The 113,464-nt window shown below is 61.0% G+C and carries 109 protein-coding genes, 1 other RNA gene and 1 riboswitch (1 of these 111 only partly in view); of the genes, 60 read left to right on the forward strand and 50 right to left on the reverse strand.

The features are described from left to right. From rng to tldD, 4 genes are all read left to right on the forward strand, one after another. A protein-coding gene (gene rng, locus C4J88_RS04240) for a ribonuclease G (RefSeq protein ID WP_124361301.1) crosses the window boundary here: on the forward strand, positions 1-1,456 show its 3' portion. 2 nt of this gene lie to the left of the window's left edge; the window shows 1,456 of its 1,458 coding nt (coding positions 3-1,458); only part of the start codon is in view: it crosses the left edge, with 1 base visible at position 1; the stop codon is at positions 1,454-1,456. Between the two features lie 76 nt (positions 1,457-1,532). Next, a complete protein-coding gene (locus C4J88_RS04245) occupies positions 1,533-5,348 on the forward strand; it encodes a YhdP family protein (protein ID WP_124406286.1) in 3,816 nt (1,271 codons plus the stop codon). Between the two features lie 48 nt (positions 5,349-5,396). Continuing rightward, positions 5,397-6,245 (forward strand): carbon-nitrogen hydrolase family protein, encoded by an 849-nt coding sequence (locus C4J88_RS04250; protein ID WP_124365833.1) that lies wholly within the window; start codon positions 5,397-5,399, stop codon positions 6,243-6,245. Positions 6,246-6,261: 16 nt separating this feature from the next. Next, a complete protein-coding gene (gene tldD, locus C4J88_RS04255) occupies positions 6,262-7,704 on the forward strand; it encodes a metalloprotease TldD (protein WP_124406287.1) in 1,443 nt (480 codons plus the stop codon). 45 nt (positions 7,705-7,749) lie between these two features. Here the strand turns inward: tldD and yjgA are convergent, their stop codons facing one another. Then, complete coding sequence (gene yjgA / locus C4J88_RS04260) at positions 7,750-8,271, reverse strand: ribosome biogenesis factor YjgA (RefSeq protein ID WP_124365834.1); 522 nt, start codon at positions 8,269-8,271, stop codon at positions 7,750-7,752. Positions 8,272-8,379: 108 nt separating this feature from the next. Here yjgA and pmbA point away from each other — a divergent pair, with 108 nt between their 5' ends. The 6 genes from pmbA (at position 8,380) to C4J88_RS04290 (ending at position 13,632) form a co-directional block, all read left to right on the forward strand. After that, entirely contained in the window at positions 8,380-9,726 is a 1,347-nt protein-coding gene (gene pmbA / locus C4J88_RS04265; protein WP_124406288.1) for a metalloprotease PmbA, read from the forward strand. Positions 9,727-9,872: 146 nt separating this feature from the next. Next, positions 9,873-10,268: a FagA protein gene (locus C4J88_RS04270; protein ID WP_124365836.1), complete on the forward strand. Its 396-nt coding sequence runs from the start codon at positions 9,873-9,875 to the stop codon at positions 10,266-10,268. Continuing rightward, positions 10,261-11,637: a lyase family protein gene (locus C4J88_RS04275; protein ID WP_124361308.1), complete on the forward strand. Its 1,377-nt coding sequence runs from the start codon at positions 10,261-10,263 to the stop codon at positions 11,635-11,637. Before C4J88_RS04270 ends, C4J88_RS04275 begins: the two co-directional genes overlap by 8 nt. Positions 11,638-11,664: 27 nt before the next feature. After that, positions 11,665-12,093 (forward strand): hypothetical protein, encoded by a 429-nt coding sequence (locus C4J88_RS04280; protein ID WP_124365838.1) that lies wholly within the window; start codon positions 11,665-11,667, stop codon positions 12,091-12,093. Position 12,094: 1 nt separating this feature from the next. Further along, entirely contained in the window at positions 12,095-12,706 is a 612-nt protein-coding gene (locus C4J88_RS04285) for a superoxide dismutase (RefSeq protein WP_124406289.1), read from the forward strand. A 32-nt stretch (positions 12,707-12,738) separates the two neighbouring features. Beyond that, positions 12,739-13,632, forward strand: coding sequence for a ZIP family metal transporter (locus tag C4J88_RS04290; protein ID WP_124406290.1), 894 nt, complete (start codon positions 12,739-12,741; stop codon positions 13,630-13,632). A gap of 25 nt (positions 13,633-13,657) precedes the next feature. Here the strand turns inward: C4J88_RS04290 and C4J88_RS04295 are convergent, their stop codons facing one another. The 10 genes from C4J88_RS04295 to C4J88_RS04340 all read right to left on the reverse strand — a co-directional run bounded on the left by C4J88_RS04295 (position 13,658) and on the right by C4J88_RS04340 (position 20,667). Further along, positions 13,658-13,930, reverse strand: a complete 273-nt coding sequence (locus C4J88_RS04295; RefSeq protein WP_124408589.1) for an HPr family phosphocarrier protein — start codon at positions 13,928-13,930, stop codon at positions 13,658-13,660. Positions 13,931-13,946: 16 nt separating this feature from the next. Then, on the reverse strand, positions 13,947-14,804 hold the full coding sequence (gene rapZ, locus C4J88_RS04300; RefSeq protein WP_124361313.1) for an RNase adapter RapZ: 858 nt from the start codon (positions 14,802-14,804) through the stop codon (positions 13,947-13,949). A 2-nt stretch (positions 14,805-14,806) separates the two neighbouring features. Next, complete coding sequence (ptsN, locus tag C4J88_RS04305) at positions 14,807-15,271, reverse strand: PTS IIA-like nitrogen regulatory protein PtsN (RefSeq protein WP_124365842.1); 465 nt, start codon at positions 15,269-15,271, stop codon at positions 14,807-14,809. A 10-nt stretch (positions 15,272-15,281) separates the two neighbouring features. Continuing rightward, on the reverse strand, positions 15,282-15,587 hold the full coding sequence (hpf, locus tag C4J88_RS04310) for a ribosome hibernation-promoting factor, HPF/YfiA family (protein ID WP_057724572.1): 306 nt from the start codon (positions 15,585-15,587) through the stop codon (positions 15,282-15,284). Positions 15,588-15,663: 76 nt separating this feature from the next. Continuing rightward, on the reverse strand, positions 15,664-17,157 hold the full coding sequence (locus C4J88_RS04315) for an RNA polymerase factor sigma-54 (protein ID WP_057724573.1): 1,494 nt from the start codon (positions 17,155-17,157) through the stop codon (positions 15,664-15,666). Between the two features lie 184 nt (positions 17,158-17,341). Next, entirely contained in the window at positions 17,342-18,067 is a 726-nt protein-coding gene (gene lptB / locus C4J88_RS04320) for an LPS export ABC transporter ATP-binding protein (protein WP_003171806.1), read from the reverse strand. After that, entirely contained in the window at positions 18,067-18,600 is a 534-nt protein-coding gene (gene lptA, locus C4J88_RS04325; RefSeq protein ID WP_043050759.1) for a lipopolysaccharide transport periplasmic protein LptA, read from the reverse strand. Before lptA ends, lptB begins: the two co-directional genes overlap by 1 nt. After that, positions 18,587-19,159: an LPS export ABC transporter periplasmic protein LptC gene (lptC, locus tag C4J88_RS04330; protein ID WP_124406291.1), complete on the reverse strand. Its 573-nt coding sequence runs from the start codon at positions 19,157-19,159 to the stop codon at positions 18,587-18,589. Before lptC ends, lptA begins: the two co-directional genes overlap by 14 nt. An 8-nt stretch (positions 19,160-19,167) precedes the next feature. Continuing rightward, entirely contained in the window at positions 19,168-19,692 is a 525-nt protein-coding gene (locus C4J88_RS04335; protein WP_124365844.1) for an HAD family hydrolase, read from the reverse strand. After that, positions 19,693-20,667: a KpsF/GutQ family sugar-phosphate isomerase gene (locus tag C4J88_RS04340; protein ID WP_124361317.1), complete on the reverse strand. Its 975-nt coding sequence runs from the start codon at positions 20,665-20,667 to the stop codon at positions 19,693-19,695. 307 nt (positions 20,668-20,974) lie between these two features. On the opposite strand from C4J88_RS04340, the gene C4J88_RS04345 reads away from it, so the two are divergent. The 10 genes from C4J88_RS04345 (at position 20,975) to hisC (ending at position 29,020) form a co-directional block, all read left to right on the forward strand. Further along, positions 20,975-21,784 (forward strand): ATP-binding cassette domain-containing protein, encoded by an 810-nt coding sequence (locus C4J88_RS04345; RefSeq protein WP_057724577.1) that lies wholly within the window; start codon positions 20,975-20,977, stop codon positions 21,782-21,784. After that, positions 21,784-22,581 (forward strand): lipid asymmetry maintenance ABC transporter permease subunit MlaE, encoded by a 798-nt coding sequence (gene mlaE / locus C4J88_RS04350; RefSeq protein ID WP_124365846.1) that lies wholly within the window; start codon positions 21,784-21,786, stop codon positions 22,579-22,581. The genes C4J88_RS04345 and mlaE overlap by 1 nt, the downstream gene beginning before the upstream one ends. Continuing rightward, positions 22,581-23,048: an outer membrane lipid asymmetry maintenance protein MlaD gene (mlaD, locus tag C4J88_RS04355; RefSeq protein ID WP_003171814.1), complete on the forward strand. Its 468-nt coding sequence runs from the start codon at positions 22,581-22,583 to the stop codon at positions 23,046-23,048. The genes mlaE and mlaD overlap by 1 nt, the downstream gene beginning before the upstream one ends. A gap of 11 nt (positions 23,049-23,059) precedes the next feature. Continuing rightward, positions 23,060-23,707 (forward strand): phospholipid-binding protein MlaC, encoded by a 648-nt coding sequence (locus C4J88_RS04360; RefSeq protein ID WP_124365847.1) that lies wholly within the window; start codon positions 23,060-23,062, stop codon positions 23,705-23,707. Next, positions 23,704-24,009 carry a lipid asymmetry maintenance protein MlaB gene (locus C4J88_RS04365; protein ID WP_124361319.1) on the forward strand — a complete coding sequence of 102 codons (306 nt, stop codon included), beginning with the start codon at positions 23,704-23,706 and terminating at the stop codon, positions 24,007-24,009. The genes C4J88_RS04360 and C4J88_RS04365 overlap by 4 nt, the downstream gene beginning before the upstream one ends. Positions 24,010-24,125: 116 nt before the next feature. Next, the gene (locus C4J88_RS04370; RefSeq protein WP_124361320.1) at positions 24,126-24,365 is read left to right on the forward strand and encodes a BolA family protein; all 240 of its coding nucleotides are present in this window, start codon (positions 24,126-24,128) and stop codon (positions 24,363-24,365) included. A gap of 23 nt (positions 24,366-24,388) precedes the next feature. Further along, on the forward strand, positions 24,389-25,654 hold the full coding sequence (gene murA / locus C4J88_RS04375; protein WP_043050767.1) for a UDP-N-acetylglucosamine 1-carboxyvinyltransferase: 1,266 nt from the start codon (positions 24,389-24,391) through the stop codon (positions 25,652-25,654). A gap of 231 nt (positions 25,655-25,885) precedes the next feature. After that, on the forward strand, positions 25,886-26,521 hold the full coding sequence (hisG, locus tag C4J88_RS04380) for an ATP phosphoribosyltransferase (protein WP_003171824.1): 636 nt from the start codon (positions 25,886-25,888) through the stop codon (positions 26,519-26,521). 126 nt (positions 26,522-26,647) lie between these two features. Further along, entirely contained in the window at positions 26,648-27,964 is a 1,317-nt protein-coding gene (gene hisD, locus C4J88_RS04385) for a histidinol dehydrogenase (protein ID WP_124361322.1), read from the forward strand. Between the two features lie 3 nt (positions 27,965-27,967). Next, positions 27,968-29,020, forward strand: a complete 1,053-nt coding sequence (gene hisC, locus C4J88_RS04390) for a histidinol-phosphate transaminase (RefSeq protein ID WP_124406292.1) — start codon at positions 27,968-27,970, stop codon at positions 29,018-29,020. A 115-nt stretch (positions 29,021-29,135) separates the two neighbouring features. On the opposite strand, the gene C4J88_RS04395 is transcribed toward hisC, so the two are convergent. Next, complete coding sequence (locus tag C4J88_RS04395; RefSeq protein WP_124361324.1) at positions 29,136-30,410, reverse strand: uracil-xanthine permease family protein; 1,275 nt, start codon at positions 30,408-30,410, stop codon at positions 29,136-29,138. Positions 30,411-30,412: 2 nt separating this feature from the next. Continuing rightward, complete coding sequence (gene upp / locus C4J88_RS04400) at positions 30,413-31,051, reverse strand: uracil phosphoribosyltransferase (protein ID WP_017138223.1); 639 nt, start codon at positions 31,049-31,051, stop codon at positions 30,413-30,415. A 163-nt stretch (positions 31,052-31,214) separates the two neighbouring features. Here upp and C4J88_RS04405 point away from each other — a divergent pair, with 163 nt between their 5' ends. From C4J88_RS04405 to C4J88_RS04415, 3 genes are all read left to right on the forward strand, one after another. Further along, the gene (locus tag C4J88_RS04405; RefSeq protein ID WP_065885799.1) at positions 31,215-31,772 is read left to right on the forward strand and encodes a hypoxanthine-guanine phosphoribosyltransferase; all 558 of its coding nucleotides are present in this window, start codon (positions 31,215-31,217) and stop codon (positions 31,770-31,772) included. A 3-nt stretch (positions 31,773-31,775) separates the two neighbouring features. Next, positions 31,776-32,243, forward strand: coding sequence for a WbuC family cupin fold metalloprotein (locus tag C4J88_RS04410; RefSeq protein WP_124406293.1), 468 nt, complete (start codon positions 31,776-31,778; stop codon positions 32,241-32,243). Between the two features lie 108 nt (positions 32,244-32,351). After that, positions 32,352-32,639 carry a PA4642 family protein gene (locus C4J88_RS04415; protein ID WP_124365851.1) on the forward strand — a complete coding sequence of 96 codons (288 nt, stop codon included), beginning with the start codon at positions 32,352-32,354 and terminating at the stop codon, positions 32,637-32,639. Between the two features lie 103 nt (positions 32,640-32,742). Here the strand turns inward: C4J88_RS04415 and mqo are convergent, their stop codons facing one another. Further along, positions 32,743-34,278 carry a malate dehydrogenase (quinone) gene (mqo, locus tag C4J88_RS04420; RefSeq protein ID WP_124406294.1) on the reverse strand — a complete coding sequence of 512 codons (1,536 nt, stop codon included), beginning with the start codon at positions 34,276-34,278 and terminating at the stop codon, positions 32,743-32,745. A 700-nt stretch (positions 34,279-34,978) separates the two neighbouring features. Then, positions 34,979-35,212 carry a hypothetical protein gene (locus C4J88_RS04425; protein ID WP_124365853.1) on the reverse strand — a complete coding sequence of 78 codons (234 nt, stop codon included), beginning with the start codon at positions 35,210-35,212 and terminating at the stop codon, positions 34,979-34,981. A 183-nt stretch (positions 35,213-35,395) separates the two neighbouring features. Here C4J88_RS04425 and C4J88_RS04430 point away from each other — a divergent pair, with 183 nt between their 5' ends. Then, positions 35,396-35,980, forward strand: coding sequence for a YajG family lipoprotein (locus C4J88_RS04430; protein ID WP_124365854.1), 585 nt, complete (start codon positions 35,396-35,398; stop codon positions 35,978-35,980). A gap of 56 nt (positions 35,981-36,036) precedes the next feature. Here C4J88_RS04430 and C4J88_RS04435 read toward each other — a convergent pair whose 3' ends face one another. Further along, positions 36,037-36,246 carry a hypothetical protein gene (locus C4J88_RS04435; RefSeq protein WP_124361330.1) on the reverse strand — a complete coding sequence of 70 codons (210 nt, stop codon included), beginning with the start codon at positions 36,244-36,246 and terminating at the stop codon, positions 36,037-36,039. 180 nt (positions 36,247-36,426) lie between these two features. On the opposite strand from C4J88_RS04435, the gene C4J88_RS04440 reads away from it, so the two are divergent. Beyond that, positions 36,427-36,684 carry a hypothetical protein gene (locus tag C4J88_RS04440; protein WP_124365855.1) on the forward strand — a complete coding sequence of 86 codons (258 nt, stop codon included), beginning with the start codon at positions 36,427-36,429 and terminating at the stop codon, positions 36,682-36,684. Between the two features lie 121 nt (positions 36,685-36,805). On the opposite strand, the gene C4J88_RS04445 is transcribed toward C4J88_RS04440, so the two are convergent. Next, positions 36,806-37,969, reverse strand: a complete 1,164-nt coding sequence (locus C4J88_RS04445) for a 1-acyl-sn-glycerol-3-phosphate acyltransferase (protein ID WP_177412902.1) — start codon at positions 37,967-37,969, stop codon at positions 36,806-36,808. A 133-nt stretch (positions 37,970-38,102) separates the two neighbouring features. Between C4J88_RS04445 and C4J88_RS04450 the strand changes: the two genes are divergently transcribed. The 4 genes from C4J88_RS04450 (at position 38,103) to C4J88_RS04465 (ending at position 40,130) form a co-directional block, all read left to right on the forward strand. Further along, a complete protein-coding gene (locus C4J88_RS04450) occupies positions 38,103-38,285 on the forward strand; it encodes a CPXCG motif-containing cysteine-rich protein (RefSeq protein ID WP_124406296.1) in 183 nt (60 codons plus the stop codon). Between the two features lie 15 nt (positions 38,286-38,300). After that, positions 38,301-38,561 (forward strand): putative signal transducing protein, encoded by a 261-nt coding sequence (locus tag C4J88_RS04455; RefSeq protein WP_124361334.1) that lies wholly within the window; start codon positions 38,301-38,303, stop codon positions 38,559-38,561. A 36-nt stretch (positions 38,562-38,597) separates the two neighbouring features. After that, the gene (locus C4J88_RS04460) at positions 38,598-39,218 is read left to right on the forward strand and encodes an SOS response-associated peptidase (protein WP_124365858.1); all 621 of its coding nucleotides are present in this window, start codon (positions 38,598-38,600) and stop codon (positions 39,216-39,218) included. Between the two features lie 93 nt (positions 39,219-39,311). Continuing rightward, positions 39,312-40,130, forward strand: coding sequence for a M48 family metallopeptidase (locus tag C4J88_RS04465; RefSeq protein ID WP_124361336.1), 819 nt, complete (start codon positions 39,312-39,314; stop codon positions 40,128-40,130). A gap of 241 nt (positions 40,131-40,371) precedes the next feature. On the opposite strand, the gene C4J88_RS04470 is transcribed toward C4J88_RS04465, so the two are convergent. The 3 genes from C4J88_RS04470 to C4J88_RS04480 all read right to left on the reverse strand — a co-directional run bounded on the left by C4J88_RS04470 (position 40,372) and on the right by C4J88_RS04480 (position 43,211). Further along, the gene (locus tag C4J88_RS04470; RefSeq protein WP_124361337.1) at positions 40,372-40,956 is read right to left on the reverse strand and encodes a TMEM165/GDT1 family protein; all 585 of its coding nucleotides are present in this window, start codon (positions 40,954-40,956) and stop codon (positions 40,372-40,374) included. 89 nt (positions 40,957-41,045) lie between these two features. Further along, positions 41,046-41,165: riboswitch (yybP-ykoY riboswitch) on the reverse strand. Between the two features lie 51 nt (positions 41,166-41,216). After that, a complete protein-coding gene (locus C4J88_RS04475; protein WP_124406297.1) occupies positions 41,217-42,215 on the reverse strand; it encodes a class I SAM-dependent methyltransferase in 999 nt (332 codons plus the stop codon). A 30-nt stretch (positions 42,216-42,245) separates the two neighbouring features. After that, positions 42,246-43,211, reverse strand: coding sequence for a 2-hydroxyacid dehydrogenase (locus tag C4J88_RS04480; RefSeq protein ID WP_124408590.1), 966 nt, complete (start codon positions 43,209-43,211; stop codon positions 42,246-42,248). 84 nt (positions 43,212-43,295) lie between these two features. On the opposite strand from C4J88_RS04480, the gene C4J88_RS04485 reads away from it, so the two are divergent. The 5 genes from C4J88_RS04485 (at position 43,296) to C4J88_RS04505 (ending at position 52,441) form a co-directional block, all read left to right on the forward strand. Beyond that, a complete protein-coding gene (locus C4J88_RS04485; RefSeq protein WP_124365860.1) occupies positions 43,296-43,928 on the forward strand; it encodes a LysE family translocator in 633 nt (210 codons plus the stop codon). Between the two features lie 246 nt (positions 43,929-44,174). Beyond that, positions 44,175-45,857, forward strand: a complete 1,683-nt coding sequence (locus C4J88_RS04490) for a fatty acid--CoA ligase (RefSeq protein ID WP_124369675.1) — start codon at positions 44,175-44,177, stop codon at positions 45,855-45,857. Positions 45,858-46,190: 333 nt separating this feature from the next. Then, entirely contained in the window at positions 46,191-48,050 is a 1,860-nt protein-coding gene (locus C4J88_RS04495; protein WP_124406298.1) for a DUF1302 domain-containing protein, read from the forward strand. A gap of 42 nt (positions 48,051-48,092) precedes the next feature. Then, positions 48,093-49,457: a DUF1329 domain-containing protein gene (locus tag C4J88_RS04500; RefSeq protein WP_124361342.1), complete on the forward strand. Its 1,365-nt coding sequence runs from the start codon at positions 48,093-48,095 to the stop codon at positions 49,455-49,457. A gap of 254 nt (positions 49,458-49,711) precedes the next feature. Beyond that, complete coding sequence (locus C4J88_RS04505) at positions 49,712-52,441, forward strand: LuxR C-terminal-related transcriptional regulator (RefSeq protein ID WP_124406299.1); 2,730 nt, start codon at positions 49,712-49,714, stop codon at positions 52,439-52,441. Positions 52,442-52,453: 12 nt separating this feature from the next. Here the strand turns inward: C4J88_RS04505 and C4J88_RS04510 are convergent, their stop codons facing one another. The 5 genes from C4J88_RS04510 to C4J88_RS04530 all read right to left on the reverse strand — a co-directional run bounded on the left by C4J88_RS04510 (position 52,454) and on the right by C4J88_RS04530 (position 57,242). After that, the gene (locus C4J88_RS04510; RefSeq protein ID WP_124406300.1) at positions 52,454-53,014 is read right to left on the reverse strand and encodes a membrane integrity-associated transporter subunit PqiC; all 561 of its coding nucleotides are present in this window, start codon (positions 53,012-53,014) and stop codon (positions 52,454-52,456) included. 14 nt (positions 53,015-53,028) lie between these two features. Continuing rightward, a complete protein-coding gene (locus C4J88_RS04515) occupies positions 53,029-54,684 on the reverse strand; it encodes an intermembrane transport protein PqiB (RefSeq protein ID WP_124406301.1) in 1,656 nt (551 codons plus the stop codon). Continuing rightward, positions 54,665-55,309: a paraquat-inducible protein A gene (locus C4J88_RS04520; protein WP_124365867.1), complete on the reverse strand. Its 645-nt coding sequence runs from the start codon at positions 55,307-55,309 to the stop codon at positions 54,665-54,667. Before C4J88_RS04520 ends, C4J88_RS04515 begins: the two co-directional genes overlap by 20 nt. After that, the gene (locus tag C4J88_RS04525) at positions 55,306-55,896 is read right to left on the reverse strand and encodes a paraquat-inducible protein A (RefSeq protein ID WP_124365868.1); all 591 of its coding nucleotides are present in this window, start codon (positions 55,894-55,896) and stop codon (positions 55,306-55,308) included. The genes C4J88_RS04520 and C4J88_RS04525 overlap by 4 nt, the downstream gene beginning before the upstream one ends. A 134-nt stretch (positions 55,897-56,030) precedes the next feature. Then, complete coding sequence (locus C4J88_RS04530; protein ID WP_124406302.1) at positions 56,031-57,242, reverse strand: MFS transporter; 1,212 nt, start codon at positions 57,240-57,242, stop codon at positions 56,031-56,033. Between the two features lie 472 nt (positions 57,243-57,714). Between C4J88_RS04530 and C4J88_RS04535 the strand changes: the two genes are divergently transcribed. Then, positions 57,715-58,488: an OmpA family protein gene (locus C4J88_RS04535; protein WP_057724610.1), complete on the forward strand. Its 774-nt coding sequence runs from the start codon at positions 57,715-57,717 to the stop codon at positions 58,486-58,488. A gap of 66 nt (positions 58,489-58,554) precedes the next feature. Here C4J88_RS04535 and C4J88_RS04540 read toward each other — a convergent pair whose 3' ends face one another. The 4 genes from C4J88_RS04540 to C4J88_RS04555 all read right to left on the reverse strand — a co-directional run bounded on the left by C4J88_RS04540 (position 58,555) and on the right by C4J88_RS04555 (position 62,001). Further along, complete coding sequence (locus C4J88_RS04540; protein ID WP_124361348.1) at positions 58,555-59,136, reverse strand: BON domain-containing protein; 582 nt, start codon at positions 59,134-59,136, stop codon at positions 58,555-58,557. Continuing rightward, positions 59,133-59,726 carry a phosphoheptose isomerase gene (locus C4J88_RS04545; RefSeq protein WP_007904374.1) on the reverse strand — a complete coding sequence of 198 codons (594 nt, stop codon included), beginning with the start codon at positions 59,724-59,726 and terminating at the stop codon, positions 59,133-59,135. The genes C4J88_RS04540 and C4J88_RS04545 overlap by 4 nt, the downstream gene beginning before the upstream one ends. Before the next feature lie 92 nt (positions 59,727-59,818). After that, positions 59,819-60,190, reverse strand: a complete 372-nt coding sequence (locus tag C4J88_RS04550) for a YraN family protein (protein WP_124406303.1) — start codon at positions 60,188-60,190, stop codon at positions 59,819-59,821. Further along, positions 60,190-62,001 carry a penicillin-binding protein activator gene (locus C4J88_RS04555; protein ID WP_124406304.1) on the reverse strand — a complete coding sequence of 604 codons (1,812 nt, stop codon included), beginning with the start codon at positions 61,999-62,001 and terminating at the stop codon, positions 60,190-60,192. The genes C4J88_RS04550 and C4J88_RS04555 overlap by 1 nt, the downstream gene beginning before the upstream one ends. 176 nt (positions 62,002-62,177) lie before the next feature. On the opposite strand from C4J88_RS04555, the gene rsmI reads away from it, so the two are divergent. The 18 genes from rsmI to lpxC all read left to right on the forward strand — a co-directional run bounded on the left by rsmI (position 62,178) and on the right by lpxC (position 81,715). Further along, positions 62,178-63,083, forward strand: coding sequence for a 16S rRNA (cytidine(1402)-2'-O)-methyltransferase (gene rsmI / locus C4J88_RS04560; RefSeq protein WP_164485229.1), 906 nt, complete (start codon positions 62,178-62,180; stop codon positions 63,081-63,083). 96 nt (positions 63,084-63,179) lie between these two features. Further along, positions 63,180-63,532, forward strand: an RNA gene (gene rnpB / locus C4J88_RS04565) — RNase P RNA component class A. A gap of 356 nt (positions 63,533-63,888) precedes the next feature. Next, entirely contained in the window at positions 63,889-64,344 is a 456-nt protein-coding gene (mraZ, locus tag C4J88_RS04570; RefSeq protein WP_004371993.1) for a division/cell wall cluster transcriptional repressor MraZ, read from the forward strand. Further along, a complete protein-coding gene (rsmH, locus tag C4J88_RS04575) occupies positions 64,341-65,288 on the forward strand; it encodes a 16S rRNA (cytosine(1402)-N(4))-methyltransferase RsmH (RefSeq protein WP_164484511.1) in 948 nt (315 codons plus the stop codon). Before mraZ ends, rsmH begins: the two co-directional genes overlap by 4 nt. Next, positions 65,285-65,578: a cell division protein FtsL gene (gene ftsL / locus C4J88_RS04580; protein ID WP_124361353.1), complete on the forward strand. Its 294-nt coding sequence runs from the start codon at positions 65,285-65,287 to the stop codon at positions 65,576-65,578. The genes rsmH and ftsL overlap by 4 nt, the downstream gene beginning before the upstream one ends. Further along, positions 65,578-67,320, forward strand: coding sequence for a penicillin-binding protein 2 (locus C4J88_RS04585; protein ID WP_164487739.1), 1,743 nt, complete (start codon positions 65,578-65,580; stop codon positions 67,318-67,320). Before ftsL ends, C4J88_RS04585 begins: the two co-directional genes overlap by 1 nt. Beyond that, positions 67,320-68,783: a UDP-N-acetylmuramoyl-L-alanyl-D-glutamate--2,6-diaminopimelate ligase gene (locus C4J88_RS04590; RefSeq protein ID WP_124403118.1), complete on the forward strand. Its 1,464-nt coding sequence runs from the start codon at positions 67,320-67,322 to the stop codon at positions 68,781-68,783. Before C4J88_RS04585 ends, C4J88_RS04590 begins: the two co-directional genes overlap by 1 nt. Then, the gene (murF, locus tag C4J88_RS04595) at positions 68,776-70,146 is read left to right on the forward strand and encodes a UDP-N-acetylmuramoyl-tripeptide--D-alanyl-D-alanine ligase (protein ID WP_124406306.1); all 1,371 of its coding nucleotides are present in this window, start codon (positions 68,776-68,778) and stop codon (positions 70,144-70,146) included. Before C4J88_RS04590 ends, murF begins: the two co-directional genes overlap by 8 nt. Then, entirely contained in the window at positions 70,146-71,228 is a 1,083-nt protein-coding gene (gene mraY / locus C4J88_RS04600) for a phospho-N-acetylmuramoyl-pentapeptide-transferase (protein ID WP_124361357.1), read from the forward strand. Before murF ends, mraY begins: the two co-directional genes overlap by 1 nt. A gap of 6 nt (positions 71,229-71,234) precedes the next feature. After that, positions 71,235-72,581: a UDP-N-acetylmuramoyl-L-alanine--D-glutamate ligase gene (gene murD, locus C4J88_RS04605; protein WP_124406307.1), complete on the forward strand. Its 1,347-nt coding sequence runs from the start codon at positions 71,235-71,237 to the stop codon at positions 72,579-72,581. Further along, positions 72,578-73,801, forward strand: a complete 1,224-nt coding sequence (gene ftsW / locus C4J88_RS04610; RefSeq protein WP_124365876.1) for a putative lipid II flippase FtsW — start codon at positions 72,578-72,580, stop codon at positions 73,799-73,801. The genes murD and ftsW overlap by 4 nt, the downstream gene beginning before the upstream one ends. Continuing rightward, positions 73,791-74,861: an undecaprenyldiphospho-muramoylpentapeptide beta-N-acetylglucosaminyltransferase gene (murG, locus tag C4J88_RS04615; protein WP_124365877.1), complete on the forward strand. Its 1,071-nt coding sequence runs from the start codon at positions 73,791-73,793 to the stop codon at positions 74,859-74,861. Before ftsW ends, murG begins: the two co-directional genes overlap by 11 nt. Beyond that, positions 74,854-76,314: a UDP-N-acetylmuramate--L-alanine ligase gene (murC, locus tag C4J88_RS04620; RefSeq protein ID WP_124406308.1), complete on the forward strand. Its 1,461-nt coding sequence runs from the start codon at positions 74,854-74,856 to the stop codon at positions 76,312-76,314. The genes murG and murC overlap by 8 nt, the downstream gene beginning before the upstream one ends. After that, a complete protein-coding gene (locus C4J88_RS04625; protein WP_124365878.1) occupies positions 76,311-77,267 on the forward strand; it encodes a D-alanine--D-alanine ligase in 957 nt (318 codons plus the stop codon). The genes murC and C4J88_RS04625 overlap by 4 nt, the downstream gene beginning before the upstream one ends. Positions 77,268-77,271: 4 nt before the next feature. Beyond that, positions 77,272-78,141 (forward strand): cell division protein FtsQ/DivIB, encoded by an 870-nt coding sequence (locus C4J88_RS04630; protein WP_057724625.1) that lies wholly within the window; start codon positions 77,272-77,274, stop codon positions 78,139-78,141. Between the two features lie 15 nt (positions 78,142-78,156). After that, entirely contained in the window at positions 78,157-79,419 is a 1,263-nt protein-coding gene (ftsA, locus tag C4J88_RS04635; protein WP_057724626.1) for a cell division protein FtsA, read from the forward strand. Positions 79,420-79,494: 75 nt separating this feature from the next. Next, positions 79,495-80,691: a cell division protein FtsZ gene (ftsZ, locus tag C4J88_RS04640; protein ID WP_003216225.1), complete on the forward strand. Its 1,197-nt coding sequence runs from the start codon at positions 79,495-79,497 to the stop codon at positions 80,689-80,691. A 112-nt stretch (positions 80,692-80,803) separates the two neighbouring features. Continuing rightward, on the forward strand, positions 80,804-81,715 hold the full coding sequence (gene lpxC, locus C4J88_RS04645) for a UDP-3-O-acyl-N-acetylglucosamine deacetylase (protein ID WP_003171886.1): 912 nt from the start codon (positions 80,804-80,806) through the stop codon (positions 81,713-81,715). A gap of 50 nt (positions 81,716-81,765) precedes the next feature. Here the strand turns inward: lpxC and C4J88_RS04650 are convergent, their stop codons facing one another. The 6 genes from C4J88_RS04650 to C4J88_RS04675 all read right to left on the reverse strand — a co-directional run bounded on the left by C4J88_RS04650 (position 81,766) and on the right by C4J88_RS04675 (position 91,376). Continuing rightward, entirely contained in the window at positions 81,766-83,250 is a 1,485-nt protein-coding gene (locus tag C4J88_RS04650) for a sensor domain-containing diguanylate cyclase (RefSeq protein ID WP_124406309.1), read from the reverse strand. Positions 83,251-83,437: 187 nt separating this feature from the next. Further along, positions 83,438-84,760 carry an OprD family porin gene (locus C4J88_RS04655; RefSeq protein ID WP_124406310.1) on the reverse strand — a complete coding sequence of 441 codons (1,323 nt, stop codon included), beginning with the start codon at positions 84,758-84,760 and terminating at the stop codon, positions 83,438-83,440. 294 nt (positions 84,761-85,054) lie between these two features. Beyond that, positions 85,055-86,419, reverse strand: coding sequence for a heavy metal sensor histidine kinase (locus C4J88_RS04660; protein WP_124365881.1), 1,365 nt, complete (start codon positions 86,417-86,419; stop codon positions 85,055-85,057). Further along, complete coding sequence (locus C4J88_RS04665) at positions 86,409-87,086, reverse strand: heavy metal response regulator transcription factor (protein ID WP_124361366.1); 678 nt, start codon at positions 87,084-87,086, stop codon at positions 86,409-86,411. The genes C4J88_RS04660 and C4J88_RS04665 overlap by 11 nt, the downstream gene beginning before the upstream one ends. Before the next feature lie 31 nt (positions 87,087-87,117). Beyond that, on the reverse strand, positions 87,118-90,213 hold the full coding sequence (locus C4J88_RS04670; RefSeq protein ID WP_124406311.1) for a multidrug efflux RND transporter permease subunit: 3,096 nt from the start codon (positions 90,211-90,213) through the stop codon (positions 87,118-87,120). Further along, positions 90,210-91,376 (reverse strand): efflux RND transporter periplasmic adaptor subunit, encoded by a 1,167-nt coding sequence (locus tag C4J88_RS04675; protein ID WP_124406312.1) that lies wholly within the window; start codon positions 91,374-91,376, stop codon positions 90,210-90,212. The genes C4J88_RS04670 and C4J88_RS04675 overlap by 4 nt, the downstream gene beginning before the upstream one ends. 213 nt (positions 91,377-91,589) lie before the next feature. Between C4J88_RS04675 and C4J88_RS04680 the strand changes: the two genes are divergently transcribed. Both C4J88_RS04680 and C4J88_RS04685 read left to right on the forward strand, forming a co-directional pair. Further along, positions 91,590-91,823, forward strand: a complete 234-nt coding sequence (locus tag C4J88_RS04680; RefSeq protein WP_124361369.1) for a hypothetical protein — start codon at positions 91,590-91,592, stop codon at positions 91,821-91,823. A gap of 165 nt (positions 91,824-91,988) precedes the next feature. Further along, positions 91,989-92,798, forward strand: a complete 810-nt coding sequence (locus tag C4J88_RS04685) for a transporter substrate-binding domain-containing protein (RefSeq protein ID WP_124365885.1) — start codon at positions 91,989-91,991, stop codon at positions 92,796-92,798. Here the strand turns inward: C4J88_RS04685 and C4J88_RS04690 are convergent. The 5 genes from C4J88_RS04690 to C4J88_RS04710 form a co-directional block, all read right to left on the reverse strand. Further along, positions 92,776-93,519: a YkgJ family cysteine cluster protein gene (locus C4J88_RS04690; RefSeq protein WP_124406313.1), complete on the reverse strand. Its 744-nt coding sequence runs from the start codon at positions 93,517-93,519 to the stop codon at positions 92,776-92,778. The two genes, C4J88_RS04685 and C4J88_RS04690, sit on opposite strands and share 23 nt — an antisense overlap. 107 nt (positions 93,520-93,626) lie before the next feature. Then, a complete protein-coding gene (locus tag C4J88_RS04695) occupies positions 93,627-94,106 on the reverse strand; it encodes an N-acetyltransferase (protein WP_124403132.1) in 480 nt (159 codons plus the stop codon). A 3-nt stretch (positions 94,107-94,109) separates the two neighbouring features. Continuing rightward, entirely contained in the window at positions 94,110-95,012 is a 903-nt protein-coding gene (locus C4J88_RS04700; RefSeq protein WP_124369699.1) for a chemotaxis protein CheV, read from the reverse strand. Positions 95,013-95,210: 198 nt separating this feature from the next. Next, complete coding sequence (locus C4J88_RS04705; RefSeq protein WP_124406314.1) at positions 95,211-96,185, reverse strand: D-glycerate dehydrogenase; 975 nt, start codon at positions 96,183-96,185, stop codon at positions 95,211-95,213. 121 nt (positions 96,186-96,306) lie between these two features. Next, positions 96,307-97,275: a LysR family transcriptional regulator gene (locus tag C4J88_RS04710; RefSeq protein ID WP_124361375.1), complete on the reverse strand. Its 969-nt coding sequence runs from the start codon at positions 97,273-97,275 to the stop codon at positions 96,307-96,309. Between the two features lie 182 nt (positions 97,276-97,457). Here C4J88_RS04710 and C4J88_RS04715 point away from each other — a divergent pair, with 182 nt between their 5' ends. Genes C4J88_RS04715 through C4J88_RS04730 form a run of 4 tightly spaced genes read left to right on the forward strand, consistent with a single transcriptional unit; the run spans position 97,458 to position 102,230 of the window. After that, positions 97,458-98,969 (forward strand): efflux transporter outer membrane subunit, encoded by a 1,512-nt coding sequence (locus tag C4J88_RS04715; protein WP_124406315.1) that lies wholly within the window; start codon positions 97,458-97,460, stop codon positions 98,967-98,969. Positions 98,970-98,979: 10 nt separating this feature from the next. Further along, positions 98,980-101,169 (forward strand): FUSC family protein, encoded by a 2,190-nt coding sequence (locus C4J88_RS04720; protein WP_124406316.1) that lies wholly within the window; start codon positions 98,980-98,982, stop codon positions 101,167-101,169. Further along, positions 101,159-101,359, forward strand: coding sequence for a DUF1656 domain-containing protein (locus tag C4J88_RS04725; protein ID WP_124361378.1), 201 nt, complete (start codon positions 101,159-101,161; stop codon positions 101,357-101,359). The genes C4J88_RS04720 and C4J88_RS04725 overlap by 11 nt, the downstream gene beginning before the upstream one ends. A gap of 10 nt (positions 101,360-101,369) precedes the next feature. Further along, a complete protein-coding gene (locus tag C4J88_RS04730) occupies positions 101,370-102,230 on the forward strand; it encodes an HlyD family secretion protein (RefSeq protein WP_124406317.1) in 861 nt (286 codons plus the stop codon). A gap of 223 nt (positions 102,231-102,453) precedes the next feature. Here C4J88_RS04730 and C4J88_RS04735 read toward each other — a convergent pair whose 3' ends face one another. The 5 genes from C4J88_RS04735 to C4J88_RS04755 all read right to left on the reverse strand — a co-directional run bounded on the left by C4J88_RS04735 (position 102,454) and on the right by C4J88_RS04755 (position 106,205). Beyond that, on the reverse strand, positions 102,454-102,855 hold the full coding sequence (locus C4J88_RS04735) for a DUF4440 domain-containing protein (RefSeq protein ID WP_124365893.1): 402 nt from the start codon (positions 102,853-102,855) through the stop codon (positions 102,454-102,456). A 13-nt stretch (positions 102,856-102,868) separates the two neighbouring features. Continuing rightward, positions 102,869-103,498 carry a TIGR02646 family protein gene (locus tag C4J88_RS04740; protein WP_124406318.1) on the reverse strand — a complete coding sequence of 210 codons (630 nt, stop codon included), beginning with the start codon at positions 103,496-103,498 and terminating at the stop codon, positions 102,869-102,871. Next, the gene (locus C4J88_RS04745; RefSeq protein ID WP_124406319.1) at positions 103,491-104,822 is read right to left on the reverse strand and encodes an AAA family ATPase; all 1,332 of its coding nucleotides are present in this window, start codon (positions 104,820-104,822) and stop codon (positions 103,491-103,493) included. Before C4J88_RS04745 ends, C4J88_RS04740 begins: the two co-directional genes overlap by 8 nt. Positions 104,823-104,913: 91 nt before the next feature. After that, positions 104,914-105,726, reverse strand: coding sequence for an SDR family oxidoreductase (locus C4J88_RS04750; protein ID WP_124406320.1), 813 nt, complete (start codon positions 105,724-105,726; stop codon positions 104,914-104,916). Between the two features lie 14 nt (positions 105,727-105,740). After that, entirely contained in the window at positions 105,741-106,205 is a 465-nt protein-coding gene (locus C4J88_RS04755) for a multidrug transporter (protein WP_124365897.1), read from the reverse strand. A 500-nt stretch (positions 106,206-106,705) separates the two neighbouring features. Between C4J88_RS04755 and C4J88_RS27355 the strand changes: the two genes are divergently transcribed. Continuing rightward, positions 106,706-106,867 (forward strand): hypothetical protein, encoded by a 162-nt coding sequence (locus C4J88_RS27355; RefSeq protein ID WP_164487708.1) that lies wholly within the window; start codon positions 106,706-106,708, stop codon positions 106,865-106,867. A 217-nt stretch (positions 106,868-107,084) separates the two neighbouring features. Here the strand turns inward: C4J88_RS27355 and C4J88_RS04760 are convergent, their stop codons facing one another. From C4J88_RS04760 to C4J88_RS04780, 5 genes are all read right to left on the reverse strand, one after another. Continuing rightward, complete coding sequence (locus C4J88_RS04760) at positions 107,085-108,536, reverse strand: mannose-1-phosphate guanylyltransferase/mannose-6-phosphate isomerase (protein WP_124406321.1); 1,452 nt, start codon at positions 108,534-108,536, stop codon at positions 107,085-107,087. Between the two features lie 218 nt (positions 108,537-108,754). Then, entirely contained in the window at positions 108,755-109,411 is a 657-nt protein-coding gene (locus C4J88_RS04765) for an alginate O-acetyltransferase AlgF (protein ID WP_043049782.1), read from the reverse strand. 16 nt (positions 109,412-109,427) lie between these two features. Next, complete coding sequence (locus C4J88_RS04770; protein ID WP_124406322.1) at positions 109,428-110,615, reverse strand: alginate O-acetyltransferase; 1,188 nt, start codon at positions 110,613-110,615, stop codon at positions 109,428-109,430. Between the two features lie 11 nt (positions 110,616-110,626). Continuing rightward, positions 110,627-112,159: an MBOAT family protein gene (locus C4J88_RS04775; RefSeq protein ID WP_124406323.1), complete on the reverse strand. Its 1,533-nt coding sequence runs from the start codon at positions 112,157-112,159 to the stop codon at positions 110,627-110,629. 187 nt (positions 112,160-112,346) lie between these two features. Beyond that, entirely contained in the window at positions 112,347-113,456 is a 1,110-nt protein-coding gene (locus tag C4J88_RS04780) for a mannuronate-specific alginate lyase (protein WP_124361387.1), read from the reverse strand. Positions 113,457-113,464: the final 8 nt, after the last annotated feature.

The raw sequence follows: 113,464 nt of genomic DNA on the forward strand, positions 1-113,464 counted from the left end.
GAGTGAAGAGATTCTGATCAATATCACGCCGATGGAATCGCGCGTGGCGGTGGTAGAGAACGGTGTTCTGCAAGAAGTGCATGTGGAGCGCACCCAGAAGCGCGGGATCGTCGGCAACATCTATAAAGGCAAGGTGGTGCGCGTATTGCCGGGCATGCAGGCGGCGTTCGTCGACATCGGCCTGGACCGCGCCGCCTTCATCCATGCTTCGGAAATCTCGCTGCGTGAAGGCCCGGCGGTGGAAAGCATCAGCGCTCTGGTGCACGAAGGGCAGAGCCTGGTGGTGCAGGTCACCAAGGACCCCATCGGTTCCAAGGGCGCCCGGCTGACTACCCAACTGTCGATTCCGTCGCGGTACCTGGTGTATATGCCGCGCACGGCCCATGTCGGTATTTCCCTCAAGATCGAGGATGAGGCCGAACGCGAGCGCCTGAAGAAGGTGGTCAGCGACTGTGTAGCTGCCGAGGGCATCAAGGAAGCCGGTGGTTTTATCCTGCGCACCGCCGCCGAGGGTGCGGGCGCCGATGAAATCCTGATGGATATCCGCTACCTGCGGCGTCTGTGGGACCAAATCGCGGCGCAGATTCAGACCATTGGCGCGCCAAGCGTCATCTATGAAGACCTCGGCCTGGCGTTGCGTACCTTGCGCGATCTGGTCAGCCCGAAAATTGAGAAAATTCGCATCGACTCGCGGGAAACCTTCCAGCGCACCACGCAATTTGTCGCCGAGCTGATGCCGGAAATTGCCGACCGCCTCGAGCACTATCCGGGCGAGCGGCCGATCTTCGACCTGTATGGCGTCGAAGACGAAATCCAGAAAGCCCTGGAGCGCAAGGTCCCGCTCAAGTCCGGTGGCTACCTGGTGGTGGACCCGGCAGAAGCCATGACCACCATTGACGTCAACACGGGCGCGTTCGTGGGGCACCGCAACCTCGAAGAGACCATCTTCAAGACCAACCTCGAAGCTGCCACGGCGATTGCGCGCCAACTGCGCCTGCGTAACCTGGGCGGCATCATCATCATCGACTTCATCGACATGGAAGACGCAGAGCACCAACGCCAGGTACTGCGCACCCTCGAAAAACAGCTGGAGCGCGATCACGCCAAGACCAACATCATCGGCATCACTGAGCTGGGCCTGGTGCAGATGACCCGCAAGCGCACCCGCGAGAGCCTTGAGCAAGTGCTGTGCGAACCCTGCAGCAGTTGCCAGGGCCGGGGTAAATTGAAAACCCCGGAAACGGTCTGCTACGAAATTTTCCGTGAAATCCTACGGGAGGCACGCGCCTATCAGGCCGAAGGTTATAGAGTGCTCGCCAACCAGAAAGTGGTCGACCGCCTGCTCGACGAAGAGTCGGGCAACGTCGCCGAACTGGAGGGGTTTATCGGGCGCACTATTCGTTTTCAGGTCGAAACCATGTATTCCCAGGAACAATACGACGTGGTGCTGCTCTGATCCCCATTCGTTTTTCTTTTCCGAGATCGACAGGCAATGATCTGTCGTCCGACTACCGCTTTGAGGGTCGCCTGACATGGAGCGTCTGATACGCTTTTTTGCCGCTTTGACCCGTTGGGGGCTGGGCCTGTGTGCCTTGCTGCTGGTATTGGCTGCGGTGTACGTGAGCCTGGGGCGTGAATTGACCCCGCTGGTGGCCGAATACCGCGCTGAAGTCGAAACCAAGGCCCAGGCTGCGGTGCAGATGCCGGTACATATCGGTAGCCTCGAAGGCCGTTGGAGTGGCTTTGCGCCGGTATTGCTGGCCCACGACGTGATGGTCGGCGAGGGCAGCAGTGCGTTGCGCCTGGACCAGGTCGAGGTGGTGCCCGACCTCTGGGCCAGCCTGATGGCCCGTGAAGTGCGCATCGCCCATCTGCAAGTCAGCGGCGTGCAGTTGAGCGTCAAGGAAGACCAGGACGGTCGCTGGACGCTGCAGGGCTTGCCGTTACATGACAGCCCGTCACTGGACCCGCAACAACTGCTCACCCGTATGCAAATGGTCAAGCGCGTCTCGGTGCTCGACAGCCAGGTGACCTTGCAACCGTTCGACCGGGCGCCGGTGACCGTGACGTATGTGGGCCTGAGCCTGCACACCGGTATGGCCCGGCAACGCCTGGACGCGCGCCTGACGTTACCCGACGGCCAACCGCTCGCCCTGAGCCTGCGCAGCCGTATACGCGCCAGCCAATGGAAAGACGCTGAGGTCGAGGCCTACCTGAGCCTGCCTCAAAGCGACTGGGCCAAGTGGATTCCGTCCCGGCTGACCCAACAATGGAAGCTCACCCAGCTCAAGGCCGGCGGTGAGTTCTGGCTCAACTGGGCCAACGGCACCGTGCAAAGCGCGGTGGTGCGCCTCAATTCGCCGGAGGTAAAGGGCAGCTATGCCGAGCGTCAGCCGGTGCATATCGAAAACCTGGCCCTGACCGCGTATGTGCAACGCAGCGACAGCGGCCTCAAGGTGCTGTTGGATTCGCTGGCGATGAACATCGGCGAAACCCGTTGGGAATCGCGCATGCAACTGCAGCAGAGTCTGGCCACCGATGACGCCCAGGAAGTGTGGAAGCTTCAGGCCGATCGGCTCGACCTGACCCCCATTACGCCATTACTCAATGCCCTGGCGCCGCTGCCGGAAGGGTTCGCCAAGGCTGTCGAGCACCTGAAAGCCACCGGCTTGTTGCGCAATGTGCTGGTGGACTTTCGCCCCCAGGACACCACCGATCAAAAAGTCAGTTTTGCCGCCAACCTCGAGCGTGTCGGTTTTGACGCGTACTTCGGCGCGCCGGCTGCGCGCAATGTGTCCGGCAGCATCAGCGGCGACCTGGGCCATGGCGAATTGCGCATGGACAGCAAGGATTTCTCCCTGCACCTGTTCCCGATCTTCGCCAAGCCATGGCAATACATTCAGGCCAATGCGCGCCTGACCTGGACGTTGGACAAGCAGGGCTTCACCCTGATCGCGCCGTATATCAAGGTGCTGGGGGAGGAAGGCAAGGTCGCGGCGGATTTCCTGATTCGCCTGCATTTCGACCATAGCCAGGAGGACTACATGGACCTGCGGGTCGGCATGGTCGATGGCGATGGTCGTTTTACCCCCAAATATTTACCGGCAGTGCTGAGCCCGGCGCTGGATGAATGGTTGCGCACGGCGATCCTAAAAGGCGCGGTAGACGAAGGTTTTTTCCAGTACCAGGGCTCCTTGAGCCACAACGCGGTGCCGGCTTCGCGCAATATCAGCCTGTTCTTCAAGGTGCATGATGCCGAGCTGGCCTTCCAGCCGGGTTGGCCCCATGTGAACAAGGTCGATGGTGAGGTGTTCGTCGAGGAGAGCGGCGTGCGCATCCTGGCCAGCAAGGGCCAATTGCTCGATACCCAGGTCAAGGACGTCTACGTCAATATCCCTCACGCGCCGGCCGGCAAGGACAGCCACCTGCTGCTCACCGGCGGATTTTCCGGTGGTTTGGGCGACGGTTTGAAAATCCTCCAGGAAGCCCCCATCGGCACCGCATCCACCTTTGCGGGCTGGAAGGGCGAGGGCAACCTGCAAGGCAGTCTGGACCTGGACGTGCCCCTGGCCAAAGGCACCGAGCCTAAGATCGTGGTCGACTTCAAGACCGATAAAGCGCGCCTGCAACTGGCGGAGCCCACCCTGGACCTGACCCAGCTCAAGGGTGACTTCCGTTTCGACAGCGCCAAGGGCCTGAGCGGGCAGAATATTTCGGCCCAGGCGTTCGACCGTCCGATCACCGCGCAGATTTTTGCCGAGGGCACACCCGGCAATATCAACACCCGCGTTATCGCCAAGGGGCAGGTGACGGTCAAGCGGCTCACCGACTGGTTGAAAATCAGCCAGCCGCTGCCGGTGTCCGGCGATATTCCGTACCAGTTGCAAGTGATCCTGGATGGCGCGGACAGTCAGTTGATGGTCAACTCCAATCTCAAGGGCGTCGCGGTGGACCTGCCGGCGCCGTTTGGCATGCCGGCGAGCCAGGGCCGTGACAGCACGTTCCGCATGACCTTGCAGGGTGCTGAGCGGCGTTACTGGTTTGACTACGGTGAGCTGGCGAACTTCACGTTTGCGGCGCCGCCGGACAACTTCAATGAGGGCCGCGGCGAATTGTTCCTTGGCGATGGCGATGCAGTGTTGCCCGGCGCGAAGGGCTTGCGCATTCGCGGGGTGCTATCCGAACTTGACATCGACCCGTGGAAACAACTCGCCAACCGTTACGCCGGTAACGATCCGGGCGGCAATGCCAAGCAGCTGCTCAGTGGCGCTGATTTCAAGGTAGGCAAGCTGACCGGTTTCGGTACTCGGTTCGATCAGGTCAAACTGCAACTGGATCGCAAGCCCGTGGCCTGGGGCCTGCAGTTCGACAGCCAGCAAGCCAAGGGCACGGTCAACCTGCCGGACGCCAAGGGCGCACCTATCGCAATCAACCTGAAGTACGTGAAGCTGCCTGCGGTCGACCCCACCGTACAGGCGGACGAGAACGCGCCGGACCCGTTGGCCGATATCGATCCTAAGGATATTCCGGCATTGGATATCGCCATCGATCAACTGTTCCAGGGCCCGGACCTGGTGGGCGCGTGGTCGCTGAAAGTCCGGCCGACCGCCAAGGGCCTGGCCTTCAACAGCCTGGACCTGGGCCTCAAGGGCATGCAACTCAATGGTGCCGGCGGTTGGGAAGGCGCGCCGGGGGCCAGCAGCAGTTGGTACAAAGGGCGATTGGACGGCAAGAACATTGCCGACGTGCTCAAAGGCTGGGGCTTTGCGCCCACGGTAACCAGCGAGGACTTCCACCTGGACGTGGATGGCCGCTGGCCCGGTTCGCCCGCCTGGGTTGGGCCCAAGCGGTTCTCCGGTAGCCTGGACGCAGCGTTCCGTAAAGGCCAGTTCGTGGAAGTGGAAGGTGGCGCCCAGGCACTTCGGGTGTTCGGCCTGCTTAACTTCAACTCCATCGGCCGTCGTTTGCGCCTGGATTTTTCCGACTTGCTCGGCAAGGGCCTGAGCTATGACCGGGTCAAGGGCTTGCTCGCGGCCAGTAACGGCGTGTTCGTGACCCGTGAGCCCATCACCATGACCGGGCCATCCACCAACCTTGAACTGAACGGCACCCTGGACCTGGTGGCGGATCGCGTCGATGCCAAGTTGCTGGTGACGCTGCCGGTCACCAACAACCTGCCCATCGCGGCATTGATTGTCGGCGCGCCGGCCATTGGCGGCGCGTTGTTCCTGATCGACAAGCTGATCGGTGACCGGGTATCGCGCTTCGCCAGCGTGCAGTACACCGTGCAAGGCCCGTGGAAGGACCCGAAAATCACCTTCGACAAGCCATTTGAAAAGCCAAACTGAGAGGCTGTGGAGTAGCATGGCCCCATGCCCTTTACGAAGTGTCGGCCCATGTCCTTTGCGGTAATTCAAATGGTCAGCCAGAGTGATGTGCTGGCGAACCTGGCCCAGGCACGCCGCCTGCTGGAACGCGCGGCGGCGGATGGCGCCAGGCTTGCGGTACTGCCGGAAAACTTCGCCGCCATGGGCCGCCGTGACATGGCCGACATCGGTCGCGCCGAGGCCTTGGGTGAAGGCCCGATCCTGCCATGGTTGAAACAGGCCGCCCGCGACCTCACCTTATGGATAGTGGCCGGCACACTACCGTTGCCACCCAAGGACCAACCGAACGCCAAGCCTAACGCCTGTTCGCTGTTGATCGATGACCGCGGTGAAATCGTCGCTCGCTACGACAAGCTGCATTTGTTCGATGTGGATGTGGCGGATGCCCGGGGTCGTTATCGCGAATCCGACGACTATGCTTTCGGAAGCAACGTGGTGGTGGCGGATACGCCGGTGGGGCGCTTGGGGCTGACGGTGTGCTATGACCTGCGCTTCCCCGAGCTGTACAGTGAGCTGCGCGCGGCGGGGGCTGAGTTGATCAGCGCGCCCTCGGCGTTTACGGCGGTGACCGGGGCGGCGCATTGGGATGTGCTGATTCGTGCACGGGCCATCGAAACCCAGTGTTACCTGCTGGCGGCTGCCCAGGGCGGTGTGCACCCGGGGCCACGGGAAACCCACGGGCACGCGGCAATTATCGACCCCTGGGGGCGGGTGTTGGCCCAACAGGATCAAGGCGAAGCGGTGTTGGTGGCCGAACGCGACAGCAAAGAACAGGCGTCGATACGGGCGCGCATGCCGGTGGTCAATCACCGGCGCTTTTTCTCGCAGGGCGCACAGCGACCTGCTTCAGAACGATGAATTTAAGGCCAAACCTATGAGCGAGTTGTTGTCCTCAGTCAGTGAACATCTCCTGGCACCCGGTGGCGTGACCATCGAAAGTCTGCAAGCCGTGCTGGGCGATCTGGCCGGACCCGGGATCGACGCGGCCGACCTGTATTTCCAGGGGCAGATTTCCGAGTCCTGGGCGTTGGAAGACGGCATCGTCAAGGAAGGCAGTTTCAACCTTGACCAGGGTGTAGGCGTTCGCGCGCAATCCGGAGAAAAAACCGGTTTTGCCTACAGCAACGCCATTACGTTGGAGGCCCTGGGCCTGGCTGCGCGTGCGGCCCGTTCGATTTCCCGTGCAGGGCAGAACGGCACGGTGCAGGCGTTCAGCACCCAGGACGTGGCGCAGTTGTACGCGCCGGATAATCCGTTGGAAGTGATCAGCCGCGCGGAGAAGGTCGAGTTGCTCAAGCGTGTGGACGCGGCGACCCGCGCCCTGGACCCGCGCATCCAGCAGGTCACCGTGAGCATGGCCGGCGTGTGGGAGCGCATCCTCGTCGCGTCTACCGACGGCGGGCTGGCGGCAGATGTGCGGCCACTGGTGCGTTTCAACGTGAGTGTGATCGTCGAGCAGAACGGCCGCCGCGAGCGCGGCGGCCATGGCGGTGGCGGGCGTACCGACTACCGTTATTTCCTCGCCGAAGACCGCGCCATGGGTTATGCCCGTGAAGCCTTGCGCCAGGCGCTGGTCAACCTGGAAGCGATTCCGGCGCCGGCCGGTACCTTGCCGGTGGTGCTGGGTTCGGGTTGGTCCGGTGTGCTGCTGCACGAAGCCGTGGGCCATGGGCTGGAAGGCGACTTCAACCGCAAGGGCAGTTCCGCCTACAGCGGGCGTATGGGCGAGATGGTCGCCTCCAAGCTGTGCACCATTGTCGATGACGGTACCTTGGCCGGTCGCCGGGGTTCGTTGAGTGTGGATGACGAGGGCACGCCCACGGAGTGCACCACCCTGATCGAAAACGGCGTACTCAAGGGCTATATGCAAGACAAGCTCAACGCCCGCCTGATGGGCGTGGCGCGCACCGGCAACGGTCGCCGCGAATCCTATGCCCACCTGCCTATGCCACGCATGACCAACACCTACATGCTCGGCGGCCAAAGCGATCCGGCAGAAATCATTGCTTCCGTGAAGCGCGGCATCTACTGCGCCAACCTCGGCGGCGGGCAGGTGGATATCACCAGCGGCAAGTTCGTGTTTTCCACCAGCGAGGCGTACTTGATCGAAGACGGCAAGATTACCGCGCCGGTCAAGGGAGCGACGTTGATTGGTAATGGGCCGGAGGCCATGAGCAAGGTGTCGATGGTCGGTAACGACCTGTCGCTGGACAGCGGCGTGGGCACGTGCGGGAAGGATGGGCAGTCGGTGCCGGTGGGCGTGGGCCAGCCAACCTTGAAAATCGATGCGATCACCGTGGGTGGCACGGGCTCGTAAGCCCGCAAGCTCCGGGTGGCGAAGGTCGCCACCCGGGGAAGAGGATCAGCGCAGGCCGCGTTGAGTCTCGTCCAGCTCACGGATGTATTTGAAGATTTTACGGCTGGTGGCCGGCGCCTTGTTATGCGCCGTTTCATGTTGGGCTTGACGGATCAGGGAGCGCAATTGCTGGCGGTCCGCTTCCGGATAGTCCAATACGAATTTCTCCAGCACGGCGTCATCGCCCTCAATCAGGCGGTCACGCCAACGTTCCAGGTTATGGAAGCGTTCGTTGTACTGGCGAGTGGAGGCATCGGTTTGATCGAGCAAGGCCAGAATGGCGTCAGTGTCCTGATCGCGCATCAGCTTGCCGATAAACATGATGTGCCGTTTGCGCGCGATATTCGCGGTGTGCTTAGGCGCATCGGCCAAGGCCCGACGCATTTCGTCGGTCAGTGGCAGTTTTGCAATCAAGTCCTTTTTGAGCGTTGTAAGGCGCTCGCCAAGGTCAACCAGAGCATGCAGCTCACGTTTGACCTGGGTTTTGCTTTTCTCCCCATCGAGGGAGTCGTCGTAAGAATCAACCATGGTGGCAGTCCGCAAAGAAACGCCGCCATGATAACCAGTCGGGGGCCGCTTGTCCGGCCCGGTCGCTCGATGGCCTTAACCGAGAGCAGAATTTGAGTGGAGAAAACCATGAGTGCAGCCCAAAGCGTCGGTCCGCAAGCGTTACCGGCACTGCAGGAACAAGTCGAGCAGATCCTTGCCGAAGCCAAGCGCCAGGGGGCCAGCGCCTGTGAGGTAGCAGTGTCGCTGGAGCAGGGGCTGTCGACTTCGGTGCGTCAGCGGGAAGTGGAGACCGTAGAATTCAATCGCGACCAAGGGTTTGGGATTACCTTGTATGTGGGCCAGCGCAAAGGTTCGGCCAGCACCTCGGCCAGTGGCCCGGAGGCGATCCGCGAGACCGTTGCCGCCGCGTTGGCAATCGCCAAGCACACCTCCGAGGATGAAAGTTCAGGCTTGGCCGACAAAGCGCTGATGGCCAAGGACCTGCAGGATTTCGACCTGTTCCACGCCTGGGATATCACGCCTGAGCAAGCCATCGAACAGGCGCTGACCTGCGAAGCCGCGGCGTTCGACGCCGATGCGCGTATCAAGAACGCCGACGGCACCACGCTGAGTACGCATCAGGGCTGCCGTGTCTACGGTAACAGCCATGGTTTTATCGGTGGCTATGCGTCCACGCGTCACAGTCTGAGTTGCGTCATGATCGCCGAAGCCGGCGGCCAGATGCAGCGTGATTACTGGTATGACGTGAACCGCCAAGGCGAGTTGCTGGCCGACCCGGCAAGCATTGGTCAGCGTGCGGCGCAGCGTGCAGCCAGTCGCTTGGGCGCACGCCCGGTGCCTACGTGTGAAGTGCCGGTACTGTTTTCCGCAGAATTGGCCGGTGGTTTGTTCGGTAGTTTTCTTGGGGCGATTTCCGGCGGCAACCTGTATCGCAAATCTTCATTCCTTGAAGGCGCAATCGGCCAGAAGCTGTTCCCGGAGTGGCTGACCATTGATGAGCGCCCGCACCTGATGCGCGCCATGGGCAGCGCCTCGTTCGACGGCGACGGCCTGGCCACGTATGCCAAGCCGTTCGTTGAGAAGGGCGAGTTGGTGTCTTATGTATTGGGCACCTACGCTGGACGCAAGCTTGGCCTGCCAAGCACCGCCAACTCCGGCGGGGTTCACAACCTGTTCGTGACCCATGGCGATGAAGACCAGGCGGCGCTGTTACGTCGCATGGGGCGCGGCCTGCTGGTGACCGAATTGATGGGCCAAGGGCTGAACATGGTGACGGGTGACTATTCCCGTGGCGCGGCGGGGTTCTGGGTGGAAAACGGTGAGATTCAGTTCGCCGTTCAAGAAGTGACGATCGCCGGCAACATGCGCGATATGTTCAAGCAGATCGTGGCCGTGGGTAACGACCTGGAATTGCGCAGCAATATTCGCACGGGCTCCGTGTTGATCGAACGGATGACAGTCGCCGGTAGCTGAACTGCGACGCTTCAGCAAAAAGGCGCGCCATATCGATAATGGCGCGCCTTTTTTTGTGCCGCTGGCGGACAGGATTAATCTGCTGTTGTTGTTTTGATTCTTAATATCATTTAATAATGAATATCATTACTGAATGAGTGTGGATCATGAGTTCTGTCTTGCATGAGGACCCGTACCTGGAAAGTTGGCGGTGGATGAGTCGTCAGATTCGCTGCGGGCTCGACCCCAATGAGCCTCGCCTGATCGAACATTACCTCAATGAGGGGCGCTATCTGGCGTGTTGCACCGCGACCCACCCGTGGACGATCGCTGAAACGTCATTTCGATTGCTCATCGACACCGCCAATGATGTCGCGCTGCCCTGGCATTGGCGCTCCTCGTGCCTGGACCAGGCCTGGCGCCCCCTGCGCGACCTGGAAAAACTCTCCCACTGTGCCTGCCGCCTCAAGCGCTGGCAGGCCTTCGCCTGGCAATTGGCGACCTGCCAATTGCTGCCATCCCTCTCTCACGCCGACTTGGTGCAAGGATCTGATGATGAGTAACACCCGTATCGAACGCGACAGCATGGGCGAACTGCAAGTCCCCGCCGAGGCCTTGTACGGTGCGCAAACCCAGCGCGCGGTGAACAACTTTCCGATCAGCCATCAGCGTATGCCCGCGCAGTTCATTCGCGCGCTTATCCTGGCCAAGGCCGCTGCCGCCAGGGCCAACGTCGACCTCAAGCAAATCAGCGAAGGGCAGGGCAAGGCCATTGTCGATGCCGCCCAAGGTTTATTGGAAGGCGACTACATGCAGCACTTTCCGGTGGATATCTTCCAGACCGGCTCCGGCACCAGCTCCAACATGAACGCCAACGAAGTGATTGCGACCCTGGCCAGCCGCTTGCTGGGCGAGGTGGTAAACCCCAATGACCACGTCAACTGCGGACAAAGCAGCAACGACATCATCCCGACCACCATTCATGTCAGCGCCGCGCTGGTGCTGCACGAGCAAACACTGCCGGCCTTGCTGCACCTGGTGCAGGTGATCGAGCACAAGGCCGAAGCGGTTCACCCGTTTATCAAGACCGGTCGTACCCACTTGATGGATGCCATGCCGGTGCGCATGAGCCAGGTGCTCAATGGCTGGGCGCAGCAGCTCAAGGCCAATGTCGGCCACCTGCAAGACCTGCTGCCGGCGCTGCAGGCGCTGGCCCAGGGTGGCACGGCGGTGGGCACTGGCATCAACGCGCACCCTGAGTTTGCCGCACGCTTCAGCCAGCACCTGAGCCACCTGACCCAGGTGACGTTCACGCCGGGCAAGAACCTGTTTGCGTTGATTGGCTCCCAGGACACCGCCGTTGCCGTCTCCGGCCAGTTGAAAGCCACTGCAGTATCGCTGATGAAGATCGCCAATGACCTGCGCTGGATGAACTCCGGCCCGTTGGCCGGCCTCGGCGAAATCGAGCTGGAAGGTCTGCAGCCGGGGTCGTCGATCATGCCGGGCAAGGTCAATCCTGTGATTCCGGAAGCCACGGCCATGGTGGCCGCCCAGGTCATCGGCAACGACACGGTGATCACTGTCGCTGGCCAGTCCGGCAACTTCGAGCTGAACGTGATGCTGCCGATCATCGCCCAGAACCTGCTCAGTAGCCTGGAGTTGCTGGCCAACGCCAGCCGTTTGCTGGCGGACAAGGCCATTGCCAGCTTCAAGGTCAACGAAGCCAAACTCAAGGAGGCGTTATCGCGCAACCCGATTCTGGTCACTGCCCTCAATCCGATCATTGGTTACCAAAAGGCCGCTGAAATCGCCAAGCAGGCTTATCAGCAGGGTCGTCCGGTGATCGATGTCGCCCTCGAACACACCGACTTGCCGCGCAGCCAACTGGAAGTCCTGCTGGACCCGGAAAAGCTCACGGCCGGCGGCGTGTAATCACCGACCCTGCTTTGGAGGCTCACCATGGAGCACTGGAAACGCACGATCGAACGGGCCAATCGCTGCTTTATGGCGGGCGAGCTGGTAGACGCCCGCGAGGCCTACTTGCAAGCCCTGGCCCTCGCCCAGGTGTTGTTCGAACGCTGGGCGGATGCCGACGAAGCCGTGGCGGCTTGCGTCATTTCCCATCACAACCTGGCAGACCTGCACCTGCGCCTGAACCAGCCTGAGGAAAGCGCGGAATACCTCTGCGCCATTCACCAGCGCCTACTGCAGGCCATGCAGGACGCGCGGCTCAGTTCGCAGTTGCGCGAGGCCGCGTTGCGCCAGAGCAGCAAAACCTATGTCGAACTGTTGAATTTCATCAGCGATCACGGCGAGTACCCGCGCACCCATCGCTTGCTGGGCGGTGCCGCGTCGCAACCGACCCCCTCTTACTATGGAGCACATTGATATGACCTACACCCTGCCGGCTTTGCCTTACGCCTACGACGCCCTCGAACCCCATATCGATGCGCAAACCATGGAAATTCACTACACCAAGCATCACCAAACCTACATCAATAACCTTAATGCCGCCGTCGAAGGCACCGAGTTCGCAGGCTGGCCGGTGGAGAAGCTGGTTTCCAGCGTTGAAAAATTACCGGAGCAATTACGCGCTGCCGTGGTCAATCAAGGAGGCGGGCATGCCAACCATTCGCTGTTCTGGGCGGTCATGTCGCCCACAGGTGGCGGAAAACCCGAGGGGGAACTGGGCAAGGCGATCGACGAGCAACTGGGTGGCTTCGACAGTTTCAAGGAGGCCTTTACCAAAGCGGCGTTGACCCGTTTCGGCAGCGGCTGGGCCTGGTTGAGCGTCACCCCGCAAAAGACCTTGGTGGTGGAAAGCAGCGGCAACCAGGACAGCCCGCTGATGAGCGGCAACACGCCGATCCTCGGTTTGGACGTTTGGGAGCACGCCTATTACTTGCTGTATCAAAACCGACGACCGGAGTACATCAATGCATTCTATAGCGTCATTAACTGGCCCGAGGTCGCCGCGCGCTACCAGGCCGCTTCGGCCTGATATTCACCCTATAACAAGATCTAAGGCCGACTATGGGTACTGAAACACTGGCGATTAGCAGCGTGCGATTATTTCGCTACGCGTTAGGCTCCCTGCTTGTATTAGTCGGTACGGCATTGCTGGTGGCCCATGGGCTAGCCTGGCTCGACCTGGAGCCACGCATCTTGCGCGCCTTGCAAGGCGGGGCGATTTGCGCACTCGGCACCGCCTTGGGCGCGGTGCCGGTGCTGGTGATCCGCCGAATGCCAGCGGCGCTGAGCGATACCTTGCTGGGGTTTGGGGCGGGGGTAATGCTGGCGGCGACCGCCTTTTCGCTGGTCGTGCCGGGCATTGCCGCCGCTGAAAGCCTGGGATTGTCACCCTGGGGCGCGGCTGGTTTGATCAGCTTCGGCATTATGCTGGGTGCATTCGGGCTCTATCTCGTGGACCGCAAGGTCTCCGGCGCCAGCCCGGAAATGCTGGTGGGCACGCCGGATAAGCCGGTTATCCCGCCGCGCATCTGGCTGTTTGTGTTTGCCATCATTGCCCACAACATTCCGGAAGGCATGGCCGTGGGGGTTTCTGCGGGTGGCGGCATGGCGGATGCAGACAGCCTCGCCATGGGCATTGCCCTGCAGGACGTACCGGAAGGCCTGGTGATCGCGCTGGTACTGGCTGGGGCGGGAATGTCGCGGATCAAGGCGTTCCTGATCGGCGCTGCGTCAGGTTTGGTCGAACCGGTCTTTGCAGTGCTGTGCGCGTGGTTGGTGAGCCTTGCCGAAGTGCTGTTGCCCCTGGGGCTGGCGCTGGCTGCTGGCGCGATGCTGCTGGTGGTGACCCATGAGGTCATCCCCGAGTCACGCCGAAACGGTCACGATAAGCTCGCCAGCCTGGGGTTGTGCATCGGGTTCTGCTTGATGATGATGATGGATACGGCGTTGGGATGAAGCTTGCTCCTACAGCGGAAGGCGGTTATTCGCCTTCATCAAAGTAATTGTTAATCAGCGCCACCAATGCGTCCATGGCTTCCTGCTCTTGCTCACCCTCGGTTTTCAGGTGGATTTTGGTGCCCTTGCCTGCGGCAAGCATCATCATCGCCATGATGCTTTTACCGTCGACCATGGTTTCCGGCGTGCGCCCTGCACGGATTTGGCAGGGAAACTGCCCGGCAACGCCGACAAACTTGGCTGAGGCCCGGGCGTGCAAACCCAGCTTGTTGATGATTTCAATTTCCCGAGCCGGCATCGCAGTGGTGTTCCTTTCAGCTAAGGTCGCGGTGGCGAACCTGGACATTCTTGAGGGTTTGTTGCAACACCTGGCCGAGCCGTTCCGTCAGGTAGACGGAGCGGTGGTGGCCACCGGTGCAGCCAATGGCAATGGTGACATAGGCGCGATTGCTCGCGGCAAAGCGCGGTAACCATTTGAGCAGGTAGGTGGAGATGTCCTGGAACATCTCTTCCACATCCGCTTGTGCCGCCAGATAGTCGATCACGGGCTGATCGAGCCCGGACTGATCGCGCAACTCCGGCTTCCAATAAGGATTGGGCAAGCAGCGCACGTCGAACACCAGGTCGGCGTCCACCGGCATGCCACGCTTGAAACCAAATGACTCGACCAGAAACGCCGTGCCAGGCTCCGGCTGATTCAGCAATCGCAGTTTGATCGCATCGCGCAGCTGGTACAGGTTCAGGTTAGTGGTGTTGATCTTGAGGTCGGCCAGATCGATGATCGGCCCCAGCAGCTTGGTCTCGTCCTGGATGGCTTCCGCCAGCGAGCGGTTGGCGCTGCTGAGCGGATGGCGTCGACGGGTTTCGGAGAAACGCTTGAGCAGGGTTTCTTCGTCGGCATCCAGGTACAGCACGTCGCAATGAATATGCTTGGCGCGCACTTCTTCAAGCAGTTCGGGGAAGCGCGAGAGATGGCTGGGCAGGTTGCGGGCGTCGATCGACACGGCGACCAGCGGTTGCGCCAGTTCGGTGTGGATCAGGGCGCGCTCGGCCAATTCCGGCAGCAGGCCGGCGGGCAGGTTGTCGATGCAATAAAAGCCGCTGTCTTCAAGCACATTGAGGGCAGTGCTCTTGCCCGAGCCGGAACGGCCACTGACGATGATCAAACGCATGATTATTGCCCGCTTTGCTCATCCAGGACGACCTGATACAACGCCTCATTACTTTCGGCACTGCGCAGTTTATCGCGTACTTCCTTGCGGTCGAGCATGCTGGCGATCTGCCGGAGCAGTTCCAGGTGCGCATCGGTGGCGGCTTCCGGGACCAGCAGGACGAACAGCAGATCAACCGGGGCACCGTCGATGGCGTCGAAATCGATGGGTTTTTCCAAGTGCAGTAGGGCACTGACGGGCGTGACGCAGCCTTTGAGGCGGCAGTGAGGAATGGCTATGCCGTTACCAAAACCGGTCGAACCGAGTTTTTCACGGGCAAACAGCGCCTCGAACACGTCCTGCATCTCCAGACCCGGCACTTCGCGCGCGATCAGGTTGGCAATTTGTTCGAGGGCTTTTTTCTTGCTGCCGCCCGGCACGTTCACGAGGGAACGGCCGGGGGTCAGGATGGTTTCAAGTCGGATCATGGGGGGAGAGTTAACGACCTGTACCTTGCATCAGGTGCAGATTCTTTTCCTTATGCTTTTTGAGTTGGCGGTCAAGCTTGTCGGTGAGCAAGTCGATCGATGCATACATGTCTTCATGCTCGGCGTTAGCAACCACTTCGCCACCGGGTATCTGCAGGGTCGCTTCAATTTTCTGCTGAAGCTTATCGACCTTCATGATGACCTGCACGTTGGTGATCTTGTCGAAATGTCCTTCAAGCTTTTTCAGCTTCTGTTCGACGTATTCGCGCATGGGTGGGGTGACTTCTACATGGTGTCCACTGATGTTGACTTGCATACAGCTTCTCCTTCGTTGCCAGTGCATAAAGCGGCAGGCGAAAAGCGCCTGCCACTGGAACGCTGTGCCCCGCCCGTCACATCAAACGCTTTCGCTCGCTGGAAGGCGCGATCCCGAGAGACTCGCGGTACTTGGCGACGGTTCGACGGGCGACCTGAATGCCTTGTGCCTCCAGTAAACCAGCGATCTTGCTGTCACTCAACGGCTTTTTCTGATTTTCCGCGGCAACCAGTTTTTTGATGATCGCGCGGATCGCCGTGGACGAGCATTCACCGCCTTCGGAGGTGCTTACATGGCTGGAGAAAAAGTATTTCAGCTCATAAATGCCCCGTGGGGTATGCATGAACTTTTGCGTGGTCACCCGTGAAATCGTCGATTCGTGCATGCCGACTGCTTCAGCGATGTCGTGCAGTACCAGCGGCTTCATCGCCTCGTCGCCATATTCCAGGAAGCCGCGTTGGTGCTCGACGATCTGGGTGGCGACTTTCATCAGGGTTTCGTTGCGGCTTTGCAGGCTCTTGATGAACCAGCGTGCTTCCTGCAGCTGGTTGCGCATGAACGTGTTGTCGGCGCTGGTATCGGCGCGGCGCACGAAGCCGGCGTATTGCGGATTGACCCGCAGGCGTGGCACCGATTCCTGGTTCAGTTCCACCAGCCAGCGCTCGTTGTCCTTGCGCACGATCACATCAGGCACGACATATTCTGCTTCGCTGGACTCGATCTGCGAGCCCGGCCGAGGGTTGAGGCTCTGAACCAGCTCGATGACCTGACGCAGCTCGTCTTCCTTGAGCTTCATGCGGCGCATCAGCTGGCTGTAGTCGCGGCTGCCGAGCAGATCGATGTAGTCGCTGACCAGGCGCTTGGCTTCAGCGAGCCAGGGGGTCTTGGCCGGTAGCTGGCGCAGTTGCAGCAACAGGCACTCGCTGAGCGTACGGGCGCCAATGCCGGCGGGCTCGAATTGCTGGATACGGTGCAGGACGGCTTCGATCTCGTCCAGTTCGATATCCAGCTCCGGGTCGAAGGCCTCAAGAATTTCTTCGAGCGTTTCGTCCAGATAACCCTGGTTATTGATGCAGTCGATCAGGGTGACGGCGATCAAGCGATCGGTGTCGGACATCGGTGCCAGGTTCAGTTGCCACAGCAAGTGGCTCTGCAGGCTCTCGCCGACCGACGTACGGGTGGTGAAGTCCCATTCGTCGTCGTCATTGCTGGGCAGGCTGCTGGCGCTGGTCTGGTAGACGTCTTCCCATGCGGTGTCCACCGGAAGCTCGTTGGGAATGCGTTCGTTCCATTCGCCGTCCTCGAGGTTGTCCACCGTAGGGGCGGTTTCCTGATAGGACGGTTCCTGTACATCAGGATTGGGCTTTTGCTCGATATTGTCGGCCAAGGGGTCGGTGTTGTCGAAGTCGTCGCCTTCTTCCTGGCGTTCGAGCATCGGATTGGACTCCAGGGCCTCCTGGATTTCCTGTTGCAGGTCCAGGGTCGACAATTGGAGCAGGCGGATGGCCTGTTGCAGCTGCGGTGTCATCGTCAGCTGCTGGCCCATTCTCAGGACTAGCGATGGTTTCATGGCAGGGGCTTAACACCTTATTCGCCGGCGCAATGCGCCATCCACGACAGGGCGCGTGAGCGCCAAACATAAGCAAATTATATGCCTGATATCGGGGCCTTTGCCTAGAGCGCGGTAACAATAAAAAAGCTGAGTTTTTTATTGACTCGCTCGCGCGCTCGCAAATGGCCCGATATCACCGTGTTTACAGGCGGAACTCGTGACCCAGATAAACTTCTTTCACCAGTTCGTTGGCCAGGATAGTCGCGGAATCCCCTTCGGCAATCAGCTGCCCATCGTTGACGATATAAGCGGTTTCGCAGATATCGAGGGTTTCACGGACGTTGTGGTCGGTGATCAGCACACCGATGCCCTTGGCCTTGAGGTGGTGAATGATCTGCTTGATGTCGCCCACCGAAATCGGGTCAACGCCAGCGAACGGTTCGTCCAGCAAGATGAATTTGGGGGCAGTTGCCAGGGCGCGGGCGATCTCCACGCGGCGACGCTCACCACCGGACAAGCTCATGCCGAGGTTGTCGCGAATGTGGTTGATGTGGAATTCCTGCAACAGGCTTTCCAGTTCCTTGCGGCGGCCGTCGCGGTCGAGTTCCTTGCGGGTCTCGAGGATTGCCATAATGTTGTCGGCTACCGACAGTTTGCGAAAGATCGACGCCTCCTGCGGAAGATAGCCGATACCTGCACGCGCACGGCCGTGCATCGGCTGGTGGCTGACGTCCAGGTCATCGATCAATACACGCCCCTGGTCCGCCTGGACCAGCCCGACGATCATGTAGAAGCATGTGGTCTTGCCGGCGCCGTTGGGGCCAAGCAGGCCGACAATCTGGCCGCTGTCGATCGACAGGCTCACATCGCGTACCACCTGGCGGCTTTTATAGGCCTTGGCCAGATGCTGGGCTTTCAGGGTTGCCATTACTCGGCCTTCTTCTTCGGCTGGATGACCATGTCGATCCGTGGGCGAGGCGCGGTGACCTTGTTGCCATTGGCGCGACCCGCCTGGGCGACCTGGGTCTGGGTGTTGTAGACGATCTTCTCGCCTTCGGTGGAGTTACCGTCGGCACTGAGCACCTTGGCCTGGTCGATCAATACGATGCGATTTTGCTGGGCATGGTACTGGATAGTCTTGCCATAGCCTTTCATCGGCCCTGGGTCTTCTGCCTTTTGCTTCTGCTCGAAGTAAGCCAGGTTGCCCACCGAGGTCACGACGTCGATATCGCCGGCCTGGGTGCGAGTCAGTGTCACCGTATTACCGGTGATCTTCATCGAGCCTTGGGTGATGATCACGCCACCGGTGTAGGTCGCGACGCCTTGCTTGTCATCCAGCTGCGCATCGTCGGCCGAGATGTGGATCGGTTGCTGGCTATCGTTCGGCAGAGCCCAGGCGCTCACGCTTCCCAGTGCTGCGCCCAGACCGAGCAAAATAGGGAGGGTTTTAACGAGCCTCATACTGTCCTCTTACGTTCGATAGCAGGTGTATCCTGCTTTCTTTCAAATACGCTTTCATTCCCTTGCCGGTCGATACACCGCCAGCGCCGTCGATTCTAACGTCTTGCTCGGTCTGCGCATATTGCTGTTGTGGGAATACCGTCATGCGACTGCTGGTAATAATGGTGTCCCGGTTCTGCGCGTCTGTACGTGCGACGCGCACCGAGTCGATCAGTTCGATTTCGGTGCCGTCCGGATTGACCTCGCCACGCAGGCTGGTGACGTGCCATGGCAGTTCGGTGCCACGGTACATGTTCAAGTCCGGGTTGGTCAGCAGGCTGACTTCCGAGGCTTTCAAGCGCTCGACCTTGTCGGAGACCAACTCGTACTGCACCTTGCCATCGGGCAGGAACTGCACGGTATGGGTGTTGGTGGCGAAGTTGTCGATGATGCTTTCATCCACCTGCACGACAGGCTTGTCGAGAAAGCGCTCCGGGCTGATATTCCAGTAGCCCACCGCGAGCAATAGCGCGGCGATGGCTCCGAATAGCAGGAAGTTGCGAATCTTTTTGCTCAGCATATAACGCTCTATAAGTAGGCGGCGTGGGCCGCTTCAAGACTGCCCTGGGCACGCAGGATCAACTCGCAGAACTCGCGGGCGGCACCTTCGCCACCGCGGGCGGCGGTAATGCCATGGGCGTGTTCACGCACAAACGCTGCGGCATTGGCGACGGCCATGCCCAGGCCTACCCGACGGATCACCGGCAGGTCAGGCAGATCGTCACCCAGATAGGCGACTTGTTCATAGCTTAGGTTGAGTTGGCCAAGAAGCTCGTCCAGCACCACCAGTTTATCCTCGCGGCCTTGATACAGGTGAGCAATTCCGAGGTTTTGTGCGCGGCGTTCCACAACGGGGGTCTTTCGGCCGCTGATAATCGCTGTTTGCACGCCTGCCGCCATCAACATCTTGATGCCCTGGCCGTCGAGGGTGTTGAACGTCTTGAATTCGCTGCCGTCTTCGAGAAAGTACAGGCGGCCATCGGTCAGCACGCCATCGACGTCGAATATCGCCAACTTGATGTTTTTACCGCGTTGCAATAGGTCGCTGGTCATTTACATCACTCCTGCACGCAACAAGTCGTGCATGTTCAAGGCGCCGATAGGGTGGTCGTGGTCATCGACCACCACCAGCGCGCCGATCTTGTGGTCTTCCATGATCTTCAGGGCTTCGGCTGCAAGCATTTCGGGGCGCGCGGTCTTGCCGTGGGGCGTCATCACGGCATCGATGGTTGCGGTATGGATGTCGATGGCCCGGTCCAGGGTGCGCCGCAAATCACCGTCGGTGAACACGCCGGCCAGTCGGCCATCGGCTTCCAGGATCACGGTCATGCCCAGGCCCTTGCGGGTCATTTCCATCAGCGCGTCCTTGAGCAAGGTGCCGCGTTGCACGTGAGGTAGTTCATCGCCCGCATGCATGACGTTTTCCACTTTCAACAGCAAGCGACGGCCCAGGGCGCCACCGGGGTGCGAAAATGCGAAATCTTCAGCGGTGAACCCGCGAGCCTCAAGCAGCGCCACCGCCAGCGCGTCGCCCATGACCAGTGCCGCAGTCGTCGACGAGGTGGGCGCGAGGTTCAGCGGGCAGGCTTCATGGGCGACATGAACGTTCAAGTTCACTTCGGCGGCCTTGGCCAGTGTCGATTCCGGGTTGCCGGTGACGCTGATCATCTTGATGCCCAGGCGCTTGATCAGCGGCAGCAGGGTGACGATTTCGTTGGTGGTGCCGGAGTTGGACAATGCGAGAATCACGTCATCCTTGGTAATCATGCCCATATCACCATGGCTGGCTTCGGCCGGGTGCACGAAGAACGCTGTGGTTCCGGTGCTGGCCAGCGTAGCGGCGATCTTGTTGCCGACGTGGCCGGACTTGCCCATGCCAACCACGACAACGCGGCCTTTGCTGGCCAGAATCATCTCGCAGGCGCGTACGAAATCTGCGTCGATATGCGCCAGCAAACCTTCTACGGCTTCCAGCTCGAGGCGGATGGTGCGTTGTGCGGATTGGATGAGGTCGCTGGATTGGCTCATGTCTGAAGTCGTATAGCCTGACGAAAAGGCGGCGATTATAGCGGTAATGATCGATTCGCTCACATAAGTTCGTCAGGCTTTATTCTGAGCGTCTCCAGGATTCGTCTGAATAACATAGCCGGCAACGTTTTTCGCTGTGCTGAATCTGAACAAGCGCTGTTCCGGCCTTGGGGGCTCTGCACCAGCAGTGATATAGTTCGCGGCCAGTTCGGTCCGCCCAACCCATGGCGTAACTATTGCACATCCGTTGCAAACCAAAATCGCATACATGGTGTCTGAGTGAAAGGCTGCATCCCAAGGAGATTAGATGAGTGCCGATAACGCCTACGCGGTCGAGCTGAAGGGCCTTTCCTTCAAGCGCGGTACGCGCAGCATCTTCAATAACGTCGATATTCGCATTCCTCGCGGAAAAGTCACGGGCATCATGGGGCCTTCCGGTTGCGGCAAGACCACCTTGTTGCGCCTGATGGGCATGCAATTGCGCCCCAGTGCCGGCGAAGTGTGGGTCAACGGCCAGAACCTGCCGACGCTGTCGCGCAGCGATCTGTTCGATGCGCGCAAGCACATGGGGGTACTGTTCCAGAGCGGTGCGCTGTTTACCGACCTCGATGTTTTCGAAAACGTAGCGTTCCCGCTGCGGGTGCATACCCAGCTGTCCGATGAAATGATTCGTGACATTGTGTTGCTCAAGCTGCAGGCCGTAGGGCTTCGCGGGGCCATCGACCTGATGCCTGACGAATTGTCCGGTGGCATGAAGCGTCGTGTCGCCCTGGCGCGAGCCATCGCCCTCGACCCGCAGATCCTGATGTATGACGAGCCTTTCGTAGGCCAGGACCCCATCGCCATGGGCGTACTGGTGCGCCTGATCCGTCTGCTCAACGATGCCTTGGGCATCACCAGCATCGTGGTATCTCACGATCTGGCCGAAACCGCGAGCATCGCTGACTACCTCTATGTAGTGGGTGATGGCCAGGTGCTGGGGCAGGGGACGCCAGAAGAGCTGATGAACGCCGATAACCCGCGCATTCGCCAATTCATGACCGGCGATCCTGATGGCCCGGTGCCTTTTCACTTTCCGGCAGCGGACTACCGCGCAGATCTTCTGGGGAAGCGCTGATGCGCAAGACATCTATTATCGAAAAGGTTCGCCTTTTCGGTCGCTCGGGCATCGACATCGTCGAAGTCCTCGGGCGTTCGACTATTTTCCTGTTTCACGCCTTGCTCGGCCGCGGCGGCATCGGCGGCGGCTTTGGCTTGCTGCTCAAACAACTGCATGCGGTCGGCGTGATGTCCCTGGTGATCATCGTGGTCTCCGGGATGTTCATCGGCATGGTGCTGGCGCTGCAAGGCTTCAACATTCTGTCCAGCTACGGTTCAGAACAGGCGGTAGGGCAGATGGTTGCCCTGACGCTATTGCGTGAACTGGGGCCGGTGGTCACCGCGTTGCTGTTCGCCGGGCGTGCAGGTTCTGCGTTGACCGCCGAAATCGGTAACATGAAGTCCACCGAACAGCTGTCCAGCCTGGAAATGATCGGCGTGGACCCGCTCAAGTACATTGTTGCCCCGCGCCTGTGGGCCGGCTTCATTTCCCTTCCGCTGCTGGCAATGATCTTCAGCGTGGTCGGGATCTGGGGCGGTTCGTGGGTGGCGGTGGACTGGTTGGGCGTCTACGACGGTTCCTACTGGGCCAACATGCAAAACAGCGTGACCTTCACGGGTGACGTGCTCAACGGCATCATAAAGAGCATCGTCTTCGCCTTTGTAGTGACCTGGATCGCCGTATTCCAAGGCTATGACTGTGAGCCCACTTCAGAAGGGATCAGTCGCGCCACCACCAAGACCGTTGTATACGCCTCGCTGGCGGTACTGGGCCTTGACTTCATTTTGACCGCCTTGATGTTTGGAGATTTCTGATGCAAAACCGCACTGTGGAGATCGGTGTCGGCCTTTTCTTGCTGGCTGGCATCCTGGCTTTACTGTTGCTGGCCCTGCGGGTCAGTGGCCTGTCGGCCAGCCCCACCGCCGACACATATAAACTTTATGCGTACTTCGACAATATCGCCGGTTTGACGGTCAGAGCTAAAGTGACCATGGCCGGTGTGACCATCGGCAAGGTCACGGCAATCGATCTGGATCGCGACAGCTTCACCGGCCGAGTGACGATGCAGTTGGACAAGAAGGTAGATAATCTGCCGACTGACTCCACGGCATCTATCCTCACTGCTGGCCTGCTGGGCGAGAAGTACATCGGTGTCAGCGTAGGTGGGGAAACAGCCCTGCTCAAGGATGGCTCGACCATCCACGACACACAGTCGTCGTTGGTGCTTGAAGACCTGATCGGTAAATTCCTGCTCAACACGGTCAATAAAGACGCCAAATGAGGAATCTGTTCATGCTCTCTACCTTGCGACGTGGCCTTCTGGTTCTGCTTGCAGCGCTGCCGTTGATGGCCAACGCAGCCGGTTCTGCCCACGAACTGGTGCAGGACACCACCAACAAAATGTTGGCTGACCTGTCGGCCAACAAGGAAAAGTACAAACAAGACCCGAGCCAGTTCTACAACGCGCTCAATACCATTGTCGGTCCGGTGGTGGATGCCGAAGGCATCTCCAAAAGCATCATGACCGTCAAGTATTCGCGCAAGGCCACACCTGCGCAGATGCAGCGTTTCCAGGAAAACTTCAAGCGCGGCCTGTTCCAGTTCTACGGTAACGCCTTGCTTGAGTACAACAACCAGGGGATTACCGTCGCTCCGGCCGGTGATGAGTCGGGTGATCGCACCAGCGTCAACATGACCGTCAAAGGCACCAATGGCGCCGTGTACCCTGTGCAGTACACGCTGGAGAAGGTCAATGGCGAGTGGAAGCTGCGTAACGTGATCATCAACGGCATCAATATCGGCAAGCTGTTCCGTGACCAGTTCGCCGACGCGATGCAGCGCAATGGCAACGACCTGGACAAGACCATCAATGGTTGGGCCGGCGAAGTGGCCAAGGCCAAGGAAACTTCCGATAAGGAAGCCGGGAAACCAGCGCCATGACCGAGTCGGCTGTTCGTATCGGCGATGCCGGCGAGCTGTTCCTCAGCGGCGTGCTCGATTACCGCACCGGGCCTGACCTGCGCAAGCAGGGCCAGGCCCTGATCAAGGCCAGCACCGCGCCTGCGCTGGTGCTGGATTGCTCGGCGGTAACCAAGTCCAGCAGCGTCGGTTTGTCGTTGCTGCTGTGCTTCATGCGCGATGCCGCTGCGGTAAAAAAGCCGGTCAGTCTCCGTGCGTTGCCTGAAGACATGCGCGAGATCGCCGAGGTTTCCGGATTGACCGAGCTGTTGGCACACCCGTAATACACATTTATCAAAGAAGCCCTCCGTCAGAGTCCTGCTATGCGGGGTTCGCAGGCGCGGGGCTTTTTTTGTATGATGTGCGACCCGTGCGCACTGGGCGCCGATAGAGGTTGAGCATGCAGGCCCTAGAAGTTAAGAGCTTCCTTGAAGGAAAGCTGCCGGACACGGCTGTAGAAGTTGAAGGCGAAGGCTGCAATTTCCAGCTGAACGTGATCAGCGATGAACTGGCGGCATTGAGCCCGGTCAAGCGTCAGCAGCAGATCTATGCCCATTTGAACCCATGGATCACCGATGGCAGCATCCATGCGGTCACTATGAAATTTTTCAGCCGCGCGGCCTGGGCCGAGCGCACCTGAGCCCCCAAGGCGTCGAGATTCTTATGGATAAATTGATTATTACCGGTGGTGCCCGCCTCGATGGCGAGATCCGCATTTCCGGTGCGAAAAACTCCGCCTTGCCGATCCTGGCAGCGACCCTGCTGTGCGACGGCCCTGTCACGGTGGCCAACCTGCCGCACCTGCACGACATCACCACGATGATCGAGCTGTTCGGTCGCATGGGCATCGAGCCGGTGATCGACGAGAAGTTGTCCGTCGAAATCGACCCACGCACCATCAAGACCCTGATCGCCCCGTACGAGCTGGTGAAAACCATGCGTGCGTCGATCCTGGTGCTTGGCCCGATGGTCGCGCGTTTCGGTGAAGCCGAAGTGGCCCTGCCTGGCGGTTGCGCCATTGGTTCGCGTCCGGTCGACCTGCACATCCGTGGCCTTGAAGCCATGGGCGCGGTCATCGACGTGGAAGGCGGCTATATCAAGGCCAAGGCGCCGGAAGGCGGCTTGCGTGGCGCGAACTTCTTCTTCGATACCGTCAGCGTGACCGGTACCGAGAACATCATGATGGCCGCTGCCCTGGCCAAAGGCCGCAGCGTTCTGCAAAACGCCGCGCGCGAGCCCGAGGTGGTCGACCTGGCCAACTTCCTCAACGCCATGGGCGCGAAGGTTTCCGGCGCTGGCACCGACACCATCACTATTGATGGTGTAGAGCGTCTGCACACCGCTACCTACAAAGTCATGCCTGACCGCATCGAGACCGGCACGTACCTGGTTGCAGCTGCCGTTACCGGTGGCCGCGTGAAGGTCAAGGACACCGATCCGACCATCCTCGAAGCCGTCCTGGAAAAACTCAAGGAAGCCGGCGCAGAAATCACCACCGGTGAAGACTGGATCGAGCTGAACATGCACGGCAAGCGGCCAAAAGCTGTCAACGTGCGTACCGCCCCGTACCCGGCATTCCCGACCGACATGCAGGCGCAGTTCATTTCCCTGAACGCGATCGCTGAAGGCACCGGCGCCGTGATCGAGACCATCTTCGAAAACCGTTTCATGCATGTGTACGAACTGCACCGCATGGGCGCCAAGATCCAGGTCGAGGGCAACACCGCCATCGTTACCGGCATCGACAAGCTCAAGGGCGCGCCAGTGATGGCAACCGACCTGCGTGCTTCGGCCAGCCTGGTGATCTCGGCACTCTGCGCCGAAGGCGATACGCTGATTGACCGCATCTACCACATAGACCGTGGCTACGAGTGCATCGAAGAAAAGCTGCAGATGCTCGGCGCTAAAATCCGCCGCGTTCCGGGCTGATGCCCGCTGTTCTGTAGGAGCGAGGGGGACGCCTAGTTCTTGCTCGCGAAAAACGTCAACGATAACGCGTTTATCCAGAATCAACGCGGTGCCCATGAGTTCTTCGCGAGCAAGCTCGCTCCTACACACACACACTGGTTTGTTTCAAATCGAGGCTGTAAGGGCCTCGATCTGTGTCTGGCGCCGTTTGCGACCGGACAGCAATAGCCTGATGAAGGACTGACATTTCCCATGTTGACCATCGCACTGTCCAAGGGCCGCATCCTTGACGACACGCTGCCGCTTCTGGCTGAAGCGGGCATCGTGCCGACCGAGAATCCGGACAAGAGCCGCAAGCTGATCATCCCCACGACCCAGGACGATGTTCGCCTGCTGATCGTGCGGGCTACCGACGTGCCGACCTACGTTGAACATGGCGCCGCCGACCTCGGTGTGGCCGGTAAGGACGTGCTGATGGAATACGGCGGCCAGGGTCTCTACGAGCCCCTGGACCTGCGGATCGCGCTGTGCAAACTGATGACCGCCGGCCGTGTCGGCGATGTCGAGCCCAAGGGCCGCCTGCGGGTGGCGACCAAGTTCGTCAACGTCGCCAAACGCTACTACGCCGAACAAGGCCGTCAGGTCGATATCATCAAGCTTTACGGCTCGATGGAGCTGGCGCCGCTGATTGGCCTGGCCGACAAGATCATCGACGTGGTCGACACCGGCAACACCCTGCGCGCCAACGGTCTCGAGCCCCAGGATTTCATTGCCGACATCAGCTCGCGCCTGATCGTCAACAAAGCTTCGATGAAAATGCAACATGCCCGTATCCAGGCGTTGATCGACACCCTGCGCACGGCAGTGGAGTCTCGACACCGCGGTTGACTCACCCGCGTAGCCCAAAGGCTGCGCCCGTCTATCCGCCTCATAGCCAGAATTCTCAGGTGCCCAAGCGGAGCGAACGGTAGTTTAGGGCGCCTGAGTTTTTGCCAATCTATTGAGGCCCTCGCTATGACCACGTCCACTGCAATCGCCCGACTCAACGCTGCCGACCCGGATTTCGCCGATCATCTGGATCATCTGCTGAGCTGGGAAAGCGTGTCCGATGACTCGGTCAACCAGCGGGTGCTCGAGATCATCAAAGCCGTGCGCGAGCGCGGCGATGCGGCGCTGGTGGATTTCACCCGTCAGTTCGACGGCCTGGACGTCAAGTCCATGGCGGACCTGATTCTGCCCCGTGAACGCCTGGAGTTGGCCCTGACGCGCATCACCGCGCCCCAGCGTGAAGCCCTGGAAGTGGCGGCGGCGCGGGTGCGCAGCTATCACGAAAAACAGAAGCAGGATTCGTGGAGCTACACCGAGGCCGACGGTACCGTGCTGGGCCAGAAGGTCACGCCGCTGGACCGCGCCGGCCTGTACGTGCCGGGCGGCAAGGCCTCGTACCCGTCGTCGGTGTTGATGAACGCGATTCCGGCCAAAGTGGCAGGCGTGACCGAAGTGGTCATGGTGGTGCCGACCCCGCGTGGTGAAATCAACGAGCTGGTGCTGGCTGCCGCCTGCATTGCCGGCGTCGACCGCGTGTTCACCATCGGTGGCGCCCAAGCGGTTGCCGCGTTGGCCTATGGCACCGAAAGCGTACCAAAGGTCGACAAAGTAGTGGGGCCGGGCAATATCTATGTCGCCACCGCCAAGCGCCATGTGTTTGGCCAGGTCGGTATCGACATGATCGCCGGCCCCTCGGAAATCCTCGTGGTGTGTGACGGCCAGACCGACCCGGACTGGATCGCCATGGACCTGTTCTCCCAGGCCGAGCACGACGAAGACGCCCAGGCGATCCTGGTCAGCCCCGACGCCGCGTTCCTCGATCAGGTCGCCGCCAGCATCAACAAGCTGTTGCCGACCATGGAGCGCGCCGAGATCATCGAGAAATCGATCAATGGCCGTGGCGCACTGATTCTGGTCAGCGACATGGAGCAAGCCATCGAAGTGGCCAACCGTATCGCGCCGGAGCACCTTGAGCTGTCCGTAGCGGACCCACAAGCCTGGTTGCCGTCGATCCGTCACGCCGGCGCGATCTTCATGGGCCGCCACACCAGCGAAGCCCTGGGCGACTACTGCGCAGGTCCGAACCACGTACTGCCGACCTCCGGCACCGCGCGTTTTTCGTCGCCGCTGGGGGTGTATGACTTCCAGAAGCGTTCATCGATCATCTTCTGTTCGCCCCAGGGCGCGTCCGAATTGGGCAAGACCGCCTCGGTGCTGGCCCGTGGCGAATCGCTGAGCGCCCACGCGCGCAGCGCTGAATATCGCATCCTCAAGGGAGAGTAAGGCATGAGCAAATTCTGGAGCCCTTTCGTCAAGGACCTGGTGCCTTACGTGCCCGGCGAGCAGCCAAAGCTGACCAGGCTGATCAAGCTCAATACTAACGAAAACCCCTATGGTCCTTCGCCCAAGGCGTTAGAGGCCATGCGGGCCGAATTGAACGACGACCTGCGTTTGTACTCGGACCCCAACAGCGACCGACTCAAGCAAGCGGTGGCGAAGTATTACGGCGTCGAGGCGAACAAGGTGTTCCTTGGTAATGGCTCCGACGAAGTCCTGGCGCATATCTTTCACGGCCTGTTCCAGCACGAGTTGCCGCTTTTGTTCCCGGATATCAGCTACAGCTTCTATCCGGTTTACTGCGGTCTTTATGGCATCAAGTCTGATCCTGTGCCGCTGGATGAACAGTTCCGGATTAACGTGGCGGATTACGCCAGGCCCAATGGTGGGATCATCTTTCCCAACCCGAACGCGCCAACCGGTTGCCTGCTGGCGCTGGACGCTGTTGAGCAAATCCTCAAGGCCAACCCGGAATCGGTCGTGGTTGTAGACGAGGCTTATATCGACTTCGGTGGCGAAACGGCAATCACCCTGGTGGATCATTACCCGAACCTGCTGGTGACCCAGACGTTGTCCAAGTCGCGTTCGTTGGCGGGCCTGCGGGTCGGCCTGGCGGTGGGACATCCGGACCTGATCGAAGCGTTGGAGCGAGTCAAGAACAGCTTCAACTCCTACCCGCTGGATCGCCTGGCGATTGTCGGCGCTGCCGTGGCGTTTGAGGACCGTGAATACTTTGAGAAGACCTGCGGGTGGGTGATAGACAGCCGTGAAAAACTCACCGGCCAGTTGCAGGCCAAGGGGTTTGAAGTATTGCCTTCGGCAGCCAACTTCATCTTTGCGCGCCACCCACAGCATGATGCGGCGGGCCTGGCGGCCAAGCTGCGTGAGCAAGGGGTGATCGTGCGGCACTTCAAGCAGGAGCGGATTGCCCAGTTCCTGCGGATCAGCATCGGGACGCCGGAGCAGAACCAGGCGCTGATCGATGGGCTCGGCGAGCTCTAAGCCACACTGAAGATCAAAAAATGTGGGAGGGGGCTTGCTCCCGATGGCAGTGTCTCAGTCAATACATCAGTGACTGACACTCCGCTATCGGGGGCAAGCCCCCTCCCACATTTAGTTAGAGCAGCGGTTCGTCAGGCTTCTTGTGCTTCCAACCATCATTGCCCGGCAACAGCAGGTTCAAGCCAATCGCTACCACCGCGCACAAGGCAATGCCCTTGAGGCCGAAATCGTCCGGGCCGGTGCCGGTACCCACCAGTACACCGCCAATCCCGAACACCAGCGTCACCGACACAATCACCAGATTGCGCGCTTCACCCAGGTCGATCCTGTGGCGAATCAGGGTATTCATCCCCACCGCCGCAATCGAGCCGAACAGCAGGCACAGAATTCCGCCCATCACCGGTACCGGAATGCTCTGCAACAGCGCGCCGAACTTGCCGATGAACGCCAGGCTGATGGCGAACACCGCGGCCCAGGTCATGATTTTCGGGTTGTAGTTCTTGGTCAGCATCACCGCGCCCGTCACTTCGGCGTAGGTGGTATTGGGCGGGCCGCCAAACAGGCCGGCGGCCGTGGTGGCAATCCCGTCACCCAGCAATGTGCGGTGCAGGCCTGGCTTCTTCAGGTAGTCGCGACCGGTCACGCTGCCGACCGCTATCACGCCACCAATATGTTCGATCGCAGGGGCCAGGGCCACCGGCACGATAAACAGGATCGCCTGCCAGTTGAACTCCGGCGCGGTGAAGTGGGGCAGGGCGAACCACGGTGCGGCGGCGATCTTCGCCGTGTCGACCACGCCAAAGTAGAACGACATGGCAAACCCCACCAGCACGCCGGAGATGATCGGCACCAGGCGGAAGATGCCCTTGCCGAACACCGCCACGATCAAGGTGGTCAGCAGCGCGGGCATCGAGATCAGCATGGCCGTCTGGTAGTGGATCAGCTCGGCGCCGTCGCCGGACTTGCCCATCGCCATGTTGGCGGCGATCGGCGCCATGGCCAGGCCGATGGAAATGATCACCGGGCCGATCACCACCGGCGGCAGCAGTCGGTCGATGAAACCGGTGCCTTTGACCTTCACGGCAAGGCCCAGGAAGGTATAGACGAAACCCGCCGCCATCACTCCGCCCATGGTCGCTGCCAGGCCGAATTGGCCCTTGGCGAGAATGATCGGGGTGATGAATGCAAAGCTCGAGGCCAGGAACACCGGCACCTGCCTCCCCGTCACCACCTGGAACAGCAACGTGCCTAAGCCTGCGGTGAACAGTGCGACGTTTGGATCAAGGCCTGTGATCAGCGGCATCAACACCAGCGCGCCAAATGCTACGAAGAGCATTTGTGCGCCAGACAGGATCTGGCGCCAAAGCGGGTCGTTGAATTCATCCTGCATGCTCACGCGTCCTTCTGCTTGGTGCCGAAGATCTTGTCACCGGCATCGCCCAGGCCTGGGATGATGTAGCCGTGTTCATTCAGGCGCTCGTCGATGGAGGCGGTGTAGATCTGTACGTCAGGGTGCGCTTTCTCGACGGCGGCAATGCCTTCGGGCGCGGCGACCAGCACCATGGCGCGGATGTCCTTGCAGCCGGCTTTTTTCAACAGGTCGATGGTGGCGACCATGGAACTGCCGGTGGCGAGCATCGGGTCGATGATCATGGCCAGGCGTTCGTTGATTTCCGGGACGAGTTTTTCCAGGTACGTGTGGGCCTGCAACGTTTCTTCGTTGCGGGCCACGCCGACGGCGCTGACCTTGGCGCCCGGGATCAGGCTGAGCACGCCTTCGAGCATGCCGATACCGGCGCGCAGGATCGGTACCACGGTAATTTTCTTACCGGCGATTTTCTCGACCTGTACGGGACCGGCCCAACCGGGGATCTCGTAGGTTTCCAAGGGTAAATCCTTGGTAGCTTCGTAAGTGAGCAGCGCTCCAACTTCCTGAGCAAGCTCACGGAAATTCTTCGTGCTGATGTCGGCACGGCGCATAAGGCCGAGTTTGTGTCGGATCAGCGGGTGGCGGATCTCGCGAGTGGGCATGGGAAAGGCTCCGGCGGCGGGCAAAAAAACCGGCCTAGATTAATCTATCCGAGGGTGTTGTCCTATAGACATCAAGTACGTTAGTCCATAAAGGCTTGATTGGAGCGCAGTAGAAGCGTAACTTCGCCCGCTTTTCTTGCCACAGCACCCCTTGGAGAGCGCCATGTCCGCTGATCTCGAGCATATCCGTCAAATCATGCACGAGGCTGACTGCCTGTACACCGAAGCGCAAGTCGAAGCAGCGATCGCCAAGGTCGGCGCGCACATCACCCGCGAAATGGCCGACACCAACCCGGTAGTGTTCTGCGTGATGAACGGTGGCCTGATCTTCGCCGGAAAATTGCTCACTCACCTGCAATTCCCGCTGGAAGCCTCTTATCTGCACGCTACCCGCTATCGCAACGAAACCAGTGGCGGCGATCTGTTCTGGAAGGCCAAGCCGGAAGTTTCGTTTATCGACCGTGACGTGCTGATCATCGATGACATCCTCGACGAAGGGCACACCCTGGGCGCGATCATCGACTTCTGCAAGCATGCCGGCGCGCGCAAAGTACACACCGCCGTGCTGATCGACAAAGACCACGACCGCAAGGCGCGCCCTGAGCTCAAAGCCGATTTTGTCGGGCTGCCGTGCATCGACCGCTATATCTTCGGTTATGGCATGGACTACAAGGGCTACTGGCGCAACGCCAATGGCATCTACGCAGTTAAAGGAATGTAATCGATGGCCCGCTTTCTTGATCAGACGTTATTTGCGGAGTTGGCCGAGAAAGCGGGCGCCAGCCCCCGTGGCCGGCACCATCACAATTTCCACCAGATGGAAGAGCCGTGTCATCGGCTCGCCGTGGCCCTGCAGCCGAGTACCTATGTACCGCCGCATCGGCACCTGAGCGCGGACAAGGCGGAAACCTTGCTGGTGCTCCAGGGGCGACTGGGCCTGCTGATATTCAGCGACACCGGTGAGGTCATCACCAAGCGCGTGATGCAGGCAGGGGGCGAATGCGCGGGCGTCGACCTGCCGCCGGGCGTGTTCCATGGCCTGGTGGTGCTGGAGCCTGATACGGTGATGTTCGAGTGCAAGGCCGGGCCCTATCGACCGGTGGGCGAGGGTGAATTGGCCGATTGGGCGCCCCGCGAGGGCGATGCCGGTGTGGCTGCCTACCAACGCTGGATGCTCGCCCAGTTCGATTGAGCTGCAGTGCTGCTGTAGCCAAAACACCGGATCTTCAGCGCTTTCGAAGCCTGTGCACCACAGGTAGACTTCAACCCCCGTATCAATGTCTGCAGGCTGGAGTCGGTAATGCGTAAAGATAAAAAACAGGTGATCGGTGACGAGATCGGCGACGACCAGATCAAATTGTTCCTGAACTTCGAGCCGGTCGATGCGACGTCCCCGTCCCTGCACAAACTGATCAAGGCCTATCGCGGCCTGCGTATCGACGACTTCGAGCGCTTCCTGGGCTTCTTCAAGGAGGCCGGTCTGGACCTGGATGGCAAGGATGAGCATGGCCAGACCTTTGTCGACCTGATCAAGGACCAGCGCAACGCCGCCGAGTACATCGAGCTGATCGACAAAGCCCGCAGCTGATTATCCGAGCCATAAAAAAACGCCCCGACCTCATAAGAGTCCGGGGCGTTTCGCTTTTAACGGTAGGAGCGAGCTTGCTCGCGAAGAACCTGAGAGCGCCGCGTCAAACCAGATGCGCTGCGTTATCGTTATCGTTTTTCGCGAGCGAGCTCGCACCTCCATCTACCAGCTCCAGGCTGATGTTGTTTTGCGTATTGATCTTGCGATACAGCTCGGCATCCGTCTCCAGCACTTTCTCGCGCGCCGGGAAAATCTCGTGCAGCTTGGTCGCCCATTCGCCCTTGGCTTTCTCCGGGAAGCAGCGCTCGATCAGGTCAAGCATGATCGACACCGTCACCGAAGCGCCCGGCGAGGCGCCCAGCAGCGCCGCCAGCGAACCATCCTTGGCCGCCACCAGCTCGGTGCCGAATTGCAGCACGCCGCCTTTCTTCGGGTCTTTCTTGATGATCTGTACCCGCTGGCCGGCCACTTCCAGGCGCCAGTCTTCGGCTTTCGCCTCGGGGTAGAAGCGGCGCAGGGATTCCAGGCGCTGCTCCATGGACTGGCGCACTTCGCTGACCAGGTACTTGGTCAGGTCCATGTTGTCGCGTGCCACGGCGAGCATCGGACCGATGTTGCCGGCACGAATCGACATCGGCAGGTCCAGGAACGAGCCGTGCTTGAGGAATTTGGTGGTGAACCCGGCGTATGGCCCGAACAGCAGGGACTTCTTGCCATCCACCACGCGGGTATCCAGGTGCGGTACGGACATCGGTGGCGAGCCCACGGCGGCCTGGCTATAGACCTTGGCCTGATGCTGTCTGACCACTTCTGGGTTGTCGCAACGCAGCCACTGGCCGCTGACCGGGAAACCGCCGAAGCCTTTGCTTTCTTCGATGCCCGACGCCTGCAGCAGCGGCAACGCCGCACCGCCGGCGCCGAGGAAGACGAACTTGGCATCCACGTCGCGGCTGTTGCCGCTGTTGACGTCCTTGATGCTGACGGTCCAGCCGGCACCATTGCGCTTGAGGCCGGTGACGCGCTTGCAGTACTTGACCTGGGCGTCCGCCGAACTGGTCAGGTGGCTGAGCAGTTGGTTGGTCAGGGCGCCGAAGTTGACGTCAGTACCGTTCATCACGCGGGTCGCGGCGATTTTTTCGTCCAGCGGGCGGCCCGGCATCATCAGCGGCATCCACTCGGCCATCTCGCTGCGGTCTTCGGTGTAGCGCATGTCCGAAAACGCATGGTGCTGGCTGAGGGTTTCAAAACGCTTCTTGAGGAAGGCAACGCCGTTTTCGCCCTGCACGAAACTCAGGTGCGGGACCGGGCTGATGAAGGATTTGGACGAGCCAAAGGTGCCTTTTTTGGTCAGGTACGCCCAGAACTGTTTCGACACCTCGAACTGGGTGTTGATGTGCACGGCTTTCTTGATGTCGATGGAGCCATCGGCGGCCTGCGGCGTGTAGTTCAGCTCACACAGCCCGGCGTGGCCGGTACCGGCGTTGTTCCACGGGTTGGAACTCTCCGCGGCACCCGAATCCATCAGCTCAACGACTTCCAGCTTGAGGCCGGGGTCGAGCTCCTTGAGCAGCACGGCCAGGGTGGCACTCATGATGCCGGCCCCTACCAGAACTACGTCGACTGCTTCGTTATGCGCCATTTAACGCGTCTCCAAAATCTGCAGCACCAAATTGACGGCATGGCTGCCAGGAGTGACGGGGCGGTTCACGTGTTGCCCCAGGTTACCCATGGCCAGGATCGCCATGTCCGTTTCGCAATTCTTTGCAACTTCAGCGCACGCTTCCTGCCCGGCTAATCTGCCTATGAACGCATTCATGGGCGCCTGTGGCAATTCGACTTATGGTCAAAGCGTGCGTTTCGTGCAACCAATCCGTAGCGGACAGGCTCAAGCTCCGGTTGTAGAGGAGTACTCGGTCCTGTGTTGGGCTGTTCCAGACGCTGATGGTGCTTGTACAAACGCCAAACTATTCATTTGCTCGCCACACTCTTGTGAAGTTGTGAAAACCCGTTTTTTCACGCTCTTTTGAAGACGTGAACCTCAAAAAAGGGCTGCCCAGCCTGGCACCTGGCCCGTGAAACGGGCAACAAACTCAAGTGGCCGAGCGCAATGGCAGCTCTGGCAGATTCGATAAAGACGGGTGGTTTGCAAAGGAAACAGCAAGCACGCCAGCTTCACTCGATCTGTGTGGGCGGCTCTCTGTGGGCAATTGGGAGGTTAATGCCGAGGCAATAACGATGCTGCGGGGCCCGATCAGGAGACGTCCTTATAATCGGGGGGAGATTGTAGCGAAGAACGCCGGGGAAATGGGCGTGTTTTATGACTTTTATTAGTGCGCTGGTCAGGAGGCCAACGCTTGTCGTGAAGATGCGCGTACAAACTCAGGGCTGACCCGTGCACTGGCCGGCAGCGGGCGGTGCATCCAGCCAAGGTGTGTCTCTGCAACTTCCACCCAGCCTTCACCGACGGGCGGCAGGCTGCATTGCTTGAACGCCAGGCAATGGCCGTGGGCGTCGAGCAGGGCAAAGTGGCGGTGGCGGGCGTGTGACAGGAACAGTGACTTGAGAAGGCGCATGGCGATGTACCGGTTGCGTTACATGCTTGAAGGTTCTCAGTCTGCCATGACATTGCAATGACGCTTTTATGTGAAATTGTAATTTGCCCCATGCCTTCAGCTGCGGTTCAGGATTGCTGGTGAGTGACGCGCGAGCACCGTTATACTGGCGGCCTGTGTGCGCCTAGTCCTGGAGAAATGAGTATGTTGCAACGCCTGTTGTTCGGTTTGATCACTGTGACCAGTTTGGCTTTGGTTGGCTGCGCCAACAGCCCGCAACAACTCAGCCCGCAACCCAAAGTCACGGCGCAGTTGGCCCCGGTCGGTCACGGTCAGCCGGTGTCGGTGCGTGTGGTAGATGGCCGTCCGTCACCTACGCTGGGTTCGCGTGGCGGCCTGTACCCGGAGACCGCGCTGATTTCGGTGACCGGCCAGGACGTGCTGCCCAAGCTGCAGGCCCAGGCTGAAGCCGCTGTGCGCTTGTTGGGCTTTACGCCGACCAACACGCCGGGTGCGCCGCAACTGACCGTCACTCTGGCCGAACTGAAATACCAGTCGCCCAAGGAAGGCCTGTATGTGACCGAAGCGTCTATCGGCGCAACCTTCAAGTCCGACGTCAGCGCCGGTACGCGTCGCTACAGCGGCCGCTACGCTGCATCCCTCAACCAGCGCTTCGGTATGTCGCCGAACCAGGAAACCAACACCAAGCTGGTCAGCGATGTGCTCAGCGACGCCTTGACCCGACTGTTCAAGGACCCAAGCATCGGCCAGTTGCTCAGTTCGCAATAAGCTGTTCAAAAAAACCGGGCTCATCGCTGAGCCCGGTTTTTTTTCGCCTGGCGCTTTCACGCGGCCGTGTCGACATAAAAATCCAACATGCTCACGCCAGTGAGTAAATCCAGCTCCGGCAGGTCGGCATGCACCTGCCCGGCGAGGGCGCAATACACCAGCCAGTGGCGGTCCTGGACGTTGAACGCAAGGCCGCCGACCAATGCCTCCTGTTCATCGCTTGGGGCAATCAGATACAGCCGGTCCTGGTTTTGCGCATGCAGCATGACAAGCACCTCACGTCGAAGGGCATCAGAGTGGCTTGTTAAGGTGACGTTCAGGTGACGCTGTAAATTACTGGATACATTAGCCGTCAACGGGGAGGGAGCAGTAACGGCGCAGGAAGCCACTATCGTTCAGGTTTGTATCTGGACCGATACCCGAATACTGTTTCGCCGAGGTTTGCGATGGCGTTGTCCGCGCTGCTCATCAATGCTGTAGCCCTATTGATTGCCTGCTCGGGCGCCGTAGTGCTGTTCCTGACCCGTCTGCGCGCGCAACGTGCGATGGCCGACCTCGCCCTGCGCAGCGAAGAGCGGGCCATCGACCAACCGATGCTGTTCCTGGATACGCGCACCGAACGGGCCTATCGCCAGGCTTACCGCGTCGGGTTCGCGGGCCTGGGGCTGGCGCTGGTGCTGTCCTGGCTCAGTACCCATTTGTAAGTACGCCGCCAAACAAATGTGGGAGGGGGCTTGCTCCCGATAGCGGTGGGTCAGTTGCAAATACCTGCACTGACACACCGTAATCGGGAGCAAGCCCCCTCCCACATTTTTTGACCGGTGTTTACAACGGGATCCCCGCCTTCACCCGATACTGATTACGCACCGGCATCGCATATTGCGTCACCAGGTACGGGCGGTGCTCGGATGGGCATTCGTGCAAGCGCCGCTCCCACTCTGTCTTCGCCTTGGCCAGCTCGTCGGCCGGGAATACGTCCGCAGCCTTGGGCACTTGCAGTTGTGGGTCGGCATCGTTCCATTGGGCATACGCCAAGTAGTGCACCGGGAACAGCCGATAACCGCCCAGAATCTGCCGGTCCATTTCGGCAGCCAGCACCTTGGTGTCTTCGAAGCGCTCGGTAATCGGCGGCGCGAAGTTCACGTGCACCCGGCCTTTGTAGCCGGTGATGCCCAGCGCAATGCTGACGTCATCCTCGCCCGGCGCCTTGCAGTAGGTGCCGGTGGTGGCGCGGATATACAGCTCGCGGGCCTTGGCGGCGTCGCACGGGTCGTACTCGTAGCTGATCGACACCGGCGTCAGGTTCAACGACTGGATGACTTCGGCGAACGGCTCGTCCTTGCGGCTGACGTGGAACATCTTGAGGATCGCCGATTCGGTGCGATCATCCCCATCCTTGGCCCGACCTTCGGCCTGGGCGATCCAGATCGACTGGCAGTCGTTGCGGATCGAATGGTTGATGTAGGCCGACAGCAACTGGTAGGCCGCCATCTTTTCCTTTCGCCCGGTGATCGAGCGGTGCACGATGAAGCTCTTGTTCAAGCGCATCAGGTCGCTGACAAACGGCTTTTGCAGCAGGTTGTCGCCGATGGCGATGCGCGGCGTCGGCAGGCCGGCATGGTAGACGGCGTAGTTGACGAAGGCCGGGTCCATCACGATGTCGCGGTGGTTGGCCAGAAACAGGTAGGCGCTACCGGATTTCAATTGCTCGACGCCGGTATAGGTGACGCCGTCAGTCGCGCGGTCGATGGTATGGTCGACGTAATACTCGACTTTATCCTGCAGCGTCGCCACGGTGGTGACACCGGCGAATTCACGGCGCAGTTTGCGCGCGATCATCGGCTTGAGCAGCCAGCCCAGCGCACCAGCGAAGCGCGGGAAGCGGAAGTGGGTCAGGATGTCCAGAAAGGCCTTGTCACGGAACAGCCGGTCCAGCACCGCCGGGACTTCGCTGTCGTTGTAAGGTCGGATGGTATCGAATTCGCCCATCATGCTCTCTTGTTAGAAACGGCTAGGGTAAGTAGAAGAAATACCAGGGTGCGGCCTGAGTAATGGGCTCAGCCGAAATATAACCCTGTAAATAGACCGGCGATTATACGCACAAGTCACTCAGGAGACCGCGATGCTGGAAAATGCGCTGTACGATTGTCCTTATTGTGGTGAAACGGTCGAAACGACGGTGGATTTGTCCGGCGGTGATCAGGTTTACATAGAGGACTGCCAGGTGTGCTGCCGGCCGATCACGTTCAACCTGCAGGTCCACGGGGAAGAGTGGATGCTCGAGACCCGCAGCGAGAACGAATAAACAACAGGTAATGCGATGCAGCGAATCTACGAACCGGAAAACCTCATGGAAGGCGAGCTGCTGCAACAGATGCTCGCCAGCGAAGGCATCGAGGCGCACCTGGTGGGGCGCCATTTGCTCGGTGGCACGGGCGAACTGCCGATCTTCGGCTTGCTGGGGCTGGAGGTCGACAATGATCAGGCCGCCTACGCCCGCGAACTCATCACCGCCTATAACGCCGCGCAACCCTTGCCCGGCGACGAACCCGACAGCTTCCCCGACGTATTGGTCTGTTAGGCTGTCGGTCGGTTTACCCAAGAGTCGTGTTGCCCCATGTGTGGACGTTATGCCCTGTTTCGCTGGACCCCCGCTTTTGCTGCCTTGCCGGGGTTCCCGGCCGACCAGCAGGCCCAGTGGAATATTTCCCCCAATGATTCGGTGCTGATCCAGCGCGCCCTCGACGGCCAGCTCACCCTGGCGCGCGCCCGTTGGGGCCTGACGCCGCCCTGGCTCACTGACCTGTCCCGCACGCCGGCCCATGCCCGCGCCGAAACCCTGGCCGAGCAACCGATGTTTCGCGAAGCGTTCCGCCAGCGGCGTTGCCTGCTGCCGGCCAACGGGTTTTACGAATGGCGCGGCACCCAGCGCAAACGCCCGTACTGGCTGACGCCGGGGGAGGGCTCTACGCTGTTTTTCGCGGCGATCTGGGAAGCGTATCCGGTGCAGGAGCAGGTGTGGTTGAGTACGGCGGTGGTCACCCAGGCGGCGCAGGCTCAGCGTCGGCCATTGATCCTGGATGAAGCAGGGCAGGCCGCCTGGCTGGACCCCGCGACACCGCTGGCGGTGCTGCAAGGTCTTCTGGCCAGTGAGCCCGCCGCTTTGCGCGAGCGGGTCCTGGCCAATATGGTCAACGATCCCAAGCTCAATGGGCCGGAATGCCTGACCCCGGCTTGAACCGTCGACATTCAGCGGTTAAATGTCTGATGTATCTGGCGCCGATACAAATGTCCGCCTACGATACGCGCCATGTTTCCAGGGAGCGTGTTCATGAAGAAGTCATTGGCGGTAAGCGGGTTGGTGGCAGCGATGCTGCTGGCCGGGTGTCAGTCGGTCAATACCACCAGCGGCGGCGCGGTTGGGGTTGAGCGCAAGCAGTACATGTTCAGCATGCTGTCGAGCCAGGAAGTCGACCAGATGTACGCCCAGTCCTACCAGCAGACCCTGGGTGAGGCGAGCGGCAAAGGCGTGTTGGACAAGACCAGCGCCAACGCCAAGCGCGTACAGGCCATTGCCAATCGCCTGATCGCCCAGGCACCGACCTTTCGCCCGGATGCGGCGCAATGGAAGTGGGAAGTGAACCTGATCAAGAGCGATGAGATGAACGCCAACTGCGGGCCGGGCGGCAAGATCCTGGTGTACAGCGCGTTGATCGACAACCTCAAGCTCACCGATGATGAACTGGCCGCCGTGATGGGCCATGAAATCGCCCACGCCTTGCGTGAACACGGCCGCGAAGCCATGTCCAAGGCCTACGGCATCGAGATGGCCAAGCAGGGCGCCGGTGCATTGTTCGGCCTGGGCCAGGACAGCCTGGCGCTGGCCGATACCGTGGCCAACTATGGCATGACCTTGCCCAACAGCCGCAGCAATGAGAATGAAGCCGACCTGATCGGCCTGGAGCTGGCCGCCCGTGCCGGCTACAACCCGAACGCCGCCATTACGCTATGGAACAAGATGGCCAAGGCCTCGGAAGGCGCGCCGCCGGAGTTCATGAGCACGCACCCGGCGTCCGACAGCCGAATCGCCTCGTTGCAGGCGGCGATTCCGAAGGTGATGCCGCTGTACCAACAGGCCAAGAAGTCCTAAGGCCTGATGGGATCAAAATGTGGGAGGGGGCTTGCCCTAATGCCAGTCAGTTAAGAAGTAGCAGGAGCGAGAAATAACTTGTGGCGAGGGAGCTTGCTCCCGCTGGGGCGCGAAGCGGCCGCAAACAATAGGACTGCTGCGCAGTCCAGCGGGAGCAAGCTCCCTCGCCACAGGTTCGGTGTCGCCTTAACTGACTGGCATTAGGGCTTGCCCCCTCTCACATTGGATTGGGTTTGCAGATTTAGATCCACCCACTGCTTTGCATGGCCTTGTACACCGCCACGATTGCCAGTACGAAAAACGCCGTTGCCGCCAATCGACGAATCAACGTCAACGGCAGCTTCTCCGCCGCAAAATTCCCCGCCAGCACCACCGGTACGTTGGCAATCAACATCCCCAGCGTAGTGCCGATAATCACCAGCCATAGTTCCGGGTATTGCGCGGCCAGCATCACCGTGGCGATCTGGGTCTTGTCGCCGATTTCCGCGATGAAGAACGCAATCAGCGTGGTCAGGAACGGCCCGAACTTGCGCGTGGTGCTGGCTTCATCATCGTCGAGTTTGTCCGGCACCAGCGTCCACAGCGCCGTGGCACAGAAGCTGGCCGCGAGAATCCAGTGCAGCACCGCATCGGAGAAGAAACTCCCGAACCAGGCGCCCACAGCACCGGCAGCCGCATGGTTGGCCAGGGTCGCGGCGACGATGCCGGCGATGATGGGCCAGGGCTTGCGAAAGCGAGCAGCGAGAATGAGCGCGAGCAGTTGCGTCTTGTCGCCGATTTCGGCCAGGGCAACGATTGCGGTAGGAACGAGCAGTGAATCCAGCATCAGGTAGGTTTCCAGGGGCGGGTCGACACGGCTATGACACGTACAGCCTTCCCGCCCCGGGTAAGGTGTGCGTGTCATAGGTCTTGTCAAACCCCGGTCCGTCTGTGCGGACTCCTGGGTCGCATACGCCATGGTCTGCTGACCAAGTATGTTGACGTATGCCGGACGAGCGTGGCGCTCGTGGGAGACTACTCCCCTAGGACGGAGCGGATTCTGCCTAGGCAAAACCCATTCGGCAAGCCTTCTTTTTCAAACGCCCGTCAGGGGCGTTTGGCCCGGTAGATGCGAAAACCATTGCCTTCGGCTTTGACGGCGCAGATGCCCAAATGCTCTTCGATCAGCGGCTGGTACTTCAGGAAGCTGTTGGCGACCAGGCGCAGTTCGCCGCCTTTTGCCAGATGTTTTGCTGCTTTTCGCAGCAAATTTTCCGTAGCGAAGTAATCGGTGTGCACCCCGACATGGAACGGTGGGTTGCTCAAAATCGCGTTCAAGCCCATCGGCGCGGCGTCGATGCCGTCACCGGTCAACACTTCGGCGTCCAGACCATTGGCAGCCAGGGTCAGGCGACTGCTGGCGGCGGCGAAGGCGTCCACATCGAGCAGCGTCACGGTGTTATGCGGGTAGCGACGTTTTACCGCTGCCCCCAATACGCCGGCGCCGCAACCAAAGTCGAGCAAATGCCCGCTGGGCAGCTTATCCAGATGCGCCAGCAACAGTTCGGTGCCGCGGTCCAGGCGACCATGGCTGAACACGCCCGGCAGGCTCACTACCTTGAGCGGCCCGTCGGCCAGCGGCACTTCGAAGGTCTGCGCCAGGCTATCGAGTTCGCGCGCTTGCGGCGCGTTGCCCACGGTGACTTGCCAAAGCTGACAATGCCGCGCGTTATCCAGTTTGCGCGGTTTGCCGAAGGGGATCATCTGCTTGGCGGCGCTTTCGATACCGGCTTTTTTCTCGCCCACCAAAAACAGCTCGGCGCCTGGCAGGCGCGCGGCCACGGCGTTGAGCAGGTAGTCGGTGAGGTCTTTGGACTTGGGCAGGAAAATCACCGCCGCATCGAATGCGCGCTCGGGCACGGTCACGCCGAACTGGCTGCGCTCGGGAAAACGCGCCGCAAGCGCCGCCTGGTCGCCGGCATGCCAGCACCAACCGTGGGCATTGGGCAGGCGCCCGAGCAAATCGTCGGCCGGCAAACCGACCAGCAGCAGGTTGCCTTGAAAAAGTTCGGCCTGGCGAAGCAGTACTTCACTGCGCGGATCCATGGTCTGCTCCTTGAAAAGGGGCGCAGTTTATCAACTGACGACGCGAAGCGGGGCACCGTTGAAAAAGCCCAGCGCGTTTTCGCGCAATTGCCCGACGATCCGTTGCCGCGCTTCCCGGCTGCCCCAGGCGTTATGGGGCGTGACGATCAGCCGAGGGATGTCAGCGGTCAGCAGCGGGTTGCCCTGGACCGGAGGCTCGACACTCAGCACATCGGTGGCCGCACCGCCCAGGTGCCCGCTGCGCAGCGCATCGGCCAGCGCCTGTTCGTTGATCAAGCCACCGCGTGCGGTGTTGACGATAAACGCGCCGGGCTTGAGCAGCGCCAGTTCGCGCGCGCCGATAAGGTCGCGGGTGTGCTCGTTGAGCGGGCAGTGCAACGTCAGTGCATCGACCTGCGCCAGCAGTTCATCCAGCGGTACGCGGTCGGCGCGGGCAGGGCGCCCGGGAATCGCGCCGAGCACCACGCGCATACCGAAGGCTTCGGCCAGGCGCCCCACGGCACTGCCCAGCTCGCCATGCCCGAGCAGGCCGAGGGTTTTGCCTTCCAGCTCGACAATCGGGTAGTCCAGCAGGCAGAACTGCCTGGCCTGCTGCCATTTGCCCGCGGCCACATCCCGTTGATAGTCGTTCAGGCGCGTGGCGAGGTTGAGCAGCAGCATGAGTGTGTGCTGGGCCACCGACGGCGTGCCGTAGCCCTGGCAGTTACTCACGATGATGCCTTGGGCACGGGCGGCGTCGAGGTCGACGTTGTTGGTGCCGGTGGCCGACACCAGGATCAGCTTGAGGTCAGGGCAGGCCGCCAGGGTCTCGGCGTTGAGCGGGATTTTGTTGCTGATGGCGACGTGAACGCCCTGCAAGCGTTCGAGCACATTCTGCGGCGTGGTCTGCTCGAACAGCTGCAGCTCGCCGAAGCAGTCGCGCAGCCCGCTGAGGTCGAGGTCGCCGAGGTCCAGGGAGGGGTGATCGAGGAAGACGGCGCGGCGATTGTTCATGATCAACTGTACCTTTTGCGACGAGGTTCGAAGGCGTAATCTGCTGAGCCTATCAGATGAAATAATCCGTTACTTCATGGAGCGCGCATGTACGTCGCCGAGTTTTTAACCGTAGCCTTGATTCACTTGTTGGCGGTGGCCAGCCCCGGGCCGGACTTCGCCGTAGTGGTGCGCGAAAGCGTGACCCACGGCCGGCGCGCCGGTACCTGGACCGCGCTGGGCGTCGGTTCGGCGATTTTTCTGCATGTCGGTTACTCGTTGCTGGGCATCGGCTTGATCGTGTCCCAGTCCATCGTGCTGTTCAATGCGCTGAAATGGGCGGCAGCGGCGTACCTGCTGTATATCGGCTTCAAGGCGCTGCGCGCGCAGCCGGCCAAGCCTGTGGCCGAAGGCGAGCTGCATCGCGAGGCGGGCGAGCGCACCCCACGCGGCGCGTTCACGGCGGGTTTCGTGACCAACGGCTTGAATCCCAAGGCCACGCTGTTTTTCCTGTCGCTGTTCACGGTGGTGATCAACCCGCACACACCGTTGGCGGTGCAGGCCGGTTATGGCGTGTATCTGGCGGTGGCGACGGCGCTGTGGTTTTGCCTGGTGGCCATGCTGTTCAGCCAGCAGCGCGTGCGCGCCGGGTTTGCGAAGATGGGGCATTGGTTCGATCGCACCATGGGCGCTGTGCTGATTGCGATTGGTGTGAAGCTGGCGTTTACCAGCATGAAGTAAACCTGATTTGTGTGGGAGGGGGCTTGCTCCCGATAGCGGTGGATCAGCTAATGAATACTTGGCTGACACACCGCTATCGGGAGCAAGCCCCCTCCCACATTTGATCTTCATGAATCCAGAATGATGGCGCAAAGCTAGCATTTGCTGGGCTTTACAAATCATTCCTTTGGCTGATTTGGTTGAAACATAACGTCTCTACAGTGCAGGTCTTCACGCCAAGACCGCGCAGTCATAAAAGGGATTCGTATGTTGCAGACCCGTGTCATTCCCCCCGCCGAAGGCGCTTACCAGTACCCGCTGTTGATCAAACGCCTGTTGATGTCCGGGACCCGTTACGAGAAGACCCGGGAAATCATCTACCGCGACAAACTGCGCTACACCTACCCGACCTTGATCGAGCGTGTCGCGCGCCTGGCCAATGTGCTGACCGAAGCCGGGGTCAAGGCCGGTGACACGGTGGCGGTGATGGACTGGGACAGCCATCGTTACCTGGAATGCATGTTCGCCATCCCGATGATCGGCGCGGTGATCCACACCATCAACGTGCGCCTGTCGCCGGAACAGATCCTCTACACCATGAACCATGCCGACGACCGCTTTGTGCTGGTCAACAGCGAGTTCGTGGGGCTTTACCAGGCCATCGCCGGGCAACTCACCAGCGTCGACAAGACCTTGCTGATTACCGACGACGACAGCAAGACCGCCGACCTGCCCAACCTGGTGGGCGAGTACGAAACCCTGCTGGCCGCAGCGAGCCCGAAGTACACCTTCGAGGATTTCGACGAGAATTCCGTCGCCACCACCTTCTACACCACCGGCACCACCGGCAATCCCAAGGGCGTGTATTTCACCCACCGCCAACTGGTGCTGCACACCATCGGCGTGGCGACCATCATGGGCAGCGTCGACAGCGTGCGTTTGCTTGGCACCAACGACGTGTACATGCCGATCACGCCGATGTTCCACGTACACGCCTGGGGCCTGCCGTATGTGGCGACCATGCTCGGCCTGAAGCAGGTCTACCCCGGCCGCTACGACCCCGAATACCTGGTGGCGCTGTGGCGCCAGGAAAAGGTCACTTTTTCGCACTGCGTGCCGACCATCCTGCAAATGCTGCTCAATGCCAAGGCCGCCCAGGGCGTGGATTTCGGCGGTTGGAAAATCGTCATTGGCGGCAGCGCGCTCAACCGTTCGCTGTACGAAGCCGCCAAGGCCCGTGGCATTCAATTGACGGCCGCGTACGGGATGTCCGAGACCGGGCCGCTGGTGTCCTGTGCCCACCTCAATGCCGAGCTGATGGCCGGCAGCGAAGATGAACGCACCACCTACCGCATCAAGGCTGGCGTGCCCGGCCCGTTGGTTGAAGCGGCGATCATGGACACTGACGGCAACTTTTTGCCTGCCGACGGCGAATCCCAGGGCGAACTGGTACTGCGTGCGCCCTGGCTCACCGAAGGCTATTACAACGAGCCGCAAAAGGGCGCCGAGCTGTGGGCCGGTGGCTGGATGCACACCGGTGATGTCGCCACCCTGGACGCGTTCGGCGTGATCGATATCCGTGACCGCATCAAGGACGTGATCAAGACCGGTGGCGAATGGATCTCCTCCCTGGCCCTGGAAGACCTGGTCAGCCGTCACCCGGCGGTACGCGAAGTAGCGGTGGTGGGCATTGCCGACCCGCAGTGGGGCGAGCGCCCGTTTGCCCTGTTGGTGCTGCGTGATGGCCATGTGATAGGCGCCCGTGAGCTCAAGGAGCACCTCAAGCCGTTCGTTGAATTGGGCCACTTGAGCAAGTGGGCGATTCCGAGCCAGATCGCCGTTGTTACTGAAATTCCCAAGACCAGCGTCGGCAAGCTCGACAAAAAACGTATCCGTATCGACATCATCCAATGGCAGGCCAACAACAGCACGTTCCTGTCGACCCTCTGACACCGCTCGCGGCGCCCGTTCGGGCGCGCGCTGCTCTATCTCAAGCCTTTACTTGTGATTTGCCGAATTTCAGCCATCCTTGCCGCGTCGACCTTCGTCGGCGTGGCGAAAGGGTTGTGGCAGACGGGTTGGTGATGCAAATCACACTTTAGAGGGATCAAGCACTACCCCCTGCTGGCTATAGTCCCTTCCAGAGTTTTTCGTGGATGTTGCGCTTCGGGCGAGGGTCGCCCGGTTGTCGCTCGGCATTGGAATCGTTGTATCCCGGCCGTTACATGCATCTTCCGAAAGAGCTCACTGCCATAACAATAAAATGCACATGGAGTAGCGTCGATGACCTCAGTAAACCAGTTCTGGCGCCGGGCACGACTGCCCCTGGCCGTCAGTCTCGCTTCTACGCTCGCCGGGCCCGCATTCGGCGTCAGTTTCAACATCGGTGAAATCGAAGGGAGTTTTGACTCATCCCTGTCGGTAGGCGCCAGTTGGAGCACGTCCAAGGCCAATCGCGACCTGATCGGCGCCAACAACGGCGGCAAGGGCTTGTCCCAGACCTCCGATGACGGGCACCTGAACTTCAAGCGCGGAGAAACGTTCTCGAAGATCTTCAAGGGCATCCACGACCTGGAACTGAAGTACGGCGACACCGGTGTGTTTGTGCGTGGCAAGTACTGGTACGACTTTGAGCTCAAGGACGAAAGCCGTCTGTTCAAGGACATCAGCGACAACAACCGCAAGGAAGGCGCCAAGTCGTCGGGCGGGCAGATCCTCGATGCGTTCGTCTACCACAACTACTCGATCGCCGACGCGCCGGGTTCCGTGCGGTTTGGCAAGCAGGTGGTGAGCTGGGGCGAAAGCACCTTCATTGGCGGCGGTATCAACTCCATCAACCCGATCGACGTGTCGGCGTTTCGTCGTCCAGGGGCCGAGATCAAGGAAGGCTTGATTCCGGTCAACATGTTCTACGTGTCCCAGACGCTCACCGACAACCTGTCGGCCGAGGCGTTCTATCAGCTGGAATGGGACCAGACCGTCACCGATAACTGCGGCACCTTCTTCTCCCAGCCAGACGTGATTTCCGATGGCTGCAGCAATAACCTGCGGGTACTGAACAAGCGCTCGACCATCCCCGGCGCAGCACTGCCGACGTTGGGCGCCCTGGGTGTGGACGTGAACAGCGAAGGCGTACTCGTGCGCCGTGGCCCCGACCGCGATGCCCGCGACAGCGGCCAGTTCGGCATGGCCATGCACTACAACTTCGAGCCGCTGGATACCGAATTCGGCGCCTACTTCATGAACTACCACAGCCGTGCGCCGATCTTCAGTGCACAGGGCGCGCCGTCGTCGGCCTACACCCGTCCACTGGGTCCGCTGGGCGCCCTGCGGCCGCTGATCGTGGCGGGCAGCTCCAACTACTTCGTCGAGTACCCGGAAGATATCCGCCTCTACGGTTTGAGCTTCTCCACCACCCTGCCTACCGGCACCGCCTGGAGCGGTGAGTTGAGCTACCGTCCGAATGCGCCGGTGCAGTTGAGCACCACCGATATCCTGTTTGCCGGCGTTACGCCGATCCCGGGCTTTGGCAATGCGTCGGTGCTCAAGGGCTCGCCAGGCCAGGACCTGCACGGTTACAACCGCAAGGAAGTGACCCAGTTCCAGACCACTTTCACGCACTTCTTCGACCAGGTAATGGGCGCCAGCCGCCTGACCACCGTCGGTGAAATCGGCGTGACCCATGTGGGTGGCCTGGAAAGCAAATCCCAGGCCCGCTACGGCCGCGACCCGGTCTTCGGTCCCGGCACCTTGCCAGGTGGGTTCTGCAACGCGCTTAACAACTCCACCGCCAACGGCGCCGGCTTGCCCAACGCGGCTGGCCTGAACACCAACTGCAACAACGACGGCTACACCACCGCAACCTCCTGGGGTTATCGCGCCCGTGCCATCTGGGAATACCCGGACGTGTTCGCTGGCGTCAACCTCAAGCCCAACGTGGTCTGGTCCCATGACGTCAAAGGTTACTCGCCGGGCCCTGGCGCCAACTTCGAAGAAGGGCGCAAGGCGGTCAGTCTGGGCCTGGATGCCGAATACCAGAACACCTACACCGCGAGCCTGGCCTACACCAACTTCTTTGGTGGCAGGTTCAGCACCGTGGATGACCGTGACTTTGTCGCGTTGAGCTTTGGCGCCAACTTCTAAGCACACTCTTTTCAAGTGGCATGTATTCAGGAAGACCAGAGTATGAAAATAACTAAAAGTCTGTTGCACGTGGGTGTGCTTGGGCTGTCGATCCTGGCGAGCAACGTCATGGCGGCGGTCTCGGCCGATGAAGCGGCCAAGCTCGGCACCAGCCTGACCCCGATGGGCGCCGAAATGGCCGGTAACGCGGCCGGCACCATCCCGAAATGGACGCCGATGGCGACCAACGCCGGCGCCGTGGATGCCAAAGGCTTCCTGGCCAACCCTTATGCCAGCGAACAACCGCAGTTCACCATCACCGCGCAAAACGTCGAGCAATACAAAGACAAGCTGGCTCCGGGGCAGTACGCGATGTTCAAGCGTTACCCGGACTCGTTCAAGATGCCGGTCTATCCGACCCATCGCGGCGCCACGGTGCCGGCGGAGGTGTTCGCTGCGATCAAGAAAAACGCCACCACCACCAACCTGGTGTCTGGCGGTAACGGCCTGGAAAACTTCGAGACGGCCGTGCCGTTCCCGATTCCGAAAAGCGGTGTGGAAGTCATCTGGAACCACATCACCCGTTATCGCGGTGGCAGCGTCACCCGCCTGGTCACCCAGGCCACACCGCAAACCAACGGTTCCTACAGCCTGGTGTACTTCCGCGACCAGTTCGTGTTCCGGGACAAGATGAAGGACTTCGACCCGAAAAACCCAGGCAACGTGCTGTTCTACTTCAAGCAGCAAGTTACCGCGCCGGCGCGCCTGGCCGGTGGTGTACTGCTGGTGCACGAAACCCTCGACCAGGTGAAGGAGCCGCGTTCGGCGTGGGTCTACAACGCCGGCCAGCGCCGTGTGCGCCGGGCACCGCAAGTGTCCTATGACGGGCCGGGGACCGCCGCCGATGGCCTGCGTACCTCCGACAACCTCGACATGTACAACGGCGCGCCGGACCGCTACGACTGGAAACTGGAAGGCAAGAAGGAAATCTACATCGCCTCCAACAGCTACAAGATCGATGATCCGAAGCTCAAGTACGCCGACATCATCAAGGCCGGCCATATCAACCAGGACCTCGCGCGCTATGAGCTGCGCCGTGTCTGGCATGTGGTCGCCACCTTGAAGGAAGGCCAGCGCCACATCTACGCCAAGCGTGACTTCTTCATCGACGAAGACACCTGGCAAGCGGCGGTGATCGATCACTACGACGGCCGTGGCCAACTGTGGCGCGTCGCCGAAGCCCATGCCGAGAACTACTACGACAAGCAAGTGCCGTGGTACGCCCTGGAAACCCTCTACGACCTGCAGTCCGGCCGCTACCTGGCGCTGGGCATGAAGAACGAAGAGAAACAGGCCTATGACTTCGGCTTCACCGCCACCACCAGCGACTTCACCCCAGCGGCCCTGCGCCAGGATGGCGTGCGCTAACCTGAACCTATGCTGATACCCCTGTGGGAGGGGGCTTGCCCCCGATAGCGGTGGTTCAGTCAACTAAGCGTTGGCTGACACACCGCCATCGGGGGCAAGCCCCCTCCCACATTTTTGTTTGGGGTGTTGGTGGGATATTTTTTGTCGCAGTTCTTTTTCAGGCGTTTGTTGCAAAGATCTACAATCTCGCCGCTTTTACCGCTAGTCTGCGGACATCTGCAATGCCGACAACAGCCTTCCACAAGAGCCCGGCGATGACTGATCTGTCCCGAATCCAAGGGCCTGCCAGCGCGGTGATTCCGACCCTGGAAGGCCGTTTCTACAGGCCGCCGCTGCCTGACGGCTACGTGCTGCGCCCGCGCCTGTGCGAACGCCTGGGCGCCGGCCTGGAAGGGCGCCTGTTGCTGGTCAGCGCGCCGGCGGGGTTTGGCAAGAGTTCCCTGGCGGTAGAGTTCTGCCAGAGCCTGCCCGCCCACTGGCAGAACCTGTGGCTGGGCCTGAGCCCACGGGACAGCGACCCTGGCCGTTTCCTCGAGCGCCTGCTTGAAGGCTTGCGCCAGTATTTTCCGCAACTCGGCGCCCAGTCCCTGGGCCTGTTGAAAATGCGTCAGCGTCACCAACCCTTTGCCTTTGAAGAATGGCTCGATGGCCTGCTCGATGAGCTGACGGTGCACCTGTGCGTCCAGGCGCCGCTGTTGCTGGTGCTGGACGACTACCACTTGGCCCAGGGGCCGGTGCTGGACCGTTGCCTGCAATTTTTCCTCAATCATTTGCCCGATGGCCTGGTGGTGCTGGTCACCAGCCGCCAGCGCCCGGATTGGCACCTGGCGCGCCTGCGCCTGTCGCGACACCTGTTGGAATTGCATGAGCAAGACCTGCGCCTGACCCATGACGAATCCCTGGCCGTGTTGGACCGGCACAGCAGTTCGTTACGTGGCGAGGCCCTGGAAAATCTGATTCGCCGCAGCGAGGGCTGGGTTGCCGGCCTGCGCTTCTGGCTGCTGGCGGCCTCCGAAGCCGGCAATGACGGCGCCCTGCCGCAGGGTCTGAACGGTGGCGAAGGGCTGATTCGCGATTACTTGCTGGAAGAAGTCATCGATTGCCTGCCTGCGGAGGTGCAAGCATTCCTGTACGACACCGCACCCCAGGAGCGCTTTTGCAGCGAGCTGTGCGATGCGGTCCGCGAGGCCCATGACAGCCCGGAAATCCTGCGCTACCTGCAGGCCCATCAGGTGTTTCTGGTGCCGCTGGATGAACACGGTCACTGGTACCGTTATCACCATTTGTTTTCCGACCTGCTGCGCGCCCGCCGCGAAAAGAGCGCCACGTTACCGTTGGCCAGTCTGCACCTGCGCGCCTGTCGCTGGTTCAACGCCCAGGGCCTGATCGATGAGGCGGTGGAGCAGGCGCTGCGGGCCGGGCACCTGGATGTGGCGGCGAACCTGGTGCAGAACCTCTCCGAAGAACAGCTGCTGGCCGAGCAGAATGTCGGCATGCTGCTGCGCTGGAAGATGGACTTGCCCGACAGCCTGTTGATCAGCACCCCGCGCTTGATCGTGCTGTACAGCTGGGCGCTGGGGCTGGCGTGCCAGTTGGATGCGGCGCAGGAGCTGTCCGGCTACCTCAGTCGCTTCCTGCCGGCGCCGTCGGCCACCGCGCAAAAATCCATGCTGGCCCAATGGCTGGCACTGAGCGGGATCATCGCCCGTGGGCGAGGGGACCGCGAATTGACCCAGCGCTATTGCAACGAGGCGCTGGAGAGCCTGCCGCACAAGCGTTACGGCCAGCGTTTGATGTGCCTGTCGACCCTCTCCAACCTGGCCATCGTCGATGCCGATCTGTGGCGTGCCCGTGGCCTGAACCGCGAATCCCTGGAACTGGCGCAGCGCGTCGGCAACCCGCTGTTTGAAGCCTTGGCTCATTACGACCGGGCCCGGGTGCTGCAAGCGCGGGGCGAGATCCTGCGCGCTCTGGACGAAGTGCGCCAGGGCCTGCTGCGCCTGCAGGGGCTGGCACCCCAGCGGCTGTACGCCGTACGCGCGAGGTTGTCGTTGTATGAAGGCTACCTGCTTCTGCTGCGTTACCAGCCCGAAGCCGGGCTTGCGCGTTTGCGTGCCGGCCTGACCGAAGCCCGTGCCTGCCGGGATATCAGCGTGCTGATCGGGCATTGCGTGATCGCCAGCTTCGAAGGGCGGCGAGGCGATTTCTCCGCTGCCTTTGCCGAGTTGGCCGAGGCTGAGCGCTTGATGCATATCTGGGACGTGCCGCCGATCTACTACCTGGCGATGATCACCCTGATCAAATGCGAGTTGTGGCTGGCCCAGGACCGTACCGACCTGGCCGATGCCTGGCTGACGCGGCTGGGTCAGACCTACACAGGCGAGCAGGCGGCCGCCGCACCGGAGTTTCATCCGCACTTGCCACAACATGTGGAGCTGCAACAGGCCGCGCTGGACGCCATTCGCCATCAGCCCGATAGGGCATTGCGACGGCTTGAGGACCTGGCGCAGCAGGCGCTCGGCAGTGGCCGCCAGATGATTGCCCTGATGGTGCTGACCCAGCAGGCCCATGTTCTGCTGGCGTGTGGTCAGGAAGCCAAGGCCAGGCCGGTATTGGCCCGCGCACTCGACGCCGGCGCGGGCGGCGCGTTGCAACCGTTCCAGCGGTTGCTCGAGGACTATCCGGATTGGCTGCGCGAGCAGTTGGGCAAGCCGCCCCATCAGCCGTTGCACCAGGCATTGCTGGGGCTGCTACCGGCAAGCGCCGTCGTCGCGATCGCGCCTCACCATGAAACCCTGAGTACACGGGAGCTGGCGGTCCTGCAGTTGATCGCCCAAGGCTGTTCAAACCAGGAAATCAGCAACCAGTTGTTCATTTCCCTGCACACAGTGAAAACCCACGCCAGCCATATCAACAGCAAGCTGGGCGTGGAGCGCCGCACCCAGGCGGTGGCGCGGGCCAAGTCGATGGGCTTGCTGGCTTGAGTGCGCCACCGTTCATTGCGCGCTCGGGCACTGCTTCAGAGACGAGCCTGCGGCGCGGTTGATCAGCGCGGCGAAGCGCTTGAGGTTGTTCTGGTGCGCCACCACCACGTCATCGATGCTCGGGCCTGCCGGTGACTGCAAGGTCGAGCGGCAGGTCAGCGCAGGGCGATCGCCGCCGCCAACCGGCCTGAGGCGCCAACGCACATCGAGCAGCGCGTATTGCCCCGGCACCGAATCGAAGCGCTGCACTTCCACGCGCAACGACACGGCTTGCCGGGCATCGCTGCCGGCCAACTGGTCGACCAGCGCGCTCCTCAGCTCATCGGCGAGGGTGGCGGCCCACCACTGGGTTTCGAGGATCGCCAGGCCGCTGTCGCCCTGGCGGATCACTATCTGCGCACGGTCGACCTGGGGCGGCACGCTGATGCTTTCAATGCGGACTGAATCGGCATCCGCCCGTGTGGCGTTATTCAGGTGCGCCGGGGTCAAGGTGTGGAATGCAATCGGCTCGCTGCGGCATGCCGCGAGCAACAGCAGGGCAGTCACCAGGGTGATTTTCAACGGCACTGTCATGGCGGCTCCAATGGTCATTTGCGGGGTGGCCCTTGCAGGTCCAGGGGTGCGGCATTATCGGCGCGACCGCGAATCAGCGACTCCGGATGCCGGCCCAGGTAATCCGAAAGCTCGCGCAAGGAGCGCGACATGCGCGCCAGTTCATCCAGGGTCTGGGTCAGTTGTTCGCGCTGCGGCGAGTCTTCGGCCAGGGTGGAACTGGCCGACTGCAGGGTCTTGCTCACGTCGCCCAGGGTCGTCTGCACACCGGGCAGGGTCTTGGCATTGAACTGCGCCAGGCCCTTGCGCAGCTCGACCAGGCTGGCATCGAGATTGCCGGCGATACGCTCGACCGGCAGTTGGCTGATCTTGTTGACGATGCCTTCGAATTTCTCCTGCAATTGTTCCAGGTTGCCGGGAAGGGTGGGGATGCCCACGGGGCGCTGGTTCGGGTCAAACGCGACTTTCTCGGCCTTGGGGTAGAAGTCCAGGGCGATGTACAGCTGACCGGTCAGCAGGTTGCCGCTGCGCGCCTGGGCGCGCAGGCCGTTTTCGATGAAGCTGCCGATCAGGCGCACGCCGGCCGCTTCATCGTCAGGGTTATTGTTCATCGCCTTGAGCAGCTTGATGTGCGCCTGGCCGAGCAGTTGCGGATAGATCACGATGCCGACGTTGACCGGGAAGCTGCGCTTTTTGGCGTCGAAATCCAGGTTGATCGAGACCACTTTGCCAAACTCGACGCCGAGGAATTCCACCGGGGCGTCAACTTTCAGCCCGCGCAGGGCTTGATCGAAGCGCAGCACCATGTATTGCCCCTTGCCATTGGGCGGGGCGAGGGCACTTTGCTGGTCTTCGAACAGTTCAAAGTTGCGGTTTTCCTCGGCGGGCTTGTCGTTGGGGTTGTAGGGCGGTGCCTGGAAGGAGACGCCGCCCATCAACATGGACGACAACGATTCGGTCTTCAGCGCGAAGCCGTTGGCGCCGACGCTGAGGTCGACACCGCTGGCGTTCCAGAAGCGCGTGTTCTCGGTGACGTAGGCGTCATTGGGCGCATGCACGAACACCTCGATATTCACGCCCTTGCCCTCGCTGTCCAATTCATAGGCAACGACCTGGCCGACCGGGATTTTGCGGTAATAGACCGGCGAACCGATATCCAGCGACCCCAGGCCCTGGGTATGCAGCGTGAAGCGTTTGCCTGGCTCGCCATAGGTGATGGGCGGCGGGTTTTCCAGGCCTTTGAACTGTTTGGCGCGGGTGTCGGACTGGCCGATATCGGCACCGATGTAGTCGCCGGACAGCAAGGTGTCGATGCCGGACACGCCGCCGGCGCCGATGCGCGGGCGCACCACCCAGAACTTCGAGTCTTCGCGGGTGAAGCTCTGCGCCTGCTTGGCCAGCTCGACGGTGGCGTTGACGCTTTTCTGGTCATCGCTCAAGGCGACACCGGTGACCTGGCCGATGACCACGTTGCGGTACTTGACCTCGGTCTTGTTGGCGACCAGCCCGCTGCCGGTCTTGAAGTTGAGGGTGATGGTCGGGCCCTGTTGCAGCACGCTATGGACCACCAGGGAGATACCCACCAGCACGGCGACAATCGGCACGATCCATACCAGCGAAACGCTGAAGCGACGCGTCTTGATTACGGGTGTTCCCGCAGGGGTGTCAGCATCAGCCTTGGATGAGCTCATCCGAGGTCTCCTCATTGTGTGGATTTTCCCAGATCAGCCGGGGATCGAAACTCATGGCCGCGAGCATCGTGAACACGACCACCAGACCAAAAAACAGAATGCCCAGGCGCGGCTCGATGTCGCCTAGGGCCTGGAACTTCACCAGCGCGGCCACCAGTGCCACCACGATCACATCCAGCATCGACCAATAGCCGATCAGCTCGATAAACCGGAACAGCTTCGAGCGCTCCTTGCGCGCCCACTGGCTATTGCGCTGCACCGTGATCAGCAGCAGCCCCAGGGACACGAACTTGATGCCCGGCACGGCAATGCTGGCGATGAAAATGATCAGCGCAATGTCCCAGGCGCCATGCTGCCAGAATTCCAGCACGCCGCTCATGATGGTGCTGTCCGCCCCGGAGCCGAGCATGGTGGTATTCATCACCGGCAATATGTTCGCCGGCACGTAAAAGGCCAATGCCGTGAGCAGGTAGGCCCAGGTGCGGGTCAGGGACTGAACCTTGCGCCGGTGCAAGGGGGCGCCGCAGCGCTCACACTCGGTGGGTTCGCTGCGCATGTCGCACGGCTGGCCGCAGGTGTGGCACAGGCACAGGTTGAGTTCGCGGGCGGTGGGCGGTGAATTCATAGGGTGTCCCACAGGTCACGCACATCGCGCCCGGCGATGCGGATCAGCAAAAGACTGAGGGCGGCCAGCGCGAACAGGCCGATGCCGGGTATCACATCGAGCATGCCGGCCAGCTTGAAGACCGCCACCATCGCGCCCAACAGGCACACCTCCAGCATGCTCCAGGGCCTGAGGGCTTCCAGCCAGCGCATGCACAGCTTGAAGGCCGGTGAGCGCCTGCCGGAGAGGGCAAAACTCAATACCCAGATCAGCAGCAGCAGCTGAAACACCGGCGCGATAATCATGGAAATTGCTGCCACCAAGGCGATAAACGTAATCGGCCCCTGGCTCAACGCGACCACCGAATCCCAGAGTGTCGCGCTGTTCTTCAGGCCCTGCAGGCTGATGCTCATCACCGGATAAAAATTGGCGAACGCCCACAACACCGCTGCGGTGAGCGTCAGTGCGAGGCGCTGCTGCACCGACAGGCCGTTATAGCGCTGCAGTACTCCCTCGCAGCGTACGCACAGGGCTTTCTGATGTTTGGCGAGCGTGACTTTCTGATAAACGCAGTCGCAGTGTTCGCAGATGACCTGTTGATTCGCCATAGGGCTGCTCCAAAAGCGACTGGCTAGGGTGCTGGCCGTTGCCGGAGAGCCAATCGCGTTTGCGTAGCTTAGCAGCCGATGCCACCGTTTTACCTATTACTCGGCATCCTCTCCTTTCTGTAAGGCATTGACGGTTACGCTGTTGCGCCAAGCATTGTGCGTCGCCATATCAGACGCGCCAACGTGATCGACCAGTTGCACAAGGCGACAACCAGGATGATAGAGAGCAACGTCGACATGCCATGGTTGACGATTATTTTACCGGCCAATAACGGAAAGCCGAACACGCCGACAAAGTAGGAAAGACTGAATAAAACCAATGATTGCGCGGTCTGGCCCGCGGGGGCTTCATTGGCTGCCAGCCCGTTTATTACAGAGTAAGTCAGCCCGTAACCTACCCCGAGCACAATGGCGGCCAGCAAATACGCCGCCGAAGAGTGTACGAAGAAGGTGAACATCAATACCGAAATCACCATCAGCGCACTTAACAGGCTCGACATCAGGTAGGGATCGCGCTTGACGATATACCCCGCGACCAGCAGGCGACAGGAGATCGCCGCGCTCATGAAACCCAGGAAAAACAGGGAATAATCGAGATGGTTAAGCGCGGCATAGGAGGTTTGGAAGCTCGAAAGCCCGCCGAAGATTGCGCCGCCGAGGCCGACCATGATAATGGCAAATACCGCCTTGGAACCCAGCACCGCCTGTGCCGCCCGGGCGCTGATCTTGCACACTGTCACCGGCCCAAGACGTGCTTGCTGCTGCTTGATGTTGGGGGCGAGCAGGAAAAACAATGCCCCTCCAGCCAGGCTGGCAATGGCGGCGACGATAAATGCGGACTCCACCGAATGGTCCAGCGCCTCGGCGGCTCGCCCTACCAGCGGCCCCGTGCCGATACCACTCATCATGCTGCCCGACAGCAATGCAAAATACTTCACGCGCCGGGCAGGCTCTATGATCATCGCCACAATGATCGGCCCAAGTGTGTAGAAAACGCCCCATCCAAACCCCAGTATCAAGCCGCTGGCCAGCAGTGCCACGCCGAAAGCAGGCACGGTCGCGAAGCCCAGGCAAGCGGCTGCCAGCAACACCGCGCCCGCTGCGATGGCTCTGGGTGCGCCGATCAGATCAGTCAAGTGGCCTGAAAATATGACTGCCAGGAACGTGCTGAGCATCGCAACCGAGATAATCGTACCGGCGTCGGACTCGCTGCCGCCGCTGTCCCGCAGCTTCATGGCCAATAAGAACGTAGTGCCATACGACAGGGATAGTAGATAGCTGCCCAGGCAAAACAGGCCGAACAGCCCGGTGCCATTAGCGTGGCTCGCGGACGATGGTGAAGACATGGATTCTTTCCTTGTGGAATCGAAAGTCTGATAGTCAGAAGTGATATTAATCAGCGGCGCGTTGTAGTGCAGCGGTCACCCGATCGATATCTTCCTTTCGGATCGTCGACATTTGCGTACGTCTTTTAGAGGCTCGATATCTATAGCAGACCATTAACGACAAACGTCATAGATTCAAAGTTTATGGACTGAACATTAACCCTTCTTAAACATACGGCGGGCTCGATCAGTTCTGGTGTTCATGCGCCAAGTGGTAGCCAGCCGGCGTTTGTCTAACAAGCATTGCAACAAAACCCCAGCTCGCGTTCAGCCGGGGTCTGCTACGGTCTACCTGGCGCCCAGAGTGTCTGGCCTTTTTATCCTGCCGGGGCCGCGCTCACGGAATTTTTACCGCTTGCCATGTTCCAAACCCGGCACAGGTCCGTTGCCCATGTCCTCTGCATCACAGAATGCAAAAGTAGGAGCTTCCTTCATGTTCACTCCGCGTCGTCTGCTTGTTGTCGCCACCGCCGTAGCCCTGTTGTCCGGCTGCGCTTCACCCAACCCTTATGACGGCAGCCAGGGACAGGCCGGCAATGGTTCCGAAAGCGGCATGAGCAAGACCGCCAAGTACGGCGGCCTCGGCGCGCTGGCCGGGGCATTGGCCGGTGCGGCCATCGACCATAACAACCGTGGCAAGGGCGCGCTGATCGGCGCAGTCGTTGCGGGTGCCGGCGCCGCCGGCTATGGCTACTACGCCGATCAGCAAGAGAAAAAACTGCGCGAAAGCATGGCCAATACCGGAGTTGAAGTGCAGCGCCAGGGTGACCAGATCAAGCTGATCATGCCCGGCAATATCACCTTCGCCACCAACTCCGACGCCATCTCCAGCAGCTTCTATCAGCCGCTGAACAACCTGGCCAACTCCCTCAAGCAGTTCAACCAGAACACCATCCAGATCGTTGGCTACACCGACAGCACCGGCAGCCGTCAGTTGAACATGGACCTTTCCCAGCGCCGTGCGCAGAGCGTGGCCAACTACCTGACCTCCCAGGGCGTCAGTGCTGCCAACCTGAGCGCACGCGGCGCCGGCCCGGATAATCCGATCGCCAGTAACGCTGACGTCAACGGCCGTGCCCAAAACCGTCGCGTAGAAGTGAACCTCGGCCCGATCCCCGGCCAGCAGTACGGCCAGCCGGGCGCCCAGCAACAGGCGCCACAACAGAACAACCAGTTCCAGGGCAACCCGTACTCGCAATACCAGTAAACACCGCCACAAAAAAGGGCGCCGTGCATTGACTGCACGGCGCCCTTTTTTTGGCTTTCGGTTACATCAGTCGATGTATTCGAACACCTTGACGATTTTCTGCACACCGGACACACCCTGTACCAGGTTGGCCGCGCGAGTGGCTTCCGCCTGGGTCAACAGGCCCATCATGTAGACGATACCGTTGTCGGTGACGATCTTGATGCGCGAGCCCGGAACGGCGCTGTCGGTGAGCATCTGCGCCTTGATCTTGGTGGTCAGCAAGGCATCGTTGCTGATGGCCAGCAGCGTGATCGGGTCCATGACCTGCAGTTCGTTGTGCACCTTCTTGACCCGTTGCACCGCCGAGGCGGCCTGTTCAGCCTGGGCCTTGAGTTCGGCGCGCGGGGTTTGCCCGGCCAGCAGCACGACGCCGTTGAAGCTGGTGACCACAATGCGCGACGCGCCATTGCCCAGGTCCGTAGCCGCTTTGGCGACGTTGACCTTGACCTTGGTTTCAATCAGCGAGTCGTCGATGGTGCTGCCGAAGGTACGTGTGCCCCGGTCGTCCTGGATGGGGGTGTCCCGTGTAGCGGTGATTGCCGTACTGCAGCCGCTGATGGCGAGGCACAGCGTGATGGCCAAAAGGCTGAGGCGATTAACGGTCATTCTTCACTCCCGAACAGTTGGCTGTCGATCAGATCGCACAGGCAGTGGATCGCCAGCAGGTGGACTTCTTGAATGCGTGCAGTGACATTGGCCGGAACGCGAATCTCCACGTCCTCAGGCAGCAGCAACGAGGCCATGCCGCCGCCGTCGCGCCCGGTCAATGCTACGACAATCATTTCGCGATCATGTGCGGCCTGGATCGCTTGAATGATGTTCGCCGAGTTGCCACTGGTGGAAATCGCCAGCAACACATCGCCCGGCTGCCCGAGGGCGCGGATCTGTTTGGAGAAGATTTCGTTGTAGCTGTAGTCGTTGGCGATCGAGGTGATGGTCGACGAATCGGTGGTCAGGGCGATCGCCGGCAGGCTCGGGCGCTCGCGCTCAAAGCGGTTGAGCAGCTCGGAGGAGAAATGCTGGGCGTCACCGGCCGAGCCGCCGTTACCGCACGAAAGCATTTTGCCTTCGTTGAGCAAGGCGTTGACCATGACCTGACTGGCTTGCTCGATGTGCGGTGCAAGTACGTCCATCGCCTGTTGCTTGGTGTCGATGCTGGCCTGGAAAAGCTGGCGAATTCGGGATTGCATGTCCATCTGTGTGACCTTAATGAGCGCGGCTGTTTGGCACAGAAATGTGCAGCCCGCAAAGCAAAGAGCAAAAGTGTGGGGTGAAGGTGCCGGGTGAGTCAGCTGTCGAAGGCATCTTTGAGCCAATTCAGGTCAGCTGGGCCCGACGGTGTGCTTTCCATGGCAACCACATCGAAACGGCAGGGGCTATCGGCCCAGCGATGCTCTTTGTGCAGGAAAAACTGCGCGGCGAGTATCAGCTTTTGACGCTTGCGCCCATCGATACTGGCGAGCGCGCCACCCCATTGTGCGTGTTTTCTGTAGCGGACTTCGACGAATACTACTGTATCGCCGTCAAGCATGACCAGATCAAGCTCACCGCGTTTACATAACCAGTTCTGCGCCAGAAGGCGCAGACCCTGTTGTTGCAGATAGTTCAGCGCGTAGCGTTCGGCATCCTTGCCGCTTTGTGCGCTGGACGGTTCGGGCATCAGCGCGGGGTATCCGGCAGGCGTTGGATCTCGCCACCCACGAACTTCGCCCACGGCATCTGGCGGTCAACGCGCTGGTTGGCGCTGATGCCCAGGTTACCGGAGAGGCCGTCGACACGGGTGTCCGGCAACGCCTTGAGCTGGCCCAGGCGTGGCGCCAGGCGATAGGCATCGACGCCCATCGCATACAGGCGACCCAGGCTGCCATTGGCCTGCGGCCATTGTGCGGCGACCTGGTTGCGCAGCGGGTCGGTGGTGTTGAGCAACCAAGGGGTTTCGCAGAACATCACGTTGGTCATGTCCAGGTACTGGTTGCGGTCGCCACTGGCGCTGAAGACGTGGGACGTCGCGTAGACGGGCACATCACCGGCGTACTGGAAGTTCAGGGTCGGCTTGATCTGCTGGGCCAGTTGCGGGGTGACGGCCAGGAAGATGAACTCGATGTCCTGGCGACGCGAAGGCTGGGCGGCAACGTCAGTGCCGACGGTGTCTTGCAGGCTCTTGGCGCGGCCTTCGCTTTTGCGCAGTTGGAACAGGTCGGCGATCTGCTGGGCCAGGGCCACAGGCTGGTCGACATATTCGACGCCCATGACGGTGCCGCCGTTGGCTTCCCAGTCCTGGCGGAAGGCCTTGTAGACACGCTCGCCCCATTCGCCACGGGGCACCATGGCGGCGGCGCGATGCAGGCCGTCGGCACGGGCGCGGCGCGACACTTCACGGGCTTCGTCTTCAGCAGCCAGGCCGAACTGGAACAACTGCGCCGGGGCTTGATCGCCCTCGCTGTAGTTCAGCGCCAGGGTGGTGATCGGCAATTGCGGGCGTGCACTGAGCTGTTTGACCAGTGGCTTTTCCAGCGGGCCAACCACCAGCTGCACGCCGGCGGCCTGGGCCTTGGCGTAGAAGTCGTCGATGGAGGTCAGGCGCGAGCTGTCGTAGAACTCAATCACCGGCGGCTTCTGCCCGGCCTGTTCGGCCTGGTAGTGAGCGGCCATGAAGCCTTCACGCAATGCCTTGCCGACCGACGCCAGGGCGCCTTCCTGTGGAAGTAGCAGGGCGATCTTGGTCAGGGGCTGGCTGGCCAGTTCCTTGAGTTTGGTCAAGGGCGTTGGTAATTGCACGGCCGCCGGATGGCCCGGGTTGCGCGCACGCCAGGTATCGATGGCGGTTTGCTGCTGCTCCAGCGTGCCGGCGCCCTTGACCGCCTGGGCCAGGGTGATCCAGCCGTCCAGCGTCGGGTTGCCGGTGGCTTGCAGTTGCTCGGCAGGCAGTGCGGCAATCAACACCCAGATCGCTTCGTGGTTGCTATTGGCGGCGTCACCGGTGAGCAGCGGCGCCATGGCGACACGCTCCCGCGCTGCCGCCAGGGTCTGGCCGTCGGCTTCATAGGCGCGGGCATGCACGGTGCCGGTGCGCACTTGTTGATCGACCGGCAGCTCCTTCAGGCTTTGCAGGCTGGGGTGGTTCAGCGCCGTCAATGCAGCCTTGGGCTGATTGCGGGTCATCGCCAGCTCGGCGGCCAGGGTGCTGGCAAACACTTGCGCGGCCGGTTTCAGGACATCCAGGGGCACCTGCGCAAGTATCTGCGAGGAACGGCCAGGGTTGTTCTGCTGGTAGGCCAGGTCAGCCGCACTCAAGCGCAGCAATGCGGCCTTTTCTGGCGTCTTGGCAGCCGTGGCCTGTTCGAGCAGTTGCTCGATACTGGCGTCGGGCGTGCGTGGTAGGTCGCCAAGGCTGGACGAGGGCGAGCTGGCGCAAGCGGCCAGCAAGGCAGCGAGGCAAAGGGCGGAGAGCAGCCGCAGGCAAGCGATCATGTAAGTGTTCCTGATACCGATCAAATTAGCGTGGAAGTGTACCCAAGCACTGGCCCAGGCGCGATGTTCGTGGCGTGAAACCGTGGATTTAGGTCGTGCAATTGTTGCGTTTTACTAACAATGGCTGAAACGACATCCGCCGTGACGGCATATTTTCAGCGCGTTGACGCGCTACAATGTGGCTTTTGCCAACCATCGAGGTGTGCGTTTTGACTGCTCCAGGTCCTTTGAATTCCACTGCGGGCTCGCTTTTTGTCGTGGCGACGCCCATTGGCAACCTGGACGACATCAGTGCCCGGGCATTGAAAGTGTTGCGCGAGGTTAAATTGATCGCGGCGGAAGACACGCGACACTCCCAACGGTTGATGCAGCATTTTGGAATCCCCACGCCACTGGCGGCCTGTCATGAACACAACGAGCGCGAGGAGGGCAGCCGTTTTATCACCCGTTTGCTGGCAGGTGATGATGTTGCGTTGATCTCCGATGCGGGCACGCCGCTGATTTCCGACCCTGGCTACCATCTGGTCCGCCAGGCGCGCGCCGCTGGTATCAATGTAGTGCCTGTTCCAGGTGCGTGCGCGCTGATTGCAGCATTATCTGCAGCCGGCTTGCCGTCGGACCGCTTTATCTTCGAAGGCTTCCTGCCCGCCAAGACGGTAGGGCGTCGCGCGCGCTTGCAGGCGCTGAAGGAAGAGCCGCGCACCTTGATTTTCTACGAAGCCCCGCACCGCATCCTTGAGTGCCTGCAGGACATGGAGCTGGTGTTCGGCGGCGCGCGCCTGGCGCTGCTGGCTCGCGAGTTGACCAAGACCTTCGAAACCCTCAAGGGCCTGCCGCTGGAAGAGCTGCGCGGGTTTGTCGAAGGCGACAGCAATCAGCAGCGCGGAGAATGCGTGGTGCTGGTGGCCGGCTGGACGGCTCCAGAGGATGAAGATGCAGTCGGTAGCGAAGCCATGCGCATCCTCGATTTGCTGCTCAAGGAGATGCCGCTCAAGCGGGCTGCCGCCCTCGCCGCAGAAATTACCGGGGTACGCAAGAATGTGTTGTATCAGGCGGCGCTGGATAAACAGAAAGCCGAATAGTTCCGGGGCCGGGCCGGTGTTTCGTCCGAAGGTGATGGCAATGCTGCACTTTTAATACTTGTCCTGAGGCCGTCGTGCCGTTAACCTGCGCGGCGGAGAGTCGATTGGACAGTCGCTGCCCTCTATGAAAATTAGGGGGGGAGGAAAGTCCGGGCTCCATAGGGCGAAGTGCCAGGTAATGCCTGGGAGGCGTGAGCCTACGGAAAGTGCCACAGAAAACAACCGCCTAAGCACTTCGGTGCCGGTAAGGGTGAAAAGGTGCGGTAAGAGCGCACCGCACGACTGGCAACAGTTCGTGGCTAGGTAAACCCCACTTGGAGCAAGACCAAATAGGGTCCCAAGGCGTGGCCCGCGCTGGGACCGGGTAGGTTGCTAAAGATGTCCAGTGATGGCCATCGTAGACGAATGACTGTTCAAGACAGAACCCGGCTTACAGATCGACTCTCCACCTTTTTTCCTTCTGTCTGAACCTCGGGCAGAAAACCCGGTAGTAACGCAAGAATCCCTCCCTGCCAAATCATTGGCAGATGCGTCTTCGTAATACCAAAAAAATCTTACTCTTAATAAATTACTTTAACTCTGAGCCATAGCGCTTTGAGTTATTTGTGCTTGTTGAGTCAAAAACCACGCTGAACTCGGGTTTCTCCTCCCGTTACGCTCGTAAATCTCCGTTCTGTAAGGCTTTTCCTTGTATCCGCGCCTTGACGGTGTGGTGGGCGCATTCCTATAGTGTGCGCAAGTGGCGGAAAGTGGCACAAAGTGGGTTTTTTGAACGTAAAACGCTAAAAATTGGAGAAACGCACCTGTGTTTCGCGGAGCTAACGCTATCAGTCTCGATGCAAAAGGCCGTCTCGCCATGCCGAGCCGGTATCGTGACGAGCTCATTTCGCGAAGTTCGGGGCAGTTAATCATCACGATTGACGCGGTTGACCCTTGTTTGTGTGTTTACCCCCTCGACGAGTGGGAGTTGATCGAAACCAAATTGCGCGCTCTCCCTTCATTGCGTGAAGAAAACCGCCGCCTGCAGCGTTTGCTGATCGGTAATGCCGTCGACCTTGAACTCGATGGCAGCGGTCGTTTCCTGGTGCCGCCGCGTTTGCGCGAATACGCCAGGCTCGACAAGCGCGCAATGCTGGTAGGCCAACTGAACAAGTTCCAATTGTGGGACGAAGATGCCTGGGATGCTGTTTCTGCAGCTGACCTGGCTGCTATTCAACAACCGGGCGCCATGCCTGATGAACTGCGTGATTTGATCCTGTGACTATTGATAGCGGCTTTAACCACATCACCGTACTGCTTGACGAAGCCGTTGAGGCTCTCGCCGTACGCGCGGATGGCTGCTATTTGGATGGCACCTTCGGCAGGGGCGGGCACAGTCGGTTGATACTCAGCCAGCTCGGGCCCAACGGTAAACTCCTCGGGTTCGACAAAGACCCTCAAGCGATTGCCACCGGGCAAGCGCTAGCGGCCGAAGACGGCCGCTTTGTCGTTGTGCAGCGCAGCTTTGCCGAGCTGGGCGCCGAAGTCGCCGAGCGCGGCATGGCGGGCAAGGTGGCCGGGATTCTGCTCGATCTCGGCGTGTCTTCGCCGCAGCTCGATGACCCGGAGCGCGGCTTCAGCTTCATGAACGATGGCCCCCTCGACATGCGCATGGACCCTACCCGTGGCGTCAGCGCCGCGCAGTTCATCGCCACCGCGCCGGTGGAAGAAATTGCCCGGGTGTTCAAGGAGTACGGCGAAGAACGCTTCGCCGGTCGCATGGCCCGCGCCGTGGTCGAGCGCCGCGAAATCCAGCCGTTCGAACGCACCGCTGACCTGGCCGAAGTGCTGAAGGTCGCCAACCCCGCATGGGAGAAGGGCAAGAACCCGGCGACCCGCGCATTCCAGGGCCTGCGCATTCACGTCAACAACGAATTGGGCGATCTGGAGGCTGGCCTCGAGGCGGCCCTGGACGCGTTGGAAGTGGGCGGTCGCCTGGTGGTGATCAGTTTCCATTCCCTGGAAGACCGTATCGTCAAACTGTTCATGCGGCGTCTGGTCAAGGGCGAGTCCGACAACCTGCCGCGCAATCTGCCGGTGCGTTTCGAAGCCTTTGTGCCGAAAATCAAAATTCATGGCAAAGCGCAGTTCGCCTCCGAAGCCGAACTCAAGGCCAACCCACGTTCGCGCAGCGCCGTCATGCGCGTCGCGGAGAAGTTGCGGTGAGCAAGCTTTTCGCCAAACCCCTGCCGGGCGGCAGCTTCTTTATGTTGCTGCTGTTTATCGGCGTGCTGGTGTCCGCGATTGCGGTGTCCTACAGCGCGCATTGGAATCGTCAATTGCTCAATACCCTCTATGGGGAATTGAGCGTGCGCGACAAGGCGCAGGCGGAATGGGGCCGGTTGATCCTGGAGCAGAGCACGTGGACGGCCCATAGCCGTATCGAAGTGCTGGCCACCGAACAACTGAAAATGCACATTCCGGGCGCGGCCGACGTACGCATGGTGGCGCCATGATGAAACTTGAAGGCGCACTCTACCCATGGCGCTTCCGCCTGATGCTCGGCTTGCTGGCATTGATGGTGGGTGCGATCGTCTGGCGGATCTTCGACCTGCAGGTCGTCGACCGTGACTTCCTGATCGGCCAGGGCGATGCCCGTAGCCTGCGGCATATTCCGATTCCTGCGCACCGCGGCCTGATTACCGACCGCAACGGCGAGCCTCTGGCCGTGAGTACCCCGGTGACCACCCTGTGGGCCAACGCCAAGGAACTGCAGGTGGCCAAGGACAAGTGGCCCGAACTCGCGGCTGCCTTGGGGCAAGACCGCAAAGCGCTGACCGAACGCCTGGAAGCCCAGGCCAATAAAGAATTTATCTATCTGGTTCGCGGGCTCACCCCGGAACAGGGCCAGCAAGTGCTCGACCTGAAAATTCCGGGTGTCTATGGCATCGAGGAATTTCGTCGTTTCTACCCGGCCGGTGAAACCACCGCGCACATGGTCGGCTTTACCGATATCGATGACCATGGCCGCGAAGGTGTCGAGCTGGCCTACGACGAGTGGCTGGCCGGCGTTCCCGGCAAGCGCCAGGTCATCAAGGACCGGCGCGGCAGACTGATCAAGGATGTTCAGGTCACCAAGAACGCCAAGGCCGGCAAGCCCTTGGCGTTGTCGATTGACTTGCGTCTGCAGTACCTGGCCAACCGTGAATTGCGTAACGCGATCATCGAGAACGGCGCCAAAGCCGGCAGCCTGGTGATCATGGACGTGAAGACCGGCGAGATTCTCGCCATGGTCAACCAGCCGACCTACAACCCGAACAACCGTCGCAACCTGCAGCCGGCGATGATGCGCAACCGCGCAATGATCGACGTATTCGAGCCGGGTTCGACCATGAAAGCCATCTCCATGAGTGCCGCCCTGGAAACCGGACGCTGGAAGCCCAGCGACAAGGTCGAGGTGTACCCAGGCACCTTGCAGTTGGGCAAATACACCATCCGCGACGTGTCGCGCACCGAGGGCCCGGTGCTGGATCTGACAGGCATCCTGATCAACTCCAGTAACGTGGGCATGAGTAAGGTCGCCTTCGATATCGGTGGTGAAACCATCTACCACCTGGCGCAGAAAATCGGCCTGGGCCAGCCCACCGGGCTCGATTTCCCAGGTGAGCGCGTCGGCAACCTGCCGAACTACCGCGACTGGAAAAAGGCCGAGACCGCCACGCTGTCGTACGGCTACGGCCTGTCGGTGACTGCGATCCAACTGGCCCACGCTTTCTCGGTATTGGCGAATAATGGCCGAATGGTTCCACTGAGCCTGATCCATGTGGACGAAGCTCCGAAAGCCACCCAGGTGATCCCGGAAAAAGTCGCCAAGACCATGCAAGGCATGCTGCAACAAGTGATCGAGGCGCCGCGTGGCGTATTCCGCGCCCAAGTGCCGGCCTATCACGTGGCCGGCAAGTCCGGTACTGCGCGTAAAACCTCGGTGGGCACCAAGGGTTATGCGGAAAATTCCTACCGTTCATTGTTCGCCGGTTTCGGCCCGATGAGCGACCCGCGCTACGCCATCGTCGTAGTGATCGATGAACCGAGCAAGGCCGGTTACTTCGGTGGCCTGGTCTCGGCGCCAGTGTTCAGCAAAGTGATGTCCGGCACCCTGCGCCTGATGAACATCACGCCGGACAACCTTGCGCCAACCCAGCAAGCGAACGCCGCACCGGCGGCCGCTGCTGTCAAAGCCAATGGAGGGCGCGGTTGATGTCTCTTAGCCTGAACAAGATTTTTGCCCATGCCGGCCGCGATCTGCTGATTCGCGAGTTGAGCCTGGACAGCCGCAACGTGCGCGCCGGTGACCTGTTCCTGGCCGTGCCCGGTGGCAAGTTCGATGGCCGTGCGCATATTGCCGACGCCCTGCAACGTGGTGCTGCCGCTGTTGCTTATGAAGTGGAAGGCGCTACTGTGTTGCCGATCACCGATGTGCCGTTGATTCCAGTCAAGGGCTTGGCCGCGCAGTTGTCCGACATTGCCGGGCGCTTCTACGGTGAACCGAGCCGCCACCTGAACCTGGTGGGCGTGACCGGCACCAACGGCAAGACCAGCGTGACTCAACTGGTCGCCCAGGCCCTGGACCTGCTGGGTCAGCACTGCGGCATCGTCGGTACCCTGGGCACCGGCTTCTATGGTGCGCTGCAAAGCGGCCTGCACACCACGCCGAACCCGATTGCCGTGCAGGCGACCCTGGCCGACCTGAAAAAAGCCGGCGCCAAGGCGGTTGCCATGGAAGTGTCGTCCCATGGTCTCGACCAGGGCCGTGTCACGGCCCTGGCGTTTGACGTGGCGGTGATGACCAACCTGTCCCGCGACCACCTCGATTACCACGGCACCATGGACGCGTATGCAGCGGCCAAGGCCAAGCTGTTCGCCTGGAATCACCTGAAGTGCCGGGTAGTGAACCTGGATGACGCCTTCGGTCGCCAACTGGCGGCTCAAGACAGCGAAGCGCGCTTGATCAGCTATAGCCTGGAAGACACCCGTGCGTACCTGTACTGCCGCGAAGCCCAGTTCAGCGACGAGGGCGTGCGCGCCACCCTGGTAACGCCACAAGGCGAGCACCATTTGCGCAGCACGCTGCTTGGGCGTTTCAACCTGAGCAACGTATTGGCAGCCATCGGTGCCTTGCTCGGCTTGGATTACGCCCTCGACGAAATTCTGAAAGTACTGCCCAAACTGGAAGGCCCGGCCGGCCGCATGCAGCGCCTGGGTGGCGGTACGCAACCGCTGGTGGTGGTCGATTATGCCCACACCCCTGACGCATTGGAAAAAGTCCTGCTGGCCCTGCGCCCGCACGCCAAGGGCAAGCTGTTGTGCCTGTTCGGCTGCGGCGGCGACCGTGATCGCGGCAAGCGTCCGTTGATGGCCGAGATCGTCGAGCGCCTGGCCGACGGCGTGCTGGTGACCGACGACAACCCGCGCAGCGAAGACCCCAGCCGGATTTTCGACGATATACGCGAAGGCTTCAAAGACACCGCCAGCGTCACGTTCGTGGCGGGTCGCGGCGCAGCCATTGCCCAATTGATCGCCAGTGCCAGCGCGGATGACGTGGTGGTGCTGGCTGGCAAAGGGCATGAGGATTACCAGGAAATCAACGGCGAGCGCCATGCCTTCTCCGATCTGGTCGAGGCGGGTCACGCCCTGGCCGCCTGGGAGGTCGCCCATGCTTAAGCCGATGACTTTCAGCGAACTGGCCCAGGCGTTGTCGGCCCGGGTGCTGTCGAGCGATTGCACGTTCGACGGCGTCAGTATCGACAGTCGCAACATCCAGCCCGGCCAGTTGTTCATCGCACTCACAGGCCCGCGGTTTGACGGTCACGACTACCTGAACGACGTCGCCGCCAAAGGCGCCGTGGGTGCCCTGGTGCAACGTGAAGTGGCGCACGCCACGTTGCCACAGTTGCTGGTCGCCGATACCCGCTTGGCCTTGGGCCAATTGGGCGCGCTGAACCGTGCCGCGTTCGACAAGCCGATTGCCGCGATCACCGGCTCCAGTGGCAAGACCACCGTCAAGGAACTGTTGGGCGGCGTACTGCGCACGCGCGGGCCGGTACTCGCCACCCGGGGCAACCTGAACAATGATTTCGGCGCACCGCTGACCCTGCTCGAACTGGCCCCGGAACACACGGCGGCAGTCATCGAGCTGGGCGCTTCACGCGTCGGTGAGATTGCCTACACCGTGGCGCTGACCAAGCCCCATGTCGCGGTTATCAACAATGCCGGTACCGCCCACGTCGGTGAATTCGGTGGCCCGGAAAAGATCGTCGAAGCCAAGGGTGAAATTCTCGAAGGCCTCGACGCTTCGGGCACCGCTGTACTGAATCTTGACGACAAGGCTTTCGAGACCTGGCGCGTACGCGCGGCCGGTCGCAAGGTGCTGACCTTTGCGGTGCACAACGCCGCAGCCGATTTTCATGCCAGCGACATCACCGTCGATGCGCGTGGTTGCCCGTCCTTCACCTTGCACACGCCGCAAGGCAGTGAACACGTGCAACTGAACCTGCTGGGCAACCATAACGTTGCCAACGCCTTGGCCGCTGCCGCTGCCGCCCACGCCTTGGGTGTGTCGTTGTTCGGCATCGCCACAGGCTTGGGCGCCGTGCAGCCGGTCAAAGGACGCACCGTTGCGCAATTGGCCACCAGCGGCATGCGCGTGATCGATGACACTTACAACGCCAACCCGTCTTCCGTTAACGCCGCCGTGGATCTGCTCAAAGGCTTTGATGGCCGCAAGGTGCTGGTACTCGGCGACATCGGCGAATTGGGCGACTGGGCTGAACAAGGGCACCGTGAAGTCGGCGCCTATGCCGCCGATAAAGTCGACGCGTTCTACGCCGTCGGCCCGAACATGGCGCACGCGGTAAACGCCTTCGGCCCCGGTGCGCGGCACTTTGCGACCCAGGGCGAATTGATCCAGGCGTTGGCTGCGGCTGAACACGACACACACACAACCATTTTGATCAAGGGATCGCGCAGCGCGGTGATGGAAAACGTCGTCGCAGCCTTGTGTGGCTCAAGTACGGAGAAACATTAATGCTGCTGCTGCTGGCTGAGTATCTGCAACAGTTCCACAAAGGCTTCGCGGTCTTTCAGTACCTGACCCTGCGCGGGATCCTGGGTGTGCTGACCGCGCTGTGTTTGTCGCTGTTTCTGGGGCCGTGGATGATCCGCACCCTGCAGAACCTGCAAATTGGTCAATCGGTTCGCAATGACGGCCCGCAGTCGCACCTGTCCAAGTCCGGCACCCCGACCATGGGCGGCGCGTTGATCCTGTCGTCCATTGGCGTCAGCACCGTGCTCTGGGCTGACCTGCACAACCGCTACGTGTGGGTGGTGCTGCTGGTGACCCTGCTGTTCGGCGCCATCGGCTGGGTGGATGACTACCGTAAAGTGATCGAGAAGAATTCCAAGGGGCTGCCGAGCCGCTGGAAGTACTTCTGGCAGTCGGTATTCGGCCTGGCGGCGGCGATCTTCCTGTACACCACCGCACCAAGCGCCGTGGAAACCACCCTGATCATCCCGATGCTCAAGGACGCCAGCATTCCACTGGGCATCGGTTTCGTGGTGCTGACCTATTTCGTGATCGTCGGCTCCAGCAACGCGGTCAACCTGACCGACGGCCTCGACGGCCTGGCGATCATGCCGACGGTGATGGTCGGCGGCGCCCTGGGCATTTTCTGCTACCTGTCGGGTAACGTGAAATTCGCCGAATACCTGCTGATTCCCTACGTACCGGGTGCAGGTGAGCTGATCGTGTTCTGCGGCGCGCTGATCGGCGCGGGCCTGGGCTTCCTGTGGTTCAACACCTACCCGGCACAAGTGTTCATGGGCGACGTCGGCGCACTGGCGCTGGGCGCGGCGCTGGGCACTATTGCGGTGATAGTGCGCCAGGAAATCGTGCTGTTCATCATGGGCGGTGTGTTCGTGATGGAAACCCTGTCGGTGGTCATCCAGGTGGCTTCCTTCAAATTGACCGGGCGCCGTGTATTTCGCATGGCGCCGATTCACCACCACTTTGAACTCAAGGGCTGGCCCGAGCCACGCGTGATCGTCCGTTTCTGGATCATCACCGTGATTCTGGTACTGGTCGGCCTTGCCACCCTGAAACTGAGGTAGAAACGAGTGTCCCTGATCGCTTCAGACCACTTCCGCATCGTTGTCGGCCTCGGCAAGAGCGGCATGTCCCTGGTTCGCTTCCTGGCGAACCGGGGCACGTCGTTTGCCGTGGCCGACACGCGGGAAAATCCACCGGAGCTGGTCACGCTGCGCCGTGACTACCCGCACGTGGAAGTGCGTTGTGGCGAATTGGACGTCGAATTTCTGTGCCGCGCCGATGAGCTTTACGTGAGCCCCGGCCTGGCATTGGCCACACCGGCCCTGCAAGCGGCAGCGGCGCGTGGCGTGAAGCTGTCCGGCGATATCGACCTGTTTGCGCGTCACGCCAAGGCGCCGATCGTCGCCATCAGCGGTTCCAACGCGAAAAGCACCGTGACCACCCTGGTCGGCGAAATGGCGAAGGCTGCCGGCAAGCGCGTGGCGGTGGGCGGCAACCTCGGGGTGCCGGCGCTGGATCTGCTCAGCGACGACGTCGAGTTGTACGTGATGGAACTGTCGAGCTTCCAGCTGGAAACCACCCATGACCTCGGTGCCGAAGTGGCCACCGTGTTGAACGTCAGCGAAGACCACATGGACCGCTACAGCGGCCTGCCGGCCTATCACCTGGCCAAGCATCGTATCTTCCGGGGCGCCAAGCAGTTTGTGGTCAACCGCCAGGATGCCTTGAGCCGTCCACTGATAGGCGAAGGCATGCCTTGCTGGACCTTCGGCCTGAGCAAGCCCGATTTCAAAGCCTTTGGCATTCGCGAAGAGAACGGCGAGAAATACCTGGCCTTCGAATTCCAGAACCTGATGCCGGTGCGCGAGCTGAAAATCCGTGGCGCCCATAACCAGTCCAACGCCCTGGCGGCCTTGGCGCTCGGCCACGCGGTGGGCCTGCCCTTCGACGCCATGCTCGCCAGCCTGCGCACCTTCGCCGGCCTTGAGCATCGCTGCCAGTGGGTGCGCGACCTCGACGGCGTCAGCTATTACAACGATTCCAAGGCCACCAACGTCGGTGCGGCCCTGGCGGCCATCGAAGGCCTGGGTGCCGATATCGACGGCAAGCTGGTGCTGATCGCCGGTGGCGACGGCAAGGGCGCCGACTTCAAGGACCTTAAAGCGCCGGTCGCTGCGCATTGCCGCGCCGTGGTGCTGATGGGCCGTGATGCGGACCTGATCGCCGCAGCCCTGGGCGACGCGGTGCCGCAAGTGCGCGCTACCTCCCTGGACGACGCGATCGCCCAGTGCAAAGCCCTGGCCCAGCCGGGTGATGCGGTACTGCTCTCGCCAGCCTGCGCCAGTTTCGACATGTTCAAGAACTATGAAGAGCGCGGCCAGTTGTTCGCCCGCGCCGTGGAGGCTTTGGCATGAGCCTCAACCTGAAAAACATCATCAAGCCGTACCCGTCGCCGATCATTACCGGGCGCGGCATCGACCTGGATTTCCCGATGCTCGCCGGTTGCCTGGCGCTGCTCGGCCTGGGCCTGGTGATGATCACCTCGGCGTCCTCCGAAGTGGCCGCCGTGCAGTCGGGCAACACCCTGTACATGATGATCCGTCACCTGGTGTACCTGGTGATCGGCCTCGGCGCGTGCATCGTCACCATGATGATCCCGATCGCCACGTGGCAGCGCCTGGGTTGGCTGATGCTGATCGGGGCGTTCGGTTTACTGGTGATGGTGATCCTGCCCGGCATCGGCCGCGAGGTGAACGGTTCGATGCGCTGGATCGGCTTCGGTGCCTTCAACGTGCAACCCTCGGAAATCGCCAAGGTGTTCGTGGTGATCTACCTGGCCGGCTACCTGGTGCGCCGTCAGAAAGAAGTGCGCGAAAGCTGGATGGGCTTTTTCAAGCCATTCATCGTGCTGCTGCCCATGGCCGGCCTGCTGCTGATGGAGCCCGACTTCGGCGCCACCGTGGTGATGATGGGCGCCGCCGCCGCGATGCTGTTCCTGGGCGGCGTCGGCCTGTTCCGCTTCACCTTGATGGTGGTGCTGGCGGTCGCGGCCGTGACGGTGCTGGTGCAGGCGCAACCCTACCGGATGGCCCGTCTGATTACCTTTACCGACCCATGGTCCGACCAGTTCGGTTCCGGCTACCAGTTGACCCAGGCGCTGATTGCCTTCGGTCGCGGCGAGTGGCTGGGCGTGGGCCTGGGCAACAGTGTGCAGAAGCAGTTCTACCTGCCCGAAGCGCACACCGACTTCGTGTTCTCGGTACTGGCCGAGGAACTGGGCGTGGTCGGCTCGCTGTGCACCGTCGCGTTGTTCGTGTTCGTGTGTGTGCGCGGCATGTACATCGGCTTGTGGGCCGAGAGGGCCAAACAGTATTTCGCCGCCTATGTGGCGTACGGCTTGTCGTTCCTGTGGATCGGCCAGTTCCTGATCAATATCGGCGTGAACGTCGGGCTGCTGCCGACCAAGGGCCTGACCTTGCCGTTCCTCAGTTACGGCGGCAGTTCGTTGGTGATTTGCTGCGCCTGCCTTGGCTTGTTGTTGCGCATCGAGTGGGAGAGTCGTACTCACCTGGGCAGCGAAGAGATGGAGTTCAGCGAAAGCGACTTCGCCGAGGAGCCGACCCATGGGCGCTAACGTGCTGATCATGGCCGGCGGCACCGGGGGCCATGTGTTCCCGGCCCTGGCCTGCGCGCGCGAATTCCAGAACCGTGGCTACAGCGTGCACTGGTTGGGAACGCCGCGTGGCATCGAGAACGAGCTGGTGCCGAACGCCGGTTTGCCGCTGCACCTGATCAACGTCACGGGCTTGCGGGGCAAGGGCAAATTGTCGCTGCTCAAGGCGCCGTTCGTGTTGCTCAAGGCGGTATGGCAGGCACGCCAGGTCATCCGTGAGTTGCAGCCTGTGTGTGTGCTCGGCTTTGGCGGTTATGTGACCGGCCCCGGTGGCGTGGCGGCAAAACTCGCCGGCGTACCGGTGATCGTGCATGAACAGAACGCCGTTGCCGGTACCGCCAACCGCTTGCTGGTGCCATTGGCCGCGCGGGTGTGTGAAGCGTTCCCGAATACCTTCAGCGCGTCGAGCAAGCGCCGTACCACCGGCAACCCGGTGCGCACCGAGCTGTTCATGGACATCGCCCGCCAAGCGCTGGTCGGACGCAAGGCGCACCTGCTGATCCTCGGCGGAAGCCTGGGCGCGGAGCCGCTGAACAAATTGCTGCCGGAGGCGCTGGCGCAACTCCCTGTGGAATTGCGCCCGGAGATCTTCCACCAAGCCGGCAAGCACCACGATGAAGTCACCGCCACGCGCTATCGCGAGGCCGGTGTCGAGGCGACTGTACAGCCCTTCATCAAAGACATGGCCCACGCCTATGGCTGGGCCGACCTGGTGGTCTGTCGCGCTGGTGCGCTGACCGTCAGTGAACTGGCTGCCGCCGGTCTGCCGTCGTTGCTGGTGCCTCTGCCCCACGCAATCGACGATCACCAGACCCGCAACGCCGAATATTTGGCCGGGGAGGGCGCTGCCTTCCTGCTGCCGCAAAGAACGACTGGCGCCGCCGATTTGGCCGCACGCCTGACCGAGGTTTTGATGCAACCGGAACGACTCAACAGCATGGCGAGCACCGCAAGCCGCCTGGCCAAACCTGACGCAACCCGCACCGTGGTCGATATCTGCCTGGAGGTGGCCCATGGTTGAGAATCAGAAAGCCATGCCACAACCGGAAATGCGCCGCATCCGTCGCATCCACTTCGTCGGTATCGGCGGCGTGGGCATGTGCGGGATTGCCGAAGTATTGCTGAACTTGGGCTACCAGGTGTCCGGCTCTGACTTGAAAGAGTCGCCGGTCACCGAGCGCCTGAAGTCCTTTGGCGCGCAGATCTTCATCGGCCACCGCGCCGAGAACGCCGCCGAGGCGGATGTGCTGGTGGTGTCCAGCGCTGTGAACACGTCCAACCCGGAAGTGGCCACCGCCCTCGAGCGCCGCATCCCGGTGGTGCCGCGTGCCGAGATGCTCGCCGAGCTGATGCGCTACCGCCACGGCATCGCCGTCGCCGGTACCCACGGCAAGACCACCACCACCAGCCTGATCGCCTCGGTGTTCGCCGCCGGTGGCCTGGACCCGACCTTCGTCATCGGTGGCCGCCTGAATGCAGCCGGCACCAATGCCCAGCTCGGCACCAGCCGCTACCTGATCGCCGAAGCCGATGAAAGCGACGCGAGCTTCCTGCACCTGCAACCGCTGGTCGCCGTCGTCACCAACATCGACGAAGACCACATGGCAACCTACGACGGTGACTTCAACAAATTGAAGAAAACCTTCGTCGACTTCCTGCACAACCTGCCGTTCTACGGGTTGGCCGTGGTGTGCCTGGACGATCCGGTGGTGCGCGAGATTCTGCCGCAGGTCAAGCGCCCTACCGTGACCTACGGCTTCAGCGAAGACGCCGACGTGCGCGCGATCAATGTGCGCCAGGAAGGCATGCAGACCTTCTTCACCGTGCTGCGCCCTGACCGCGAGCCGCTGGATGTGTCGGTCAACATGCCGGGCAACCACAACGTACTGAACTCCCTGGCGACCATCTGTATTGCCACCGATGAAGGCGTCAGCGATGAAGCCATCGTCGAAGGCCTGTCGCGCTTTGCCGGTGTCGGCCGACGCTTCCAGGTCTACGGCCAGCTGCCGGTTGAAGGCGGTGAGGTGATGCTGGTGGATGACTATGGTCACCACCCGACCGAAGTCGCCGCCGTGATCAAGGCCGTGCGCGGTGGCTGGCCGGAGCGTCGCCTGGTGATGGTCTACCAGCCGCACCGCTACAGCCGCACCCGTGACCTGTACGACGACTTCGTCAATGTATTGGCCGATGCCAACGTGCTCTTGCTGATGGAGGTGTACCCGGCCGGTGAAGAACCGATTCCGGGCGCCGACAGCCGCAAGCTGTGCAACAGCATCCGTCAGCGTGGGCAGTTGGACCCAATCTACATTGAGCGCGGCGTCGACTTGGCGCCGGTCGTCAAGCCGCTGCTGCGCGCCGGCGACATCCTGCTGTGCCAGGGTGCCGGTGATATCGGTGGCCTCGCGCCCAAATTGCTGGCCAGTCCATTGTTCGTAAAAGAAGCGCTTGCTGCCGAAAAGGGGAAGTCGAAATGATCACTGACTACGCCTCCCTGTTCTCCACTGTGGCGCCTGCCGACTTCGGTCGCGTTGCCGTGCTGTTCGGCGGCAAGAGCGCCGAGCGCGAAGTGTCGCTCAAGTCCGGCAATGCCGTGCTCGAGGCGCTGCAAAGCGCCGGTGTGAACGCATTCGGCATCGACGTGGGCGATGATTTCCTTGCCCGCCTGCAGGCCGAAAAAATCGACCGCGCCTTCATCATCCTCCACGGCCGTGGCGGTGAGGACGGCAGCATGCAGGGCCTGCTCGAGTGCGCCGGCATCCCCTATACCGGCAGCGGCATCCTGGCGTCGGCGCTGGCGATGGACAAGTTGCGCACCAAGCAGGTGTGGCACAGCCTGGGCATTCCCACGCCGCGTCACGCCGTGTTGCGCAGCGAGGAAGATTGTATTTGCGCAGCCAAGGAACTGGGCCTGCCTTTGATCGTCAAACCAGCCCATGAAGGCTCCAGTATCGGCATGGCCAAAGTGAACTCGGCCGCTGAATTGATCGACGCATGGAAAGCGGCAAGTACCTACGATTCGCAAGTGTTGGTGGAACAGTGGATCCAGGGTCCCGAGTACACCATCGCCACCCTGCGTGGCCAGGTATTGCCGCCTATCGCATTGGGCACGCCCCACACTTTTTACGATTACGACGCCAAGTATGTGGCTTCCGATACCCAGTACCGGATTCCATGCGGCCTTGACGCAACCAGGGAACAACAATTGATGGACCTCACGGCGCAAGCCTGTGAGGCGCTGGGTATCGCCGGTTGGGCGCGGGCAGACGTGATGCAGGATGACCAAGGGAATTTCTGGTTCCTGGAAGTCAACACTGCACCGGGCATGACCGACCACAGCCTGGTCCCTATGGCCGCCCGTGCCGCCGGCCTGGATTTCCAGCAGTTGGTGCTGGCGATCCTGGCCGACAGCATTGAGCCAAGAGGCTAAGCACATGAAAGGCGCATCGCTTCGTCATCAGCCCCCACAAGCACCGAGCCGCAAGCCGGTGCCACGGGGTGCCAGCCGCATGGTGGCCAAAGAGCCGATGTCGGCGCGCCTGCCCAAAGCCAACTTTGGTTTCATCAAGGCGCTGTTCTGGCCGGTGTTGCTGGTGGTACTGGGCTTTGGCACCTACGAAGGGGCGCAGCGTCTGTTGCCGTATGCCGACCGGCCGATCACCAAGATCAGCGTGCAGGGCGACTTGAGCTATATCAGCCAGCAAGCGGTACAGCAGCGCATCAGCCCGTTCCTGGCGGCGAGCTTCTTTACCATTGACCTGGCCGGCATGCGCGCGGAGCTGGAACAGATGCCGTGGATCGCCCATGCCGAAGTCCGCCGCGTATGGCCGGACCAGGTAACGATCCGCCTGGAAGAACAGCTGCCCGTGGCCCGCTGGGGCGATGGTGCGCTGTTGAACAACCAGGGGCAGGCATTTGCGCCGCGTGAAGTGGCGAACTATGAGCACCTGCCGCAGCTGTTCGGGCCGCAGCGGGCGCAACAGCAAGTGATGCAGCAGTACCAGGCCTTGAGCCAGATGCTGCGGCCACTGGGCTTCTCCATCGCACGCCTGGAATTGCGTGAGCGGGGCAGCTGGTTTCTGACGACCGGGGCAGGCAGTTCCGGCCCGGGCATCGAGTTGTTGCTGGGACGCGACCGCTTGGTGGAAAAGATGCGCCGCTTTATTGCCATCTATGAAAAAACCTTGAAAGAACAGATTACGAACATTGCGAGCGTCGACCTGCGTTACGCCAACGGCCTGGCCGTCGGTTGGCGTGTACCGGTAGCGCCCACGGCAGCACAACCCGCTGTCGCGAAGAATTAAGAAGAGGCAGGACCCATGGCAAACGTGCAAAGCGGCAAAATGATCGTCGGTCTCGATATCGGCACCTCCAAGGTGGTGGCGCTGGTGGGCGAGGTCGGTGAAGACGGCACGATCGAAATCGTCGGTATTGGCACGCATCCGTCCCGGGGCCTGAAGAAGGGCGTGGTGGTGAACATCGAGTCCACCGTGCAATCGATCCAGCGCGCCATCGAAGAAGCGCAGCTGATGGCCGGTTGCCGGATTCACTCGGCGTTCGTCGGCGTGGCCGGCAACCATATCCGCAGCCTGAACTCCCACGGCATCGTGGCGATCCGCGACCGTGAAGTCAGTGCGGCCGACCTTGAGCGCGTCCTCGACGCCGCCCAGGCCGTGGCGATCCCGGCTGACCAGCGCGTGTTGCACACCTTGCCCCAGGACTACGTGATCGATAACCAGGAGGGCGTTCGCGAGCCACTGGGCATGTCGGGCGTGCGTCTGGAAGCCAAGGTCCACGTAGTGACCTGCGCCGTCAACGCCGCGCAGAACATTGAAAAATGCGTGCGTCGCTGCGGCCTCGAAATCGACGACATCATTCTTGAGCAGTTGGCTTCGGCCTACTCGGTGCTGACCGACGACGAAAAAGAACTGGGCGTGTGCCTGGTGGACATCGGCGGCGGCACCACCGATATCGCGATCTTCACCGAGGGTGCGATCCGTCACACCGCCGTGATCCCGATTGCCGGCGACCAGGTCACCAACGACATCGCCATGGCGTTGCGTACACCGACCCAGTACGCCGAAGAAATCAAGATCCGCTACGCCTGCGCCTTGGCCAAGCTGGCCGGTGCCGGTGAAACCATCAAGGTGCCAAGCGTCGGCGACCGTCCACCGCGCGAGCTGTCGCGCCAGGCCCTGGCCGAAGTGGTCGAGCCGCGCTACGACGAGCTGTTCACCCTGATCCAGGCCGAACTGCGCCGCAGCGGCTACGAAGATCTGATCCCGGCCGGCATCGTGCTGACCGGTGGCACCTCGAAAATGGAAGGCGCGGTCGAACTGGCCGAAGAGATCTTCCACATGCCGGTGCGCCTGGGCGTGCCCCATGGCGTCAAAGGCCTCGGCGACGTGGTGCGCAACCCGATTTATTCCACCGGTGTGGGCTTGCTGTTGTACGGGCTGCAAAAGCAGACCGATGGCATTTCCCTGTCGGGCCCGAGCATCCGTGACAGCTACCGCAGCGATGACGAAGCGAAAGCGCCGTTGTTCGAGCGGCTGCAGGCTTGGGTAAAAGGCAATTTCTGAAGATTTACCGCGACACCGCAACACCCGTAATAAGCAGTAGGCGAAAAAACTAGAGAAAATGAAAGGAGAGGGAACATGTTTGAACTCGTAGACAACATCCCCGCTAGCCCGGTTATCAAAGTAATCGGTGTCGGCGGTGGCGGCGGCAACGCTGTCAACCATATGGTCAAGAGCAACATTGAAGGCGTTGAATTCATCTGCGCCAACACTGATGCCCAGGCGCTGAAAAGCATCGGCGCGCGGACCATCCTGCAATTGGGCACAGCCGTGACCAAGGGCCTCGGCGCTGGCGCCAATCCGGAAGTCGGCCGTCAAGCCGCCTTGGAAGATCGCGAGCGTATTGCCGAAGTGCTGCAAGGCACCAACATGGTGTTCATCACCACCGGCATGGGCGGCGGTACCGGTACCGGTGCAGCGCCGATCATTGCCGAAGTGGCCAAGGAAATGGGGATTCTGACCGTCGCTGTTGTGACGCGTCCGTTCCCGTTCGAAGGCCGCAAGCGCATGCAGATCGCCGACGAAGGCATCCGTCTGCTGTCTGAAAGCGTCGACTCGTTGATCACCATTCCCAACGAGAAGCTGCTGACCATCCTGGGCAAGGACGCCAGCCTGCTGTCCGCGTTCGCCAAGGCTGACGATGTACTGGCCGGTGCCGTTCGCGGTATCTCCGACATCATCAAGCGTCCCGGCATGATCAACGTCGACTTTGCCGACGTGCGTACCGTGATGAGCGAAATGGGCATGGCGATGATGGGTACCGGCTGCGCCAGCGGTCCGAACCGTGCGCGCGAAGCTACCGAAGCAGCCATCCGCAACCCGCTGCTGGAAGACGTGAACCTGCAAGGTGCGCGCGGCATCCTGGTGAATATCACCGCAGGTCCTGACCTGTCCCTGGGTGAGTACTCCGACGTGGGTAGCATCATCGAAGCCTTCGCGTCCGAGCACGCCATGGTCAAGGTCGGCACCGTTATCGACCCGGACATGCGCGACGAACTGCACGTGACCGTGGTTGCGACCGGGCTGGGTGCAAAAATCGAGAAGCCTGTAAAGGTCATCGACAATACCGTCCATACCAGCCACGCCAGCCAGCAAGCGGCCGCTCCAGCGCCTTCGCGCCAGGAGCTGCCGTCGGTGAACTACCGTGACCTGGACCGTCCGACCGTGATGCGCAACCAGGCTCAGGCCGGTGCTGCGGCGTCCCGTAGCCCGAATCCGCAAGACGACCTGGACTACCTGGACATCCCGGCATTCCTGCGTCGTCAGGCCGATTAATGGAATGTATCAGGGCTATGAAGGTGATTGGTGTTCAGCAAAGGTCTGGTCTGCTATTATCGCCAGCCTTTGTTGATACCAGTTCGCAATTTGCGCTGAAGCGGTCCAAGCCATGATTAAACAACGCACCCTGAAGAATATTATTCGTGCCACAGGTGTAGGTCTGCACTCCGGGGAAAAGGTATACCTGACCCTCAAGCCTGCACCTGTCGACACCGGCATCGTGTTTGTGCGTGCCGACCTGGACCCTGTGGTGCAGATACCTGCTCGCGCGGAAAACGTTGGCGAAACCACTATGTCGACCACATTGGTCAACGGTGACGTCAAAGTGGACACGGTGGAGCACTTGCTCTCGGCCATGGCCGGTTTGGGCATCGATAACGCCTACGTCGAGCTCTCCGCGTCCGAAGTCCCGATCATGGATGGCAGCGCTGGACCCTTCGTATTCCTGATTCAATCTGCCGGCCTGGAAGAACAGGACGCAGCCAAGAAGTTCATTCGCATTCTGCGGGAAGTGACAGTAGAAGACGGCGACAAGCGCGCCACCTTCGTCCCGTTCGAAGGCTTTAAAGTGAGCTTTGAGATCGATTTCGATCACCCGGTATTCCGTGACCGCACCCAAAGTGCAAGCGTGGATTTTTCCAGCACTTCGTTTGTAAAAGAAGTCAGCCGCGCCCGTACCTTTGGTTTCATGAGTGACATCGAGTACCTGCGCAAGCACAACCTCGCACTCGGCGGCAGCGTTGAAAACGCCATTGTGGTCGACGCGGATGGTGTACTGAACGAAGACGGCCTTCGCTATGAAGACGAATTTGTGAAGCACAAGATCCTCGATGCAATCGGTGACCTCTACCTGCTGGGCAATAGCCTGATAGGCGAGTTCAAAGGCTTCAAGTCGGGCCACGCCCTTAACAACCAGCTGCTGCGCAAGTTGATTGAGCAGACAGACGCTTGGGAAGTCGTGACCTTCGAAGATGCCAGCACCGCACCGATCTCTTACATGCGTCCCGTTGCGGCGGTGTAAGTAACAACTCTCTTCTTTAGTTTTAAAGGCTGCCTTCGGGTGGCCTTTTTTTATGTCCCGGCGATCGTCCGATTGCGGCCACTGTGCTTGGCCTTATACAACGCCTGGTCGGCCTTGAGCAGCAAGTCTTCAAGGGACAGACCGCTGCGCTTCTCCCAGGTGCTCATGCCGATGCTCACGGTGATCGGCTGCTCGTCCCATGCCGGCCGTGGCAAGTGCTCAACACCATTGCGGATATGCTCGGCGATCACCCAAGCGCCCTTGGCGTCGGTATCGGGCAGCACCACCGCGAATTCTTCACCGCCGTAACGTGCGGCAAGGTCGGCCGGGCGGCGGATATTGCTGTCGATCACCTGCGCCACCGTGCGCAGTGCGTCGTCCCCGCCCTGGTGGCCATGGCGATCGTTGAAGGCCTTGAAGTGGTCCACGTCGATCATCAGCACCGTCAACGGCTCGGTTGAACGTTGCGCGCGATCCCATTCCAGGCGCAGGCGTTCGTCGAGAGTGCGGCGGTTGGCCAGGCCAGTGAGGGCATCGGTACCTGCCAGTTCTGACAGCACTTGCTCGGCCCGGTGACGCCGTCGCAGCTCCATGCACAGCGCCCAGGTCAGCCACAACAGGCCAATGCACAGCACCCCCGTCGCGAGACTGACCAGCCACGCCGCCCGTCGCCATGGCGCGAACACTTCGTCGCTGGCCAACGCCACCGCGACGATCAGCGGCAAATCGCCCACGTTCGAGAAACTGTAGAGCCGAGGCTGCTGGTCGAGGCTGGAGACGCTGTGGAAAGTGCCGTCTCGCTCGCGCAGCATGCGCGCCACATTGGGCCGCTGGCTCAGGTCCTTGTTGATGATATCCGCTTCCAGCAACGGTTCTTGCGCCAGCAGGATGCCCTGGTGGTTGAGCAGGTTGATGGTGCTGTTGCTGCCGATATTCAGGCTGCTGAACAGTTGGTGGAAGTACGACAGACGCATGGAGGCGACAGCCACACCCAGGAAGCGCCCGTCCGATGACGAAACGCGGCGGCTAAATGCAATGCGCCACGGGTCCTCGCATTCGCAGCGGGCCCTGAACGGTCGGCTGATATACAGCCCGATGTCGGGATTGGTGCGATGAACCTGGAAATAGTCGCGGTCGGCGAAGTTGCCGGCCTTGGGCGTGAGCAGGGACGAGTCGGCAATCACCTCGCCGCTCGGGCCCAGCAACAAGATGTCGCCCTTGTACGGCGCTGTGGCGGAGCGGTCGAACAGCACCAGGTGCCGGATGCTCGCGGACACGCCCTGCAGGTCAGTGCGCTCGGTCGCAGCGATCAGGCCTTTGAGGGCCATGTCATAGAGCTCGACGTTGCGTAGCACATCGGCATCGATCAACTGGGTAATGGTAGTGGCGGTGCGCTTGGCGGCCTGCAAGGTGTTGGCGTGTTCGCGGTTCAACAGTGCGGTGACGATTCCCACGATCAGCAACACCGTGAGGGTGCTGCTCAGGATCAGCAGGCGTTCCGGGCGGCGGGTAGGGCGGGCAAGGCTTGAACTCATCGGGCGTACTTCTGCTCTGAGGATGCCTTTAGCGTAGTAGCTACTCTGGAAGATGGCGCAGAAGCAAAATGTGGGAGGGGGCTTGCTCCCGATGGCGGCGAATCAGCCAACGTATAATTGACTGACACTCCGTCATCGGGGGCAAGCCCCCTCCCACATTGGGTCTTCATTGTTATTCAGATTGGGGTTAGAACACGTTGATTGGGTAGTCGACGATCACGCGGTACTCATCCACATCCCGATCCACCGCCGAGTAGCCATTGCCGCCACGGTTGGTCGCCCATTGCAGGCGTACCGCCAGGTCCTTGGCCTTGCCGCCCTGCACCACGTATTTCAGGTCGATATCGCGCTCCCAGTGCTTGGCGTTCTTGCCGTCGGCGCTGTACCAGCTGCTGTAGCCCCGGCTGTTCGGGTCTACCGTGGTCAGGTCGGTCTTGCCGCTGATATACGACACGGCGGATGTCAGGCCGGGCAGGCCGACACCGGTGAAGTCGTAGGCATACTTGAGCTTCCACGAACGCTCGTTGGGGCCGTTGAAGTCCGAGTATTGCTGGGAATTGTCCAGATACACGCTGTCGCCCTGGGTAATGTAGTCGAACGGCGTGTTGCCGTTGACCCGCTGGTAGGCGGCGGTAACGCTGTGGTTGCCCACGCCCAGGGTCACATGCAGGCTGTAGGTGTTGTTGTCGATAGCGCCCAGCAGTGCCTGGCCGGTGTCCTGGGTGTGGTAATAATGCAGGCCGGGGGTCAGGCTGACCAGGTCGTTGAGTGCATAGGTGTACTCGAGGTCGTAGTAGTACTGGTGCCACACGTCCTTGAGTTCAGCGGCGTACAGGTTGCTGGTCAACCCGGGGATGCCGCTGAACGCTACACCGGCCCAGTTCAGGTGCTGGGCGTCGGCGTCGGCCGGCAATGCGCCATAGCTGGTGCCGATGCGCCGGTGGCCGCTCTGGTTGTAGAGCTTGGTGAAGCTGGCCTGGCCGCCTTCGAACATCCAGCCGTCGAGGCTGTGGTTGGCCAGGCTCACGCCGCGAAACGTCTGCGGCAGCATGCGGGTCATGCCGCCGGCGATCACCGGGTTGTTGAGGAACAGGTCGCCGGCCTTCAGCTCGGTATCGAACGCGCGCAGTTTCAAGGTGCCGCCAGCGGTGGAGAACGTGCCGGGCGCCTTGCCGTTGCCGCTGCCGTACGGAAGGATGCTGGAACCGTCGGTGCCACCGCCGCCGTCGAGCTTGAGGCCGAGCATGGCGTTGAGGTCCAGGCCGACACCGACGGTGCCTTGGGTGTAGCCGGAGGTGAAGGTGCCGATAAAGCCCTGGCCCCATTCCTTGCTGTCATCGGTATGCAGGTCGCGACGGTCGCGATTCATGTAGTAGTTGCGGATGTCGATCGTGAGGTGCGAACCCTCGACGAAACCCTCGGTGGGCGTGGCGTCTGCCCCGTGGGCAAGGGGAGTGATCGTTGCTGCGATGGCGAGGAATAACGGGGTGAATGTCAGCGAGTTCTTCACCGGTGGAGCTCCTTTGGTCAATCATGAACGGCCAGTGTCGTGGGGTGTGCCTGGCCTTTTTTACGGCAAAAAAAAGCCGCTGAAGTCAGCGGCTTTAAGACAGATTCCCAGTGTAGAGCCCTGGAAATAAGTCGAGGGAAATTCGGGTGAGGGTTCGGCTGTCTTTACCGTCGCGCTCATCGATGCGTCAAAGTAACGCAGGCGAGCGGTGCGATACAGAGTGTAACAAGATAATGACTATTGCCCAAATCGTAACAGTTGGCTGCCGGTGGTACCCAGTGTGGGAGGGGCGTGTCAGACGGGCAGGGTGATGCCGAAGGTATTTTCGCCGCCTTCGCTGCGCACAAACACATCGCCGCCATGCATCAACGCAATCGCCTTGACGATAGCCAGCCCCAACCCGTGATTGGCCCCGCTGTTGCTGCGCGACGCATCCACCCGATAGAAACGTTCGAACAGTCGAGGCAGGTGCTCGCTGGCAATCACCTCGCCTGGGTTGGTCACGCCGATCGTTACCTGGTGCTCCAGCACATCGATGTTCACGTCGATGACCTGCCCAGGCGCGGTGTGCTGCACCGCATTGCTCAACAGGTTGATCAGTGCGCGGCGCAGGTGGGCTTTTTCGATATGCACTTGGGCGTCGCCCTGTACCCGCACCTGAACCTGGGCGTCTTCGAAGATAAAATCCAAGTAGTCGAGGGTGGTGGCGACTTCATCGGCCAGGGAGCTTTCAATCAGCTTGGTGGCCTTGCTGCCCTGGTCGGCACTGGCGAGGAACAGCATGTCGTTGATAATCGAGCGTAGTCGTTCCAGCTCTTCCAGGTTCGATTGCAGCACCTCGAAATAATGCTCGGCCGAACGCCCGCGGGTCAGCGCGACCTGGGTCTGGCCGATCAGGTTGGTCAGCGGCGAGCGCAGTTCATGGGCCACGTCGGCATTGAAGGATTCGAGGCGCGAGTAAGCGAGTTCGACGCGGTCGAGGGTGGCGTTGAACGAGTTGACGAACTGACTCAGTTCCGGCGGCAGCGGTGACAGTTGCAGGCGCCCGGAGAGTTTGGGCGGCGCGAGTTTCTGTGCTTCGTCCGAGAGTTTTTCCAGTGGCTTGAGGCCGATGCGCGACACCCAGAAGCCCAGCAACGAGGCCATCACCACGCCGACCAGCGCCAGGCTGATCAGCGCTACCAGCAGATGATGCTGGGTGGCGCGGAAATTCTCGGTGTCGATGGCGATCATGAAGCGCAGCGGTGGGCGTTGATCCTTGGCGGCGAACTGGCTCACCAGCACCTTGAACGGGTAATCGTGGCCGGGCAGGTGCAGGTCGCGTTTACCGGTCGGGCCCTGGGCAAAGGCGCGAATCTGCGCATCCGGTTCACCGTATTCGTAACTTGGGTCGCTGCTGACCACCCAGAAGCGAATGCGCTTGTCTTCCTCCCCCAGCAGCTTGAGCTTGGCCTTGATCTTGACCCAATGCTCCGGCGTGCCGAAGCGGTTCACCGAGGATTCGAGCACGCTGTAGCGCGCATCCAGCTCGGCCCCCGGCAACAACCCCAGGCCGCGATCCACTTGCTGGTACAGCGCGCCGCCGATCAGCACGAAGATCAGCAGCGCCACCAGGGTGAACATCCCGCTCAGGCGCAGGGCGATGGAGTTAGTCGGCACTGCGGTTCTCCAGCACGTAGCCCATGCCCCGGATGGTGTGCAGCAGTTTGTGTTCGAACGGCCCATCGAGTTTGGCGCGCAGGCGCTTGATCGCCACTTCGACCACGTTGGCGTCGCTGTCGAAATTGATGTCCCAGACCATCTCGGCAATCGCCGTCTTGGACAGGATTTCGCCCTGGCGCCGCGCCAATACGCTGAGCAACGAGAACTCCTTGGCGGTCAGGTCCAGGCGCACACCGTTGCGACTGGCCTTGCGGCTGATCAGGTCGATCCACAGGTCGGCGACCGTCACCTGCACCGGCTCATGGCCGCCACTGCGGCGGGTCAACGCCTGCAGGCGCGCCACCAGTTCGAGGAAGGAAAACGGCTTGCCCAGGTAGTCGTCGGCGCCTTCGCGCAGGCCACGGATGCGGTCTTCCACGCGCTCGCGGGCGGTAAGCATGATCACCGGGGTCTGTTTGCGTGCGCGTAAAGCACGCAATACGCCAAACCCGTCGAGCGCCGGCAGCATCACGTCGAGCACGATCACCGCGTAGTCGTTCTCCAGCGCCAGGTGCAACCCCTCGACGCCTTCGCGCGCCACATCGACGGTGTAACCTTGCTCCGTCAGGCCGCGGTGCAGGTAGTCCGCGGTTTTTTCTTCATCTTCAATAATCAGGACGCGCATCAGCCTTTTGTTCCAGGGCGGGGCCTTGGCCTCAGTGTGTGGTCGCCAGCTCGATCGCTGGTTTGGGCCTGTGGAAAAGTCGTTCAAGGTACAAGTATATGACCGGCGTGGTGAACAGCGTCAGCGCCTGGCTCACCAGCAAGCCGCCGACCACGGCGATGCCCAATGGCTGGCGCAATTCCGTGCCAGGGCCTGAGCCGAGCATCAACGGCACCGCGCCAAGCAGGGCGGCGAGGGTGGTCATGATGATCGGCCGGAACCGCGTGACGCAGGCTTCGTAGATCGCGTCCTCAGGCGCCAGGCCGCGTACGCGCTGGGCCTCCAGGGCGAAGTCGATCATCAGGATGCCATTTTTCTTGACGATGCCGATCAGCAGCACCAGGCCGATCAAGGCCATGATCGAAAAGTCCTGGCCCAGCAGCCACAGCATGATCAACGCGCCCAGGCCCGCCGAGGGCAAGGTAGAAATGATCGTCAGCGGGTGCACGAAACTCTCGTACAACACGCCCAGGATAATGTAGACCGCGACCAGTGCCGCGAGGATCAGCCACGGCTGGCTGGCCAGCGAGCTCTGGAAGGCCTGGGCCGCGCCCTGGAAATTTCCGATGATCGTACTGGGCATGCCGATGTCGTTCTTGGCCTGGTTGAGCATGATCACCGCATCCCCCAGCGCCACGCCGGGGGCCAGGTTGAACGACAGGTTGGCGGCCGGGAACATGCCGTCATGGCTGATGGACAACGGCCCCACGCTCGGTGGGTCGACCCTGGCCAGCGCCGACAGTGGCACCATCTCGTTGGTCAGCGGCGAGCGCAGGTAAAAATAGTTCAGGCTCTCGGCCTTGCCGCGCTGTTGGCGGTCCAGCTCCAGCACCACCTGGTACTGGTTGATCTCGGTCTGGTATTCGTTGATCTGGCGCTGGCCGAACGCGTCGTACAGCGCCTGGTCGACGTCGGTGGCGGTCAGGCCAAAACGAGCCGCGGCCTGGCGGTCGATGGTGATGTGGGTGATGCTGCCGCCCAATTGCAGGTCGTTGGACAGGTCCCGGAAGGCCGGGTTGCTGCGCAGTTTTTCGGTGAGGCGCTGGGTCCAGGTGTTCAGGGTCGGGCCGTCGTTGCTCTTGAGTACGTATTGGTACTGGGCGCGGCTGGGGCCGGAGCTCAAGTTGATGTCCTGGCCGGCGCGCAGGTACAAGACGATGCCCGGCACCTTCGCCAGTTGCGGGCGGATGCGGTCGATGAACTGGCTGGCCGACACATCGCGATCACCCCGGTCTTTCAAGGCGATCCAGAAGCGCCCGTTGGCGATGGTCTGGTTGCTGCCGGTCACACCCACCGAGTGGGAGAAGGCTTGCACCGCCGGGTCGGCCTTGACGATGTCGGCCAGCGCCTTGTGCTTGGCGACCATGTCCGGGTACGACACATCGGCTGCCGCCTCGCTGGTGCCCAGCACGAAACCGGTGTCCTGCACCGGGAAAAAGCCCTTGGGGATAAACACATAGCCGACCACGGCCAGGGCCAGGGTCACCACGAAGATCGCCGCCATGCTGCGTTGATGGGCCAGGGCACGCCGCAGGTTGCGCGCATAGCCGGCCAGCAGGCGCTCGCTGAAGGTGGGTTTGGCATGGGCGTGATGGGTTGGCGCACGCATGAACAGTGCGGCGAGGGTGGGCGCCAGGGTCAGCGAAACCACCACCGAAATCAGGATGGTCGAGGTGGCCGTCAACGCAAATTCCTTGAACAGCCGCCCGACCACGCCGCCCATGAACAGCAGTGGAATAAACGCCGCCACCAGCGAGAAGCTGATGGACACCACGGTAAAGCCGATTTCGCCGGAGCCTTTGATCGCGGCTTCGCGCTTGTCCAGGCCGGCCTCCAGGTGACGGTGGATGTTCTCCACCACCACAATCGCATCGTCCACCACAAAACCTACGGCAATCACGATGGCGACAAGGGTCAGGTTGTTCAAGCTGAAGCCCATCACATACATCAGCGCGAAACTGGCCACCAGCGACACACCGAGCACGGCAGACACAATCAACGTCGCCGACAGCTGGCGCAGGAACAGCGCCATCACCGCCACCACCAGCAGGATCGCGATCAGCAGGGTCATTTCCACTTCATGCAACGAGGCGCGGATAGTTTTGGTGCGGTCGGTCAGTACGCTGACCTGCACCGAGGCCGGCAGCATGGCTTCCAGGCGCGGCAGTGCTTGCTGGATGCGGTCGACCGTGTCGACGATATTCGCCCCCGGCTGGCGCGAAATCACCAGGTTGACCCCCGGCGTATCGCCGGACCAGGCCTGCACGTAGGCGTTTTCCGAACCGTTGACGACTTTGGCGATATCCCGCAGTTGCACGGGTGCGCCGTTCTTGTAGGACACAATCAACTGGCCGTATTCGTCGGGGTGAAACAGTTGATCGTTGGTCGACAGAGTCGACACGCTGTTGGCCCCGTAAATCGCGCCTTTGGCCAGGTTCAGGCTCGATTGCTGGATGGCCAGGCGGATGTCCGCGAGCGTCAAGCCGACTGCCGCGAGTTTGTCGGGCGAGGCCTGCACACGAATCGCCGGGCGTTGCTGGCCAGTGATGTTGATCTGGCCGACACCGTCGATCTGGCTGATCTGACGCGCCAGCAGGGTTTCCACGTAGTCGCTCAGTTCGGTGCTCGGCATGCTCGCGGAGTTGACGCTGAGGATCAGCACCGGGCTGTCGGCCGGGTTGACCTTCTTCCAGGTCGGCAGGCTCGGCATATCGCTGGGCAGCTTGCCGGAGGCGGTATTGATCGCGGCCTGCACTTCCTGGGCGGCGGTGTCGATGCTTTTGTCCAGAGTGAATTGCAGGGTCAAGAGGCTTGAGCCCAAGGCGCTGCTGGAGGTCATCTGGGTCATGCCGGGGATGGCGCTGAATTGCACCTCGAGCGGCGTCGCCACCGATGAGGCCATGGTGTCCGGGCTGGCGCCGGGCAGTTGGGCGGTGACCTGGATCGTCGGAAATTCCGCTTCCGGCAGTGGCGCAACGGCCAGCCGCGGGAAGGCAATGATCCCCAGCAGCACCAAGGCAAATGTCAGCAGCAGGGTGGCGACTGGGTGATCGACGCACCAGGCCGAGGGCGAGCGGCTGCCGCTCATGGCTGCACCTTGGCGTCGACGGTCTGGATCACCTGCGGCGGCTCCTTGAGCACTTGCACCTGGGCGCCCGCCTTGAGCCGCGACTGGCCATCGCTGACCAGCACGTCCCCGGCCTGCACGCCCTTGATGATGTTCAGCTCACCGTTCTGGTAGGTGACTTGCACGGGCACCACCTCCACCTGCTCACCGTTGAGCCGGTACACGAAATGTGAGTCCAGGCCACGCTGCACCACCGTCGGCGGCACCACCAGGGCGTTCCTGTCGACGGCGGTCTGGATCTTGATGGTCACCAGTTGTCCCGGCCACAGCTTCTGCGCGCTGTTTGGGAACTCGGCCTTGGCACGCAGGGTGCCGGTGGTGGAGCTGATCTGGTTGTCGATCAGGCTCAAGCGGCCTTCCCCCAGCAGGTCGCCGGTCTGGCCGTCGGTATCGGCCCCCAGGTAGGCATCGACACTGGCTTTTTGCGGGGCGGCGGTCAGGCCTTGCAGGGTTGGCAACATCTGCTGCGGCAGGGAGAACTCAACCGCGATCGGGTCGATCTGGGTGACCGAGAACAACCCTTGGGTATCGCTCATGCGCAGGAAGTTACCTTCATCCACCGTGCGAATGCCCACGCGACCACTGACGGGAGAGCGGATCTGGGTGTAGGAAAGTTGTACTTGAGCTGAATCAATCGCCGCCTGGTTACCTTGCACGGTGGCCTTGAGCTGGTTCACCAGGGCTTGTTGCTGGTCGTAGGTCTGCTTCGATACGCCGTCGTCGATACTCAGTTCCTTGTAGCGCTTGAGGTTGACCTGCGCCACTTGCAACTGCGCCTGGCTTTCCCCCAGCTGGGCCTTGGCCTGGTCGAGGCTGGCGCGGATCGAGCGGTCATCGATGGTCGCCAGCAGGTCGCCGGCCTTTACCTGTTGGCCTTCCTTGACCAGCAAGCGGGTGAGGATGCCGTCGATCTGCGGGCGGATCACCACGCTGTGCAACGACAACACCGTGCCAATGCCGCTGACGAACCGCGGGACATCCTGTTGCGCCACGCTTACCACGCGCACGGGAATAGCGCTGGGTGCCGCCAGCCGGGCCTTGGCGGGCCGAGTCAAGGTCCAGGCTGCCAGCGCCAGGACCAGAAGGGCGCCCACCAGCAGGGCCGTGTTTCGTTTTGTGGGCATAGAGGTGGCGCCAGGCAAAGGATCGGAAACGTGGAATGACCGTTATAGCCTTTTGATCGGGTCAGCAGAGTGACGGCTATCTGACAGCGCTGTCAGTTAAGCGGCGACCATTCGTACGACGACGCTTAAAGATCCGGGGCGCGCAGGTATACTGCGCGCCACTGTGGCCCGCTTGCCGGGCCCGCTTCATCTTTTGCGCACCTCGGAGCACCCATGACTTCCCCGATCCAACCCCCCGTTGAAGCGGTCGACCTCGTCGATTCGGTCGATGCCGACGGCGTTGAAAAAGCCGAAATCCCGGCGTTCAAGTTCCCTTTCAACCCGGGTGAACTGGCCGGGGCCAAGCAGGCCGCCCAGCCCTGGTACAAAGGTGGCGCGAAGAATGGCCATACCAAAACGCCAGGCATGGCGCCGCCGGGTACGCGTCGTTCGATGGGTAAACGTTGAGAGTAATGCGCATATTCGCCGTATAGGCAGTTGCCTACAGCTCGCGTCGATATTTCTTATTGTAGGTCCGCGACCGTTTCTTGAAAGCTTGCGCAGCATCGCCTTGCCCTGATCATTTGTATCGGGACATGGCGACGCAGCTCTCTCCGGAAAAGGACGTTTCCCGTGGCTTTGATACATCTCTGTGTGGCGCTTGCCCTCCTGTTATCGGTGGAGGCCGTGGCCGCCGCCGAGCCGCCGCGACGCGAAATCCGCTTCGCTGTCGCGGCGCATTTTCCCCCCTTTCAAAGCCGTAATCCGCAAGGGCAATTGGTGGGGCTCAATATCGAATTGGGTAACGCCCTGTGCGTGCAGCTCAATGTGCATTGCACGTGGGTCGACCAGATCGTCATGGAAAACTTCCCCGCCCTCGATGCCCGGCAATTTGACGCGATCATGGGGATGGCACCGACCTTGAGTCGACAGCAGAGAGTCAATTTCAGCGATGACCTCTACCCGATCACTACCTGGCTGGTGGCCCGCAGAAACTCAGGCTTGAGCCCGCACAAGCGGTTACTCAAGGGCAAGCGGGTCGGGGTGTTGGTCAGGAGCAATCGCGAAGCCTTTGCCCGGTCGCAGTGGGCGCCGGCTGGCGTGATCATCGAGAGCTACTGGCTCAACGACCAACTGGTGCGCGGCCTGGTTGCGGGCGAGATCGATGCGACGCTGCAGGGCGCCGTGGAAATCCGAGAGGCCTTGCTCGACACGCCTGAAGGCATGGATTTCGATTTCATGGGCCCGCCGGTATCGTCTGACCTGTTGGGCAACAGTGTCGCGATTGCACTGCGCAAAACCGATACCGTGTTGCGTACCGAACTCAACCATGCCCTTGAGCAACTCAAGCAGAACGGCGAGTACCAGCGCATCCTCCAGCCCTACCGCCTCGACACCGCGCCCGTGAACCCGTCGAGTCTCAAGCCGCCCGCAACGGGATAAACGCGTAATTGGCCGGCACTTCGGTAGCAATCTGCGCGCCGGCATCCAGCAGTTGTTCGGCAATCTCCATCCCGGAGACGTGAAACACCCACTCGTTGGCCGTGATCGGCTGGTCAGTTGCCAACGCAATGGCTTGGGCAAACGCATTCATATCCGGCAAATACGCCGTGAACCCGTCGCCCTTGAGTGCGGTAGTACGAATCCCCAGCAAGGCACACACGGCCTCCTTGGTTTGCACATCGTCACGGTCGGCCTGGCGTGAACGGCGGATCAGTTCAGCCAGTTCAGCATCCATCAATGCCCCGCCCACGATCAACGCCGGCCCCTGTTCCCAGGATTCCGGCGGGCAATCCTTGGCGCTCGGGTTCAGCGGGATGTGCGGATTGATCTCCATCGGATAGATCCGGCACACCAGCGGACGTCGTTCATAGATGCCGCAGCGATTGTCTTCGTCAAGATTCCGACAGCGCCCGGCGTTGTAGGCCGCAAAGGTGATCGCCACGAATGCCTGGGTATTGCCGCTGGGCACCACCACTGAACGGCGTTCGGCATGTTCACGCTGCTGCTGGGGCAAACCCAGGCCGCTGGCGAGAAAACCTTCTACCAGAACAATGACATTGCCACCGTCCGCCGCCCACTGCCGGGCTTCGTCGAGGGTCAGGGGCACGTGGTGATCGGAGCAGCATTTGCCACAACCTACGCAGGAAAAGTGAGTATTCATGGCGGATCTGTCACCAGGCAAGGTCAGAAGGCAAGCATGGGCGGTGACGGGTTTTTACCTCTATCCACCGCTTGGGCTCTCTGGAAGCAAGTTATGCGCCAGTGACGTCAGTCCTCAACCACGTCGCGCAGGACGAACCGCATGCCTGCGCTTTCATACAGCTGCCGCGCGCGCAGATTGCTCTCCAGCACCTTGAGGTCCACATAGGGTTCGCCACGCTGCTTGAAGACGTGGAAGGCATGCAGCAGCAACGCTCGGCCAAGCCCCTGGCCCTGGGCGCAGGGGTGTATCGAGAGGTTCTTGATAAAGGCACTGGTCCAGCATTGCGCCACGCCGAGAATGCCCTCGGCGTTACTGGCTACCAGGCACAACGAGGGGTCGAACTCGGCATCGGCAACGAATTGCCGGCGCCATTGCTCAAGGCCCGCGACACGGCCACCGCCCTGATCCTGGGTCATGCGCAATACCGCGTGAATCGCCGGGGCCAGTTCATCGCGATAGTGATCCAGCTGGGTGTTGGCCGGCCACTGCGGCGCCGGCAGGCTGCCGGTCAGGTCGCGTCGCAGCAGCTGGAAATACTCAGCCAAGGCTTACAAACCCTTTTGCGCCACGGTTTGCGCAGCCACCACCAGGCACTTGGTCAGCTCGGGGGAGGAAAACTTGGTCAGCACCGCATCGGCGCCGGCCAGGCGGGCTTTTTCACTGTTCATTGCGCTGTCCAGGGAGGTGTGCAACAGCACGTAGAGCTGCTGGAAGTCCGGAGTTTCGCGCAGCGTGCGGGTGAGGGCATAACCGTCCATCTCGGACATTTCGATGTCCGACACCACCACATTGATTTGCTCGCCCGTGCCTTGCAGCTCCAGCAGCACGTCGATGGCCTCCTTGGCGCTGCGCGCGGTGTGACAGGTCAGCCCGAGGTTGCGCAGCGTATGCACCGATTGCTGCAGCGCCACTTGGCTGTCATCCACCACCAGGATGCGTGCATGGCCGAGGACTTCGGCTTCTTCCATGGTCAGGTCGGTCGGCGCGGCTTCTATCGGCGCCGGGGCGATGCCATGGATGACTTTTTCGATATCCAGCACCTGCACCAGGCCGCCTTCCACCTGGGTCACCCCGGTGATAAACGCGCGATTGCCGCCGGAGCCATAGGGCGGTGGGCGGATATCGGTGGTCAGGCAATGCACGATCTTGCTCACCGCCTGCACATGCAAGCCCTGCTTGGAACGGCTGACATCGGTGACGATCAGGCAGCCGCCGTTCGGGTCCTGCAACGGCATCTCGCCCAGGGCGCGGCTCAGGTCGATCACCGCCAACGAGTTACCGCGCAACGTGGCAATGCCTTTGACGTGGGGGTGCGACTCCGGCAGTTTGGTCAGCGGAGGGCAGGGGATGATTTCGCTGACTTTCAGCAGGTTGATCGCCATCAGCTTGCCGCTGCGCAAGGTAAAGAGCAGAAGCGAAAGTGAGTCTGCGCGGGCTTTGGTGGTGGGCATAAAAACCTTCTGTGGATCAGGGGTGGCGATCTATGGAAGGTTATCGACCCTCTCACGAAAAACTAAAGGTGTGACCTGTGGCGAGGGAGCTTGCTCCCGCTGGGCTGCGAAGCGGCCCCAAAAAGCCTGGGAGCGCTACGCACTCCAGCGCGAGCAAGCTCGCTCGCCACAACAAGCGCGCTCCAACAGGGCGGGGTGTCAGCCTTTCCACACTTGTGGGTTCACCAGGTCCTGCGGGCGTTGGCCGAGCAGGGCGCTGCGCAGGTTGTCGAGCGCGCGGTTGGCCATGGCTTCGCGGGTTTCATGGGTCGCCGAACCGATATGCGGCAGCGTCACCGCATTGCTCAACTGGAACAGGGGCGACTCGGCCAGCGGTTCCTTTTCATACACATCCAGCCCGGCGCCACGAATGCGCTGGGTTTGCAAGGCCTGGATCAGCGCGGGCTCGTCCACTACCGGGCCACGGGAGATGTTAATCAGGATCGCACTGGACTTCATCAGCGCCAGCTCCCGGCTGCTGATCAGGTGACGGGTCTTGTCGCTTAGCGGCACCACCAGGCAAACGAAATCCGCTTCGGCCAGCAACTGGTCCAGGCTGCGAAACTGTGCGCCCAGCTCTTGTTCCAGTGCGCTCTTGCGGCTGTTGCCGCTGTACAGGATCGGCATATTGAAGCCCAGGCGCCCACGCCGGGCCACGGCCGCGCCGATATTGCCCATGCCGACGATGCCCAGGGTCTTGCCGTGTACATCGCAGCCAAACAACGGGGCGCCAACGCTGGCTTTCCACTGGCCGGCCTTGGTCCAGGCGTCCAGTTCGGCCACGCGGCGTGCGCTGCTCATCAACAGGGCGAAGGCCAGGTCGGCGGTGCTTTCGGTGAGCACATCGGGGGTATTGGTGAGCATGATCCCGCGCTCGTTGAAGTAGGCGACATCGTAGTTGTCGTAGCCCACCGACACACTGGACACCACCTCAAGCTTACGCGCGCCTTCAAGCTGTTCGCGGCCCAGCTTGCGGCCCACGCCGATCAGACCGTGGGCGTGGGGCAGGGCTTCGTTGAATTGGGCGTTGATGTCCCCCAGCTTGGGGTTGGGCGCAATCACCTCGAAATCCTGTTGCAGGCGTTCGATCATTTGCGGGGTGACACGGCTGAAGGCAAGGACAGTCTTTTTCATGGCAGGCGGGCTCATCGACTACGGAAGAATGCCAAGCAACCTAACATATTGTCAGGACCCCGTTGAACCGATGTGGGAGGGCAAGCTCCCTCCCACAAGGTTCTTTATCGTCTGCCAGCAATCAGTTCGCCAAACGCGCACCGCTCAGGGTGCCGCTCAACTCGTATGCCACCAATTCCGCTTGATGTGCCGCGAGAATCTCCGGCAGCGAACCGCGCAAGTATTCCACCCAGGTCTTGATCTTCGCATCCAGGTATTGGCGCGACGGGTAGATGGCGTACAGGTTCAGCTCCTGGGAACGGTAGTTGGGCATCACCCGCACCAATGTGCCGTTACGCAAACCTTCTATCGCGGCATACACCGGCAGCAGGCCGACGCCCATGCCGCTGGTGATCGCGGTTTTCATCGCGTCGGCCGAATTGACCAAAAACGGCGAGCTGTTCACCGCAACGCTTTCCTGGCCTTCGGGCCCGTTGAAGGTCCATTTATCCAGCTGGATCACCGGGCTGACCAGGCGCAGGCAGGCGTGATTGAGCAAATCCTGGGGCCTTTGTGCGCAACCCTTGGCCTTGACGTATTCCGGCGAGGCGCAGGCGATGCTGTAGGTGATGCCCAGGCGCTGCGAGACGAAACCGGAATCGGGCAGTTCGCTGGCCAGTACGATGGACACGTCATAGCCTTCATCGAGCAGGTCCGGCACGCGGTTGGCGAGCGTCAGGTCGAAGGTCACGTCGGGATGGGTGCGGCGGTAGCGGGCAATCGCGTCGATCACGAAGTGCTGGCCGATACCGGTCATGGTGTGCACTTTCAATTGCCCGGCGGGACGCGCATGGGCGTCGCTGGCTTCCGCCTCGGCTTCCTCGACGTAGGCGAGGATCTGCTCGCAGCGCAGCAAATAGCGCTTACCGGCCTCGGTCAGCGCGATGCGGCGAGTGGTGCGGTTGAGCAAGCGGGTTTGCAGGTGGGCCTCAAGGTTTGAGACCGCGCGCGAGACGTTGGCGGTGGTAGTGTCCAGCTGCGCGGCGGCGGCGGTGAAGCTGCCGGCCTCTGCAACGCAACTGAACGCGCGCATGTTTTGCAAAGTGTCCATGGGGTGTTCTCAAGGGAGATGGCAAATTGTGACAGAAAGTTGCGCCGTCCAGTGATCCCTACCAACGGATTATCGCCTTAACGGTAACAAAGATTCACAGGAATGACAGCTTATCGGCGCTCATCGCGGGCCCTAGAATTGCGCCACCTCTCCCCGTAACACCCTCTCAGGAATTCGTAAGCGTGCCGCGTCGCATCAGCAGAGAGCTGAAGACTCTCAGTGTTTGGGCCTTTACGCTCGCCATCAGCGGCTGTATCGGAACCGCAGGAATCGGCCCCCAGGGCCAATCCTTGAATGCCAACGAGCTGGCCACGGACGAAGCGATCCAGAACGCCGCCAGCGACGCCCACTGGCCCACCGCCCGATGGTGGCAGGCCTACGGCGATCCGCAACTGAACCGCTGGGTCGAACTTGCCACGCAAAACAGCCCGAGTATGGCCATGGCCGCCGCACGGGTGCGTGAAGCGCGCGCCATGGCCGGGGTGGCGGAGTCTGCCGAGTCCGTGCAGATCGACAGCGACACCACCCTCAAACGCCACAACTGGCCGAAGGATCAGTTCTACGGCCCCGGCGAATTGAGCGGTGCGAACACTTGGGATAACAATTCATCCCTGGGCTTGAGTTACGCACTCGACCTGTGGGGCAGCGAAAGTAACGCCACCGAGCGTGCCGTCGACCTGGCCCATATGAGCGCAGCCCAAGCGCGCCAGGCCCAGCTCGAGCTGCAGAACAACGTGGTGCGCGCCTACATCCAGTTGTCGTTGCATTACGCCGATCGCGACATTGTCGCTGCCACCTTGGCCCAGCAACAGCAGATGCTGGATCTGGCCAACAAACGCCTGGACGCCGGGATCGGCACGCACTTCGACGTCAGCCAGGCCGAGACCCCGCTGCCTGAAACCCACCGTCAGTTGGACGCGCTCGATGAGGCAATCGCCCTGAGCCGCAACCAGCTGGCGGCGCTGGCCGGCAAAGGCCCGGGCGAGGGTGCACAATTGCAACGCCCCAGCCTGTCGCTGGCCGCTGCGTTGAAACTACCTTCGAACTTGCCTGCGCAATTGCTCGGCCAGCGACCGGATGTGGTCGCCAGTCGCTGGCAGGTGGCGGCGCAGGCGCGTGGCATCGATGTCGCCCATGCAGGTTTCTACCCCAACGTCGATCTGATCGGCAGCCTCGGTTTCATGGCCACCGGTGGCGGCATGCTGGAGTTCCTTGCGGGCAGCAAATTCAATTACAACGTCGGCCCGGCTATTACCCTGCCGATCTTTGACGGTGGGCGTCTGCGTGCGCAACTGGGGCAAGCCAGCGCCGGTTACGACATCGCCGTGGCGCATTACAACCAAACCCTGGTCAATGCGCTCAAGGGCATCAGTGACCAACTGATCCGTCGCGAGTCCATGGACAAACAGGCGGCGTTTGCCGCGCAATCGGTGGCGTCGGCGCAGAAAACCTACGACATCGCGATCATCGCCTATCAGCGCGGCCTCACCGACTACCTCAATGTGCTGAATGCCCAGTCCCTGCTGTTTCGCCAGCAGCAGATAGCCCAACACGTACAGGCCGCACGCCTGAGTGCTCACGCCGAACTGGTGACTGCCTTGGGCGGTGGCCTCGGTGCCGACGACGATGTACCGCGCAACGACAAGACCCTCCCCGGCAAGCCCCCTGCGGCGCTGGCCGTGTTCGATCACTGAGTAGATGGCCATGATTGCTTTGCCTGCACCCCTGCGCTGGCTGCACGCCCTTGAGTGGCGCCGTGGTTTTTTCGACTGGGCGCGCAGCGATGGCGTGACCTGGGTGTATATCTTCAAGGTGCTGCTCGCCGCGTTCCTCACGCTGTGGCTGGCGATGCGCCTGGAACTGCCGCAGCCGCGCACCGCGATGATCACCGTATTTATCGTGATGCAACCGCAGAGCGGCCAGGTATTCGCCAAGAGTTTTTACCGCTTTCTCGGCACCTTGGCCGGGTCGGCGGTGATGGTATTGCTGATCGCGTTGTTTGCGCAGAACACTGAACTGTTCCTCGGCGCCCTGGCCATCTGGGTGGGTATCTGCACCGCCGGTGCGACGCGTAACCGTAACTTTCGCGCCTACGGGTTTGTGCTCGCCGGCTACACGGCGGCGATGGTCGGCTTGCCGGCGCTGGCCCACCCGGACGGCGCCTTTATGGCCGCGGTGTGGCGCGTGCTGGAAATTTCCCTGGGGATTCTCTGCTCGACGCTGGTCAGCGCCGCGATCCTGCCGCAGACCTCCAGCGCCGCGATGCGCAATGCGCTCTATCAACGCTTTGGCGTGTTCGCATTATTCGTCACCGACGGCCTGCGCGGTCGCAGCCAGCGTGAAGGCTTTGAAAGCACCAACGTGCGCTTTATCGCCGAGGCAGTGGGCTTGGAAGGTTTGCGTAGCGTCACCGTGTTCGAAGACCCGCACATGCGCCGGCGCAACGGCCGGCTCAATCGTCTCAACAGCGAGTTCATGAGCATCACCACGCGCTTCAACGCCTTGCACCAGTTGCTGGCGCGGTTGCGCGCCGACGCAGCCGATCACGTGGTCGCGGCGATCAAGCCCGGCCTGCAGGACCTGGCCGAAGTGCTCGACGGGTTTTCCGGCCAGGCGCTGACCAGCCCCGACGCGGCACGGTTGGTCAACTTGCTCAGTGCCTATAAGGACAGCTTGCCTGCCAAGGTGCGCAGCCTGCGCGCCGGCTTCCAGCAAAGTGCCCCCACCGAAGCCGAACAACTGGATTTTCATACCGCCTACGAGCTGCTGTACCGCTTCGTCGACGACCTGCACAACTATGCGCAAACCCATGCGTCCCTGGCCGATCACCGCCACGCGCGGGAAGACTGGGACCAGGCCTACACGCCGAAAACCAACTGGCTGGCCTGCGCCGCCGCCGGGATACGTGCCTCGTTCATCCTGGTCGTCCTCGGCAGTTATTGGGTAGCCACTGCCTGGCCCAGCGGCGCCACCATGACCTTGATCGCGGCCGCCACCGTCGGCCTGTCCGCCGCCACGCCCAACCCCAAGCGCATGGCCTTCCAGATGGCCTGCGGCACCTTGATCGGTGCGCTGGTGGGCTTCGTCGAAATGTTCTTCGTGTTTCCCTTGATCGATGGCTTCGCGCTGCTGTGCGTGATGCTGGCGCCGGTGATCATTTTCGGCGCCTTTCTCGCCTCACGCCCGCAGTACGCCGGGGTCGGCGTGGGCTTGCTGATCTTCTTCAGCACCGGCTCGGTGCCGGATAACCTGACGCTCTACAACCCTTACAGCTTTATCAACGACTACATCGCCATGGTCATCGGCATGCTGGTGTGCGCGGCGGCCGGGGCGATCATCCTGCCGCCCAATAGTCGCTGGCTGTGGCGTCGCCTCGAGCAAGACCTGCGCGAGCAGGTGGTGTACGCGATCAGCGGCAAGCTCAAGGGCCTGGCGTCGAGTTTCGAAAGCCGCACCCGTGACCTGCTGCACCAGGCCTATGGCCTCGCTGCCGGCCAGCCGCAGGTGCAACGCGAGCTGCTGCGCTGGATGTTCGTGGTGCTGGAGGTCGGCCACGCGATCATCGAATTGCGCAAGGAACAGGCGATCCTGCCGGTGCACCCGGCGTACGCCGAATCCCAGCCCTGGCGCCAGGCAATCCGCGTGATGGGGCGCTCGCTGGTGCGGCTGTTCCTGCAGCCCAGCGCCAGCAACCTGGAGCGCGGGCTGATCGCCGTCGACCATGCGATCAGCCGCGTGCAGGCCACCGACGAACCCTTCGCGCCGCACTTCGACACCTCGGCCCTGCGCCGTGTGAAAAGCTACCTGCACTTTATCCGCACCTCGTTGCTCGACCCGCAATCGCCGTTGGCGGCCCTAAAAGGCACCACGCAAGGAGCCATGAATGCCCCGTGAAATCGCCTTCCACGGCCTCTATATGCCGAGCATGACCCTGATGTTCCTGATCGCGGCTGTGCTGGCCTGGGCCCTGGACCGTTTCCTGGCCGGGTTCGACCTGTACCGGTTTTTCTGGCACCCGGCGTTGCTGCGCCTGAGCCTGTTCGTTTGCCTGTTCGGCGCCCTGGCGCTGAGCGTCTACCGTTGAGAATGCCCCGATGAAAAAGTTTTTCAGCCTGCTCGCGACCTTGCTGGTGCTGGCGTTGGCGATCTGGATTGGCCGCACGTTGTGGGTGCACTACATGGAAACGCCGTGGACCCGCGACGGCCGTGTACGCGCCGATATCATCAACGTCGCTGCCGACGTCACTGGCGAAGTGGTGGACGTGCCGGTGCGTGATAACCAGTTGGTGAAGAAGGGCGACCTGTTGATGCAGATCGACCCCGAGCACTACCGCATCGCGGTCAAGCAGGCGCAGTCGCTGGTTGCCTCGCGTAAGGCCACCTGGGAAATGCGCAAGGTCAACGCACACCGTCGCGCCGACCTCGATGCGCTGGTGATCTCCAAGGAAAACCGCGACGACGCCAGCAATATTGCCGACTCGGCACTGGCTGATTACCAGCACGCGCTGGCGCAACTGGAAGCGGCCGAACTGAATTTGAAACGCACACAGGTTTTGGCGGCAGTGGACGGCTACGTCACCAACCTCAATGTGCATCGCGGTGACTATGCGCGCATCGGTGAGGCCAAGATGGCCGTGGTGGATATGAACTCGTTCTGGGTTTACGGTTTTTTCGAAGAGACCAAGCTGCCCCACGTCAAAATCGGCGACAAGGCCGACATGCAACTGATGAGTGGCGAGACCCTCAAAGGCCACGTGGAAAGCATCTCGCGCGGCATCTACGACCGCGACAACCCCGAGAGCCGCGAACTGATCGCCGATGTGAACCCGACCTTCAACTGGGTGCGCCTGGCCCAGCGCGTGCCGGTACGGATTCACATCGATGAAGTGCCGAAAGGCGTGCTGCTGGCGGCGGGCATCACCTGCACCGTGATCGTCAATCCAGCACAGAACTAAAATGTGGGAGGGGGCTTGCCCTAATGCCAGTCAGTTAAGGCTTTTTGTAGGAACGAGGCGGGCGGCTAGCCCTTGCTCGCGAAAAACTCACAGGCACCGCGTTTATTCGGGAAGCACGCGTTATCGTTGACGTTTTTCGCGAGCAAGCTCGCTCCTACAGACGGTGGTGTACGCTTAACTGACTGGCATTAGGGCTTGCCCCCTCCCACATTCTTCAATCGAGTCAGGCCTTGATAAAAGTTTCATGCAAATGGCGCCACAACAGCGCACCACTGGCCTGCTTCTCGAACACCACCGTCGCCCGTCGATCCGTCTGCGTACCGCTGTCATCAACCTGATGCTCGCGATAAGTCACCGTGGCACCGCGTGCATGCCGGTCGATGCCGGTCATTTCGCTCAAGGTGATTTTCAAACCTGGGCGCATGCCACCCAGCCGAGTGAACAGGGCATTCACCCCGGCTGTGTTGACCCGCGTACCCGTGGCGGGCGCGACCATGCTGAATTCGGGCGAGAAGCGCGCGAGCAGGCTCTGCAGGGTGCCTTCGGGCGCGACGCCGGCAAACCATTGCTCGATTTCGACGTGGGTCTGGATCACTTCTTCGAAAAAGTCGCTGTAGTCGATCATGGTGTACTCACTTTCAGGCGCTTAAATGGCGAATTACATTCACCAGAACGGGGGCGAAGGGTTTCAGGCGGTTGTTGGCGTCGGGTTGTTGCAGCTCCTCCCTTAGTATCATCAACAAGTCGAAATCGGCGACTTCAAGGTCATCGCCGTCCATACCGCTGTCATAGAGCAGTGCATCCAGGATGGACTTTCTGGCGCCGAACAGGGCGCGATTGTTTTCACGACTGTTTCCAAGGTTCAGTACTTGAATAGAGGTTACTGCTCTGGGAGTCAGGCCTTCCACACGACCGGACAGATAAAATTTCAGCTCGGTTTCGCACTCATTCATCAAGGAGGTAAGCGGCAAAACCTGGTGGGCGTGCGCTTTGCCGCACTGCTTACTACGGTTGCAACTGGCAACGATATTAGAGAAGTCCAACGAACGGTGTGGCGCTGTTTGCCTGGCCTCAACATGTTCGTTGTGGGCGCTGCCTGATGTGATTCCGTGGCAGCAATACGCACATAGGCCATGTTGTTCTTCGATACAGGCTTCTCGGATACAGGTTCTTTCTTGGGGGCTTAAATCTGTATAGCCGCCATTCGGGTGCGTGCGCTTCCATTGTGTCAGGGCGGCTGGCTCATCTCCTTTGGTGATCTTACGCACTGCGCAACTCCAATTTGCGAATCAGAAGGGCGGCTTTGGTCAGTTCGATATGACCGGCGGGCAAGTCGGTGGACAGTTCTTCGAAGAGGGTTTTTGCCTCTTTTAATTTTTTGTCTTGCAGCAGCTCTAGCAGGCGATCAAGCCGGGCTTGAACCTTGCTGTTGCGAACGTCGGTGTCCATGACACTGAGCAGTACCTGATTGGCATCGAGGCCGTAGAGGCCATTGCGCTCTTCCAATTCGCCGTCATCGAGGACATAGCATAGGACGTCTTTGCTATCGCTGATTACCAGTGGCGAGTGGGTAGTCAGGATGAACTGGCAGTTGGGGAAGGTTTCTGTGAATTGGTGGATTAGGCGTCGTTGCCACTTAGGGTGTAAATGGAGATCTACTTCGTCGATGAGCACGACGCCGTAGCCCTGTAGTGGGTTTTCCAGGGAAGGATTCATCATGGCAAGACGACGGGCTATGTCGCCAACCAAGGCCATCATGGACTTTTCGCCTTGTGACAATTGGGAGACATCCAACGTGTGGCCGGATTTATCGATAGCCATATGCAAATGTGGTCGACGTTGGACACGCAGGTTAGTGAACCCAGGCATGAACGCTCCTACAGCGGAACGGACGGCTGTTAACTGTCGATCACGAGATGAGGCGTGTGCTTTTTCCAGGTATTTCCATAACTGACTGTCCGGCGTGCCAATGATTTTTTGCACTTCTGCTAATGCACTGGCTGAAATACCGGTTTCGTTTTCACTGTCCTCTCGCTCCCGGAACCATTCGAAGAAGCGGCGAAAGTCTACACCTCGGTTTAAGGAGTTATCGTAGCCGTCCAACTGGCTAAAGCTGTGCCGGGTTTTAATCTTCAGGGGAACTTCAAGTACTGAACGTTCGACTGGATAGTAGGCAATGAGGGGAACAGACGTGTTTTCGTCACGCGTTAAATTGTCCCTATAAACACTAGCCAGAGCTGATGCGTCGCCGAGTTCGCTGGTGACCTTTGCCTTCCGACCCCGCCTGGACTTTGCCAAAGACCAATGGAAGTCAACATACAGTTCTTCGGCCTCGATAGAGATTGACGCAACGTTTGAACCGTTGCGTAAGGCGCTTTCTTCAATAGGGCTGCCGCTGCCGCTGTCGGTTCGAGTTCTTGCAACCAACCAGCTTAGAGAGGTGGCCAGCGATCTTAGAATCGTCGTCTTCCCCGCCCCATTATTCCCCACAAACACCGTCACCTTCGACGCATGCTTTTCGGTCGGCGCAAAGGCGACTTCCAAGTCGGTAAAACGACCGACGTTATTCAGTCGAATTTTTCTGATTTCCATCGCATTACCCTTGTGGGGCCAGTCAGTGTCTATAGGCAGGCGGCGATTATGGCACTCATCCCAGGTTTTGGCAGGTGCGCTTCATAGATGCTTACAACACGCCACCCAACCCAAAGCGCTTCTTCAACATCGTCTCCAGCAACCCTTTGGGCAACAGCGTCGCCATCAAAGGCAACGCTCGACTGCCATTGCCCGAGCGCAACAGGCGCGGTGGCTGGGTTTGTTGTACGGCCTTGAGCACATCCGCCGCAAACTTGCTGGCCGAAGTCGGCTTGTCCTGCGAGGCCATGGCGCGCGCACGAATGCCTTCACGCAACGGCCACCACGGCGACTGTTCTTTGATCAACAGCTCGGCCTGGGCTCCGGCATTCTTTGCAAAGTGTGTATCGATCGCACCGGGTTGAACCTCCATGACGCGCACGCCAAACGGCGCCAGCTCCATGCGCAGGGCGTCGCTCAATGCATGTACGGCGGCTTTCGACGCGCAGTAGGCCCCGGCGAAGGGTGTGACCAGTACGCCGGAGACGCTGCCGATATTGATGACCAGGCCTCTGCCGCGCCGCAGGGCGGGAAACAGCGCCTGCGTCACGCCGACGATGGAAAACACGTTGGTCTCGAACTGGCGTTGCATCGCCTCGGTGCCGCCATCGAGCAGAGGGCCCATGGCGCCGTAGCCGGCGTTGTTAACCAGCACATCGAGCTCGCTCAGTTGTTCGGCCAGGCGCTGCAAGGCGCCAGGGTCGTTGACGTCCAACTGCACAGCGTTGAAGCCGGCGGCGGCGAGGGCGGCGACATCGTCCGTGCGTCGGGCGCTGGCCCACACCTCGAAGCCGGCGGACTTGAACGCATCGGCCAGGGCGCGGCCGATGCCGCTGGAGCAACCGGTGATCAGTACGTTGGGCATGGGGCAATCCTTTGTCAGTCCGAGAAGCTGCCTTGCAAGTGCTCGGCGCGAAATTCCAGGGTTTGTGGGCGGTAGCCGGGGCGTAACGGCGGGACGGGCAGGCAGTCGTCCCAGGTGGCGCCGGCCTGCAGCTCGCCGGGGCCGCGATAGCGCGGGGCCGCGTACACGTTGTCGGCCAGGTTCACGGTGTCGCCGGGTGCGTAGGCGGCGATACGCCAGCGCAGTTCGGTCAGCGGTACATCGTTGCCGTTGTTCAGCGTCAGCTTCAATGGGCGGTCGGCAGGGCATTCCTGCGCAGCGTAGCTGACGCGCAGTTCCAGGCGGGCCAGTTGCGCGGCTTCGCGGTTGTCGAGCCAAGCCACCCAGACTGCCACCAAACCCAGGCCGACGGCAGCGGCCAGCGACACCGGCAGGGCCTTGGCTGGATAGCGCAGCAGCAGGACCAGCCAGGTGATGATCAGCAACACACCAAAGAACATACACACAACCTCGCACAGGGATAAAACATCCTACTCGTGGGGCAGGCCGATTGCCTATGGTGCAGCGCTGCTTTCCCTCGTGCGCAGGTATCTATTCCCTCTGATGCAGGAACTGCATCGCTCTCTTTTGCCACGAAGTCTTTACAAGGAATGACCTTGAAAGCCAGGAAGGTGCCCAACCGTAGATTCATGAATTCAGGTGCTTTTATGACCGTCTCAAATATCGCCACACCCGTGTTGACCTCCCTCAGCGCACCTATGGCGCCGGTACCGCCCGCTGTGTCGGCAGCAATCAGTCAAGCGCCCAATCCAGAGGTCGGCTCAACATCATTGCCGCGTATGCAGAACCTGGGGCTGACAAGCTTGCGGCAGACTGTCATGCAAGGTCTCAGCGACCAACTCAGTTCATACGTTTCCCCTAGGCTTTCGATGAACTCGGATCAAGCCAAAGGGGCTGCTTTGACGATAGCTGGGGGGTGGCAAAAACGGTTGGACAGAGCATGACGAAATCAGGTGGTGCAAGCTCCAAAGCGGTGGGTACGGCTTTGATATGGGGAGGCAAAACGGCTGAAAAAATTGGCAAGGGCACTTATAAAGAGGCTGGCAAGGATCACGAGACGGGTAATTACAATGCCTTTGCCCCGCGGAACTGGGCCAAGTAGCCATGTCGGCCTGCTATTGAGCTGCGGGCCCGCTGCCCAGCCGCCTGTGCAGAAATGATCGGCCGGCTGGGTCGGCATCTTGATGCACTGCACGGCCAACAGTTTGGGTTTGCAAGCTGCGACGCCGTGCAACATTCATTGCATTAAAAAGCCCCCGCCTGACCGGCTGCGGATAGGGGACGCAGCCGGCTGGGCGGGGGCTTTCTGTACGACTCCTTTATTGCGCGATAGTTTTCACGGAAACACCACGTTCGATCGGCGTCGAGCGGCCGTAGATATCTTCGAACCGCTCGATATCGTCTTCGCCCAGGTAGCTGCCCGATTGCACTTCGATGATCTCCAACGGGATCTTGCCCGGGTTGCGCAGGCGGTGCACCGAGGCAATCGGGATGTAAGTGGACTGGTTCTCGCACAGCAGGAACACGTTGTCGTCACAGGTGACTTCAGCGGTGCCGCTGACCACGATCCAGTGTTCGGCGCGGTGGTGGTGCATCTGCAGTGACAGGCAGGCGCCCGGCTTGACCGAGATGTGCTTGACCTGGAACCGCCCGCCCATATCCACCGAATCGTAGGAGCCCCACGGACGATACACTTCGCAGTGGTTCTGGGTTTCGCTGCGGCCCTGCTCATTGAGGGTGGCGACCATCTGCTTGACGCCCTGGACCTTGTCCTTGTGGGCAATCATCATCGCGTCCTTGGTTTCCACCACCACGATATTGTCCAGGCCGATCACCGAGACCAGCTTGCCGTTGCCATGCACCATGCAGTTGCGGCTGTCCTGGATGACCACGTCACCCTTGCTCACGTTGCCGTTGGCGTCTTTATCGTTGACCGCCCACAGCGAGGCCCAGCAACCCACATCGCTCCAACCGGCGCTCAGGGGTACCACACAGGCGCGCTGGGTTTTTTCCATCACGGCGTAGTCGATGGAGTTGTCCGGGCAGCAGGCGAAGGTGGCTTCGTCGAACGTCACGGTGTCGGCGGTCTGCTCGCTGCGCTCCAGGGTCAGGACGCAGGTGTCGTAGATGTCCGGGTCGTGCTTTTTCAGCTCTTCCAGGAAACGGCTGGCGCGGAACAGGAACATGCCGCTGTTCCAGAAGTAGCCACCGCTTTTGACGAACTCGACCGCGCGTTTTTCATCGGGTTTTTCCACGAACTGCTGTACGCGGCTCACGCCTTCGGGCAGCAGCGAATCGTTGGTGGACTTGATGTAGCCGTAGCCGGTTTCCGGGCGCGTGGCCGGTACGCCGAACAGCACCATTTCGCCGCGCTCGGCCGCCACGGTGGCCAGGGCCAGGGCGCGTTGCAGGGCTTTCTGGTCGTCGATGACGTGGTCGGCGGGCAGCACCAGCATCAACTCGTCACGGCCTTCATTGACCAGCATCATCGCGGTCAGGGCCACGGCCGGCGCGGTGTTGCGGCCGAACGGTTCCATCAGGATGCGTTGGCATTCGAGTTTGCGCGCGCTCAACTGCTCGTTGACGATAAAGCGGTGATCCTTGTTGCAGACCACGATCGGTGAGTCCATGCCTTCGAACACCAGGCGCTCCAGAGTTTGCTGGAACAGCGTGTGCTCGCCGGTCAGGGCCAGGAATTGTTTTGGGAACTGTTTACGGGAAAGCGGCCAAAGACGTGAGCCGCTACCACCGGAAAGGATTACTGGGATCATGTGTTTCTCCTTGAATCAATTTGGGTCAGAGCTACGAAGGTTTGTCGTTTCACTCTTGTTTTTGTCTCGGTCCGAACCGCCGCCTCGATCCCTGTAGGAGCGAGCTTGCTCGCGAAAAACCTGAGAGCACCGCGATAAACCAAAGCGCTGCGTCATCGTTGACGTTCTTCGCGGGCAAGCCCGCTCCTACAGTAGATTGCGTTCAGTTCGGGAAATAATCAGCGGGTCGACACCGGGCGTTTCACCCAGACTGGCGACAGGCTCGAACCCGAACCGGTGACGTACAGCACCGCTGCTTCACCGCGCTCCAGGGCAACCGGCTTCACATCGCCGACTTTCTTGTCGCCGTCATACAGCGCCAGGCTCACCTTCACCGGGTTGATTTCACGTTCGCCACGGCCTTTGGCGGCTACCGACTTGACTACGTCGGTCTTGCCATCGGCGGTTTTCAGGGTCAGGGCCTTGTCGCTGAGGTTCTGCACGCGAACCAGGGATTTCTGCTTGTTCTTGAACGGCGGCTCTTCGATCAGTTGCGGCTGGCCGCTGCTGTTGTTGACCAGGGTGTAGTAGTGATCGGCGGCGAGCTTGACCGGCACGGTCTGGCTGCCGACCTTGGCGCTGTAGTCACCACCGGGCATGAAGCTGAAGTCGCTGCTGGCCAACGGTGCGACGTCGCTGAGGTTGGTGCTGCCAACGGTGGCGCTGACTTCCTGGTTGCTGGCGTTGTAGATGCGCACGAAGCTCGAACCTTTTGGCGCGGTAGGGCCGTAGAGCGCGGCGTCACCACCGGCGAAGGCGGACATCGATACGAAGCTCAGGCCGGCAGCGATAGCCAGGGTCTTGGCGAGACGACGAGGAGTTGTAGTGAAAGTCATGTGAGTTACCTCTCTTTCAGTTTTGCGCCCGGTCGGGCGTCTCGGATTTCTGATTTTTAAAAGCGGGGATGTTCTGTGCCATGTTTTGTTGGCGCGAACCGGCTTCTTTAAGCTGCGCAACCCAGGCCGGGTCGGCATCACCGATTTCGTTATTGACGGGCAGATAGCGTTCAGGGAACTCCCAGATCAGCACCTGCGGCGGGCTGTTCTTGAAGTCATCACTTTTCAGGTAGCTGAGCATCGGCAGGATCGGGCCGTGGCCGTCTTCGGCGTAGCTGACCACGTCGCTGCCCAGGGCTTGCTTGAGGGCGCCGACGAAGTTCCAGTTGGGGTTGGCGCTGTAGCTGGTGCCGACCAGTGCCACCGGGGTTTGGCTGTCGCTGAACAGCGCGTCGTCGCCCTGGGTTTGCGCCAGGTGTGTCACGCGTTTTTCCAGCGGCTCTTTAGGCGGCATCAGGTTTTCGAACAGCGGGTCCAGCGGCAGGAACAGACGCAGGTCGCCTTTATGCGGCTCGGTCTTTTCCGCTTCGGTAACAAAGCGCTGCGGCTCACCGCTCAGCGGAGTTTTATCGGCAATCGCCTTGGCCAATTGCTTGGCGGCAATTTCGGCACCGTCCGGTGTCCAGTGGGTGTCGGTGCGCAGGAACACTTGCTTGCCGCCCAGCTTGGCCTGTTGCAGCGGGCCGAGCAGGTCCGGGGCGATGATCTTGTCCGCCGCGACACGGGCGTGGAAGTCCTGGTACAGGTTGGCGTGGATGCTCGCCGGTTTCACTTCACCCAGGTGCTCCGGATACAGGCGCACCTTGGCCGGTACGATCGCCATCACCAGTTGGATGCCCTGGGCCTTGAGCTTCTGGCGCACGCCTTCGACCAGCGCGTAGTTGCCTTCAAGGTTTTGGTCTTCGTTAACGGCGGGGTTGAACTCCTCGTCGCTGTACAACCAGTGATCGCGGCCCAGCACCACGCCAGGGCGGCCTTCATTGAACAGCTTGTAGTCAAGCGCCGCCCAAAGGTTGGTGCCCAGGCGCTTGATCGGGAACTCGTCGTCGTAATGGGTCTCGACGGCTTTGGTCCAGCGACCATTGAGCACGGTGGCATCGGCATTGGTGCTGAAGCCGAAGAAACTGCGCAGCGACCAGGCGCCCAGTGCCAACAGCACCACCAGGAACAGGCCGATATAGAGGACGCGTAATGAACGGGTCATGGTCGGCTCCCTCAGAATTGGAAGTAAAGGAACGGCGAGAAACTCTGCGCCGACAGTTTCAGGATCGACGCCACGAACAGCAGCAGCACGGCGGCGCGCATGGCGTAGCGTGGCCAGTCAGCGGTCCAGTAGGTCGGTTGCACGGCGGCGTCACGGCCCACCGTGAAGCCCGGCTCGTGGATGCTGCCGGGGTTGTCGCCCGGTACGGCCTTGATCAGGCTCGGATCGCTCGGCTTGGTCTTGTCGGCAGGGCGATTGCGGTAGAAATCGCGCAGGCCGAAGAACGCCAGCGTTGCGTAGGCCACCACCAGGGTCGCCACTTGCAGGCCGGTGAGGCTGGCGCGGTTGAGTTCCGACAGCGACCATTCGCCAAAGCTGAACATCGCACCGTACATACGGCCTGCGACGTGCAGGTTCTCCGCGCGGAAGATCACCCAGCCCATCACGACCAGCAGGAAGGTGAAGGCCCAGCGCAGCACATTGAAGCTGCGCGGCGCGGTGTTGAGGCCGATGGCTTTTTCAATCGCCAGCCACATGCCGTGCCAGGCACCCCACACGATGTAGGTGATGTTGGCGCCGTGCCACAGGCCACCGAGCAGCATGGTCAGGAACAGGTTGCGATAGGTGGTCAGCGTACCTTTGCGGTTGCCGCCCAGGGTGATGTACAGGTAATCGCGCAACCAGGTCGACAGGCTGATGTGCCAGCGCCGCCAGAACTCGGTGATCGACTGGCTGATGTACGGCTGCTTGAAGTTTTCCATGAAGCGGAAACCCATCATCAAGCCCAGGCCGATCGCCATGTCGCTGTAGCCTGAGAAGTCGAAATACAACTGTGCGGTGTAGGCCAGCGCACCAAGCCAGGCATCGCCCGTGGTCGGGTTTTGCAGAGCGAAGCAGTGGTCCGCGACTACCGCCAGGGTGTCGGCGATAAACACCTTCTTGATGAAACCCTGCATGAACCGCGTGCAGCCCTCGGAGAACTTGTCGAGGGTGTGGGTGCGGTTGTTGAACTGGTCGGCCAGGTCACGAAAACGCAACACGGGGCCGGCGATCAGGTGCGGGAAGATCGCCACGAACGCCGCGAAGTCGATCAGGTTGCGCGTCGCCGGCGTATCGCCACGGTACACGTCGATGATGTAGCTGATGGACTCGAAAATGTAGAACGAGATACCAATCGGCAACAGCACGTGGGTGAGGATGAACGGCTCCAGGCCCATCGACTTCATCATCACGTTGATGCTGTCGACGCCGAAGTTGGCGTACTTGAAGTAGCCGAGGATGCACAGGTCGACCGCCACGCCGAGCAACAGCCAGCGTTGGGCCGGCTTGGTGCGCACACCGGCGGCACCGACCTTGAGGCCGATCCAGTAATTCCACAGGGTCACTGCGGCGAACAAAGCCAGGAAGTCCACTCGCCACCAGGCGTAGAACACATAGCTGGCAATCAGCAGCAGCAGGTTGCGATAGCGTTGCCCGCTCAGGTAGTACAAGCCGAGAAAGATCGGCAAGAACAGAAACAGGAACACATTGGACGAGAAAACCATCCCGATCTCTCCATGTTTAACCAACAGTCAAGGGCCAGAGCCCCCCAAACCCCCCACGATTTCGGGGGAGGCTTTGATCGTTCCCACGCTCTGCGTGGGAATGCCTCTTGTGACGCTCTGCGTCACGCTTTGGGACGCAGAGCGTCCCGTGCTGCATTCCCACGCAGAGCGTGGGAACGATCAGCGACTAGCTGCCTTTGTTGCCTTTTTCGTGCGTCGGGTCGTAGACCTTGGTCAGGTCACCACCCAGGCGGAACGTCTTGAATGGCTGCATGCCATGCTTGCGTTCGAGCACATCCGGGGCGCAGGTGTAGAGGGTGCAGAACGGCTCAAGCCAGGCGAATTTCATCGCCTGCTTCAAATCCTTCATGTCCTGCTCCTTGCCGTTCTTCTGTTCGAAGATGTCCGGGTCTTTCACCCCGGCCAGTACCTTGTCGCCCAGGCGCTTGAGCGCACTGTTGTTTTCCTGGCGCAGGTCCACACCGTTGACCAGGGCAAAGCTTGCGATCATCGACAGCGGCGGCAGGGCGTAGTTGTGATACGACAAAGCCCGTTGCTGACGCTTCAATTCGTTGGGCAGGAAGCCCTGGTCGTCGACCTGGTTCACCCCGACCTTGTATTCCTTGACAGCCCAATCGAACAGGTCGCGACGGTTAGTGGCGATGGACGTTGCCATCACCGACCAGGCGGCCCAGTACGAGTGGTTGTTGGTTTTTTCCAGCGGCAGGTTGTCCCAGTCGCTCACCACTTGATCGGCCAGCTTGTTGAACCAGGCCTCGATCAGTTGCGATTCCTGCTGATGGTTGGCCAGCGGGTGCGAGTCGGAGAATTTCAAGCGTACATAGGCCGAGGCCATGCTGCCCAGCGCCCACTTGCGCATTGATTTGCCGGTGTGGTTGAAGTCCTTGGACATCAAGGCGTCGGCCTTGGCCCACGACACCAGCCAGTTCAGCGTGCATTCAAGTTGCTGCGGACGACCGTCGCGCATGAACTGCATCACGCGCTTGCTGGTGTCTTTTTCCAGCTTGGTGATGTCGGCGGTGCTGTCGCGAAAGGCCTGTTCCGATTGCACGTTCAGGGTCGAACGCGCCTTGTCGGAGCCTTCGTACTTGCTGCGAAATTGCAGAGGCCCGGTGTAGGGCGTCGGCATGGCGTCGCAGTTTTCCTTGAAGTCGCCGGTCTTGAACGCTTCGATCGGTGCGAAATAGCCCTGGGGCGGCCGCAGGGGTGCGGCGGCGTTGACGGAGCCGGCAAACATCGCCAGGCCTAGCAGGGTGGGCAGCAATAACTTTTGCATAAGTAACC

Origin of the sequence: Pseudomonas sp. R4-39-08, assembly GCF_003852275.1 — a bacterium.
Taxonomy (GTDB): Bacteria; Pseudomonadota; Gammaproteobacteria; order Pseudomonadales; family Pseudomonadaceae; genus Aquipseudomonas.

Bases quoted from the DNA above. Each gene is read 5' to 3' on its own strand.
- rapZ (WP_124361313.1), bottom strand. From the start codon at position 14,804: ATGCGTTTGATCATCGTCAGTGGCCGTTCCGGCTCGGGCAAGAGCACT.
- C4J88_RS04285 (WP_124406289.1), top strand. From the start codon at position 12,095: ATGACCTACACCCTGCCGGCTTTGCCTTACGCCTACGACGCCCTCGAA.
- C4J88_RS04490 (WP_124369675.1), top strand. From the start codon at position 44,175: ATGTTGCAGACCCGTGTCATTCCCCCCGCCGAAGGCGCTTACCAGTAC.
- C4J88_RS04745 (WP_124406319.1), bottom strand. From the start codon at position 104,822: ATGGAAATCAGAAAAATTCGACTGAATAACGTCGGTCGTTTTACCGAC.
- C4J88_RS04290 (WP_124406290.1), top strand. From the start codon at position 12,739: ATGGGTACTGAAACACTGGCGATTAGCAGCGTGCGATTATTTCGCTAC.
- C4J88_RS04725 (WP_124361378.1), top strand. From the start codon at position 101,159: ATGCCCCGTGAAATCGCCTTCCACGGCCTCTATATGCCGAGCATGACC.
- C4J88_RS04440 (WP_124365855.1), top strand. From the start codon at position 36,427: ATGGCGTTGTCCGCGCTGCTCATCAATGCTGTAGCCCTATTGATTGCC.
- C4J88_RS04705 (WP_124406314.1), bottom strand. From the start codon at position 96,185: ATGAAAAAGACTGTCCTTGCCTTCAGCCGTGTCACCCCGCAAATGATC.
- C4J88_RS04730 (WP_124406317.1), top strand. From the start codon at position 101,370: ATGAAAAAGTTTTTCAGCCTGCTCGCGACCTTGCTGGTGCTGGCGTTG.
- C4J88_RS04425 (WP_124365853.1), bottom strand. From the start codon at position 35,212: ATGCGCCTTCTCAAGTCACTGTTCCTGTCACACGCCCGCCACCGCCAC.
- hisC (WP_124406292.1), top strand. From the start codon at position 27,968: ATGAGCAAATTCTGGAGCCCTTTCGTCAAGGACCTGGTGCCTTACGTG.
- mlaE (WP_124365846.1), top strand. From the start codon at position 21,784: ATGCGCAAGACATCTATTATCGAAAAGGTTCGCCTTTTCGGTCGCTCG.
- C4J88_RS04345 (WP_057724577.1), top strand. From the start codon at position 20,975: ATGAGTGCCGATAACGCCTACGCGGTCGAGCTGAAGGGCCTTTCCTTC.
- C4J88_RS04650 (WP_124406309.1), bottom strand. From the start codon at position 83,250: ATGAGTTCAAGCCTTGCCCGCCCTACCCGCCGCCCGGAACGCCTGCTG.
- C4J88_RS04270 (WP_124365836.1), top strand. From the start codon at position 9,873: ATGAGTTCTGTCTTGCATGAGGACCCGTACCTGGAAAGTTGGCGGTGG.
- C4J88_RS04625 (WP_124365878.1), top strand. From the start codon at position 76,311: ATGATCACTGACTACGCCTCCCTGTTCTCCACTGTGGCGCCTGCCGAC.
- C4J88_RS04665 (WP_124361366.1), bottom strand. From the start codon at position 87,086: ATGCGCGTCCTGATTATTGAAGATGAAGAAAAAACCGCGGACTACCTG.
- lptA (WP_043050759.1), bottom strand. From the start codon at position 18,600: ATGAGGCTCGTTAAAACCCTCCCTATTTTGCTCGGTCTGGGCGCAGCA.
- C4J88_RS04735 (WP_124365893.1), bottom strand. From the start codon at position 102,855: ATGATCGACTACAGCGACTTTTTCGAAGAAGTGATCCAGACCCACGTC.
- C4J88_RS04780 (WP_124361387.1), bottom strand. From the start codon at position 113,456: ATGCAAAAGTTATTGCTGCCCACCCTGCTAGGCCTGGCGATGTTTGCC.
- tldD (WP_124406287.1), top strand. From the start codon at position 6,262: ATGAGCGAGTTGTTGTCCTCAGTCAGTGAACATCTCCTGGCACCCGGT.
- C4J88_RS04275 (WP_124361308.1), top strand. From the start codon at position 10,261: ATGAGTAACACCCGTATCGAACGCGACAGCATGGGCGAACTGCAAGTC.
- hisD (WP_124361322.1), top strand. From the start codon at position 26,648: ATGACCACGTCCACTGCAATCGCCCGACTCAACGCTGCCGACCCGGAT.
- C4J88_RS04395 (WP_124361324.1), bottom strand. From the start codon at position 30,410: ATGCAGGATGAATTCAACGACCCGCTTTGGCGCCAGATCCTGTCTGGC.
- C4J88_RS04340 (WP_124361317.1), bottom strand. From the start codon at position 20,667: ATGAGCCAATCCAGCGACCTCATCCAATCCGCACAACGCACCATCCGC.
- pmbA (WP_124406288.1), top strand. From the start codon at position 8,380: ATGAGTGCAGCCCAAAGCGTCGGTCCGCAAGCGTTACCGGCACTGCAG.
- C4J88_RS04370 (WP_124361320.1), top strand. From the start codon at position 24,126: ATGCAGGCCCTAGAAGTTAAGAGCTTCCTTGAAGGAAAGCTGCCGGAC.
- C4J88_RS04690 (WP_124406313.1), bottom strand. From the start codon at position 93,519: ATGAATACTCACTTTTCCTGCGTAGGTTGTGGCAAATGCTGCTCCGAT.
- C4J88_RS04525 (WP_124365868.1), bottom strand. From the start codon at position 55,896: ATGGCGAATCAACAGGTCATCTGCGAACACTGCGACTGCGTTTATCAG.
- C4J88_RS04455 (WP_124361334.1), top strand. From the start codon at position 38,301: ATGCAGCGAATCTACGAACCGGAAAACCTCATGGAAGGCGAGCTGCTG.
- C4J88_RS04485 (WP_124365860.1), top strand. From the start codon at position 43,296: ATGTACGTCGCCGAGTTTTTAACCGTAGCCTTGATTCACTTGTTGGCG.
- C4J88_RS04750 (WP_124406320.1), bottom strand. From the start codon at position 105,726: ATGCCCAACGTACTGATCACCGGTTGCTCCAGCGGCATCGGCCGCGCC.
- C4J88_RS04555 (WP_124406304.1), bottom strand. From the start codon at position 62,001: ATGATCGCTTGCCTGCGGCTGCTCTCCGCCCTTTGCCTCGCTGCCTTG.
- C4J88_RS04550 (WP_124406303.1), bottom strand. From the start codon at position 60,190: ATGCCCGAACCGTCCAGCGCACAAAGCGGCAAGGATGCCGAACGCTAC.
- hpf (WP_057724572.1), bottom strand. From the start codon at position 15,587: ATGCAAGTCAACATCAGTGGACACCATGTAGAAGTCACCCCACCCATG.
- C4J88_RS04280 (WP_124365838.1), top strand. From the start codon at position 11,665: ATGGAGCACTGGAAACGCACGATCGAACGGGCCAATCGCTGCTTTATG.
- ftsA (WP_057724626.1), top strand. From the start codon at position 78,157: ATGGCAAACGTGCAAAGCGGCAAAATGATCGTCGGTCTCGATATCGGC.
- rsmI (WP_164485229.1), top strand. From the start codon at position 62,178: ATGTGGCTTTTGCCAACCATCGAGGTGTGCGTTTTGACTGCTCCAGGT.
- C4J88_RS04520 (WP_124365867.1), bottom strand. From the start codon at position 55,309: ATGAATTCACCGCCCACCGCCCGCGAACTCAACCTGTGCCTGTGCCAC.
- lpxC (WP_003171886.1), top strand. From the start codon at position 80,804: ATGATTAAACAACGCACCCTGAAGAATATTATTCGTGCCACAGGTGTA.
- mlaD (WP_003171814.1), top strand. From the start codon at position 22,581: ATGCAAAACCGCACTGTGGAGATCGGTGTCGGCCTTTTCTTGCTGGCT.
- C4J88_RS04775 (WP_124406323.1), bottom strand. From the start codon at position 112,159: ATGGTTTTCTCGTCCAATGTGTTCCTGTTTCTGTTCTTGCCGATCTTT.
- C4J88_RS04680 (WP_124361369.1), top strand. From the start codon at position 91,590: ATGACTTCCCCGATCCAACCCCCCGTTGAAGCGGTCGACCTCGTCGAT.
- C4J88_RS04365 (WP_124361319.1), top strand. From the start codon at position 23,704: ATGACCGAGTCGGCTGTTCGTATCGGCGATGCCGGCGAGCTGTTCCTC.
- C4J88_RS04435 (WP_124361330.1), bottom strand. From the start codon at position 36,246: ATGCTGCATGCGCAAAACCAGGACCGGCTGTATCTGATTGCCCCAAGC.
- C4J88_RS27355 (WP_164487708.1), top strand. From the start codon at position 106,706: ATGACGAAATCAGGTGGTGCAAGCTCCAAAGCGGTGGGTACGGCTTTG.
- C4J88_RS04535 (WP_057724610.1), top strand. From the start codon at position 57,715: ATGTTCACTCCGCGTCGTCTGCTTGTTGTCGCCACCGCCGTAGCCCTG.
- C4J88_RS04585 (WP_164487739.1), top strand. From the start codon at position 65,578: ATGAAACTTGAAGGCGCACTCTACCCATGGCGCTTCCGCCTGATGCTC.
- upp (WP_017138223.1), bottom strand. From the start codon at position 31,051: ATGCCCACTCGCGAGATCCGCCACCCGCTGATCCGACACAAACTCGGC.
- C4J88_RS04295 (WP_124408589.1), bottom strand. From the start codon at position 13,930: ATGCCGGCTCGGGAAATTGAAATCATCAACAAGCTGGGTTTGCACGCC.
- C4J88_RS04510 (WP_124406300.1), bottom strand. From the start codon at position 53,014: ATGACAGTGCCGTTGAAAATCACCCTGGTGACTGCCCTGCTGTTGCTC.
- ptsN (WP_124365842.1), bottom strand. From the start codon at position 15,271: ATGATCCGACTTGAAACCATCCTGACCCCCGGCCGTTCCCTCGTGAAC.
- C4J88_RS04765 (WP_043049782.1), bottom strand. From the start codon at position 109,411: ATGACTTTCACTACAACTCCTCGTCGTCTCGCCAAGACCCTGGCTATC.
- C4J88_RS04630 (WP_057724625.1), top strand. From the start codon at position 77,272: ATGAAAGGCGCATCGCTTCGTCATCAGCCCCCACAAGCACCGAGCCGC.
- C4J88_RS04675 (WP_124406312.1), bottom strand. From the start codon at position 91,376: ATGCCCACAAAACGAAACACGGCCCTGCTGGTGGGCGCCCTTCTGGTC.
- C4J88_RS04710 (WP_124361375.1), bottom strand. From the start codon at position 97,275: ATGGACACTTTGCAAAACATGCGCGCGTTCAGTTGCGTTGCAGAGGCC.
- murC (WP_124406308.1), top strand. From the start codon at position 74,854: ATGGTTGAGAATCAGAAAGCCATGCCACAACCGGAAATGCGCCGCATC.
- lptB (WP_003171806.1), bottom strand. From the start codon at position 18,067: ATGGCAACCCTGAAAGCCCAGCATCTGGCCAAGGCCTATAAAAGCCGC.
- C4J88_RS04760 (WP_124406321.1), bottom strand. From the start codon at position 108,536: ATGATCCCAGTAATCCTTTCCGGTGGTAGCGGCTCACGTCTTTGGCCG.
- murA (WP_043050767.1), top strand. From the start codon at position 24,389: ATGGATAAATTGATTATTACCGGTGGTGCCCGCCTCGATGGCGAGATC.
- C4J88_RS04590 (WP_124403118.1), top strand. From the start codon at position 67,320: ATGTCTCTTAGCCTGAACAAGATTTTTGCCCATGCCGGCCGCGATCTG.
- C4J88_RS04770 (WP_124406322.1), bottom strand. From the start codon at position 110,615: ATGACCCGTTCATTACGCGTCCTCTATATCGGCCTGTTCCTGGTGGTG.
- mraY (WP_124361357.1), top strand. From the start codon at position 70,146: ATGCTGCTGCTGCTGGCTGAGTATCTGCAACAGTTCCACAAAGGCTTC.
- C4J88_RS04335 (WP_124365844.1), bottom strand. From the start codon at position 19,692: ATGACCAGCGACCTATTGCAACGCGGTAAAAACATCAAGTTGGCGATA.
- C4J88_RS04465 (WP_124361336.1), top strand. From the start codon at position 39,312: ATGAAGAAGTCATTGGCGGTAAGCGGGTTGGTGGCAGCGATGCTGCTG.
- C4J88_RS04500 (WP_124361342.1), top strand. From the start codon at position 48,093: ATGAAAATAACTAAAAGTCTGTTGCACGTGGGTGTGCTTGGGCTGTCG.
- C4J88_RS04315 (WP_057724573.1), bottom strand. From the start codon at position 17,157: ATGAAACCATCGCTAGTCCTGAGAATGGGCCAGCAGCTGACGATGACA.
- C4J88_RS04670 (WP_124406311.1), bottom strand. From the start codon at position 90,213: ATGAGCGGCAGCCGCTCGCCCTCGGCCTGGTGCGTCGATCACCCAGTC.
- murG (WP_124365877.1), top strand. From the start codon at position 73,791: ATGGGCGCTAACGTGCTGATCATGGCCGGCGGCACCGGGGGCCATGTG.
- C4J88_RS04545 (WP_007904374.1), bottom strand. From the start codon at position 59,726: ATGGACATGCAATCCCGAATTCGCCAGCTTTTCCAGGCCAGCATCGAC.
- C4J88_RS04450 (WP_124406296.1), top strand. From the start codon at position 38,103: ATGCTGGAAAATGCGCTGTACGATTGTCCTTATTGTGGTGAAACGGTC.
- mqo (WP_124406294.1), bottom strand. From the start codon at position 34,278: ATGGCGCATAACGAAGCAGTCGACGTAGTTCTGGTAGGGGCCGGCATC.
- C4J88_RS04460 (WP_124365858.1), top strand. From the start codon at position 38,598: ATGTGTGGACGTTATGCCCTGTTTCGCTGGACCCCCGCTTTTGCTGCC.
- C4J88_RS04250 (WP_124365833.1), top strand. From the start codon at position 5,397: ATGTCCTTTGCGGTAATTCAAATGGTCAGCCAGAGTGATGTGCTGGCG.
- C4J88_RS04405 (WP_065885799.1), top strand. From the start codon at position 31,215: ATGTCCGCTGATCTCGAGCATATCCGTCAAATCATGCACGAGGCTGAC.
- C4J88_RS04720 (WP_124406316.1), top strand. From the start codon at position 98,980: ATGATTGCTTTGCCTGCACCCCTGCGCTGGCTGCACGCCCTTGAGTGG.
- C4J88_RS04360 (WP_124365847.1), top strand. From the start codon at position 23,060: ATGCTCTCTACCTTGCGACGTGGCCTTCTGGTTCTGCTTGCAGCGCTG.
- C4J88_RS04540 (WP_124361348.1), bottom strand. From the start codon at position 59,136: ATGACCGTTAATCGCCTCAGCCTTTTGGCCATCACGCTGTGCCTCGCC.
- C4J88_RS04415 (WP_124365851.1), top strand. From the start codon at position 32,352: ATGCGTAAAGATAAAAAACAGGTGATCGGTGACGAGATCGGCGACGAC.
- C4J88_RS04410 (WP_124406293.1), top strand. From the start codon at position 31,776: ATGGCCCGCTTTCTTGATCAGACGTTATTTGCGGAGTTGGCCGAGAAA.
- hisG (WP_003171824.1), top strand. From the start codon at position 25,886: ATGTTGACCATCGCACTGTCCAAGGGCCGCATCCTTGACGACACGCTG.
- lptC (WP_124406291.1), bottom strand. From the start codon at position 19,159: ATGCTGAGCAAAAAGATTCGCAACTTCCTGCTATTCGGAGCCATCGCC.
- C4J88_RS04475 (WP_124406297.1), bottom strand. From the start codon at position 42,215: ATGGATCCGCGCAGTGAAGTACTGCTTCGCCAGGCCGAACTTTTTCAA.
- C4J88_RS04505 (WP_124406299.1), top strand. From the start codon at position 49,712: ATGACTGATCTGTCCCGAATCCAAGGGCCTGCCAGCGCGGTGATTCCG.
- C4J88_RS04495 (WP_124406298.1), top strand. From the start codon at position 46,191: ATGACCTCAGTAAACCAGTTCTGGCGCCGGGCACGACTGCCCCTGGCC.
- C4J88_RS04245 (WP_124406286.1), top strand. From the start codon at position 1,533: ATGGAGCGTCTGATACGCTTTTTTGCCGCTTTGACCCGTTGGGGGCTG.
- C4J88_RS04515 (WP_124406301.1), bottom strand. From the start codon at position 54,684: ATGAGCTCATCCAAGGCTGATGCTGACACCCCTGCGGGAACACCCGTA.
- C4J88_RS04445 (WP_177412902.1), bottom strand. From the start codon at position 37,969: ATGGGCGAATTCGATACCATCCGACCTTACAACGACAGCGAAGTCCCG.
- C4J88_RS04530 (WP_124406302.1), bottom strand. From the start codon at position 57,242: ATGTCTTCACCATCGTCCGCGAGCCACGCTAATGGCACCGGGCTGTTC.
- C4J88_RS04700 (WP_124369699.1), bottom strand. From the start codon at position 95,012: ATGCCCACCACCAAAGCCCGCGCAGACTCACTTTCGCTTCTGCTCTTT.
- C4J88_RS04430 (WP_124365854.1), top strand. From the start codon at position 35,396: ATGTTGCAACGCCTGTTGTTCGGTTTGATCACTGTGACCAGTTTGGCT.
- yjgA (WP_124365834.1), bottom strand. From the start codon at position 8,271: ATGGTTGATTCTTACGACGACTCCCTCGATGGGGAGAAAAGCAAAACC.
- ftsZ (WP_003216225.1), top strand. From the start codon at position 79,495: ATGTTTGAACTCGTAGACAACATCCCCGCTAGCCCGGTTATCAAAGTA.
- ftsW (WP_124365876.1), top strand. From the start codon at position 72,578: ATGAGCCTCAACCTGAAAAACATCATCAAGCCGTACCCGTCGCCGATC.
- murF (WP_124406306.1), top strand. From the start codon at position 68,776: ATGCTTAAGCCGATGACTTTCAGCGAACTGGCCCAGGCGTTGTCGGCC.
- C4J88_RS04470 (WP_124361337.1), bottom strand. From the start codon at position 40,956: ATGCTGGATTCACTGCTCGTTCCTACCGCAATCGTTGCCCTGGCCGAA.
- C4J88_RS04755 (WP_124365897.1), bottom strand. From the start codon at position 106,205: ATGTTCTTTGGTGTGTTGCTGATCATCACCTGGCTGGTCCTGCTGCTG.